Below are 114,138 nucleotides of genomic sequence, written 5' to 3'. Positions count from 1 at the left end.
GGCGAACACCGCGCGTTTCTCGACCTCCTGCTGAAGCTGGCGGTCAGTCATTGACTCAACCTGTTGGCCGGTGAGTATGTCGTGCGCATCAATGCCCACTTCAAGACAAATCCGCGCCGTTACAACCGGGTTATCACCGGTAAGTACCTTGACCGCGACACCGTTATCACGCAGTGCGGTAATGGCTTTGCCCGCGCTTTCCTTCGGCGGGTCGAGGAACGTCAACATGCCCTCGACGGTGAGCCCCTGTTCATCAGTTGCGGTGAGCGGCACGTTTAGCGCGGCATCATCCAGCTTGCGGGTAGCGACCAGCAATACCCGAAAACCCTGAGCGTTATAATCTTCGGTTTTCGTCAGCAATAGTTCCCGGCGCAGCGCGTCCAGTTCAACGATCTTGTCGCCCTCACGAATATGGGTCGCGGCTTCGAGCATCTCTTCAACCGCCCCTTTACAAATCAGGCATTTATCGCCATAGCGGCTGTCTTCCACCGAGACCGATACGCGGCGGCGTACAAAATCGAACGGCAATTCATCGAGCTTCACGAAACGCTCTTTTTCCGCCGGCGCCAGCCGCCCTTCCCCATAGCGCAACACGGCTCTGTCCATCAGATTACGCGCTCCGCTTTGGCTGCTGCTATTCAGCCACGCCAGCATTAATACTCGATTGCTTTCCGCGCCGCCAACGTCGAGATGATGCTCAAGGATGATATTGTCCTGGGTCAGGGTGCCTGTTTTATCCGTACACAGCACATCCATTGCGCCAAAGTTTTGAATGGCATTGAGACGCTTAACGATCACCTTACGCCGCGACATGGCAATCGCGCCCTTCGCGAGGTTCGAACTGACGATCATGGGTAACATCTCCGGCGTTAAACCGACCGCCACCGCCAGGGCGAAAAGCGAGGCTTCTACCCAATCGCCTTTACTGAAACCGTTAATCAACAACACGATCGGTACCATGATCAGCATGAAGCGGATTAACAACCAGCTCACGCTATTCACGCCGCGATCGAAGGCGGTTTGCGTGCGGGTGCCGACGATCGATTTTGCCAGCGAGCCAAACCAGGTCCGGTCGCCGGTCGCCACCACCACCGCCCGCGCCCTGCCGCTGGTGACGTTCGTCCCCATCAGACAGACATTGCCCATCTCTAACAGACTTTTATTTTTATCCGGCGTCGGTAGACGGTCGCTGCATTTACCCGACACGCTGGCCATCAGATCATATTTTTCTACCGGTAGTGATTCACCGCTAAGAATGGACTGACTGACAAAGAGGTCCCGTGATTCCAGCAGACGAACATCTGCCGGCACCAGATCGCCTGCGGCAAGGAAAATAATATCGCCCGGCACCAGCTCTTCAATGGGTATTTCCTCCTGGCTGGGGCCAATATTGCCCGGCCCGCGGCGCAGTACCGTTGCGGTGGTACGGACCATGGATTTCAGCGCCTGCGCGGCTTTATTGGTCCTGAATTCCTGCCAGAAGCGTAATAGACCACTCAGGCTCACCATCGTCAGGATAATAATAACGCCGGTGAGGTCTGTCTCTTCACCGTTTCGCAGCGGTAGCCAGTAATCGGTAATAAAGCTGACTGCCGCCAGCGCCATCAGTACGTAAATAAACGGGTTATTAAATGCCTGCAGTAATTGAATAAAAAACGGCGGCACACTTTCGCGTGCCACTTCGTTGCGACCATAGTCGTCCAGCCGTTCCAGTGCATCGGCGGTCGTTAGTCCCTGCCGACTGCTATTTAAACGTGCCAACGTATGGTCCGGACTATTAAAGGCCTCCGTTTCAATCGCAAAGCTCTTTTTATGCTGCTTATCATTTTCTGACGCAGACCGGTTGGTATTCCGGTTTTCTACTTTCATGTCAGTCATGATTCATCCCCAAATTTAGATGTGGTAATCCCTGCATAAATAAATCATGCATAGTTAGATGTTATTTTTTTACACTCACAAATTGCGCGTAGTAGATATTCCTGCGTAGATTGCTTAACCGCAGTGAGATAGCCTTAATGGCCTTTGTGAGCGTGTGTTACCGCGTAAAAGGCGGAGGGAACAGGGCGTAGAAAAATAATAGCATGATGAATTACCTCGCAAAAAAGCGAATTCCAGTTCTCAGGAGGCAATCAGGATTGGGAAAGGATTGCTGCCTGCCGGTTGGCAAACAGCGCAGAATAGATAGCGTCAGTTTGCCTTGATGTTTAAATAAGGGTGACTGTCCAACATATCTCTCCTGTATAAAGTTGTGCTTAGTATAGCCCGCCAATAATAGCTGTAAAGTTTAATACTCTCCCTAGTGAGGATTGGTTTAATAAAGAGATCAAATGTTATTAGAAAAGCAAAGCCCCGTTTATCACGGGGCCTCTATGTTAATCAAAGACGCTATTAATGATCGCGGTGACCACGGCGGTACTGAGCGCAATCAGAACCAGATCGTCACCCACCACCCGCCACTCATAGCCAGGATAATAAGGTAATTGGTTGAGCATCGAGGCAGGCACCGTTTTTTTGGCAATGCCCGGAGGTAATGGTTTTCCACGCGCGAGATTTTTCGCAATCCCCGGAGGCAGCGCTTTATAGCCGGTCAAGCCGTAGTTCACCGCTAGCGCGCGAGCGGTGGTATAGCTGATATCCCTATCGACGTGATCCGGTTTGCCGTAATTCTTACGCTGGCCTTTGCCAGCGGCGTTATCGCTATGGCCATGATTACCTTTATCGCCATGATAGATGTTTTTACCGCTATTGCCATGTTCACCATTGCCATTACCGTTCCCGGGATTAGCAAGCGCCGGTGCCGCGACCATCGTTACCGACATCACCATTGCCAACGCCGTTTTTATTGCCTGACGCTTTAACATATTCTTTTCCCTGGTAGACATAGATACACACTGCAAATGTAGGTGATTTTCACCGAAGTCACCATTTCTCTTAGTCTGATTGATCGCTGCTGGTCGTTTACTTCAATTCTGCCGTCTGTGCTGACAAAAAAGCAGCATATTTATCATCTATCAGCGTATTAAACATGATTTCCGACTGTTAAATCGCCACACCGCTCACAATTAAAAATTTAAAACCATTAACAACCAATTAACATTAGCAGGCAAACATTTCTCCTGAGGAAAATAATAATATGTCTACTACCCAGGTTCTCGGCGACGCCTCCTTTAGCCCGCCAGGACAACATCCCGATAGCTTAACCGCGCGTATCGACGCTCTGCCCTCCTCCCCCGGTCTTTGGTCCTTTATCACCCTACTGGCATTAGGCGGCTTTTTCGAACTCTACGACCTGTTCCAGACCGGTTATATCAGCACCGGCCTGCTCGCCGAGGGTATTTTCCATACCGGGAAAGATGGGGTATTTGGTATTGCCGATCAGGCAGCCTTCGCTTCCTCGACCTTTATGGGGCTGTTTATCGGCGCCAGTTTGCTCGCGCCGCTGGCGGACAGACTTGGACGCCGCCTGACCTTTATGTTCGCGCTGGCGTGGTATGGCATCTTTTCGCTGATTATGGCGCTGCAAAATAGCGCTGAAGGGGTTATTTTCTTTCGTTTCCTGGTGGGGATCGGCCTGGGAATTGAACTGGTGACTATCGATACTTATCTCAGTGAATGGATGCCGACGCATTTACGTAATAAAGCCTTCGCTTACGCCTTCTTTATTCAGTTTCTCTCGGTACCGACGGTGGCGCTGATGTCCTGGCTACTGGTGCCAATGACCATTCTCGGCCTGAGCGGCTGGCGTTGGGTGATTATTCTCGGCGCACTGTGTTCACTGGTCATTTGGGTTATCCGCAAAAAGCTGCCGGAATCCGCCCGCTGGCTGGAAAGCAAAGGTCGCCACGATGACGCGCACCGGGTTATGGGTGAAATGGAACAACGCTGCGGTTTATCGCCTTCCCGGCGCCATGCCAGTCCGGCGGTAGCGGTGCCGCAACGCAGCAATTTTAAAGAGATTTGGGCGCCGCAGTACCGTCAACGCACCCTCATGTTAATGGTGATGAACTTTTTCCAGGCCATCGGCTTCTTTGGTTTCGGTAACTGGCTGCCCGCGCTGCTTTCCGGCCAGGGCGCCAGTATTACCCATAGCCTGCTGTACGCCTTCTTTATCACTCTTGCTTATCCACTTGGCTGCCTGTTCTGTACTCGCTTTGTCCATCGTTTTGAAAACAAATGGCAAATTGTTCTGTCAGCGCTGATGACGGTGATCTTCGGCACACTGTTCGCTTTACAAAATAGTCCGGTACTGCTGGTTATCTGCGGCTTTATGATCACCTGGTCCAATGCCTGGCTCACCATCAGCTATCACGCCTATCAGGCGGAGGTGTTCCCTACCCACATCCGCGCCCGGGCGGTGGGCTTCTGTTACTCCTTTAGCCGTCTGTCCACCGCGGTTACCAGCATTATGATTGGCGTGATCCTGCAATATGCCGGAACGCCGGGCGTGATTAGCTTTATCGTCGCCAGTATGCTGATGGTCATGCTGTCGGTAGGCATATTTGGGCCAAGAACCCGGGGTATTCGTCTGGAGAATATTTAAAGCTCACCAACGCCGCCGGTTGCCCGTTCGGCGGCGTTGCGTACGAGTATTTTTTCCTGATAGCGCAGTAAACATGGCAGCAGCAAGGCGCTAGCGCCGCTAAATGCAATCAACCCAGTAGACGCCTGCTGACTCATCTCGCCGTCGGCCAGCCACAGTGAGCAGAGCATAAAAGCGAGTGCCGTACTGAATGACATGACACCGCCTTGCAGAGTGGTAAATCCCGCGCGCCAGTCATCGTCCGGGAAACGAATCGCCACCGCCGAGGAGGCAACCAGCCGGCTATAAGATGCCCCAAGGAAGGTAATCATAAACAACCAACTCGCGCCATCCAGCCACAGCACCATCAGCAAACTAATGATAAAAACTGCGGTTGCCGCCAGGCTCAGCCGATAGCCGCCAAAGCGTTGACACAGGCTGCCGCTCAACTTTGTCGCCGCGAATCCCGCCATACCGCCGAGAAAGAATAACCACGGTAGCGCCTCGCTGCTTGCCCGCATATTGCCCAGCAGCAAAGGCACCAGGATCGGCAGTAATAGCATCGGGCTAAACTGGGTTAACGCATTGCCGCTGGCAAATAACAGCATCGTTGGCGTGATGCGTATCTTTGTACCAGAGCCAGCGCCGCCGGAAGCCTTCGGCAGACCAACAAAGATCATGATGAGCGCCAGCAGGCAGAGAACGCCAATCAATGCCGGCGCCGTCTGCCAGCCGAAACGTTCGCAGAGAAACAACATGGCAGGCATGCCGATAATACTGACCAGCGAAAAGGCAGAGATGACCGTGGCCAACAATCGCGCGCGATGTTTCTGGTCCGCCGCGTTGATCAGTAAACTGCTGGCCACCCCCATCGTCATTCCGCCGAGGAGCCCGGCCAAAAAACGCAGTATCAGCAACAATATAAAGTGCTGGGTAGCCAGAACCATCAGCGTTAATGCTCCCAGTAAGGCCATATTAACCAGTAGAAACTTACGCGGATTTAGCTTTCCCACCAGGCGCCACGCGCCGATTCCAGAAATGACCGACGCGAGCGTGTAAATACCGCTGACATAACCTGCCCAGCTCACCGGCACCTGAAAAGTTGGCGCCATATAGACAAATAACGGATTAAAAATCATATATTCGAGCGCGTTGGTAAATTGGATAAAAGCGATGATCGCGCCCATTCGCCGTAGATTTATGGTCATTACACTTCCTCTCATCAGGGGGAGCGTCAGTTTATCGGCTAGTAAAAAAACGCATAAGTCGGTAAAAATGGGCGTGTTAATTATCAAAAATGGGATAATCAGCGGTGAGTAAACTGGATTTGAATGCACTACGCGTGTTTGTGAATGTCGTGGAAAACGGCAGCTTCAGCGGGGCGGCGCGGGCATTACGTATGCCTTCGTCAAATGTCAGTCGCCAGATTTCTCAACTGGAAGAAAAACTGCAATTGCGCCTTATCCAGCGCAGCACCAGACACATGCATCTCACCGATGCCGGGCAGGCTTTTTTTATTAGTATGCGCCCCCTGCTTGATCAGCTCGCGGCAACCGAAGCGGCCTTAACTCAACAGCAGGCCGATCCTGAGGGGCTGTTGCGCTTATGTCTTCCCAACGAGATTGGACCGACGCTTTTTGGCCCCATGCTGGCGCAGTTCGCCATGCGTTATCCCAAAATCGAAGTAAGCTGTGTGGTCAGCCTTGCCGGAGCCGACGCGCTTAAAGAAGATATCGACATTGCCGTCGCCATCGTCCGAGGCAAAATGGAGGATGCCAGCTATATCGCCAGGCCGTTGGCGACATTTCCCTGTTGTGTTGTCGCGGCGCCTTCGCTGCTGGAAAAATGCGGACAGCCAGTACGTTGCGAGCAGCTTACCTCGCTTCCCTGCATCACCACCGTCAGCGCGCTGAAGGGGCAAGCCTGGCAATTTATCACCGCACGAAACGCGTTTAAAAAAGTGAACGTCCAGGCTCATTTTCGGGTGAATAGCGGAGAGATCGCCCTTCATGCCGCCGTCGCCGGCGTAGGTTTCGCCATCCTCGCTGAACAGGCTTGCCGCCCGTTTATCGCCTCAGGTCAGTTAAAGGTGGTTGAACTGGAGCTACCGCCGGCACCGCTACATTTAGTGGCGCTGTATCGCGAACGCCACTTTTTACCTGCCCGATCTCGCGTCTGGCTCGATTTCATGCAGCAGCATTTGGCCGCCAATTAAATTTGCGGCGCTTCGCCAAAAATCATCTGCGCATCGGCGAAACATTTTTCCGCCAACGACGACACCGGCTCCTGGTTGCGCATGATAAGCGCAAGCGTGGAATCAACCTCGGTTTCCCCGATAGGCATAATCGCCAGATTGTCGCTCAGCGCCTCCAGGCCGTTATTGAGCGGCATGATGGCGCAACAGATCCCGGCCTGTACCGCCTGGATTATCTGAAATGTCGAATCGCTTTCAAAGACATATTTTGGCGTTAACCCTTTGGCTTTAAAGCTCATTTCAATCGATTCACGATAATACATTCCCTTGGTAAGGAAACCTAGCGGCAGCCCCGCTAATGTCTCCCACTCAGGTATGCCTGCGTCAAACTGGAAATGGCGACTGTCGTGCAGCAGGCCCATTCGCGTTTCCGGCAGCCAGGTGACGTTAAATAATGCGCTATCGACGTGGTGTAAATAGCAGATGCCCAGATCGAGCTGATTACGGCTGACGCCGTCAATAATTTGCTCAGAGGTCATCGACAGCAGACTGAACTGTAGTTCAGGGTATTTTTCCGCCAGCGGTTTGATCAGCTGCATCGGGTTCAGGCTGGCTAACGGCACCATGCCTACACGTAACTGGCCCACCATCTGGCCGCGACAAATAGCCGCTTCAGCCGCCAGGCCGTCGTGCGCCGCCAGCAGCGCCCGCGCCCAGGCCAGAATGCGTTCCCCTTCCGGGGTGAAGCCTTCGAAGCGTTGGCCGCGCTGAATCAGCGTGAGATTAAGTTCGTCTTCCAGGTTGCGAATGCGCATTGAAAGCGTCGGTTGGGTGATATGGCAGGCCGCCGCGGCCTGGCCGAAATGGCGCGTCTGATCGAGCGCGATCAGATATTTCAGCTGTTTAATGTCCATCTTAACTTCCAGAATAGTGACGTCCGCGGGTCAGTGGTGGACGCGATGCAGAACACAGCTGCGATAAGATATGTTATTTAAATGTTACTTGCGGTAGGGGCTGATTTCAAGATGCCATTTGCCAGTGGCCCGATCGCAGGCCACTGGCAATATTCAGCAAATTAACGCAAACCGGGGACGGCGCGCACCTCTTTCGAACGCAGCGTCAGGCGGATAGGAACTGATTTGTACGACGGCGTGCCGCTCTCTTCATCGATGTAATCCAGCGGCACCAGCACGTTGGCTTCCGGGTAATAGGCGCCAACGGTGCCCGGCGCAATGCTGTAAGCAACCACGGTGATATCCTCAAGGCGCAGGTCGCTATCCGGCAGCGCGGTGAAAATATCGACGCGGTCGCCATGCTCCAGCCCCTGCTCGGCCATATCCTGCTCATTCATAAACAGCACATCGCGGCGGCCAAACACTCCGCGATAGCGATCGTCCATCGCGTAAATCGTGGTGTTGTACTGATCGTGACTGCGCAGCGTAACCAGGCGCATCACGTCGTCGCCGTCAACGCGGAAGTTCTCATGGACGCCTTTGAACACCGAGAACATCGCTTTGCCGGTCGGCGTCGGCCAGATCCGCTCGGTTGGCGGCAGCGGCATACGGAAACCGCCCGGATGACGAATACGTTCGTTATAATCCTCGAACCCGGGGATAGTCTGCTCGATGAGATCGCGGATGCGGTCGTAATCAGCCACCAGCGATAACCAGTCGATCTTACTGTTCGGCAGCGTCGCCGCCGCCATCCCGGCGACGATAGCCGGTTCCGAGCGCAGCCGGTCAGAGGCCGGTTTCAGTTTGCCGGATGAGGCGTGGACCATCGACATCGAGTCTTCCACGGTAATCGACTGGCGTCCGCTCTCCTGCATATCGAGTTCGGTACGGCCCAGACAAGGCAGAATAAAAGTCTCTTTCGCCACCAGCAGATGCGAACGATTCAGTTTGGTGCCGATGTGCACACTAAGATCCAGCCCGCGCATCGCCGGGAACGCCCGTTCATGATCCGGCATCGCCACCGCGAAATTACCGCCAAGACAGATCAGCGCTTTCGCGTCGCCGGCAACCATTGCCTGCAGCGCTTTCACCGCATCGTGACCATGTCCGCGTGGAGCGACAAAACCGAACACGCTTTCGAGGTTATTCAGAAACTCCGCACTCGGTTTTTCGGTAATGCCGACAGTACGGTTGCCCTGCACGTTAGAGTGACCGCGCAGCGGGCAGATCCCAGCCCCCGGTTTGCCGATATTGCCGCGCATCAGCAGAAGGTCGGCAATCAACCGGACGTTAGAGGTGCCTTTGTTATGCTGGGTGATCCCCATGCCATAGGTCACGATAGTGGCGTTGGATTTGGCGTAGGCAACGGCAACGCGCTGCAGATCGTCGCGGGTTAATCCGGACTCACGCTCAATTTCCGGCCAGTTGGTCTGACGTAAATCTTCGGCAAAAGCCTCGAAGCCGAGGGTGTGCTCGTTAATAAACGCCTGGTCCAGCACCTGGCCCTGGTTCGCTTCGATCTCCAGTAATGCTTTAGCGATCCCTTTCAGCGCCGCGGCATCGCCGCCCGCTTTCACCTGGAAATAGGTTGAGGCGATATTCGTCGAGCTGTAGGTTGCCATTTCAATAACGTTCTGCGGGTCGGCAAAACGTTCCAGCGCCCTTTCACGCAGCGGGTTAAAGACGATAATCGGCACACCGCGGCGGGACAGTTCATGCAACGTACCCATCATGCGCGGATGGTTGGTTCCGGGGTTGTGACCGATGGAAATAACCAGTTCGGTTTTATCAAAGTCGTCCAAAGACACCGTGCCTTTGCCGATGCCGATCGATTGCGGCAGACCGACGCTGGTTGCCTCGTGGCACATATTAGAGCAGTCCGGGAAGTTATTGGTGCCGAACTCGCGGGCGTAAAGCTGGAACAGATATGCCGCTTCGTTAGAGGCGCGCCCGGAGGTATAGAACTCAACTTCATCGGGCTGCATGCCCTGTAATACTTCGCCAATGCGGGCAAACGCGCTTTCCCAGGAGACCGGGCGCAGCGTGTCGCTTTCGCGATCGTAAGACAAGGGATGGGTAATACGTCCGTAACCTTCCAGTTCAAAGTCGCTTTTCGCCAGTAGCGAGGTCACGGTATTGGCGGCGAGGAACTCCGGCGTCACGCGTTTGCTGGTAGCTTCCCAGGTGACCGCTTTCGCGCCGTTCTCACAAAACTGGAAGGTTGATTTATGTTCTTTATCCGGCCAGGCGCAGCCGGGGCAGTCAAAACCGTCAGGCTGGTTGGTACGCAGCAGCGTGACCGGGGCGTCAAGCGCGTCCATTTGCGTACGCACGGCGATGGCGGTCGCTTTTAACGCCCCCCATCCACCCGCTGGGCCATCATAGGGATGAACACCGGGGACAGCGCGTTTTTTCTTATTCATATGAACTCCTGAATACTCTCTTCAGCTAACGGATGTTATTAACAACATTGGTCACGGTTTTTTGCGGCGATGTTAAATAACCACATTAATTAAGCGGGAAATACCGCATTTCATTTTGCAATGAATAGCAAATGACAGGGTTAACTCGTTGTTTTTAATCTTTAACTAAATGTCTGGTTAAAATGAAATGAGCAACTTTACTCGTTAACTAAATAATAACATCTCATTTCGTGTTGTATAATAGATGTTATCTATCGGGTGTTAAATTTAACCTATTTGATAATTAAAGAATTATTTTTAAACTTTATTATCAAGGGCATTAACATATTTCAATGCCCGTCAACGCCGTAATTTAATTGTCATCAACAGGAGGCTTTACGCAGGTAAAGCCGTATCCGCTATGCAGAAAATATTCCATAAATACAATGAAGTAATGTCGTACAGGGGTGAGCCATGTTCGGATTAGATGCCTTTTATTTAGCCAGGATACAGTTTGCATTTACTGTATCTTTCCACATCATTTTCCCCGCTATTACCATTGGTCTCGCCAGCTACCTTGCGGTACTGGAAGGGCTGTGGTTAAAAACAAAAGAGGATACCTACCGCCAGCTCTACCATTTCTGGTCAAAAATATTTGCCGTTAATTTTGGTATGGGCGTCGTTTCCGGGCTGGTGATGGCCTATCAGTTTGGCACTAACTGGAGCGGGTTCTCGCAGTTCGCCGGTAGTATTACCGGGCCGCTGTTGACCTATGAAGTCCTGACCGCCTTCTTCCTCGAAGCTGGCTTTCTTGGCGTCATGCTGTTTGGCTGGCATCGCGTCGGCCGCGGCCTGCACTTCTTCGCGACCTGTATGGTGGCGCTGGGCACGCTGTTTTCCACCTTCTGGATCCTCGCGTCCAATAGCTGGATGCACACGCCCCAGGGCTACATTATCGAGAATGGCATCGTGGTGCCGGTAGACTGGCTGAAGGTCGTTTTTAACCCTTCATTCCCGTATCGCCTGCTGCACATGTCTACCGCCGCCTTCCTTGCCAGCGCCTTTTTCGTCGGCGCTTCGGCAGCCTGGCATCTGCTGAAAGGCAATGATACACCGGCAATCCGCAAGATGTTCTCGATGGCGCTGTGGATGGCGCTGATCGTCGCCCCCATTCAGGCGATGATTGGCGATGCGCACGGCCTGAATACGCTCGAACATCAACCGGCAAAAATTGCCGCGATTGAAGGGCACTGGGAGAATAAACCGGGTGAAGCCACGCCATTAGTGCTGTTTGGTCTGCCGGATATGGATGAGGAGCGCACCAAATATAAAATTGAGGTTCCCTATCTTGGTAGCATCATCCTGACCCATAGCCTCGATAAACAGGTTCCGGCCTTAAAAAGTTTCCCGAAAGAAGATCGCCCAAATTCCACCATTATTTTCTGGTCGTTCAGGGTGATGGCCGGGCTCGGTATGTTAATGGTACTGCTCGGCGTGGTCAGCGCCTGGCTGCGTTGGCGTGGCCGGCTCTACACCTCAAAACCGTTCCTGCGTTTTGCCCTGTTGATGGGCCCTTCCGGGCTGGTCGCGCTACTGGCAGGCTGGTTTACCACTGAAATTGGCCGTCAGCCGTGGGTAGTCTATGGCGTTCAGCGCACCCGGGATGCGGTCTCCGCCCATGGCGATCTACATATGTCCCTCAGCCTGCTGGCCTTTATCGTGGTTTACGCCTCGGTGTTTGGCGTCGGCTACGTGTATCTGATTCGCCTGATAAAAAAAGGGCCGGAAAGTGCGCACACGCCGGAGGACCCGACTCAGAACCAAACCCCTGCCCGCCCGCTGTCTGCGGTGCGCGAACCTATGAATACTTCGGGGAGAAAATAATATGGGTATCGACCTGTCAATTATCTGGTTCACGATCATCGTTTTTGCCACCCTGATGTATATCGTGATGGACGGTTTCGATCTCGGGATCGGCATTCTATTCCCGTTTAATAAAAATGAAACCGACCGCGATATGATGATGAATAGCGTGGCGCCGGTGTGGGACGGCAACGAAACCTGGATGGTGCTGGGCGGCGCGGCGCTGTATGGCGCGTTTCCGCTGGCCTACGCGGTGATTATCGATGCGCTCAGCATCCCGTTAACCGCCATGTTACTGGGGCTGATTTTTCGCGGCGTAGCGTTTGAGTTTCGCTTTAAGGCGACGCCGGAACATCGTCCGTTGTGGGATAAGGCGTTTATCGGCGGCTCGCTACTGGCGACGTTTAGTCAGGGGATCGCCGTAGGTACCCTGCTCAACGGCCTCAGCGTCACGGGTCGCGAATTTAGCGGCTCAACCCTCGACTGGCTGGCGCCCTTCCCGCTGTTTTGCGGCATCGGGCTGGTGATTGCCTACGCCTTACTGGGCTGCACCTGGCTGATAATGAAAACCGAAGGCGCTCTGCATCGCAAAATGTCTGAGCTGGCGATCCCACTGACGCTTGCTTTGCTGGCAGTGGTCGCCATTATCAGCATCTGGACGCCGCTGACTCACCCGGAAATTGCTCACCGCTGGTTTACCTTCCCCAATATCATCTGGTTTATGCCGGTGCCGTTGCTGGTGCTGGTTTGCTGCTGGGGGATTGTCCGTAGCGCCTATAATCGTCAGGCCAGCTATGGGCCGTTTTTACTCACCCTGGCGCTGGTGTTCCTCGGGTTCAGCGGCCTTGGGATCAGCATCTGGCCGAATATTATTCCACCGGCAATCTCTATCTGGCAGGCCGCTTCGCCACCGCAGAGCCAGGGCTTTATGCTGGTCGGCGGATTGCTGATCATTCCGGTTATTTTGATGTACACCTGCTGGAGCTACTACGTGTTCCGCGGCAAAATCAAACCCGATGAGGGGTATCATTGATGGCGACTCAATCTGATAAAACGTTAACGACGCATCATCGTCCGTTCTGGCGCAAACTGATGTGGCTGGTGATTATCTGGGGGGCCAGCGTGCTGGCGCTCGGCGTGGTCGCCACCTTCTTTAAGCTATTGATGACGGCGGCAGGAATGCACACTCACTAATACTCAACGCCGGACGGGCTGACCCACCCGGTGTTTTTTTATGTGAGGTTGTAATAACGGTCGGGCTGCATTTTTTCCGGTAACGGATGTTGCCCGGTCATATCCATCAAATTACGTTCAATGGTATTGCACATTGCATTCAGCGGCAGGTCGTTGGCCGAGGTGCCAAACGGATCTTCCAGCTCTTCCGCCAGGGAATCCCATGACAGGAAGGTGTAGGAGATAAACACCGAAACAAACGGCGTCATGTAATGCAAATCACCCACCAGCGCGAAGGGCAATAACGCGCAGAAAAGATAAACGGTACGCTGCAAAATCAAGGTGTAGGCAAACGGCACCGGCGTGCTCGCCAGACGCTCGCAGCCCCCCAGGACATGGGCTAACTCATCGAGTTTATTATCCATCAAGCCGTAGGTAATATCGCCGAGCTTACCCTGCTCGCGCAGCTTACCTAACTCATTACCAATCAATAATAATATTCGGTTAGTCGGCATTGAGCTGGCGAGAATTTCCGCCACTTTTTCTTTCGGCAACAAGCGATAGAGGTCAACCGCCGGGTCGGTTTTACGCAGCTGATGCTTAAGGCTCCAGCTGAACGCCACCAGATAACTGACTAACGTTTTATGCGTTTCCTCCTCAGCGGGAAGGATATTTTTCAATTGCCTGACCAGGGTTCGTTCGGCAATCAGCACGGTTCCCCATAAATTACGCGCCTCAACGAAACGGCTGTAGCTCGCGCTATTACGAAAGCCGAGAAAAATCGCAATCGCGATCCCCAACAGGCTAAATGGCGCAACGGTTAAGTGAATGCCAAGTTGTTCATACCATTGATAGCTGATGATGGCGATGACCGACATCAGAACGTTCAATAGCAGACGGAAAACAATTTTTGACAGCACGGAACCGTGCCAGTCAAACAGACGAAAAAACCAGTGTTGTTCTGGCCGGATGATCATTGTATTACTTCCTGAAGACCCAATGATGCTCAGTACATACCCTAATGAAAAATGATGGGTATATACCCGTCATACTTCAAGTTGCATGTGCGTTGGCAATAACTCGGCCCATCCCTGGGCCTCGCCCTTACGGGCGCAGTGAACTGCGTTCAAATTCGTTCCTGACGAATTTGTCCTCGCTCACCCCAGTCACTACTGGAGTAAGCTCCTGGGGATTCCCTGCGTCGCCGCCTTCCTGCAACTCGAATTATTTAGGGTATAGATATTATCTATTAAGCCATTGGTTAATTTTATTGTACACAAACACGACATCGCGTTGATAACCGCCATTAATTAGCGATAAATTAATGGTGGTTTAATTATGGGCTCTTTTTATTTTCCACGCAATATACGGCCTGCAAGCAGGCCGGAGAAATAAACCATCAGTAACGGCTTAATGGCCGATATTATGCAGGGTTATTCAGCCTGGCGGCTGGATAATTCTTCAAGTAGCGTCGCGGAAGGTACAAAGAACAAACTGCCGGTAACCGGGCGGCTATAATCTAGCAGTCGATCGTAATTACCGGCCGGGCGACCGACGAACATGTTTTCCAGCATCTGTTCGATGGGCGCCGGGCTGCGCGCATAACCGATAAAATAGGTACCAAACTCGCCCATACCGGGCTTGCCGAACGGCATGTTGTCGCGCAGGATTTTAATCTCCTCGCCGTTCTCTTCAAGGGTGGTCAGCGAACTGTGCGAACAGCTGGGTTTGACGTCGGCATCCAGTTCGATGTTAGTCATTTTTTTACGCCCGATAATACGCTCCTGCTGTTCGACGGTTAGCGCATTCCAGCCCGCCATATCGTGCAGATATTTCTGCACAATCACGTAGCTACCACCGGCGAAATCCGGGTCTTCGTCACCGATAATGGTGAAATCCGCCGCCGCGCGCCCCTGCGGGTTTTCGCTACCGTCAACGAAACCGATCATCGCCCGACGGTCGAAATAGCGAAAGCCGTGAACTTCATCGACGACCGTTACGGCATCCCCCAACTTATCCATCAACTGCGTCGCCAGCTCGAAGCTAAGCCCCATATCATCGGAACGGATATGCAGCAGCAGATCGCCCGGCGTAGAGACCGCCACGCGCTCTCCGCTGCCCACGCGGCGGAAAGGATGCAGCTGCTGCGGGGTGGGCTGGCCAAACAACTGCGGCCAGATTTCAGCGCCAAATCCGCAGATGCAGGAAATCCCCGCCTCCGGCATGCGGGTACCAACGGAACGCACCACCGCGGCAAAATCATCGCACCAGTCGCGCACGCGGCTCAGGCTCTCAGCGCTGCGCGCTACGGTCGCGACGATGAATATCGCCGTTCGCGGCAGCGGTAAAGTAATCGCCTGAGGTTCGTTAATTTTCATATCATCCTCTGTTATTGCCAATTAACGGCAAGGTAGCGTTGGCTCCTGCAGGCAGGAGTCGCAAGTTGTTTACGCGTGAGCCAGTTCGACGCCGGGCGCTTCGTAGGGATCAATGTGAATCATCACCTGTAGCACCTCGTGGCGCGCGAGCACATTTTCCCGCACCGCCAGCGCGATAGCATGGCCTGCACGAACCGACAGCTCACCCGGAACTTCAATATGGACATCGACGAGGATCAGGTCGCCCGCCTTACGAGTTTTTAGATCGTGCAACCCCACAACGCCGCCGGTTGCGGCAATGGTGTCGCGTATCGCATTCTGGGTTTGCGTGTCGACCGAGCGATCCATTAAATCATGCAAGGCATCGCCGGCAAAAGTGTAACCCATTCGTGTAATCAATACCCCTACTAACAATGCCGCCACGGGATCCAACCAGACAATACCGGCGAGGTTACCCACGATCCCCACCGCCACCACTACCGACGACGCCGCATCCGAGCGCGCATGCCACGCGTTGGCAATTAATAATGACGACTGAATGCGCTTTGCTACCGCCAGCATATAACGGAACAGCGTCTCTTTTGCGATCAGCGCTGCAAGGGCCACCCATAATGCCGTTACATGCACGGATTGAATGGTTTCCGGATGGAGTAGTTTATCCACCGCCGACCACAACATGCCGACACCGACAACCATTAAAATCGCGCCCAATATCAGCGACGCGCCATTTTCATAGCGCCAGTGGCCATAATGATGATCGCTGTCGGAAGGTTTACGGCTTTTCTTATTGGCAATCAGAACCACAAAATCAGCAATTAAATCGGAAAGAGAGTGGATGCCATCGGCAATAAGCCCTTGCGACCCTGAAAACAGGCCGGCGATAATTTGCCCGGTCGATAAAAACAGATTAACCACGACGCTGACCAGGGTGCTTTTACGCGCAGCCTGTGAACGCTGATGATATTTATTATCACTCTGTAGATTTTTATTTGCCATCATCCCTCCCGAATAAAGTATGGATGATAGCCTGATATGAATCAGCGATATTCAATATTAATAGCTCGTTGATAATAAATTTAAAATAAATAGCCTGAGTTATAATATATAAATGCGAATGATTACGCTTTAAAAATAATAGCCGACATCGAACGGCTATTTTTTACTTTTATGATGTTGCCATTCGGCGCATAGCGCAGTGATAAGCGCCATTGCGCACCGAAGCGCGAAGTACCCGCGCCACGCCATTGACCGCCACTCTGGCGGTTCGCCGCTGCAGCGGATTGATGGGGATCGCCAGCATCTGCTGCGCCCAATCGGGAAGCAGATCGATACCCGCAACCATCATCCAGCGCCCTACCGGCCGGCTTAGCCGGCCCGGCAGACGGGTGGTGAGCAGCACCTGCGCCACTTCCTGCGTTCGTTCATCACAACGTAACTGGGGGCGCATATCCTGCAAATACTCCGCCACCTGACGTGGCGTTTCGGGGATGTCTTCGGCGCCAAGTCGCCGGGCGACCTCCGCCGCTTCGCGGTAGTATTGCTCCTGACGCGCGGCAGTGACGATGGTGCGCTTATAACGCAGATGAGAGGCCATAAAGCTGCTGCACTCGGCCACATGAACCCAGGTTAAGAGCGCCGGATCGCTGGCGCGATAAGGCGTACCGTCCGGCGCAACGCCGCTGATGCGCTGATGGATCCCCTGCACTTTAGCGATTAATCTTTCGGCATCGTCGGTAGTGCCAAACGTGGTGGCTGAGATAAATTGACTGGTTCGACGCAGGCGGCCAAAGATATCCTCACGAAAACGCGAATGATCCCACACACCGGCCAGCGCCAGCGGATGCAGCATCTGTAACAGTAGCGCGCTAATGCCGCCGCAGAGCATTGAGGTAAAGTCGCCGTGTACCTGCCAGATAGCCGACCGCGGGCCAAATAAGCCCGGCTCGCCCTTCGGGTTTTCAAAATCAATCTCTTTTAACGCCATCCCGGTTAAACCCAGGACCTGTGATTCAATCATGCCGCGTATGCTGGTCATTGCGTTGCCCGTCGCTATCCGTAACGCCACCAACATAACACCATTCGCGGCGGCAGGCATTTGCCGACGGTGACTTTAAACGCCAACGCGCCCGCGTTCCCGCGGGCACGCCACGGATCAAGCGTTGAGCTGATAATCGAGGGAGATGTCGGCTTTCAGTACCTGCGAAACCGGGCAGCCAGCTTTGGCTTTCTGGATAATCGGATCAAAGGCCGCTTTATCGATACCCGGCAGGACAATATTGCTCTGCAGCGCGATCTTGGTGATGGCGAAGCCGCCGCCGCTCTTATCCAGCGTGACCACCGCAACGGTATCGATAGAGGTCGCCGTATAGCCCTCTTCGCTAAGCATTAATGATAGCGCCATTGAGAAACAGGCGGCATGGGCCGCGCCGATAAGCTCTTCCGGGTTAGTCCCTTTAACGCCTTCAAAGCGGGTATTAAAACCATAAGGTTGTTGGTTAAGCGCGCCGCTTTCCGTCGAGACGGTGCCTTTACCGCTTTTCAGATCCCCTTCCCAATGCGCCTGACCTTTCTTATGAATTGCCATCGTTTCACTCCTTTTTGACGTTAAAGGAGTAAGTATAGACAGCTCTAGCTGACCTGGGACAACTGTTGCTGAATGGCCTCCAGAAACAGCGGCAGCGCGCTGGGCTGATAATCTCGTGACAGATAGATGCCATAGACGGCCAGGGATTTTGGCGTATAGCCAGGCAGCACCTGTTTTAGCGCGCCGCTGTTTAGCGCGCGCCGGGCTTCCAGTTCCGGCAGCATGGCGATGCCGCACCCCGCCACCGCCGCTTCCATCAGCAGAGAGGAGATCCCAGCGCTCAGGTTGCCGGAGACGGCCACCGACACGGGTTCGCCCTGCGGATCGGTAAACTGCCATGTTGGGGAGGCGAAATGGCTATAGTGGAGACAGTTATGTTGACTAAGCTCCTCCGGCGAATTTATCTGGCCATGCTGCTGTAACCACCGCGGCGAGGCGCAGAGCACCGAGCGGCAAATGCCGAGCCGCCGCGCTATCGCCCCCGGCTCCGGATTATCGGTGATTCGGATGGCGACATCGATACGCTCGCCAATCAGGCTCACCGGATGGTTGTTGATATCCAGTTCGAGGCGCAGTTGGGGGTAACGGGCCAAAAACTCCGGTAGCAGCGGTGAGAGCAACTGCATGGCGGTAAAGTGCGCGCAGGCGACCCGCAACGTGCCGCTCGGCACCGCGCGTTCCGTCTGCCCCGCTATCTCATCCGCCAATTGCGTGAGGCTACGCGTTTTCTGCAATACCTTTTCGCCTGCGCTGGTTAAGGTCAGTTTGCGCGTCGAACGATGAATGAGCCGGGTACCGGCCCAGTGTTCCATCTGCTCCAGATAGCGACTCACCATCGGTCGCGACATACCAAGCGCCCTGGCCGCCGCGCTCAAACTGCCCAGCTCGCATATGCGCATATATACCTGGGCGGCGATAACTCGATCCATATCCGTATCCATCTGCACGTTTTATGAAACTCAGCATCTCTTTTTTCAGGAATTTTCGCAAATCAAGAATGACGTAAAATAAACCTATTCACCTGAAAGAGAGAAAACCAACATGAAAGTATCTGCCCTGGCTATCGCCACCGCCCTGTTCAGCACCACCGCTTTTGCCGCGCCGTTGACCCTGCAAACCTACAACCCGCAGGAGAACGCGATCTTCGCGGTGAACTCCACGCTGGCCTCCGGCCCGCACGAAGCGGTGCTGTTTGACGCCCAGTTCAGCGTTAAAGATGGCGAAAAGCTGGTTGAGATGATCAACAAAAGCGGTAAGAAGCTCACGCACATTGTGATCACCTCTGGCGATCCGGATTTCTATTTTGGCCTCGAGCCGCTGGTGAAAGCCTTCCCGCAGGCCAAAGTGGTGGCAACCGAGCAAGTGGTTAAGCATATTGAAGAGACCAAAGCGGCGAAGCTGGCATACTGGGGCCCACAGATGAAAGACGGCGCGCCGAAGCAGGTCTATGTTCCACAGGTATTAGCCGCAGATAGCTTCACCATTGACGGCGAGAAAGTGGAAATTCGTCAGCCGCAGAACTACGCCGCGTTCGTCTGGATCCCGGCGAATAAAGCGATTCTTGGCGGCACCGGCGTCGCCTGGGGCATGCACGTCTGGACCGCCGATACCCAAAGCGCGGCGAGCCGTCAGCAGTGGCGCCAGACCCTTAGCGATATGGCCGCGCTGCATCCGCAACAGGTGATCCCGGGCCACTATCTCGGCACGCCGCCGGCGGGCGACAAGGCTATCGTCTTTACCCGCGACTATCTGGAGAAATTCGAGCAGGCGCTGAAAGCGCATAAAGATTCCGCCAGCGTCATCAAAGCCATGAAGGCGCAATATCCGGGTCTCGCTGAAGAAAGCTCGCTGGAGCTGAGCGCGAAAGTGAACACCGGCGAAATGAAGTGGTAATCGGCCACGCCTGAATCGAGAACGCTCTTAATCTGCCGACGCAAGGTTGCTATTCGCAAAAAAATGGACCACGATAATCCCGTCGCGTTAAAAAGCGCGGCGTACTTAGGGTTACGTTTCGTCCGGCTTGCGTCGGGCTTGTCCTTGAAACCAGAACAGGATTAAGGAGTAAGAATGAAATCGAACCATCAGGCACGTCATCTTCTCGGTCTGAACTACAAGCTTTCCCGCCAGAAAAAAGTGGTGCTCGAAGGCGACGAAGAAACTACCGTTAACCATATCCATGCTACGGGCCGCAAACGCCGCGGTGGTTAATTTTTCAGCTGAGTGATGATAAAAACACCATCCGCCAAACGGGATGGTGTTTTTTTAAGACAATCCCACGCTTCGCATCCTTCTTTTGTTACCATCTGCTTTATACTCTGCCCGCTGCATTTCCTGCCAGACCGATCGCTTATCGCCGCGCCCGGGTCTGAAGTGAACATCAAGGAGTTAGTGCGATGCAATTCATCTATAAAAAAAACCGCTCTCTTTATATCCCCTACGCTGGCCCGGTTCTGCTTGAGTTTCCGTTACTCAACAAAGGAAGCGCCTTCAGCATGGAAGAGCGTAGCAGCTTCAACCTGCTGGGCCTGCTGCCGGAAGTGGTCGAAACCATCGAAGAACAAGCTGAACGCGCGTGGATCCAGTATCAGGGATTTAAAACCGAGATCGATAAGCACATTTATCTGCGCAACATCCAGGACACCAACGAAACCCTGTTTTATCGCCTGATTGGCAATCATCTCGATGAGATGATGCCGGTTATCTATACCCCCACCGTCGGCGCCGCCTGTGAGCGTTTCTCGGAAATCTACCGTCGCGCGCGCGGCGTGTTCATCTCCTACCAGAATCGGCACAACCTCGACGATATCCTGCAAAACGTACCGAACCATAACGTCAAAGTGATCGTGGTGACCGACGGCGAGCGTATTCTCGGTCTCGGCGACCAGGGTATCGGCGGTATGGGCATCCCTATCGGTAAGCTGTCGCTCTATACTACCTGCGGCGGTATCAGCCCGGCCTACACCCTGCCTATCGTGCTGGATGTCGGCACCAACAACCAGCAACTGCTCGACGACCCGCTGTATATGGGCTGGCGTCATCCGCGCGTGACCGACGACGAGTATTATCAATTCGTTGATGACGTTATCCAGGCCATCAAAAACCGTTGGCCGGACGTGCTGCTGCAGTTTGAAGATTTCGCGCAGAAAAACGCCATGCCGCTGCTTAACCGCTATCGTAACGAGATTTGCTCGTTTAACGATGATATTCAGGGCACCGCAGCGGTCACCGTCGGCACATTAATCGCCGCCAGCCGTGGCGCGGGCAGCCAGCTCAGCGAGCAAAAAATTGTCTTCCTCGGCGCGGGTTCCGCCGGTTGCGGTATTGCTGAACAGATCATCGCGCAAATCATGCGCGAAGGGTTAAGCGAAGAAGAAGCCCGCCAGCGCGTATTTATGGTGGACCGCTTCGGCCTGTTGACCGACGGTATGCCGAATCTGCTGTCGTTCCAGAGCAAGCTGGTGCAGAAACGCGAAAACCTGCAAGGTTGGGATACGACCAACGAAGCGCTCTCGCTGCTCGACGTGGTGCGTAACGTGAAGCCGAATATCCTGATTGGCGTCTCCGGCCAGCCGGGGCTGTTCACGGAAGAAATTATTCGTGAAATGCACAAGCACTGCCCGCGGCCGATCGTCATGCCGCTGTCGAACCCGACCTCCCGCGTTGAAGCCACGCCGCAGAACATCCTGACCTGGACCGACGGCGAAGCGCTGGTGGCCACCGGCAGCCCGTTCACCCCGGTGACGGTTAAGGGCAAGCAGTACGCCATCGCGCAGTGTAACAACTCCTATATCTTCCCGGGCATCGGCCTTGGCGTGATCGCTGCGGGGGCATCACGCGTCACCGACGAAATGCTGATGGCGGCAAGCGAAACCTTAGCTAACCACTCGCCGCTGGTGAATAACGGCGAAGGCCCGGTACTGCCGGAACTGAAAGATATTCAGGCCGTGTCGCGCGCTATCGCGTTTGCGGTCGGTAAAGTGGCTCAGGAACAGGGCGTGGCGGTGAAAACATCGGCCGAAGCGCTGCTGCAGGCCATTAGCGATAATTTCTGGCAGCCGGAATATCGCAACTATCGCCGAACCTCAATTTAACGCTTTATTTCAACGGGCCCGGAGATCGGGCCCGTTTTTTTATCCCCGCCCTTTGCCGTTATTTATTCCCCTTTGTTTACTAAACACCTGCCCATCCTTACGAGGCGCTTCACAGATGCTTTATTTCATTCGCTTGCCGGGAGGTAAATACCTTGCCCGCCTGTTCGCTCACCGATAAATTAGCAAACAGATACCGCGGCGCTGAAATAAGCGCGCAGCAGAAAACAGAAGGTTTAAGTATGGCGAATATTCGTGATGTCGCCCGGCGGGCTGGAGTTTCAATTAGTAGCGTGTCCAACGTACTTAATAATCGCACGCAACAGATGCGCGAAGAGACCCGACAGCGGATAGTCAAAACGATGGCTGAGCTAAATTACCGCCCTGCGCGTTGCGCTCCGCCGGTCGCCGATTCAGCAACCAAAATGCTCGGCCTGATGGTACCGTCTATCGTCAATCCCAGCTTTTCAGCGCTGGCGCATGAACTGGATACTGCGGCACGCGCGTTTCGCCACCGGCTATTATTAGGCATTTGCTGCCGCGATGCCGACGAGGAGTCAGCCTTTATCGCGGATATGTTCTCCCACGGCGTGCGCGGGTTGATAGTCGCCGCCAGCGACGTACGCAAAACCCACTTTGTGCGCGCAGCGGAACAAGGCATGACCATTATTAGCTATGACAACCGGCTGGCCGAAAGCGTCCCGCCTCGGGCGCGCTACTTCGATAGTGTCTCAATGGACAACGTTGAAGCGGGACGTCTGGCGGCGCAACATCTGCTGGACAACGGTTGCCGTAATATCGTCTTTGCCACCGAAAGCGGGTTAACGCTGGGACGCAGCCATAAAATCCTCGGCTTTCAGTCCGCGCTTTCCCAAAGCGGTACAGCGGCCAGAGGCGTGGTGATAGAAGGTAAAGGCAATCGGGAATTCGGCGACGCCGAGATGTTCGAACTGGGCGTAAGCCTGGCGCAAAAAATTAGCGCCTTAACGCCGCGAGTGGATGGCGTGGTAGCGATTAACGATGCTTTAGCCATCGGCCTGATGGTTGGGCTACGCGCGCAGGGCCTGAAAATAGCGGAAGATATTTCGGTGATTGGCATCGATAACATCTCCCTGTCGGCGTTATCGTCACCGGGCCTCACCTCGGTAATGGCCCCGCTTTCGGCAATGGCGTCGATGATGGTTGAGCGGCTTGTCCAGAGAATTACTGAGCCGGGATTACAAACCGACGAATTTATCTTTGCACCGGAAGTGATACAGCGTCAGTCGGTAAAAATAAAGCAACCCTAGTTGTTTTTATAAATAAATAGCATGGTGCAGATAATAGTTATTATCTGCAGGGAGACCTATACCCTATTACATTCAAAACGCATATTAATGTCGGGATTTCCATCCCATTCTTTTGTACTTTAACGAGTATAACCGGAAATAATGATGAACCTACAATCTGCGCAATATATAGAAAAGAGCGCCATTAAGAAATTGACATGGCATATTGTTCCATTAATGATATTGCTTTATTTTCTGGCTTTTCTTGACCGTAATAATATGGCCTACGCCGCAATGGCCTTAGAGGATAGTCTCGGCCTGACGGCCACCGCCTTTGGCTTTGCTTCGGGAATATTTTTCATCGGTTATTTTATGTTTGAAATTCCCAGCAACGCCGGCACGATTAAGTTCGGTCCGCGGCTGTGGTTCGCGCGTATTCTGATCACCTGGGGAATATTTGCCACTTTGATGGGGTTCGTCAGAACGCCGACCGAACTCTATATCTGTCGTTTTATGCTTGGCGTGTGCGAAGCCGGTTTCTTCCCTTCAGTGGTGTACTACTTCACGATCTTTTTTCCGCCCGCCTGGCGGACCAAAATTCTCGGCATGTTCATTATTGTCCAGCCGCTATCCAACGCCGTGGGTTCACCGATTTCAGGCTTAATTCTGCATATCGATAACGGCTGGTTTGGCCTTGAATCCTGGCAGTGGTTATTTATCCTCGAAGGTATTCCGCCGATCGTTATCGGCCTGTTCATCCCTTTTATTATTAAGAATTCACCGCAAGAAGTCGGCTATCTCAACGCTGAAGAAAAGGCGTGGTTAATGAGTAGTACGAACCGTTCAAAATCAGGGAGTAAAGTTTCGCTGGCTGAGTTCGCCAGCGGTATTAAAAATCCCAAATACCTGCTTTATGCGCTGCTGAATTTCGGGATGGTTTGTGGGATTTACGGCTTCGGGATGTGGCTACCGTCGATTATTACCGCTATTTCCGGCGATGATATTCTTCGCGTAAGCCTGATTGCCCTTATCCCCTACGGCCTGGCGGCGCTACTGGTTTATCCATGGAGTATGCTGGCCAGTAAAACACGCAAAATCGCCGTTTTTGCCGGTATCAGTATGGTCGTCGCCGCATTAGGGCTCGCCGGCGCGGTGGTGTTCTTTAAGTTCAACGTCGCGATTTCACTCTCATTCCTGACCATTGCCGCCATTGGTATCTATACCGCGGTACCGTGTTTCTTATCGATGCCTGCCAACGTCTCGGCAGGCGCAGCGACGGCCGCGGGTCTCGCCGTGGTGAGCTGCATCGGCAACCTGGGCGGCTTCGTCGCCCCTTACGTGGTCGGCCTCCTTAACGACTTCAGCCACAGCAGCACGCCGGGCCTGATTTTCCTCGCCATGTGCCTGCTGATCACCGGCCTGATTTGCATTTTCTACTGCGCCAGACAGCGCGAAGGCGTCATTCAATCCTGAAAATTTAAGGAAACATCATGGGAACTCTTATTGGAAAAAAAGCATTTATCACCGGCTCTGAACAAGGTATCGGCTGGGCTACGGCGGAAAAACTGATTCTGGCGGGATGCGATGTCTTTTTGCACTACCACAGCGGTGAAGAAGGCCCGCAAAAGTTGGCGGCTATCGCCAGCGCGCGAGGGCAAAAAGCGGCCTGGCGCTATGCGGACTTGATTGACACTGAGGATGCGACCGCCTGCGTGCAGGCCGCCGCGGAATTCCTCGGCGGTATCGATATCCTGGTGAATAACGTCGGCGGTATCGTCGGGCGTAAGTGGCTTGGCGAAATTGACCGTCAGTTCTGGCAAACGGTGTTAGACGTCAATATGACCACCATGCTTAACGTCACCCAGGCGGCGCTTCCCTGGCTTAAATCGGCAACGGATGGCGCCAGCATCATTAACCTCGCCTCGCTGGCGGGGCGCTCCGGGGGGCATGCCGGTTCTCTCGCCTATTCAACCACAAAAGGGGCAATTCTGACCTGGACACGCTCGCTGGCGGCTGAGTTGGGCGAGCACGGCGTGCGCGTCAATGCGGTTGCGCCGGGGCTTATTCTCGGCACCCGTTTTCATAACCGCCACACCACACAGGCTTCGGCTGACGAAACCATCCGGCAAATTCCGCTTCAGCGCGCGGGAACGCCCGATGACGTCGCCCGCGCTATCACTTTCCTTGCCGGCGAGTATGACGGATTTATCTCCGGCGCCACTATCGATATTAACGGCGGAATTTATCGCATGTAATGCAAACCGGGCGGCCAGAAATCGCCGCCCGCCAGGGAGTACCTGATGATCAAATTCGAAATTATCCATCCACAACTGCTGGCTGCTCTGGCGTGGTGCGGCCATAAATCACAAATTCTCATCGCGGATAGCAATTTTGCCTGTCGCGTTAATGCCAATGCCGATGCCACGTTGATTCAGCTCAACCTCGCGCCAGGCATGGTACCGGCAACTTATATCGTCGAAAAACTGCTTACCTGCGTTAATGTCGAACACGCGACGCTGATGGCATCACCAGCGGAATTCACTAACACCATTGCCAGTGAATACCGGGAGCTTCTACCGACAAACTGCCCGCTTGAATATGTCGAACGCGAAGCTTTCTACGCAAAGTCCCGGCTGCCATTGACCCAACTGGTCATCGCTTCCGGCGAACAGCGTCGTTTTGCCAACCTACTACTCACCGTGGCTCCGGCCTAATCGTCATACCCGCCGCCGATAAAACCGGCGGCGCGATCCTCAATGCTGGTATCTGGTCAAAAGACAATTTAGCCACTACACTCCCTGCATCCATCAACCTACTGAAAAAATAAGGAGGATCCCCATGCTGTACTGTGAACTGTTTAATGTTTCACATACATTTGGCGATCGCACCAGCTCAAGCGTTATCGGTATCGTGCTGCGATAACTTTAGCTTGAGCGAAGAAGCCAACGACTAAATCCCTTCCTCGGGCTTACCGGGTTATCGTCAGCGATGTTTGACGAGGCATTCTCATGCCTGTAACTCTTGAGTAAGTTCACAATGAGCACACTTTTAAGCGCACAATCTCTCCACGTTGATACGGCCTTTGGCCCACTTTTCAACGACCTCTCCTTTACCCTGAAAAAAGGCGATCGCATTGGCCTGATTGGCTATAACGGTTGCGGGAAAAGCACGCTATTGCAGGTGCTGGACGGCACTCTCACGCCTAATTCTGGCTGCGTATCGCGGGCTAATCACTGCCTGCTGGCGCGCGTGGAACAACATCTGCCTGACGCCCTACTCAGCCAACCGCTATTGCAGGTGGTACTGGAAAAACTGGCGCCTGGCGAACGGGATTCGCTGCGCTGGCAAGCGGAGCGGCTGCTCGCTGAAATGGGTTTTACCGTTCAACAGACCCAACAGCAAGCCGCCACCCTGAGCGGCGGACAACATACCCGTCTGTTGCTTGCCCGCGCCTTGATCCAACAACCCGATTTGCTGTTGCTGGATGAGCCAGGAAACCATCTCGATCTGCCGACCCTGCTGTGGCTGGAAAGCTTTTTACAAACCTGGCAGGGGAGCTTCGTGGTGGTGTCGCACGATAACCTCTTACTGGATGCTGTAACTAATACCAGTTGGATTTTACGCGATAAAACGCTGCACGCTTTCTCACTCCCCTGCAGCGCCGCCCGTCGGGCGCTGGAAGAGCAAGATGCAAGCGATGCTCTGCGCCACAAAGCGGAACAAAAGGAGATCGACCGCGTCGCTGCCAGCGCCAAACGGCTGGCCATCTGGGGCCGGGTTTACGATAACGAAGATCTGGCGCGTAAAGCCAAGCAGATGGAAAGGCAGGTTTCACGCCTGAAGGATAGCCAGACGGAACTCACCGCCGGCACGCCGTGGCATCTTGAGGTGCATGGCGACGCCGTTCGCGCCGATCGCCTGCTGGAGATGGAAAATCTCCCCGTGCCGCCGGCGCCGGGTCTTCCCGCCCTGTTCACCACCGGTGTGGCGCGGCTGCAAAGCGGCGACCGGGTAGCGATAATGGGTCGCAACGGCGGCGGGAAATCGTCGCTGCTGCGCCTGTTATGGCGGCAAATGCAGCAACCGGCTAGCGAAGCCGGCCTGCGTTTACATCCGCGGCTCCATGCGGGTTATTACGATCAAACCCTGCATCAACTGGCGGATGAGTCCAGCCTGCTGGAGGCGCTGGAGCCCTTTGAGCCTTCGCCGGAAACGCGCAAGCGGGCGCTGATTTCCGCCGGCTTCGGCTGGGCGCGACACGGGCAGAAGGTCAGCACCCTCAGCGGCGGCGAACGTTCACGGCTGCTGTTTGTCGGCCTGTCGCTAGCGAGCTATAGCCTGCTGCTGCTCGATGAACCCACCAACCATCTGGATATGGAGGGAAAAGAGGCGCTGGCAGCGACGTTGCGGGAGTATCCCGGGGGCCTGCTGCTGGTTAGCCACGATCGACAGCTCATCAGCCAGAGCTGTAACCGCTTCTGGTTAATTGATGAAAACGGGTTAAGCGAGTGGCACGACGTCGACGAGGTGTACGCCCGTCTGCGCGGCAACGAGCGCCTTCAGAGCCCGGCGACGCAAACGCCGCCGCAGTCGCCGCCCGTCGACGACCTGCAAGAGGATTTGCTGGAACGTCTGGTGATGCTGGAACAGCTATTGGCGGACGATCTGCAGCGTAAGCCGAAGCATCAGAAGCCGCAGCTACAGGCGCTGTGGCGTCAGGAGATTGAGGAGATAAATACCCATCTGAGTTAAATGCCTATGCCACCGGAGCGTCAGCGCCCCGGTGGCATAACAGCTTTAGCGGCGGGTAAACTGCTGCTCAAGCATGGTCTTCCCCCATTGATCGCCCTGCCACTCTTTACTCAGCGTAAACCCAAAGGATTCATATAATTTACGCGCCGCCTGCAAGCCGCTAAACGTCCATAGCTGAACCGCATCGAAGCGCTGATTATCACAAAAGTTGATAGCTTCAGTCAGCAAGCGGCGCCCCACGCCGCTGCCCCGACAGCCATCGCCGAGAATAAACCAACGTAGATGCGCTTCATTATTCCCGAGGTCTTCGCCATCAATGGCGACAGAGCCGACGATGACGCCATTTTTGACCGCCAGCCAAATCTGGTTACGTTGATTGTTCAGCCTGCCAGAAAATTCAGCCAGACCGCTGGCGACTTTACCTTCAAAAAAATGCCCGAAGCCGTAATGACGGGCGTAATACTCACCGTGCATTTGCGCAATGCGGCCAATCATTCCCGGCTGATAGCCGGTAACTATCGTGATGTCGTTTGGCCTGCTCGTGACCGGCTGCTGACGACAGCGCTCAAGCGCCCACGAATAGGCCGTCAACCCCTCGGCAACGATCTGCTGCTGTGCGCTATCCAAATGCGCCAGCGCCTCAATCACCCGCATGGCGCCGTAGTCATGAATGCGGGCGACCGTCGCCTGCCCTTTGGTTGTCAATGAGAGTTGTTTAAAACGCCCGTCATCAACACAACCATTTTCCTCTATCTCGTTAGCGGTCTGCAGGCGCGATAACATTCGGCTGACGCTCGATTTGTCCAGCCCCAATACCTGCACCAGTTGCGCGGCGGTCATCGCGCCATGAGTAGAAATCTCCAGCAGCGCATGCACCGCTGAAGGTGAATAGTCGGTCGCCGCCAGCGTGCTGTTCATAAAGCCGAGCTCGCGCACCATCAATCGTGACGCGGAACGAATTTGATTGATAAGTAAAGTGTCAGGCATGGTAATATCCGCGAAAGGTAGTTGCACAATACAACCATTATCAACACGCTCTGTCAATGGCCCTGGCATACTCCGCTCCTTTCGGGTTGCGCCCCCTAAAATTGGTATAAACGGATGAATATTGCGCCAAATATGCGGCAAATCCCCCCATTCCCAACCATACCGCTTGTAATTAGCGACATAAGATCTAATCCTTAATGAGTATTATTTTCGCTGTTAGCACCTTCGTATCATTAACAAGGAGAAACGCATGAAAGCTGCTGTAGTCACCCACGACCACCAGATTGATGTAACCGATAAAAAGTTACGCCCGCTGGAGCATGGCGAAGCGCTGCTGAAAATGGAATGCTGCGGGGTCTGCCACACTGACCTGCACGTGAAAAACGGCGATTTCGGCGATAAAACCGGCGTCATTCTCGGCCATGAGGGCATCGGCATCGTGGAAAAAGTCGGCCCTGGCGTGACGTCGCTGAAGCCGGGCGATCGCGCCAGCGTGGCGTGGTTCTTTGAAGGTTGCGGCCACTGCGAATACTGTAACAGCGGCAACGAAACCCTGTGCCGCTCGGTGAAAAATGCCGGTTATACCGTCGATGGCGGGATGGCCGAAGAGTGTATCGTCACCGCCGATTACGCGGTCAAAGTGCCGGATGGACTGGATTCCGCCGCCGCCAGCAGCATCACCTGCGCCGGCGTCACCACCTATAAAGCGGTGAAGGTCTCACACATCAAGCCCGGCCAGTGGATTGCCATTTATGGCCTCGGCGGCCTGGGTAACCTGGCGCTGCAATATGCCAAAAACGTCTTTAATGCCAAAGTGATCGCCGTTGACGTCAACGACGGGCAGCTGGAGCTTGCCGCCTCGATGGGCGCCGACCTGACGGTAAATTCCCGCAACGAAGACGCCGCCAAAATTATTCAGGAGAAAACCGGCGGCGCCCACGCGGCCGTGGTTACCGCCGTTGCTAAAGCGGCATTTAACTCTGCCGTGGATGCGGTTCGCGCCGGCGGCCGCGTCGTCGCCGTTGGCCTACCGCCGGAAGCGATGAGCCTCGATATTCCGCGTCTGGTGCTGGACGGGATTGAAGTAGTAGGTTCGCTGGTAGGTACCCGTCAGGATCTGATTGAAGCCTTCCAGTTTGCCGCCGAAGGCAAAGTGGTGCCGAAAGTCACTCTGCGCCCGCTCGGCGATATCAACGCCATCTTTAAGGAGATGGAACAGGGTCAAATCCGCGGCCGTATGGTTATCGATTTCCGCCGTTAATTCTGCCTGACTATGTCAGACGAAAGAGCCTAATCTGCTGACTATTCCCGCATGATGGGAATAGTCAGATTTCGCAAATGCTTAGCGCAAATCGTTGGTTCCTTTGTATTCCGTCGCGCCTGATGATGGCAAGACAATAGATAACAAAGGAATTCACCATGCAAAATCGCTTTCGCCTGCCTACGCTTGCCGCCCTTTTTATCGCAGGCGCATTTTCAGTTTCGGCCGCTCAAACGCCGATCAAAGGCGGCACCTTAATTTATCTGGAACAACAGCCGCACACCAATCTCTATCCGCCAGCCGGCGGTTTTTACCCTAACGGCGGGATCCTCAATCAGATAACCGACAAGCTGACCTGGCAGAACCCGGAAACGCTAGCTATCGAGCCGTGGATCGCCGAAAGCTGGACCAGCAACGACGATAAGACCGAATATACTTTTAAGCTGCGACCTGGCGTCACCTTCTCTGACGGCACCCCGCTCGATGCCAACGCGGTCGCAAAGAATTTTGATACCTACGGTTTGGGCAATAAAGCACTGCGTCTGCCGGTTTCCGAAGTGATCAACAATTACGATCGTAGCGAAGTCCTCGATCCGTTGACCGTCAAATTCTACTTCAAAAAGCCCTCCCCGGGATTCCTGCAAGGTACCGCAACGATTGGCTCCGGGCTGGTTTCCCTCAGCACTCTGGCGCGGAGCTTTGAGGCGCTGGGCGATGCCCGCAATATCATCGGTTCCGGCCCCTTTACGGTAAAAGATGAAAAACCCGGACGCGAATTAACGCTGGTAGCGCGGAAAGATTATCAATGGGGGCCGAAAAATCTTGCTCAGCAAGGCCCGGCGAACCTCGACGGCATTACCTATATCGTAACGCCGGAAGATAGCGTACGTATTGGCGCGCTACTGGCGGGACAGGCCGGGTTTATTCGCCAGGTGCAGGCCTATGATGAAAAACAGGCAACCGACCAGGGCTTTAATATTTACGCCGCGCCGACACGCGGCGTAAACGATAGCCTGAGCTTCCGTCCGGATAACCCGCTGGTTGCCGACCTGCGGGTACGCCAGGCGCTACTGCATGCTACTAACGCCAAACAGGTTGTTGAGACCCTTTTCTCGCCAAACTATCCGCAGGCAAGTTCCGTTATCGCCCGCACCGCGGCGGGATACGTCGATTTAAGCGACAAACTGGCCTTCGATCAGCAGAAAGCTAAACAGTTGCTGGATGAGGCGGGCTGGACAGCGGGCGCGGATGGTATCCGACAAAAAGCGGGACAGCGGCTGGCGCTCACGGTCTATGAATCCCTGCCGCAGCCGCAAAACAAAGAGGTGCTACAGCTGGTTGCGCAGCAGTGGCGTCAGGTTGGCGTGGCCTTAAGCGTGAAAGCCGGCGACGCCGGCAGCCGGGTACTGGATAATCTCGACCCGCTGAAAACGCCATTAACCGTCTCTGAAGTCGGCCGCGCCGACCCGGATGTGGTGAAGAGTATGTTCTTCCCCGCCAACCGCGATGCCCTACTGCAACAGGGCGGTTCGAGCGACAAAGTTAAAACCTTCCGTGACGATAAGCTCAACGCCCTGTTAACCGCAATCTCTGCCGAAGTGGATGCGCAAAAGCGTCTGCAGTTAACTGGCGATGCGCAGCGTTATCTGCTGGACAACGCCTACGTCATTCCCATCTTTGAAGAACCGCAGGTCTTTGCCGGCGCGCCATGGGTAAAAGGCGTACGTTTTGAAGCCGTGGGACGTCCGTCGTTTTACGGCGCATGGCTGGATAAACACTAAGGGGGCGCCATGAGCCACTATCTTTGGCGACGGTTGGCACAAGGCGTGCTGGTACTGTGGGCGGCCTTCACCCTGACCTTTTTTCTGCTGCAGGTACTGCCCGGCGACGCGATTTTGATTAAGTTTCAGAACCCCGACCTGGGGCTGAGCCCGCAACAGATCGCCGAAATGCGTGTGGTCTACGGTGCTGACAGCCCGCTGTGGCAGCAATATTTCCACACCTTGTTAGCCATGCTGCAGGGGGATTTCGGCTATTCACTGCAAGCTGGACTGCCTGTTAGTTCCCTGATTGCCAGCAATTTACCCGACACGCTGGCGCTGGCGTTGCCGGCCTTCGCGCTGGCGGTTCTGCTGGCCTTTGCGATCGCTATCGCTTCGCGTTTGCCGGGGCTACGCGGTATCAGTAATCTGCTACAGTCGCTGCCGGTGCTGTTTATCTCACTGCCGACCTTCTGGCTCGGCATCGCCTTAATCCAGATCTTTTCATTTCAGTTGCATTGGGTCCCGGTTATCAATCCCGGACCACTACAAGGGCTGGTGCTGCCGGTTATCGCGGTGGCGATACCGATTTCCGCGCCGCTGGCGCAAATTCTGTTACGCACCATGGATCACATCGCCGCACAACCCTTCGTCGCCGTTGCTCGCGCCAAGGGAATGAGCGAAACACGGGTGTTATGGCGGCATGTCACCGGCAATGCTCTGTTACCGACATTAAACATTGCCGGCCTGCTGTTGGGAGAACTGATCGCCGGGGCCTTAATTACCGAAACCGTTTTTGGCCGCAGCGGGCTCGGCCAACTTACGCAGCAGGCGGTGAATAATCAGGATATTGCCATTCTTCAGGCCGTGGTGATGATTTCAGCGCTGGGCTTCGTCGTCATCAATCTGCTGGTCGATCTGCTGATGCCGATGCTCGACCCGCGCTTAAAACCCCTGCGCGGAGGTGCGCTATGAGTCTGGTCGATTACGCCTCGGCGGTGCGACGCCGTCCGGTCAACTGGCGCCGTTTTTCCTTGCAGCCGGGGCTGTGGCTGGCATGGTTGGTAATGACGGTTGCGGTGCTAATGGCTTTCGCGCCGCATTGGTTCACCGAATTTAATCCACTCGACGGCATCGCTGGCGCCCAACGTCTGGCGCCGCAGGCGGGACACTGGTTAGGTACCGACCAGCTCGGTCGCGATGTGTGGAGCCGCATCGTCTACGGCGCAGGACATTCGCTTTCCGCGGCCCTGGCCGCCGTCGCCATGGGCCTGGTTTTCGGCACGGCGTTGGGCACCGTTGCCGGCGCGCTGGGCGGGCGGGTCGAAGCGGTCGTCATGCGGATTGTCGATATTCTGCTGGCGATTCCTTCGCTCCTGCTTTCGCTAACGGTAATCATACTGCTTGGTTTTGGCACTCTGAACGCCGCCATGGCGGTCGGCGTTGCCGCGATCGCCAGTTTCGCCCGACTGTCGCGCGCCGAAGTCGTGCGCATTCGTCACAGCGACTATGTCGAAGCAGCCTACGGTAGCGGGGGAACCTTTTTGGCCGTGTTCTGGCGGCATATTCTGCCTAACGCGCTTTCGCCGGTGCTGGCTTTCGCCACCCTCCAATTTGGCCAAGCTATTCTCGCCCTCTCAACCCTGAGTTTTCTCGGCTACGGCACCCCGCCGCCGGTGCCGGAATGGGGATTACTTATCGCCGAGGGGCGTAACTATCTTTCCACCGCCTGGTGGCTCACCACCTTCCCCGGAATCGCGGTTATTGCCGTGGTACTGGCAGCCAATCGTATCAGCCAACAACTCAACAGGGAGCGCCGATGAACGTGCTTAGCGTAGAAAACCTCACCATCAGCTACCGCTCTGGCGGGTTGTGGCGCGAAGTGGTTCACCGGGTCAGTTTTACGATTAAACGCGGCGAGATGCTGGCGTTCGTCGGCGAATCCGGTTCGGGAAAAACCACCACCGCCCAGGCGATTATCGGTCTGCTGGCGGAAAACGCCCGCCTCGATGCCGGGACGGTTCGTCTCAACGGTGAAGAGATTAGCCGCTGGTCAGGCAAACGGCTGGATAACCTGCGCGGGGCCAGAATCAGCCTAGTGCCGCAGGATCCCGGCAACTCGCTGAACCCGGTGCAAACCATCGGCGCGCAGGTCAGCGAAATACTCCGCCTGCATCAAAAAAGCAGTAAAACCGAGCGTCGACAGCAGGTTATCGCCCTGCTGGAAAAAGTCGGCTTAAGCCATCCAGAGCAGCGTTTCGACCAGTATCCGCACCAGCTCTCTGGTGGTATGAAGCAGCGGGTGCTGATCGCCATTGCCATCGCCCTGAAGCCGGATTTGATTATTGCCGATGAGCCGACCAGCGCGCTCGACGTGACGGTACAAAAAAGAATCCTCAATCTGCTCGATCATTTGCGCCGTGAATCCGGCACCGCGGTGCTATTTGTCACCCATGACCTCGCGCTGGCGGCGCAGCGTGCCGACCGGCTGGTGGTTTTTCGTCACGGTGAAATTCAGGAACAGGGCAATACGGGTGATGTTATTCGCACCCCGCAGCACGGCTATACCCGCCAGTTGCTGTGCGATCTGCAGGGACAGAACCTGCACTTAACCACCACGATTCGCCCGTTTGTTACGCCGGCAATTCGGGTTGAAGGCGTGAGCAAACGCTTTGCGTTAGGGGGCAGCCATCTCCAGGCGCTGGATAACGTAAGCTTTATTTTACCGCGTGGCAGTACCCATGCGCTGGTCGGCGAATCGGGTTCAGGAAAAACCACCCTCGCCCGTATCTTGCTGGGTTTTGAGCAGGCCGATAGCGGACAGGTGACCATCGACGGTATTGCCTGCGGACAATTGAGCCGCGAGGCCCAGCGGCAGCTGCGGCGCAAAATTCAGTTTGTTTATCAAAACCCTTTCGCCTCACTCGACCCTCGCCAAACCCTGTTCGACATTATCGAAGAGCCGCTGAAGAATTTTCAGCGCCTGTCCAAAGAAGCTCGGCGTCAACGGGTAGAGTCCGTCGCCGCCCGTGTCGCGCTGGCGCCGGAGCTACTCTACCGAACCGCTCGTGAGCTCTCCGGCGGCCAGCGACAGCGGATCGCTATCGCCAGGGCATTGATCCTCGACCCCACGATTCTGGTGCTCGATGAGGCCACCTCAGCGCTGGATGTCACGGTGCAGGCGCAAATTCTCGCCCTGTTGCTGCAATTACAGCAACAGCTCGGGTTGAGCTATCTGTTTATCACCCACGATCTGGCGACAGTACGCCGCATCGCCCATAGCGTGACGGTGCTACGCACCGGGCAAGTCATCGAACAGGGCGAGGTTAAGCAGTTGTTCGCCGCGCCGCAGCACGACTATACCCGCGAGCTGCTCGCCGCCATTCCTCATTATCACGCACCGAGCACGGAGGTTGCATGACGCCTAAACGCCTGGGGTTTTTTACCCGCTTACTCGACCACGCCACGCCGCAAGAGCGCTATCAACTGGCGACGGAGCAGATCCGCCACGCGGAACGGCTGGGCTTTGATAGCGCCTGGGTGGCGCAACACCATTTTCATGAAAATGAAGGCGGTTTACCGTCGCCGCTGGTGTTTCTTGCCTACGCGGCGGCGCATACGCAACGGATCCGACTCGGCACCGCCATCATTACGCTGCCGATGGAGAACCCGCTGCGTGTCGCAGAAGATGCGGCAGTACTGGATTTACTCGCAGAGGGTCGCCTGGAAGTGGGTTTTGGTTCAGGCGGGACGCCAACCTCTTTTCTCCCCTTTGGCCTGGCCTGCGAACAACGCGGCGCGGTCTTCGCCGATCATCTGCATTTGATTGAAAGCGCCTGGCGCGGCGATACGTTGGCTCATCCGGACAACCATCTTTATCCGCCCGCGCCGCAGCTGGCAAAACGGATTTGGATCGCCACCTTTTCGATTGAAGGCGCTATTCGGGCCGCGAAATCCGGCCACGGGTTGATGCTATCGCGCACACAGCCGCGTCCGCCAGGTCAAAGCGAACTGCCGCTGGATGCGATTCAGAACCCGATTATCGACGCCTACCTCGCCGCGCTGCCAGCCGGCGTGGCGCCGCGAATTCTGGCTTCCCGCACCGCGTTTATTGCCGACAGTCAGGGGTACGCGCTACAGGCCGCAGAGCCGGGATTAAGTAAACAGGCGGCAGCCCATCGCGCCGCCGGCCACGAGATTATTGGTGACACTGTCACGGATTACGCTCGCCAGCTTGATGCCCACATTGGCGATGCGCCGCATGTGCTTGCATCGCTGGCTAAAGACAGCGTGCTAGCCCGGGTGACTGACATTTCGTTTCAGGTTCATTCGGTGGAGCCATCACATCAGGACACGCTGCGTTCTATCGAACTCATCGCTAAACACATTGCCCCGCAATTCAGATAAGGAGTCGCTATGAGCTTAAGTCAGGATATTTTGGCTGAACTGGCGGAGATCGCCGCCGATTCACCGCTGGGCAAGGCCCGCGCGTTACGCGACGCTGCGACCCGCCACGCCCAGGGAAGTTACGAGGTGCTATTTAGCCAACAGGATGAGGATTTTCCGCTCGAGGAACGGTTCGCCATCGCCGCAAAAGTGGCCAGACTTCATCAGGCAGACGCGCTGGCGGCGCATTACGCCGGTTTCGGCATTGCCGACCCGACAACCCCACGGCTTGCCGCCGCGCTGGGGTTTGCCCGCCTGCTGACCTTTACTCCGGTGGAAGCGACGCCCGCGGCGTTACAAACGCTTAGCGACGCGGGCTGGAGCCTGCGCGGTATCGTAACGCTGGCGCAGCTTATTGCGTTTGTCAGTTTTCAAAGCCGATTGCTGAGCGGCTTGCGTTTGTTAAATGACAAACCAACCTCCGCGGCCGAGACCCCGGTGGTCGCCGGCTACTGGCACACACATCCCAGGACTGCCAGCGGTAAACCTGCGCCGGTGGCCTTTACGCGCGATGAATTACACTGGGAACCGTGGATTGCCGATAAGCCGCTGGCTGAATTTAATCCCGCCGAGCAGGCGCTGCTGGCGCAGTTCGGCCACAGTGACTCCCCCTACTTCCGCCTGCTGGCGCGCAACCAACCGGTGCTTGAACAGCGCACGCTAACCGATAAAGGTATTTTCTATACGCCGGGCGGCCTGCCGCGCGCCGAACGTGAACTGGCGGCAACGGTGGCCAGTAAAATCAACGGCTGCATCTACTGCGCGTCGGTACACGCGCGCAAGGCGGCGCAGTTGGCAAAAGATGAGCGAGCGGTGGAGACCCTGCTGGCGGTGACGCCTGGGGAGAATCTCAGCGATGGTCAAGGGCCGCGCTGGCAGGCGGAGATTGACGCCGCCGCCGCGCTTTCCGTTACCCCGTCTGCGATAACCTCAGCGCATCTCAGCGCGCTGGAACAGCAGGGTCTGGATATCGTCGAACAGTTGGATCTGCTGCAATCGGCGGCATTCTTCGCCTGGGCTAACCGCCTGATGCTAACCCTTGGCGAACCGTGGCGGGATTAATCAGGCCTGCTCTGCCTGGGTAACGCGATGACGCGTTACCCGCCGCTGATATCGCGCATACAGCAGCAACGAGCTCATCGCCAGGAACGACAGCGCTGCCGCCGGCAGCGCCACCGAACGCCAATCTGCGCCAAAGGTAATCATCATTCCGCCGCAGTAGGCGCCTATCGCGCTGCCGAGGTTAAACGCTATTTGCCCGCCCGCCGCCCCGAGCATTTCTCCGCCTCTGGCATTTTGTAACAGTAGTATTTGCAGCGGCGCGGCGAGTGCGAAGAGCCCGGCGCAGCAGATAAACGCCAGCGCCAGCGAAGCCAGAGGCTGTATGCCGAAGGCAAAGATGAGCAGTAACGCCGCGACAATGACGCCGTTGGTCATCGCCGCAATACGCAGCGGACTGTAGCGTCCTGAGATCCTGCCGCTAAAGAGATTACCTAAAACCATCCCCAATCCGACCAGCATCATAATTAACATCATCGCCGACTCGCTAAAGCCGGAGACATTCATCATGAAGGGCTTGATATAGCTAAACCAGGCAAAAACGCCGGCATTGCCGAACATCGTGGCGGCGAAAATAAACCACGGCGCCGGGGTTTTAAGGAAATGGAATTGTTCGCTGAGCCGGGAGGCAGATTTGTCATATAGCGTCGGCACCCAGCGCAGTATCGCCAATAGCACCAGCACATCAAATAGCGCGATGGCAGTGAAGGTATAACGCCAGCTGAACTGATGGCCAAGCCAGGTGCCAGCCGGTACGCCAAGCAGGTTCGCCACCGTCATTCCCGCTATCATCCCGGCGACCGCCGCGGTAACCCTGCCCGGCGAGGCGATTTTCGACAAGATAATCGCTCCGACGCCAAAATAAGCGCCGTGAGGAAAACCGGAAATAAAGCGCCCGAGCGCCAGCATGGGATAACTTGAGGAGAAGGTAAACAACGCGTTGCCTGCCACACACAGCGCCACCAGAAACAGCATCACTGATTTCAGCGAAAAACGGCTGGAAAACAACGCCATGACAGGCGCGCCAAACACCACGCCAAAGGCGTACCACGAGATCATGTTGCCGGCCGCGGGGATGGTAATGCCGACATCATGGGCGATTTCAGGCAATACCCCCATGATGCCGAACTCCGCCATTCCGAGGCCAAAGGTCCCCAGCGCTAAGGAAAAAATCGTTTTCTTCATCTATTCGGTCACTTTAATGTGCGTTCACGACGCTAGTGTAACCGATTTCACACCCTGTTTTCTCCCCTTACGACCGACGACAACTTAACCCATCCCCAGATAAGCATTTCTGACTTCCGGGTTATCCAGCAACTCTGCGCCGCTACCGCTCAGACGTATTTCGCCGTTGACCAGCACATACGCGCGGTTAGCCAGTTTCAGCGCGTGGTGCGCATTTTGCTCCACCAGCAGCAGCGTCATGCCCTGGGCGGTCAACTCGCGCAAAACGCTGAAGATCTGCTTCACCACCAGCGGCGCCAGACCCAGGCTCGGTTCGTCTAATAGCAATAGCTTTGGCCGGCTCATCAGCGCGCGGGCGATTGCCAGCATTTGCTGCTCGCCGCCGGAGAGCGTCATCGCCCGCTGCGCGCGACGCTCTTCCAGCCGTGGAAACAGCTGATACATCCGCGCCTTATCTTCATTCTGATAACGATTACCTATGGGAATAGTGCCCATCAGCAGGTTTTCTTCCACCGTCATATCGGCAAAAATACGCCGTCCTTCCGGCGCCTGAGCAATACCGTTGGTGGCGATATAGTGCGTCGACTGGCGGCTGATATCATGTCCGCGATAGATAATACTGCCATCGGTAATCCGCGGCTGGCCGAAAATCGACATCAGCAGCGTGGATTTTCCGGCGCCGTTAGCGCCGATTAACGCCACCGTTTCGCCTTCATTGACCATTAGCGATACCGACTTCAGCGCCTGGATTTGCCCGTAATAGACGTTCACCTCGCGAAATTCCAGCAACGGTTGGCTCATCAGGCGATCTCCTGTTCATCGGTACCCAGGTATGCGGCGATCACGCTCAGGTTGGCCTGGATCTCGGCCGGGGTGCCATGAGCAATAACATCGCCGTGGTCGAGCACGATCACGCGATCGGAGATTTCCATCACCATGCTCATATCGTGTTCTATCAACAGTACGCTGACGCCATGATGTTCACGCAGAAAACGAATAATCCGGCTCAGGGCACGCGTTTCCGCCGGGTTGAGCCCGGCCGCGGGTTCGTCAAGACACAATATTTCCGGCCCGGTACACATCGCGCGGGCGATCTCCAGCCGCCGCTGCTGGCCATAAGAGAGCGTTCCCGCCAGTCGATTGGCGCAGTCAACCATCTCCACCACTTCCAGCCAGTAAAAGGCCCGCTCTACTGCGCGGTTCTCCGCCTGGCGATAGCCGCGGGTATTCAGGATCCCGGCGATCAGGTGGCGGTTGACCTGCATATGCTGGGCCACCATCAGATTTTCAATCACCGTCATTTCGCGAAACAGGCGGATATTCTGGAAGGTACGCGCCAGCCCGGCGCGGTTGACCAGATGCGCGCCGCCGAACATTTTGTAGTACATCCGCCGTCCCAGGCGCGCGGGATGGAAAAAATCATCGGCATGCAGTTTCTGCCCGAGAACCTGAATCACATCGGTCATTCGTTGCCGGGCATTAAGCCGAATGGCGCCGCCGCTGGCGCGGTAAAACCCGGTCAGGCAATTGAACACCGTGGTCTTCCCCGCGCCGTTCGGGCCAATCAGGGCGGTAATCGATCCGCGTTCAACCTCAAGGTTGACATCATTCAGCGCTTTAATCCCGCCAAAATGCATCATCAGATGCTCGACCTGCAATATTGCATCGCTCATGGCGCGACTCCTTTGCGGATTTCCACTCCGGTGCGCCCGGTGCGCACCAGCCCGCGCGGTCGCCAGATCATCATCAGGACCATCAGCACGCCAAAGAGCAAAACCCGGTATTCGTCAAAGCCGCGCAGTAACTCCGGCGTGACCGTCAGCACGAAAGCCGCCAGCACCACACCCAATGTCGAGCCCATGCCGCCTAATACCACGATGGCGAGAATCAGCGCCGACTCGAAAAAGGTGAACGAGGTCGGGTTCACGAATCCCTGATAAGTGGCGAAAAAGACCCCGGCGATGCCGGCTGTCGACGCGCCAAGCATAAACGCGGACAGCTTAACTAGCACGTGATTCAGCCCCATCGCCCGGCAGGCGATTTCATCTTCCCGCAGCGCCTCCCAGGCCCGGCCAATCGGCATTCTGGTCAGGCGGTGTTTTATCAGCAGCACCATCAGTACCACGATAAATAACACGGCATAGATAAAAATAAATTTAAGGTTGGGGTTGTAGGCGATATGCAGAAATTCATGAATCGGGGTGCCGCCCTCTTTGGCTCGCCGGGCAAACTCGAGGCCGAAAAGCGTTGGCGACGGCACCGAAACGCCGTTGGGGCCGCCGGTAAAGCTCACCCAGTTGTTGAGCACCAAACGGATGATCTCGCCGAATCCGAGGGTAACAATAGCCAGGTAGTCGCCATGCATTCGTAATACCGGAAAACCCAATAACGCCCCCGCCAAAGCTGCCATCACCGCCCCCAGCGGCAGCATTGCCCAGAAACCTAAGCCAAGGTATTGATAGCCAAGCGCCAGGCCATAGGCGCCAATGGCGTAGAAGGCGACGTACCCCAAATCAAGTAACCCCGCGAGACCCACCACGATGTTTAATCCCAGCCCCAGCAGGACGTAGATAAGCCCGAGGATCGCCACGGTAAGCAGATACTTACTGGCCATTAACGGGAAAACGATAGCCGCAATCACCAGCAGCGGCAGGACAAAACGCAGCCGACTACGATAGCCGGGGGGACGGACAAATACCCCCTGATCGTTGCCTTCAAAACGTCCGATAAACCGCTTCCCCCCGCGGGTTTGCAAAAGCAGGCTGAGCAACAGACGCCCCGCCATCACCACCGCCACCAGCACGAAGACGCGCTGCGGGGAAAGCGTAAAACTGTACCCCTTCAGCACGATCCCCACGATCGGGCCAAAGACTATCAGCGCGCATAAACCGGCCAATACGCTATCGATAACGCTGCGCTTGACGTCGATGCCGTCTAAACGGGAAATATCGGTCATATATCCCCCTTAGACCTTGGCGACAACAGGACGGCCTAACAGCCCCTGTGGACGAAAAATCAGGATAGCCACCAGCAATGCGAACGAGAAGACATCCTTATAATCCGAGTTCACTAACCCGGCGAACTGCGCCTCGGCAACGCCCAACAGCAGGCCGCCAAGCATCGCCCCCGGCAGCGATCCGATCCCACCCAGTACCGCTGCGGTGAAGGCCTTAATGCCGATAATAAAGCCAATATAAAAATCAAACGTGCCGTAATTCATGGTCACCAGCACCCCGGCGAGGCCCGCCATGGCGGCGCCAATCATAAATACCAGCGAAATCACCCGATCGGTATTAATGCCGAGAATGGCCGCCATCCGCCGATCCTGCTGGGTCGCGCGGCATACGCGCCCGAGCTGCGTGTGGTTGATTATCCAGCTCAGTACCACCATGCCGACGAAGGCGGCGAGCAGGATGAAGATTTTGGTCCAGGTGATTTGCACCACGCCATCTCCTACCGTAAGCCGCAGTACGCCGTGCATCAACGTCGGGATCCCCTGTTGATTTGGGCCCTGACTCAGTTGGACGTAGTTTTGTAAAATCAGCGACATGCCAATAGCCGAAATCAGCGGCGCCAGACGCGTTGAGTTACGTAGCGGCCGATAAGCAATGCGTTCGATGGCCCAGCCGTACACCCCGGTGACGATAATCGTAAACACCAGCGTGCCGAAAATAAGCAGCGGGAAAGAGTGAATACCGAAGTAGGCCAGCAGCGCCAGCCCGATAGCGCACAGGTAGGCTGAGACCATATATACCTCGCCGTGGGCGAAGTTAATCATACCAATGATGCCATAAACCATGGTGTAGCCAATGGCGATAAGCCCATATACCGCGCCAAGCGTTAAGCCATTGATCAGTTGTTGCAGAAAGAATGCCGCCATAGGAACCATCCTGCCAGTCAAGGTGCAGCAGACGCAGAGGCCTTAACGTCTGCTGCTTACGGTGGTACGACGCCCCTCTGATGAGGGCGTTATGCGCACTACAATCCCGGGTTACAGCTGATGATATTTGCCTTTATCATCCCATTGATAAACCACGTAATCCGATACTTTCAGGTCGCCTTTGCCATCCCAGGCCTTTTTCCCCATCACGGTATCGACGCTGTGGTTTTTCAGCCATTCGCTGGCTTTGGCATTATCGGTACCGGCGGCGTTATAGGCGGCGGCGATAGCCTGAATGGAAGCATAGGCGTAAAGGGTATAGCCCTCCGGTTCAAAACCGCTGGCGCGGAATTTGTCGATCACCGCTTTACCTTCTGGAATGGTGCGCGGATCCTTACCGAAGGTCATTAACACGCCATTGGTAAACTGCGGCCCGCCCGCGGCGGTAACCAACTCTTCGGTCACCACGCAGTCGCCGGAGAAGAACTTAGCCTGGACGCCCTGCTCGCGCATCTGGCGCACCAGCGGACCGGCTTCCGGATGGCAGCCGCCAAAATAAACCACATCCGGTTTCAGGGCGCCGATTTTGGTTACCAGAGCATTGAAATCTTTTTCCCCGCGGGATAAGCCTTCATACAACACCTCTTTCGTCCCGCGTTTAGCGAGCGCCGCGCGCGTCGCATCGGCTAAGCCCTGACCGTAGGTATCTTTATCGTGAATGACGGCGATCTTCTTCGCCTTCAGCACATCCAGCATGTAGTTGGCGGCAATCACTCCTTGCTGGTCATCGCGCCCGCACATGCGGAACATATCTTTCATTCCGCGTTCGGTGATCTGCGGATTGGTGGAACCCGGCGTGATGGTCAGGATCCCGGCTTCGTCATAGACCTCGGAGGCGGGCATCGTCGAGGAAGAGCAGAAATGGCCCACCACCGCCGAGACGCCGGAATCATCAACCAGGCGGTTAGCCACCGCCACTGCCTGCTTGGGTTCACAGGCATCATCGCCCTGCACCAGCACAATTTTTTCGCCTTTAATTCCCCCGGCGGCATTAATATCCGCCGCCGCCTGCGATGCCCCTTTCCAGTATTGGGCGCCATAGGTCGCATTCGGCCCGGTAAATGGGCCGGCCACGCCAATCTTCACATCCGCCTGTGCATAAAATGCCGCGCTCAAACAACCTGCTATTGCAAAATGCAGAGTCAACTTTTTAAGTTTTAAAGACATTCGGATAGTCCTCAGCGATATCGAACAGACGCCATAAACTGGCGCAGTAAAAACCACTTACAGCGTAACGTGCCAATGCTGGAATAAGCCGTAGCGGCTTCGGTAGATAAAGCAAAAAACCCGCCAGGAAGAGAGGTATCGCCAGATCGATTACTAATAGTCGCGTAGCGTGACCGCAATCGGTACCACCCCGGCGATGCGCCAGTCTTTACAGGTCAGGAGGTCTGTTGCCGTCACGTGGCCTGCCGGGAACGCTGGTGTCCATACCGACAGTGAGCTAAACATAGAACGTCTTTAGCAACCTTGCGCACCGGGCTGGTGCAAAAGTGCGGAGATGATCAAAACTAGTGAAAATTTTGCTGCATTAATGTGAAATCAATGACAAGTGATGGGGAATGCTCGGTATTACAGGCAGCTACCATAAAGAATTATCGAGGAGTAGCAATTTTATGCGACCAGACGGCGTTTACGCTTTGAAACATTAACTTCTTTTACGTATTATCTTAAGCCTTGCTCTTTTTACCTGCCGCCGTGGCGGGTTTTTCCTCATGGATGAAAATCATGACTTTAAAAAAATTAATTATTATTGCCTTCAGCGCGCTTTCTATTAACGCCTGCGCCTTCGCGGCGGGGAGTCTCGCCGACCAGTTACACTATACGCCGCCGGAACCGGCAGACCTTGCCGCTAATCCACCTACGGAATCGCCTGAATCGAAAACGGAACAACCAAAATTAACGATGACCCCCGACGTTAACGCCTACACCTATTACAACGAAAAGGTGAACCCCGTTACCAATGATATTGACCGTATTGAACAAGGCGGCGTCGTCGAATTCTGATTTATACCGGCGCATTGTTCGCGCCGATAAACGTTGACCATGGAGTATTCGCCATGATGAAGGATTATCTGATCATCGCCTGGATTACTATTGTCGCCTGCTGGCCCATTACGTTACCGGTGTTAGCCGTGGTCGCGGGAATACTTTTCTATTCCCGCCATCGCGTGGCGGGTGTTGTGGTATTCGGGCTGTTTATCCTCGAAGCCGTGGCGGCATGGCAGTTTGAGCGCTATATGTAACCACGGTCTCATATTAATTGAGCGGCCCGTGGTTAATCTGGCTGAGTGGTAAATTGACGTCGAAAATCTTGTAGAACATCTCCTGCACGCCAAATTGCCGCAGGCGTGCGGCGTGTTTTTTCGCATAAGCCTGCGCGCTCTGTTCATCTTCGAACAGATATATGCCGCCGGCTTCCTGCGTGGCGCGATTCTCCGTCCAGATCTTCCAGATAAAACCGGGCTCCTGGTTAATAGATTGCGCGAGTTCGGCTAATTGCGTCGACATTTCATCGCCAAACGGTCCGCTAAAAGCAAAGTGCACTTGCAGAAGTTTATTCGACATACTCTCTCCCTGAATGATTTTAGTAAATTGACGAGACTATCCTACCCGATTCCTCATTAAGCAACAGTGAGTTGATGCGCTTAATGGCTATCTTGCGCCCTCCACTGGATGAGAAGTTTTCCGCCGCTTTGCCTGGCTCTGATTACACTTTAAACAGCGACCTGCCTTTCAGGCCACCACGCATGAGGACAGCCATGGGAAACAAAAAGAAAGCCGTTGCGCCCGTCATACCCGCCAAAACGGAGCCGTTAAGCGAGAAAGAATATCAGCAGGCGTTGCGTAAACTGCACGTCGAGTTGGTCAAGCTACAGCGGTGGGTCGTGCATAAAGGGCTTAAGGTATGCATCGTCTTCGAGGGTCGCGATGGCGCCGGCAAAGGCGGCACCATCAAAGCGATAACCGAACGCGTCAGCCCGCGGGTTTTCCGCGTCGTCGCCCTGCCCGCGCCAACCGAGCGCGAACGCAGCCAGCTCTATTTTCAGCGCTATATCAAGCATCTTCCCGCCGCCGGCGAGATAGTGATTTTCGATCGCAGCTGGTACAACCGGGCCGGCGTTGAGCGGGTGATGGGATTTTGTACCGAGGAGGAGGTGCAAAAATTCCTCGACGGCGCGCCAATGGTGGAGAGAGGGATGGTTGATTCCGGCATTATTTTACTGAAATACTGGCTGGAGGTGACGCCGCAGGAGCAAGAACGGCGCCTGCGCGACCGTATCGATGATGGGCGCAAAATCTGGAAGCTATCGCCGATGGATATAAAATCCTTCAACCGCTGGGATGACTACACCGTAGCGCGCGATGCGATGTTTGCCGCCACCGATACCGCCTGGGCGCCGTGGTTTGTCGCCCGTTCGGAAGATACAAAACGCGTACGCCTGAATATTATTACCCATTTGCTTTCGCAGATCCCCTACGAGTCTCTGCCAACGGAACACATTACCTTACCGAAACGCAAAATTGGCAAAGTGAAACCGACCCATTTTCCTTTCCGGTTTATTCCTGAGAAATTTTGAATGAATAGCTTTATCACCTTTGCGCAGTATTACCCCTGCGCAAAGGATTATTACAACTAACGTTAATATTTCATCTGTTGCGTTGCGCTGGAATCCGCCTCGCAAAATAAATATTAAAATTACTGCTGAGGTTTATTTTTAAGTGAGTAAAGAGAATAATCACTGAACCACCAGCAAGGAGCCTACGATGAAAAGTAATACGCTACGTAAAAGATGTACTGACGTGCCAACCCGGAAGGAGTCAGCGCAGGCAGGAAAGGATTTACGAGAAGCCGATAAGCAGCGACAGCATAAGGAATTCATTGCCGCAATGAATGAATTTATTGCAAAAAAAGGTACTCTCACAGATGATGAATTTTTCAGGGTACTATGATGCTTGAACAATTCAATGTCTATCGAAATTGTTCTGCGCAAACAAATAACACCCTGCCGTATTATATGATAGTGTAGAATGATTACTATGCTGACCTGGCCACTAGAGTCATTATTCCTTTAATACGGGCGCGACAGTTACCTCGTTGGCATCAGCATGTCGCCCCAAGGATAAATATAGAGTTTGACAGCTTTTTACTTTGTACGCCGATGATCAGTAATTTAAATAATAAACGAATCCAGCTACAGGATTTCGTATGTAATCTGAGTTGTGCGCGTCAGGGGGTCATTGATTCAATCGATACACTTATCACTAACTGCTGAATGCGGGGAGCCCGCCCCAATATCTTCGGAGCGGGTTTCCCCCGTAAAGGCTTACTTCATTCCCTCACGGCTCTCTTTTTGCGCTTCCAGGCGTTCGACATCGCGATACCAGCGCGGGTGATGTTTCTTCGCCCAACGGCGGCTCACCTTGCCTTCGATCATGCCTTTAATCGACCCTTTGACCCAGAATGCCATATACATATGGATGAGGATCGCGTGGATCAGGATAATCGCCGAAGTGGCGTGTATCAGCAGGCTGTAACGAATAACCGGTATCGGGAAATATTCCGCAAAATATGGGCGCCAGATAATCACCCCGGTCACCAGCAGCACAAAAATCATGCTCATAATGGTCCAGAACATCATCTTCTGCCCGGCGTTATATTTACCGACGCGCGCGACCTTATGTTCATTGCCTTTCAGAACCTCCACGATGCCTTTCAGCCAGGGGATATCCTGTTTATCAGGGATATTGTGGTGGACAAAACGCACAAACATAAACATCAGCGCGACAAAAATCAGCACCCCGAAAAACGGGTGCAGGATACGCCCCATCTGCGGTGTGCCGAAGGTTTCCGTCAACCATTGTAGCGTCGGGAAGAAAAACGAAATCCCCGACAGCGCCACCAGGAAGAAACAGATAACCACCGTCCAGTGACAGGCGCGGTCGATAAATTTGGTGCGCACTATCATTTTCGATTTATTCATCATGTTCTTCCTCATCGTCATCAACTTCCTTGTTCGGCCCGATACCGATGTAGTGGTAAATCAGCCCGGCAAAGGTGGCAATAAAGCCCGCCGCCGACAGCGGTTTCAGCGCCCCCTTCCACAGATTGATACTGGTATCGATCTGCGGCGCTTTCGGCAGCTTGTGATACAGCTCCGGCTGGTCGGCATGATGCAGTACGTACATCACGTGGGTGCCGCCTACGCCCTGCGGGTTGTAGATCCCGGCGTTGGCATAACCGCGCTTTTTAAGCTTATCCACCCGCTCCTGCGCCACTTCCAGCATCTCTTTTTTCGTGCCGAAGTGGATTGCGCCGGTAGGACAGGTTTTCACGCAGGCCGGTTCCTGACCGACGCTGACCCTATCCACACACAGCGTGCATTTATAGACCCGGTTATCCTCTTTATTGAGGCGCGGAATATTAAACGGACACCCGGCAATGCAGTAGCCGCAACCAATGCAGTTTTCCTGCTGGAAATCGACGATGCCGTTGGCGTACTGAATAATCGCCCCGGCGGACGGGCAGGCTTTCAGGCAACCCGGCTCCTCGCAGTGCATACAGCCATCCTTGCGGATAAGCCACTCCAGCTTGCCGTTCTGTTCGGTCTCGCTAAAGCGCATTACCGTCCAGGATTTAGCGCTGAGATCCGCCGGGTTGTCGTACACGCCGACGCAGTGCCCCACTTCATCGCGAATGTCATTCCACTCGGAACAGGCCACCTGGCAGGCTTTACAACCCACGCAGGAGGAGACATCGATAAGCTTGGCGACTTCGGCCTTATAGTCCCGCGCGCGTGGCGCGGGAGTTATCGGGTTAGTCGCGGAGCGTTTAATAATGTCTTGTGTTTCCATCGCCATTTAATCGCTCCTTACGCTTTCTCAATGTTGACCAGAAACGCCTTATACTCCGGCGTTTGCGAGTTGGAATCGCCGACGTTAGGCGTCAGGGTGTTGGCGATGTAGCCTTTACGCGCCACACCTTCAAAGCCCCAGTGCAGCGGGATACCGACGGTTTCTACCTGCTGGCCGTTGACGTTCAGCGTGCGCAGTCGACGGGTCACTACGGCAACCGCGCGAATAAAGCCACGCTTGCTGCTGACTTTCACCCAGTCACCATTAGCGATACCTTTGCTTTTCGCCAGCCCTTCGCTGATTTCGACAAACTGTTCCGGCTGCGCAATCGCATTGAGCAGCGCGTGCTTGGTCCAGGTATGGAAGTGTTCGGTCAGACGATAGGTAGTACCGACATACGGGAACTTATCCTTCTTACCTAAGCGAATGGCGTCATCTTCGTATAAACGCACCACCGGGCTGGAGACCACATTGGGGTGCAGCGGGTTGGTGCCAAGCGGCGTTTCCATCGGCTCGTAGTGTTCCGGGAACGGCCCTTCCGCCAGTTTATCGAGCGCAAACAGGCGCCCAAGCCCCTCTTGCTGCATGATAAACGGCCCGGTGCTGCTCCCCGGCGGCGCGGTATTGAAGTCCGGAATATCATTACCGACCCACTTACTGCCGTTCCACTGGATCAGCATCCGCTTCGCATCCCACGGCTTGCCATTAATGTCGGCTGAAGCGCGGTTATACAGCACGCGGCGATTGAGCGGCCAGGCCCAGGCCCATCCCAGTGTATTACCAAGCCCCGAAGGATCGGCGTTATCGCGATTCGCCATCTGGTTACCCTGCTCGGTCCAGCAGCCGGTGTAGATCCAGCAGGACGACGCGGTGCTGCCGTCATCGCGCAGCAGCGCGAAGCTATTCAGCAACTCTCCTTTTTTCGCCAGCAGCACCCCATTACCATCGTAGAGATCCGCCAGCGCATAGCCGTTGTTCTCTTTTGCTACTTCTTCCGATTCCGGATGATCTGGCTGCTTATAGCTCCAGCTCATGTTCAGCAGCGGTTCCGCGCCCTTACCGCCTTCGCGACGGTACAGCTCACGCAGACGGTGGTAGATCCCGGCAAGAATTTCACCATCGTTGCGCGCTTCGCCCGGCGCGTCCTGGCCTTTCCAGTGCCACTGCAGCCAGCGCCCGGAGTTGGCGATCGAACCATCCTCTTCGGCAAAGCAGGTCGACGGCAGACGGAAGACTTCGGTCTGAATCGCGGTCGGGTCGACATCATTAGACTCGCCGTGGTTCTGCCAGAAGGTCGAGGTTTCGGTTACCAGCGGGTCGATAACCACCATATATTTCAGCTTACTCAGGCTACGCACCACTTTGTTTTTGTCCGGGAAGGACGCTACCGGATTGAAACCCTGGCAGATATAGCCGGTAACGTTGCCGTTATCCATCATATTGAAGTACTTGATAACGTCGTAGGCCTGATCCCATTTCGGCAACCAGTTGAAGCCCCAGTCATTCTCTTTCTGCGCCGCATCGCCGTAGAACGATTTCATCAGGCTGACGAAGAATTTAGGGTAGTTGCTCCAGTAGTTCACCTGGTCGGCCAGCGTCGCTTTTGGCGTGTTGGCGCTAAGATAACTTTGCAGATCGCTCTGTTTATCGGACGGCAGCGTCAAATAACCCGGCAGACTGGTCGACAACAGGCCCAAATCGGTCAGACCCTGAATATTGGAGTGTCCGCGCAGAGCGTTGACGCCGCCGCCTGCCATGCCCATGTTGCCGAGCAGCAGCTGGATCATCGCCATGGTGCGGATGTTCTGCGCGCCGACGGTGTGCTGCGTCCAGCCCAGCGCATACAGGAAGGTGGTGGTGCGATCCGCGACGCTGGTTGAAGCCAGCACCTCGCACACTTTGAGGAAGTCTTCTTTCGGCGTACCGCAGATGTTTTCGACCACTTCCGGCGTGTAGCGGGAAACGTGCTGCTTGAGCAGATTCCACACGCAGCGCGGATGGCTGAGCGTTACATCGCGTTTCGCGTAGCCATTTTCATCGAACTGGTAGTTCCAGGACGATTTATCATACTGGCGCTTTTCCGCATCGTAGCCGCTGAACAGGCCATCTTCGAAGGTAAAATCATCCCGTACCAGCAGGCTGGCGTTGGTGTAATGCTTAACGTACTCGGCATTGATCTTATTATTTTCGATCAGATACAGCAGCACGCCCGACAGGAACGTAATGTCGGTACCGGAACGAATCGGCGCATAGATATCGGCCACCGACGCGGTACGCGTAAAGCGTGGGTCGACGACGATAAGCGTGGCATCGTTATTGTTTTTCGCTTCCATCGCCCAGCGGAATCCCACCGGATGCGCTTCCGCGGCGTTGCCGCCCATCACCATCACGACGTTAGCGTTTTTGATATCAACCCAGTGGTTGGTCATCGCACCGCGACCAAATGTTGGAGCAAGACTTGCTACCGTTGGTCCGTGTCAGACGCGCGCCTGGTTGTCTACCGCCAGCATGCCGAGTGAGCGCACAAATTTTTGCGTCAGCATGCCGGTCTCATTACTCGCCGCCGAGGCGCACAGCATCCCGGTGGAAAGCCAGCGGTTAACCGTCACGCCCTGCTCGTTCTTTTCAATAAAGTTGGCGTCGCGGTCGGCCTTCATCAATTTGGCGATGCGGTTAAAAGCTTCATCCCAGGAGATGCGCTGCCATTTATCCGAGCCCGGAGCACGGTATTGCGGATACCGCAGGCGGTTTTCGCTGTGGACGTAGTCCAGCAGACCGGCGCCTTTCGGGCACAGGGCGCCGCGGCTTACCGGATGATCCGGATCCCCTTCGATATGATAAATCGCTTCTTTGGCGTTTTTCGCGCCGTCGCCCAGGCTATACATTAATAGCCCGCAGCCCACGGAGCAGTAAGTGCAGGTGTTGCGGATCTCTTTTGCGCGCAGCAATTTGAAATTGCGTGCCTGAGCCAGCGCCATTTTCGGGGCAAAGCCCAGTGCAGCAGCTGTTGTTCCGGCCATACCGCCTGCGCAGATTTTAAAAAACTTTCTGCGGCTGACGTCCATTGATTCCTCCATGCAGGATGTTTGTTCATCGCGCGGAGGAAACTAACAGCAATATCCCTTTTTTTATTGCGTCAAATCAAGGTCGCCAACGCTCGCCCCCTTAAGAGTCAGCGGCGACGAGTTTGACTAACCCCAAAGAGTTATGCGAAGCGGAAAAGATCGACCGCCGGGAGGCAAAAGATGTTATAAATTCCGGCTGCGTTTGAGTCATTTTCGGGTTAAACATGGAAAAAAAGAGAGCGACGTCAATCGGCTTCGCCGCCATTATCTTATGGAGCACGATGGTCGGTTTGATCCGCGGCGTCAGCGAAGGGCTTGGCCCTGTCGGCGGCGCGGCGATGATTTATAGCCTGAGCGGCCTGCTGCTCATTTTCACCGTCGGCTTTCCCAACCTGCGCCAAATCCCGCGCCGCTATCTGTTGGCCGGCAGCGTGCTGTTTGTCAGCTACGAGATCTGCCTCGCCCTGTCGCTGGGTTTCGCCGCCACCCGCCAGCAGGCTATCGAAGTGGGGATGGTCAATTATCTGTGGCCCAGCCTGACCATTTTGTTCGCCATTCTTTTTAACGGCCAGAAAAGTAGCTGGCTGGTGATCCCCGGCTTATTGCTGGCGCTGTTCGGCGTGAGCTGGGTGCTCGGCGGCGAGCATGGACTCAACCTTGATGAAATTATCAATAACGTCATCTCCAGCCCGCTAAGCTACTTTCTGGCATTTATCGGCGCGTTTATCTGGGCGGCCTACTGCACGGTTACCGCGAAATATGCCAAAGGCAAAAATGGCATTACCCTCTTCGTCTTATTAACGGCGCTCACCCTGTGGCTGAAATTTTTGGCCAGCGCGCAGCCGCCGATGCTGTTCAGCTGGCCGGTAGTCATTAAGCTGATTACGGTCTCCGTGGCGCTGGGGCTAGCCTACGCGGCATGGAACGTTGGCATCCTGCACGGCAACGTCAGCCTGCTGGCGGCGGCGTCGTACTTCACGCCTGTACTCTCTTCCGCGCTGGCGGCGGTGCTGCTCAGCGCCGCGCTCTCATGGTCATTCTGGCAGGGGGCCGGGATGGTGTGTCTCGGCTCCCTGCTCTGCTGGTATGCCACTCGCCGCTAGCCGAGATCGCCGCCCGCCACCGGTATCGTTACGCCGGTGATATAGCTGGCCTCATCGCTGGCGAGAAACAGGATCGCATTCGCCTGTTCCGCCAGCGTGCCGTAACGGTGCATCAGGCTGCTCGCCACCGTCTGATCGACAACCTGCTGATACCACGCCTTTTCCTGCTCGCTCGGCAGCTCTTCGTTGCGCGGCGTCAGGCGCGGCGGCGCCTCCGTACCGCCCGGCGCGACGGCGTTAATCCGAATGCCGCTACCGCTGTACTCCATGGCAATCGAGCGGGTCAGCGCATTCACGCCTCCCTTCGCCGCCGAATAAGGCACCCGGTTCACCCCTGCCGTCGCCACCGACGAGATATTGACGATGCTGCCTTTCCCCTGCTTCAGCATCCAGGGGAGCGCCGCGCGGCAGCCCCACAAGGTGGGGAACAGCGAGCGGCGGATCTCTTTCTCAATTTGTTCTGGCTGATACTCAGCGAAAGGTCGCGCCCAGATGGTACCGCCGACATTGTTGATTAGCACGTCGAGGCGGCCAAAATGCGCGACCCCGGCGGCAAACGCCTGTTCGGTACTCTGCCACTGCTCAAGGTCAGCCTCCAGCGCCAGTACCTGGCTTCCGGCCTGGGCTAAAACGGCAGCCAGTTCGTGTACGTAAGGCGAGCGGTCAATCAGCAACAGGGCGGCGCCTTCAGTTGCCGCCTGCTCCGCGGTCTGCCTGCCAATCCCCTGCGCCGCGCCGGTAATAGCGACGACTTTATCGGTAAAACGCATCATGCCTCCTTATGCCGCCGCGCTCTGGCTGGCGATAAATTTCTCATACCAGAACCCTGCCGGGGAAACTCCCCTTTCGCGCAGCGCCGTGGCGACCGCATTTACCATCGGCGGCGGTCCGCAAAGATAGATGTCAACGTCGCCGTTATTCAGCATCGCGTCATCCAGATGTTCGGTGACAAAGCCGCGCTGTGGGCAGGAACTGCTTTCATCCGCCACCACCGGCAGCCAGCGATACCCCGTAAGCTGTTGAGCAAAGGTGTCCAGCGCATCGGTTTTCACCAGATCGCCGTCACGGGTCACCCCGTACAGTAGCGTTACCGGACGCTGACTACCCTGTGTCTGCAGGGTGTGTAACATGGACAGCAGCGGCGCCAGCCCGGTACCGCCCGCCAGCATGAGCAGCGGGCGTTCGCCGCTGCGCAAATAGAAGCTGCCCATGGGGCCGCTGAGGGTCAGGCGGTCGCCGGGCCGCGCCTGCTGGGTTAACCACTGGCTCATCATGCCGCCAGGCACGTTACGAATCAGAAAACGCCCTTCGAGAGAACCCGGCAGCGAGCTGAATGAGTAGGCGCGCACATGAGTCGTGCCCGGCACCTGAATATTGATATATTGCCCCGGCAGAAAAGCCAGCGGCTCATCCAACGCGACCACCAGTTCGATGGCGGTATCGGACAGTAAATTCACCTGCCGCACCTGCGCCCCGGTGTCGGTCAGCGCGGTTTTACACTGCGCGGCGGCCACCGGCACATCGATCACACAATCGCTGGTCGGGACCATCTGGCAGGTCAGCACCTGGCGAGCCTGCGCCTCGTCGTCGCTTAACGCCTCGTCGAGATAATCTTCACCCAGATCGTATTCACCGCTGGCGCAATGGCATTTGCAGGTGCCGCAAACGCCGTCCGAACAGTCCATCGGCAGGTTAACCTTCTGACGATAGGCCGCATCCAGCACCTTCTCCCCGGCATGGCATTGAATAAAGCGGGTAATGCCGTCCTCAAAATTAAGAGCAATATTAAAAGTCATAAGCGCCTCTTAAATGTGGTAAACGTCGATAACCTGACGGATATAGTCGTTATTCAGGCGTACCGTTTTACGAACGATCTGCGGCCTGCCGTCCTGCTCAATTAGCGTGCAGCAGGTAGAGCCAAAATAGGCATCCGTGTGTTGATAGCGATGGCTCCACGTAACCCAGTTGTAGCGCACCGCAAGCCCCTCCTCGCTTTCGCCCATCAGCTCGACATTGCTGATAATGTGCGTGGTGCGCGGTTCCGGCGTGCTGGCGCCGGAACGCTCGGTTTTAATGCGATAAACACGATCCTCCAGTCCTTCCCGGTTGGGGTAGTAGATAAGGGAAATCTCTTTTTGCGGGTCGCGCGTCAGCTGATCATCGTCGCCCCATGCCGGCATCCAGTAGACCACCTGCGGGCTGTAACAGCTCAGCCACTCATCCCACTGACGGTCATCTAACAGACGGGCTTCGTAATAGAGAAACTGGCGAACTTGTTCGAGATTCAACATCAGGCCACCTCCACGCGCTGGGTAATGGACTGGTCGTAACGCTGTTGTTCCTGTTCCAGCGCCGCCAGCATGACCGTTTGCCAATGGTGATGATGGGCGATATACAGCGCTTCATCTTCCGATTTCACCCCGCTTAGCCGCGGCGTAAAGCCCGCATGCCTGGCGTGTTCATCCGGGCCGTCGACCCAACGTAGCGCGCCGCGGCTGAGGTCGCTCCATGCCAGATTTTCGCCAAGATAGCCGCGCTGACAGGCGCTGAACTCTTCCAGATCGTCCGGCGTCCCCATTCCGCTGACGTTAAAGAAATCCTCGTACTGGCGGATGCGTAGCGCCCGCGCCTGGTCGGATTCGCCTTTTGGCGCAAAGCACCAGATGGTGACTTCGGTTTTATCGACCGCAATCGGGCGGATTACGCGGATCTGGGTAGAAAACTGATCCATCAGGTAGACGTTGGGATACAGGCACAGGTTGCGGGTTTCATTGACCATCTGGTCGGCGCGCAGTTCGCCGAATTCCGCCTGCAGACGCTCGCGGTGGGCATAGACCGGGCGCACTTCCGGGTTCAGCGCCCGGGTCCACAGCAACATGTGGCCATTGTCAAAACCGTAGCCGCCGCCGACGCTCTTTGACCAACCGTTGGCGTCAACCGCATGCGTCCCTTCCGCTTCATAGTTGCGGCGTGACATGGTTGAGGCATAGTTCCAGTGCACCACGCTGACGTGATAACCATCGGCGCCGTTCTCTGCGCCCAGCTTCCAGTTGCCTTCGTAAACGTAGCTCGACGAGCCCATCAGCACTTCCAGCCCTTCCGGCGCCTGATCGACGATCAGATCGATGATTTTGCTGGTTTCGCCGAGATACGCCTCTAGCGGCTGCACGTCGGCATTGAGGCTACCGAATAAGAAACCGCGGTAAGACTGAAAACGCGGCAGTTTGTGCAGATCGTGAGACCCTTCATGTTTGAAGGTGTCAGGATAGGCGCCGGTGCTCTCATCTTTGGCTTTTAATAATTTGCCGTTATTGCTGAAGGTCCAGCCGTGGAACGGACAGGTAAACGAATTTTTATTCCCGGTTTTGCGTCGGCATAACATGGCGCCGCGGTGGGCGCAGCTATTAATTAATGCATGCAATTCGTTCTTTTTATCACGGGTAATAATAACCGGCTGCCGTCCCAGCGTCAGGGTATAATAATCTCCCGGCTCGGCAATCTGGCTTTCATGGGCGAGAAACGCCCAATTACCTTCGAAGATATGTTTCATTTCAAAATCAAATAACTGCTGGTCGGTAAATATAGAGCGGTGGCAACGGTAAATATGATTTTCACGGTCGACAATTAACGCGTTGTTAATTTTGTCTTTAAGCGCTGATAGCGTTTTTTGCATGAGTTAACTCCTCCTGCAGGATTCAGGATTAAAGATATTTGGCGAATGTGGTGACTATCGGGTGTAGAGCGCGGCCCGGGCCCGCAGCGTGACCGGGGCCGCTAAAGCAGATTACTCTTTGGCGCGCAGACGGGCGCCGCGATGCTCTTCGTCGGGGCTCAGCGCTTTACAGAGGGTGAAATCAAAGCGCACTTCGGTATGCTCGCCGTCCAGTTCACGCTGTGCAATCGTCTCGCGGTCGCTCACTTTCACCGGGTCGGCAATCAGACCATCGCGGGTGGCAAAGGCAAAATCATCCCACAGGTATTTGTCGCCGCTGAGGTTGATCTGGCTGGTCAGATGTTTATGGCCCGGCGCGGAGACGAAGAAGTGAATGTGCGCCGGACGGTTGCCGTGGCGGCCTAGTTGATCCAGCAACTTCTGGGTTGGACCATCCGGCGGGCAGCCGTAGCCGGATGGCATGATGCTGCGCACGCTATAGCGGCCATCGGCGCCGGTGCGAATACGACGACGCAGGTTGTAGTCGCTCTGGCTTTGATCGAAGAACGAGTAATTACCCAGGGTATTGGCGTGCCAGATATCAACGATGGCGTTAGCAATCGGCTGGCCCTGATTATCTTTAACCTGACCGTGCAGCCACATCACTTCGCCGGCATCGGTGCCATCATCCATGCGGGCATGGCTGTCGGCCAGCGGGGCATTGGCTACATACAGCGGCCCTTCGATGGTGCGCGGGGTACCGGTTTCACGATGCGCCGCCGCGTCGATAGCGTCCTGACGCAGGTCGAGGAAGTGCTCAAGACCAAGACCCGCCGCCAGCAGCGCCGCTTCCTGGCGCCCACCCAGCTCATGCAAATAGTTTACCGCGCGCCAGAACTCTTCTTCTGTGACGTTATAGTCATCGATCAGCGTGCAGATATTTTCCAGTAAACGGTGGACAATGGCTTTAAAGCGTTCATTACCGCCAGGGACATTTAAACCCGCGCCTTCACGTAATAATTTCTGCACGGCTTCTTGTTGTACGAAAGCATTACTCATAATTATTCTCTCTTATCATTGTAGGATATTTGCCGGGTGCCCCCGGCATGAGGTCGACGTTATTATTATTAGCTATCGTCTTCACGAATCGACGAGGGATGACGGCACAGCGCCTCTACGCGAATATCCATAAATGGATACAGCGGCAATCCCATTAAAATTTGATGCAGCTCTTCGGCATCTTTTACATCGAAAATGCTGACATTGGCGTAAAGACCGGCGACACGCCAGATATGTCGCCACTTGCCTTCACGTTGTAATTGTTGCGAATAGGCTTTTTCGCGTTGTTTAATTTCATCCGCTTCGGCGGCAGGAAAACCGATCGGAATATTAACGGTCATATCAACTTTAAATAGCATTATTTTCTCCTGTTATGCTTTACGGGAATAGAAGCGCAGCTTGTCTTCATCCAGCTCCACCCCGAGCCCTGGCGTTTGCGGCAACACCACCTGACCGTCGGCAAAGGTCAGCGGAACGCTGACAATATCGTCTTTGAGTAGCAGCGGACCGAACATCTCGGTTCCCCACTGCAGCGGCAATGTCGACCAGGCATGCAGAGAAGCAACGGTACCCACGGTTCCTTCCAGCATCGTGCCGCCATACAGGCCAACCCCCGCCGCCTGCGCGACGCGGGCCAGCGCCAGCACGCTATTCGGCCCGCCCGCTTTGGCGATCTTCAGCGCGTAAGCGCCGGTAAAACCCTGCTGCGCCAGTTGATAACCATCGTATGCGGTCGCGACTGCTTCATCCGCCAGAATCGCGGTCTCGATTTGCTGGCTCAGGCGCACCAGCGCTGCATTGTCCTGCGCACTCACCGGCTGTTCGATGAGATCGACCCCCATCGCCGCCAGCTCGCGGCAGCCTTTCGCGCCGGTGGCGGCATCCCAGGCCTGGTTAACGTCAACGCGAATGCTGGCGCGATCGCCTAAAGCTTCGACAATGGCGCGAGTATGGCGGAGATCGGTGGCTAATTCCCGCGCGCCAATTTTCAACTTGAATGCCTGATGGCGGCGCTCGGCTAACAGCTTTTCCCCTTCGGCAATATCTTTTGCGGTGTCGCCGCTGGCTAACGTCCACAGCACCGGCAACGACGTTTGCAGCGCGCCGCCGAGTAGCGCCGATACCGGTAAGCCTAAGGCTTTCCCCTGGGCGTCCAGCAGCGCGGTTTCAATGGCAGACTTTGCGAAAGTATTGCCTTTAATGGCGCTGTTCATACGCGCCGTCAGCGCATTCAGATTATCGGCCGGCTGCCCTTTCAGCAGCGGCATCAAATAGTGAGTCAAGGCCGATGCGATAGCCTCCGGGCTCTCGACGCCGTAGCTCAGCCCGCCGATGGTCGTCGCTTCACCGATACCGCATACGCCATCGGAACGGGTAATGCGCACGATGACCAGCGTCTGGCAGCCCATGGTGGTCATCGATAATTTATGTGGCCGGATAGTCGGTACATCCACTAACCAGCTCTCAATGCGTTCTACGGTCGCAGTCATTTTTTGTTCCTGAAAGATGCATAACTTTTTGTACCCACATCCATAACGGGGATGTCTGTGCTTTGACAATAGGGTCCAGCCTGGCGGATGGTCAACGGCGATAATCGAAATGTTGTGCGATTATCGGCACGCTTGTTAAATTGCGGTTAATAATGTGATCGAGGTGGTAAAACAGGCACAATTCGCCGCGCCCTGGTTTGCGCGCGGTATAGTGATTCCTCGTGAGCTTTACGTTGCAACGGAGAAAGATGCAATGAGCGACAATACCCACACTACGCTGAGCGCCAGGCAGGCCGAGCACGACCCCAATTTTATGCTGTCTCTCGCCCGCGGGCTGGAAGTGCTCAACGCTTTTACTCCGCAGCGCCAGCGGCTGACCATTTCGCAGTTAAGTCAAAAAACGCAAATTTCCCGCGCGGCGGTGCGCCGCTGCCTGTATACCCTGGCGGCGCTGGGGATGGTGCACAGCCCGGATGGCCGCAGCTATGAACTGCTACCGCGCGTGCTGGCCGTGGGTCACGCCTATCTGGCGGGAACCCCGCTGGCGAAAGTGGCGCAAACGGCGCTGGATAATCTTGGTAAGACGTTAGGAGAAAGCTGCTCCGCCGCCACGCTTGATGGCGACAACGTACTGTATATCGCCCGCGCGGCGGTCAATAACTTGCTCAGCGTCGATCTGGGGCGCGGCAGTCGCCTCCCGGCATGGTCGACTTCAATGGGACGGGTATTGCTGAGCGCGTTGCCAGAAGAACAACTTGAAGTGACGTTGTCACGCGCACATCTTATGCGCTACACCCCGCATACCCTGTGCGACCCCGCGGCATTACACGAGGAAATAGCTAAAGTTCGCATGCAGGGCTATGCGCTGGCGGACAGGCAAATTGAAGTTGGATTATGCTCGCTTGCGGTACCGCTGTTGTCGCGCAGCGGCCAGGTGGTGGCAGCACTCAACGTTGGCGTCCCCGCCTCTTCGATGAGCGCCGCGGCGCTGAAGGAGAAAGCCCTCGCGCCGCTGCGTCGCGCGGCGATGGAGCTTTCTCTTCAGCTATGACATTACCGTGGCGCCGGCGTATTGGCCAGCCCGCGCCAGATCCCCAGCGCCAGTAATAACAGCAGAACGCCAGCCGTCGCCAGCGAAATGCTATGGGCGCTAATGAACGCGGTTTTCGCCGCCGCAATCAGTGAATCTGCCGGTATCGCGGGGAGCGATTGCGCCACCTTCATCGCCTCGCCGATGGACGATGAGGCCTGTACCGCTGCTTCACCGCCAATCCCGGCAGGCAGTTCAATCGCCGAACTGTAGCTACGGGTCAGAATCAGGCCGAACAGCGCAATTCCGAGCCCGGCGCCCAGTTCATAGGCCATGGTTTCAATCGCTCCTGCCGCGGAGGCCTTTTCTTTCGGTGCCGCCGCCATGATCGCCGACGTTGACGCCAGCAGCGCGCTGGCGGCGCTAAAGCCCAGCAGCGTCATTAACCCCCACGCCTGCCACTGTTGGGTGCTGAAGTCGGTCATCGATAGCCCCAGGAAACTCAACGCGCTCAGCAACATACCGCCGGTCGCCACCTGCCGCAGCCCCAGTTTAGATACCAGCATTCCGGCAATCGGCCCGCTAAAGCCGCTGGCGACCATCACCGGTAGCATAAACAGCCCGGCCTCGAACGGTGTTTTCTGATGCACGAACTGCAGCTCCTGCGCCATCAGCAATTCAAAACCGACCAGCGTAATGAGCGCGGTCATCGCCATCATCACCCCGCTCAAAATAATGCGGTGGGTGAAGAGACGCATATCCACCATCGGCGTCGGCATCGACAGCTGCTTGCGGACAAACCAGGTCAACATGGCCGCGCCGCCGATAGCCACCAGCACAATCAGCCACAGCGCCAGCTGCCCCTTTAACGCTGACTTAGCGCTAAATACCAGCATCAGAATGGCCGCAATCAGGATCAGCGCCTGCGGCAGATTCAGCGGCTGCTCGCGGCGTGCGGGCTGGCGTGGAACGACCTTAGCGTTGATGGCGATGACCAGCAGCACGATTGGCACGTTGATCAGGAACACCGATCCCCAGTAAAAGTGTTCCAGCAGCATGCCGCCCACCAGCGGGCCAAATGCCGCACCGCCGGAGCCCACGGCGGCCCATAATCCCAGCGCCATGTTACGCTGGCTGGCTTCGGCGAAAGTGCCGCGGATCCCGGCAAGCGTCGCCGGCACGATCATCGCCGCGCCAACCGCCAGCAGCGCCCGGGAGATAATCAGCGTTATCGCCGTCGGCGACAGCGCGGCGCACAGCGAAGCGATACCAAAAATAGCGCTACCGAGCAGCAACAGGCGCTTAAAGCCGATTTTGTCGCCCAACGCGCCCATCGGCAGCACCATACCGGCCATCACCAACGAATAGATATCAATGATCCACAGTAGCTCATTGCCGCTGGTGCCAAGCGCGACGCTGAGCGTCGGGGCGGCCACATGCAGCACCGTTGCGTCAATCGCCACCGGGATATAAACCAGTAAAATCGCCATCAGCGTTAACCATTGCCGAGACATACTTCTTTATCCTCAATTCATCAAATTGGACACGCGTCCAGGATTGCGATCCTGCCGGATTGTTGAACGCCTGTCCAACTTTTTGTTACCATTCCCCATCACCTCTTGGTTACGAGTCGCTATGCACTATTTAAATCGGGAAGCGCGTCGGGAAGTTATCATGCAGGCCGCCATGCGGGTGGCGCTAAATGGCGGGTTCAGCGCCATGACCGTGCGCCAGATAGCCAGCGACGCCGGCGTCGCCGCAGGCCAGCTACATCATCATTTTGCCTCGACCGGCGAGCTGAAAGCGCAGGCCTTTATCCGCTTGATCCGCGAAATGCTCGATATTCAGCTGCTGACCGATGACGCCTCCTGGAGTGAACGCCTGTTTTCATTACTTGGTAGCGAAGATGGCCGTCTCGAGCCCTATATCCGTCTGTGGCGGGAAGCGCAGATTTTGTCCGATAGCGATGAGGAAATTAAGGCCGCGTATCTGCTTACCATGAGCATGTGGCATGATGAAACGGTCACGGCGATTAACCGCGGCGCCGAAGCCGGTGAATTTCAGCCGCAGGATACGGCTGACAATATCGCCTGGCGTCTGATTGCTCTGGTTTGCGGGCTGGATGGCATTTACGCGCTGAGGATGCAAGCGATTGACGATGCGGCATTTATCCGTTACTTAAAACATTATATCGCGCTGGAACTCCCTCAGGTTTAAGTTACATTTAGTAACAATTGACCACCCTTCATTGTCGGCGTGAATTCTTTCACGCCTCGATTCTTATCTATCCTCAAACAATACAATTATTAAAAACAGCTGAAGCTTAATTCCAGCCTGCATAGTTTCAGCTGTTTTTTATTTATCCTTTTGATCTCGTACGCTTTAGTGAGGGTGTTATGTCGATAGAAGGTGATAAAAAGAATCATTATCTTTTAAAAGATTGGCGACCAGAAAATGAAGCCTTCTGGGAAAATAAAGGAAAAGCGATTGCGCGCAGGAACTTATGGATTTCCGTATTTTGTCTGTTACTCGCCTTCTGCGTCTGGATGTTATTTAGCGCAGTCGCGGTCAATCTCAATAAAGTGGGTTTTAATTTCACTACCGACCAGCTTTTTTTATTAACGGCGCTACCTTCGCTTTCCGGCGCAATATTACGCGTACCCTACTCCTTTATGGTACCTATTATGGGTGGGCGCTACTGGACGGTTATTAGCACGGTTATTCTGGTGATTCCCTGTTTATGGCTGGGTTTGGCAGTACAAAATCCAACTACCCCGTACTGGGTATTTATCGCAATTTCGTTACTCTGCGGTTTTGCCGGCGCCAACTTCGCCTCCAGTATGGGCAACATCAGCTTCTTCTTCCCCAAGGCCAAACAAGGCAGCGCATTAGGGATTAACGGCGGGCTCGGCAATCTCGGGGTCAGCGTGATGCAACTGGTCTCCCCCATTTTTGTCTTCCTGCCGATTTTTACCTTTCTGGGCGTTCGCGGCGTAGAGCAACCTGGCGGCGCCATGCTGTGGCTCGGCAACTCACCGCTGCTGTGGGTGCCGTTACTGGTTATCGCCACCGTTTTCGCGTGGTTCGGCATGAACGATATTGCCAGTTCCAAAGCTTCGATTCGCGATCAGCTACCGGTGTTGAAACGCCCGCATATGTGGCTGCTAAGTCTGCTGTATCTGGCCACCTTCGGCTCGTTTATTGGCTTCTCCGCCGGCTTCGCGATGCTGGCGAAAACCCAGTTTCCGGATGTCGATATCCTGAAACTGGCCTTCTTCGGCCCGTTTATCGGCGCGCTGGCGCGCTCCTTCGGCGGTATCATTTCCGACCGTCTGGGCGGCGTACGGGTGACGCTGGTCAACTTCATTCTGATGGCGGTCTTTACCGGGCTGCTTTTCCTCACCCTGCCGGGCTCCGGTTCCGGCAGCTTCTTCGCCTTCTACGTGGTGTTTATGGGCCTGTTCTTAACCGCCGGGCTTGGCAGCGGTTCCACCTTCCAGATGATCGCCGTGATCTTCCGTCAGCTCACCATTGATAGCGTGAAAAAGCGCGGCGGCAGCGACGAACAGGCCCAGCATGAAGCGGTGACCGATACCGCCGCCGCGCTCGGGTTCATCGCTGCAATTGGCGCCATCGGCGGCTTCTTTATTCCAAAAGCCTTCGGTACCTCGCTGGCCATGACCGGCTCGCCGGTGGGCGCGATGAAAGTCTTTTTTGTCTTCTATGTGGTTTGCGTGCTGGTGACCTGGCTGGTCTATGGCCGCCGTAAACCAGCACAACCATAACGACCTATTTACCGGATGGCACGATGCCGGACATTAGCGGAGCAGGAGGAATGTCATGAGTAAATTACTGGATCGCTTTCGCTACTTTAAGCAGAAACGCGAGACCTTTGCCAACGGCCACGGTCAGGTCTACGACAATAACCGTGACTGGGAAGATAGCTACCGGCAACGCTGGCAATTCGACAAAATTGTCCGCTCCACGCACGGTGTGAACTGTACCGGCTCCTGTAGCTGGAAAATTTATGTCAAAAACGGTCTGGTCACCTGGGAAACCCAGCAGACCGATTATCCGCGCACCCGACCGGACCTGCCAAATCACGAACCGCGTGGCTGTCCGCGCGGCGCCAGCTACTCATGGTATCTCTACAGCGCCAACCGCCTGAAGTACCCGCTGGCGCGCAAACGGCTGATTGAGCTGTGGCGCGAAGCCCTTACACAGCATCCCGACCCGGTACAGGCCTGGGATAGCATCATGCAGGACCCGCTGAAAACCCGCAGCTACAAACAAATCCGCGGTAAAGGCGGCTTTGTTCGCTCCAGTTGGAAAGAGTTAAATCAACTGATCGCCGCAGCCAACGTCTGGACCATCAAAAACTACGGTCCGGACCGCGTCGCGGGCTTTTCGCCGATCCCGGCGATGTCGATGGTTTCCTACGCCGCGGGTACCCGCTATTTATCGTTGATCGGCGGCACCTGCCTGAGCTTTTATGACTGGTACTGCGATTTACCCCCCGCCTCGCCGATGACCTGGGGCGAACAGACCGACGTGCCGGAATCCGCCGACTGGTATAACTCCAGCTACATTATTGCCTGGGGTTCAAACGTCCCGCAGACCCGAACCCCGGACGCCCACTTCTTCACCGAAGTGCGCTACAAGGGCACCAAAACCATCGCCATTACTCCGGATTATTCGGAAGTCGCCAAGCTCTGCGACCAGTGGCTGGCGCCGAAGCAAGGTACCGACAGCGCGCTGGCGATGGCGATGGGCCACGTGATCCTCAAAACCTTCCACCTCGATAACCCAAGCGATTACTTTCTCAACTACTGCCGTACCTATACCGATATGCCAATGTTGGTGATGCTCGACCGTCGTGACGACGGCAGCTATGCGCCTGGCCGTATGCTGCGCGCCGCCGACCTGCTTGACGGGCTGGGAGAAAGTAATAACCCGGAATGGAAAACCGTCGCCTATAACGCCGATGGCGAACTGGTCGCGCCGAACGGCTCCATCGGCTTTCGTTGGGGCGAAAAAGGCAAATGGAATCTCGAACAACAGGCTAACGGCCGGGACGTCGAATTAAAATTGTCGCTGCTGGATATGCACGATAGCGTGGTGTCGGTCGGTTTCCCCTACTTCGGCGGCAACGAAAACCCGCATTTCCGCAGCGTGAAGCAGGAGCCGGTAACGCTTCATCAGCTGCCAGCTAAACAGCTACCGTTGGCCAATGGTGAGAGCGCTTTGGTGGTGAGCGTGTATGACCTGGTGCTGGCTAACTACGGTCTGGATCGCGGTCTTGACGATGCCAATGCCGCGCGCGACTTCGCGGATGTCAAAGCCTATACCCCGGCATGGGCCGAGCAGATCACCGGCGTGCCGCGTCAACATATCGAACAAATCGCCCGCGAGTTCGCCGATACGGCGCATAAAACCCATGGCCGTTCGATGATTATCCTCGGCGCCGGTGTGAACCACTGGTACCACATGGATATGAACTACCGCGGGATGATCAACATGCTGGTGTTCTGCGGCTGCGTCGGTCAGAGCGGCGGTGGCTGGTCGCACTATGTCGGCCAGGAGAAACTGCGCCCGCAGACCGGCTGGCTGCCGCTGGCGTTCGCGCTGGACTGGACTCGTCCGCCGCGGCAGATGAACAGTACCTCTTATTTCTACAACCACGCCAGCCAATGGCGCTACGAAAAACTGACCGCTCAGGAGCTGCTGTCGCCGCTGGCCGACGCCAGCAAATTCAGCGGCCATATGATTGACTTCAACGTTCGCGCCGAGCGCATGGGATGGCTGCCGTCCGCGCCGCAGCTTAACGTTAATCCGCTGAGCATCAGGCAGCAGGCCGAGGCCGCCGGGCTGTCACCGGCCGATTTCACCGTCCAGTCGTTAAAAGCAGGCGATATTCGCTTTGCCGCCGAGCAGCCGGATAGCGGCAACAACCACCCGCGCAACCTGTTTATCTGGCGTTCGAACCTGCTGGGTTCGTCCGGTAAGGGCCATGAGTACATGCTCAAGTACCTGCTCGGTACCGATAACGGTATTCAGGGCGAGGAATTTGGCTCCACCGCTGACGTGAAGCCGGAGGAAGTCGAGTGGCAGACCGCGGCGATCGAGGGCAAACTTGATCTACTGGTGACCCTCGATTTCCGCATGTCCAGTACCTGCCTGTTCTCCGATATCGTCCTGCCGACCGCCACCTGGTATGAAAAAGACGATATGAACACCTCAGACATGCACCCGTTTATCCACCCCCTTTCCGCCGCCGTCGACCCGGCCTGGGAGGCGAAAAGCGACTGGGAAATCTACAAGGACATCGCCAAAAGTTTCTCTGAAGTGTGCGTCGGCCACCTTGATAAAGAGACCGATGTGGTACTGGTACCGCTGCAGCATGACTCTCCGGCGGAGCTGTCACAGCCGTTCGATGTCCTCGACTGGCGCAAGGGCGAATGCGATCTCATTCCAGGCAAAACCGCGCCGTCAATTGCGCTGGTTGAACGTGACTACCCGGCCACCTGGGAACGCTTCACCTCTCTGGGGCCATTACTCGATAAGCTCGGCAACGGCGGTAAAGGCATTTCGTGGAATACGCAAAGCGAGGTCGACTTCCTCGGCAAACTTAACTACGTCAAGCCAGACGGTCCGGCCAAAGGCCGTCCGCGTATCGACAGCGCTATCGACGCCAGTGAAGTCATCTTAAGCCTGGCGCCGGAAACCAACGGCCAGGTGGCGGTGAAAGCCTGGCAAGCGCTGGGAGAATTTACCGGCCGCGACCACACTCATCTGGCGCTGAATAAAGAGGATGAGAAAATCCGCTTCCGCGATATTCAGGCGCAGCCGCGCAAGATCATCTCCAGCCCAACGTGGTCTGGTCTGGAAAGCGAACATGTCTCCTATAATGCCGGTTATACCAACGTTCACGAACTGATCCCGTGGCGTACCCTCTCCGGGCGGCAACAGCTGTATCAGGATCATCCCTGGATGCGCGCCTTCGGCGAGAGTCTGGTGGCCTATCGCCCACCGATCGATACGTGCAGCGTCAGCCAGATGAAGGACGTGCCGCCAAACGGCTTCCCGGAAAAAGCGCTGAACTTCCTGACCCCGCATCAGAAATGGGGTATCCACTCGACCTATAGCGAAAACCTGCTGATGCTGACGTTGTCGCGCGGCGGGCCCATAGTCTGGCTAAGCGAAACCGACGCAAAAGAACTGGGGATTGAAGATAACGACTGGATCGAAGCCTTCAACGCCAACGGCGCCCTCACCGCGCGTGCGGTGGTGAGCCAGCGCGTGCCGCCAGGCATGACCATGATGTATCACGCTCAGGAACGCATTATGAACATTCCTGGTTCGGAGGTGACCGGTCGCCGGGGCGGCATCCACAACTCCGTCACCCGCGTCTGTCCTAAACCCACGCATATGATTGGCGGCTATGCCCAACTGGCTTACGGCTTTAACTACTACGGCACCGTCGGCTCCAACCGCGACGAGTTCATTATGATCCGCAAAATGAAAAATATTGACTGGCTGGATGGCGAAGGTCGTGACCAGGTACAGGAGGCGAAGAAATGAAAATACGTTCACAAGTCGGAATGGTGCTGAATCTGGATAAATGCATCGGATGCCATACCTGCTCCGTCACCTGTAAAAACGTCTGGAGCAGCCGCGAAGGGATGGAATATGCGTGGTTCAACAACGTGGAAACCAAGCCTGGTATTGGTTACCCCAAAAACTGGGAAGATCAGGACGAGTGGCAAGGCGGCTGGATCCGCGGTATCAGCGGCAAGCTTACTCCGCGTCTGGGCAACCGCGTCAGCGTGTTGTCGAAGATTTTCGCCAACCCGGTGCTGCCGCAGATTGACGATTATTACGAACCCTTTACCTACGATTATCAGCACCTGCACAACGCGCCGGAGGGCAAATACTTGCCTACCGCCCGCCCGCGTTCGCTGATTAGCGGCGAACGGATGGATAAGATCACCTGGGGGCCAAACTGGGAGGAACTGCTCGGCGGCGAGTTTGAAAAACGCGCCAAAGACCGCAACTTCGAAGCGATGCAAAAAGAGATGTACGGCCAGTTTGAAAACACCTTCATGATGTATCTGCCGCGTCTTTGCGAACATTGCCTCAATCCGAGCTGCGTAGCGACCTGCCCAAGCGGCGCCATCTATAAGCGTGAAGAAGACGGTATCGTGCTGATCGACCAGGATAAATGCCGCGGCTGGCGGATGTGCATCAGCGGTTGTCCGTACAAAAAAATCTACTTTAACTGGAAGAGCGGCAAATCGGAAAAATGCATCTTCTGCTATCCGCGTATTGAGTCCGGGCAACCGACAGTCTGTTCAGAAACCTGCGTTGGCCGCATCCGCTACCTTGGCGTGCTGCTGTACGACGCGGACCGTATCGAAGAAGCGGCCAGCACTGAACATGAAACCGACCTCTACGAGCGCCAGTGTGATGTGTTCCTTAACCCCAACGATCCGGCGGTCATCGAAGAGGCGTTGAAACAGGGTATTCCACATAACGTGATCGACGCCGCGCAGAAATCACCGGTGTATAAACTGGCGATGGACTGGAAGCTGGCGCTGCCGCTGCACCCGGAATACCGCACCTTACCGATGGTCTGGTACGTGCCGCCGCTGTCGCCGATTCAGTCGGTCGCCGACGCTGGCGGCCTGCCGAGTAACGGTAACATCCTGCCGGCGGTAGAAAGCCTGCGTATACCGGTACAGTATCTGGCGAACCTGCTGAGCGCCGGTGATACCGGCCCGGTCTTGCGCGCGTTAAAACGCATGATGGCGATGCGCCATTACAAACGTTCGCAAACCGTCGAAGGCGTGACCGATACCCGTGCGATTGAAGAAGTGGGCCTCAGCGTCGAACAGGTGGAAGAGATGTATCGCTACCTGGCGATCGCCAATTATGAAGACCGCTTCGTGATCCCCACCAGCCACCGCGAACTGGCGGAGGACGCCTTCCCTGAACGCAACGGCTGCGGTTTTACCTTCGGCGATGGTTGCCATGGTTCTGATACTAAATTCAACCTGTTCAACAGTCGTCGCATCGACGCTATTGACGTCGGGGACGTTCGTCGACATGGGGAGGGAGAGTAATGCGGATCCTCAAAGTCATTGCTCTGTTGCTGGAGTATCCCGACGACGCGCTGTGGGATAACCGCGAGGAGGCGCTGGCGCTGGTCAGCGCCGATGCGCCTGCCCTGACGCCGTTTGTTAGGCGATTACTGGCGGCGCCGCTGCTCGACCGCCAGGCCGAATGGTGTGAGGTATTTGAACGCGGTCGCGCCACCTCGCTGTTGCTGTTTGAACACGTTCACGCCGAATCACGCGATCGCGGCCAGGCGATGGTCGATCTGATGAACCAGTATGAACAGGCGGGCCTGCAGATCGATTGTCGCGAACTGCCGGACCACCTGCCTTTATATCTTGAATACCTCAGCATTCTCCCATTAGCCGATGCCCGTGAAGGACTGCAGAACGTCGCGCCTATTCTGGCGTTGCTCGGTGGACGCTTAAAGCAGCGCGAATGCGATTACTATCAACTCTTTGACACCCTTCTTGCGCTGGCGGATAGCCCACTTAATAGTGACAGTGTCACCAGGCAGGTAGCGAGTGAGAAGCGTGACGACACCCGCCAGGCGCTGGATGCGGTGTGGGAAGAGGAACAGGTGAAGTTTATTGAAGATAATGCAACCGCTTGCGATAGCTCGCCAATGCAAGCTTATCAACGACGCTTTAGCCAGGATGTGGCGCCGCAGTACGTCGACATCCGCGCCGGAGGCCCGAAATGATACAGTACTTAAACGTCTTCTTTTACGATATCTACCCTTATCTCTGCGGCACCGTGTTCCTGGTGGGCAGTTGGCTGCGCTATGACTACGGGCAGTATACCTGGCGCGCGTCATCCAGCCAGATGCTCGATAAACGGGGCATGGTGCTGTGGTCGAACTTATTCCATATCGGCATCCTCGGCATTTTCTTCGGCCACTTCTTCGGGATGCTGACGCCGCACTGGGTCTATTCATGGTTCCTGCCGATGTCGCAGAAACAGGTAATGGCGATGGTGCTGGGCGGTGTCTGCGGCGTACTGACTCTGGTCGGCGGTATTGGCCTGCTGGCGCGCCGCCTGACCAACCCGCGCATTCGCGCCACCTCCACCACTGCGGATATCCTGATCCTGTGCATTCTGCTGATTCAGTGCGCGCTGGGGCTGACGACCATCCCGTTCTCCGCCCAGCATCCGGACGGCAGCGAAATGCTGAAACTGGTGGATTGGGCGCAGGCGGTAGTCACCTTCCACGGCGGCGCATCGGCGCATCTGGACGGCGTCGCGTGGGTGTATCGCGTCCATCTGGTGCTGGGAATGACTATCTTCCTTATCTTCCCGTTCACCCGGCTGGTTCACGTCTGGAGCGCGCCGATAGAGTATTTCACCCGCCGCTACCAGGTGGTGCGCTCCCGGCGCTGAGCGCTGGCGGCCCCAGCCATGCCCGTTTACCAATAGCCCGGACGAGGCGCCTGCGCCGACTCCGGGTCATATTCATCAGCCCCGGCTCCAGCCTTTATGCCGGATGGCGGCTACGCCTTATCCGGCCTACAACGGCGAAACTGCGCTTTCTTCGCCGTCGTCATCAGCGTTACTTCCCGGCTTCCGGATGGGTATCGAACGCCGCCATCACTGCTGCCAGCGCGGCTTCGCTGAAGCCGTGCTTCGGGTCATCTACACCAAGTCCGAAGCGGGTTTGCAGCGTTTCATAAAGCGCCGACACGTCCGCAAGATCCACCTTCTCCACTACATGGTTATTTTCCCAGTGGGTAAAATGGAAATTGGTGAGCGTCATTTTTCCGCCGTCCGGCAGATGACGACACATCAGCAGATGATGGCGGAAATGGGACTGCGGCCAGTGCGCCGACCAGAAGTTACCCATCACATAATCAGAGGCATATTGTCGCCCCAGATCGAAATGGTACATCGACTGCCAGTGTTCATGATGATTAAACTGCAGCGTCCACTCATCGCCTTCATGCACCAGGCGGTAAACACCATGCGGCGTATGCTGCGGAATATCGGCCAGCAGCTTAATCGGCGCGGTCAGGGTTTGCCCCCCAAAGCCGACATCAGCAATCCAGCGTTCGCCTTCGACCTCCACCAGCAGCAAGCGATGGGTGCGCGGCGGCATCTGCGGCGGATTCGCCAGCACCACGCGGCCCAACAGGCTGCGAACCGAGAAACCGATCTCGCTTAGCGCCCGCTGCAACAGCCCGTTCTGTTCAAAACAGTAGCCGCCGCGGCGGGCGGTGATTAACTTTTCCTCCAGCGCCCGATCGTCAAGGTGGATTTCACGCGGTAGCAGAACGTCCAGGTTTTCAAACGGGATCGCGCTATTATGATGGCTATGCAACTCTCGCAGGGTGTCAATGGAAACATCGGGGGTTCCCGTCCAGGCCAGACGAGTAAAATACGCGCTTAAAAATGGGGTCATCAACGCCTCCAGCTTTTGGTGTCCGACATTTATAGCCTATTTTTTCCCCGCGACGGTGTATTTTGTGCGATCGCGCCAGCTGATATCTGATTTACATAGCCGTTGATGTATTGATTACCTTTGTATTGTGAATAAACTACTTACAGGCATTCGCCCACTCACCAAGGAACGCTTATGAGCCGTTTTCGCCACGTGGAACTTCAGTACGCCAGCCGCCTGCTCAACCACGGCCCGACCATTATGATCACCAGTTATGATGCGCAGTCAGGACGGCGTAACGTGATGTCCGCCGCCTGGTCGATGCCGGTTGAATTTGCCCCGCCGCGAGTGGCTATTGTGGTGGATAAAAGCACCTGGACGCGGGAGATCATTGAGCGTAACGGCGCCTTTGGCATTGTGGTGCCGGGCGTGGCCGCCGCCAGTTGGGTCTATGCGGTCGGCAGCGTGAGCGGGCGTGATGAAGATAAGTTCAATGCTTACGGTATCCCGGTGGTGAATGGGCCCGAACTGGGGCTACCGTTAATTGAAGAGAAATGCCTGGCGTGGATGGAATGCCGTCTGCTACCCGCCACCGCGGCACAAGAGCAATACGATACGCTGTTTGGCGAAGTGGTTGCCGCCGCGGCCGATGAACGAGCCTTCGTCAGCGGGCGCTGGCAGTTTGATGATGACAAACTCAATACTATTCACCATCTCGGTACCGGCAATTTTGTCGCCAGCGGCCGTCACGTGCAGGCGAATACGCCACATAATTAACAGAACGACGGCAACTCTGCCGTCATTCCCTTTCACCATCTTTTAGAGTAAGTGATAAGACGGCGGGCTTATCATGAAGCGATGAAAGTGACTTCCACCTTTAAGGTTGAAGTTAGCTTTAATTTTATCTAAATGCGCATAAATGGTTTTTACCCGCAGTCCCAACGCTCTGGCAATGGCGTTCACCGGAGTGCCTTTGGCGACATGATCAATAATCATCATTTCTCTTTCGCTGAGCGGAGCCCCATCTTTTGCCTTCATTACACTAAAATCCGGTTGACCATCATGATGATATAATTGCCGATGCTTGATCGTTAACAATAATTTTTGAACATTGTCTATGGTTTCACGACTGCTTATCCATAATATATTTTGGCGAAATAAAAGCCGCCGTGAGTGAACGTTTCTGGAGGTGCTCACACCCAGAATCATGCCCTGATAAAATTGAGATAGCGCATAAATATGCTTGTAATCTTGATAGCCATGTAACGGCAATATAATGAGATCCGCTTGCTGTATAGAATGATTACAAAAATCCAAATCAGCGTAATCGATCTCATTATCGTCAGAAGCTATCTGTTGCAGACAGTGTTCCACGCCCAGTCGGAACCAAATATCCTTACTATTAATTATCACCTTCAATTTTATAACCTTAACATGAAAACGACAGGCATACCTTGAATACGGCAGACCCTATGGCTATTAATTTAGCTCGGACAGCTCACAAAGCTGAACGGTCGCATCATTATTCTGGCAGAATGGTTTATGAGTTCTTACCGAATAAACACTCGTAACGTAATGACTATTGATATAATAACCCTGAGTCTTAACGCGTAATATAATCTCTTGTTCGATGCCGATATCCTTCAGGATCCGACGTAAATTTTGCATCACTTGCCATAAACGTTGTGATGAGGGCCTTAAATCATTTTTCTCCCAGACATGTACCATCAACTCTTCATCACTAACCATTCTTTCAAGACCATGTTCAAATAAATACTCAATTAAACAGGCCATCGTTTTTCGTAGACGGATGTTTTTTCTATTACCACTTACAGTAGCTATTTCCCGGTACTTCAAGAAGTAAAAAAAATCATCCTCTAATTGGTAACCAAGTAACGCACTACCTATTATCATTCATCTCTCCATGATAAAAATCATCATTTCAAAGGCAGGTTACATGGCAAATCAGCAATCGCCTAAACAATTTTGATATGCATAATAATCAAAACATAAAACTACATTTAAATACATATAAAGCGCAATGCACTATATAGTGCAGTATTATCAGTTATTTATGTTGATTAGGATTATTCTTAAATGGCCAATTACTTTACAAAAGGTAAATTAATGAAAGGTATGGAAATCAAAAAAAAGCCACTTTTATTGATCTGGATCAATAAAGTGGCATATCTTTCGCTCAAGTAAAATTGACCTCGGCCGATGGTAGTCTATTTAGCGTGACGAAAATGCGCTAACGGCGGCCGGTCTTTTACATTCGGTATCCCGGTTTCTTAATCAAAGAATCCATCTGCGGCGCGATTTCATTATCCCATACCTGCTGCCAGTCGCTCTGCTGCACCTGATTGAGCGCAACGCTAACTGAACTGTCTTTTGTACTAAGATGGCGGATCAGAACTTCAGTGATTTCCGCAGCCAGCGCATTTTTTTGCTCTTCGCTCAGTTCACGGGGAAAACATTTAATATCGACATGTGGCATAGCAGGCTCCTTATTCTTGGGAATTTAAAACTATCACAGGTTTCCTGATGCAAGTCACAATTAGTGCTTTAAAGAAGATTGTTGTCATGCAGTACCTGCTGCAGCTCCGTACGGCGATAAACCGCCTGCGCCACGGCGGCAAACTTTGGCGTATGCGCCGCGAACCACTCTCGGCGCGGCCCCCAACTGTACATCGCGGCAATATAGCAATCCAACAGCGTGATATCCCCGCCCAAGGCGTAAGGCGCGGCAGCCAGCTGTTGTTCCAGCCATAGATACAGTGATTTGCGGTATTGCTGACAGCTCTCACGCAGTTCGTCAGGCGCTGAGGCTGTCCAACGTTCGGGATAGTCGGCATAGGTGAAGGTAGGATAAACGTTAGCCACCAGCCAGATCAGCAAACGTTGAAACTGCCGGCGCTGTGGCGTACCGGCTGGCGGCGCCAGATCCGGGCGCTCGTCGAGGATCATCAGCGCTATCGCCGCCGACTCCGTCATTACGCTGCCATCAGCCAGCAGCAAAGTGGGCACCTGACACAGCGGGTTGATCGCCAACAGTTTCTCTCGCTGCGCGCCTGGCTGGTCAAAGCCATCGACATTGATAAAGTGATAAGGGATATTGGCCAACGTTAGCATCATCTCGCTTATCGCCGAGCCCCACCCCGGCACGCCATACAATTTCATCATCGTCAGCTCCCGCGTAGAAAACTTTTAGCGTAGCACTAATTCCGCGCGGCGCTGAATTCGCGCCAGGCGACGATGGCCACCAGTACCACCGGAATAAGTACCGAGTAAAAGCCCGCCAGGATGTAGCCCAGCGCTCCGAGCCCTGCGCCCAGCAGAAAACCGAGCACCGAAGCCCCCGATTTTTTGATTTTCTCTCTATTCTCGCGGTTAGGCGCCTGGCACCAGTTCACCACATCGATGGTTAACTGCGTGACGTTGCCGGTCATCATCGTACTCGGGCTGGTGGTGGGTAATAATAAACGGGTGGTTGCATTCCTCACCCCCATCGCCATTACGCCTGCCATGCCGGTGATTAACGCGGTCGCGCTATCCGCGCCGACAAAGGGCTGCCACAGCAGCCCCAACAGGCCGAAAAGCAGTAACAGCAGGATCTCGACGACGAACAAGCCGCCAAGGAAGCGTGGCGTGATAATTTTTCGACGTTTGATAACCAGCGTAACGATCGCCACCGCCAGCATAAAAACAGGAATGGCGAGCAGTTTGGATAAAATACCTTCGCTGTTGGTGGCCAGTGCTGCGCCGGCCACCACCAGGTTTCCCGTGACGTGGGCGGTAAACAGGCCAAACAAGGTGATGAAGCTGATGGTGTCGATAGCGCCGCCGGAAGCGGCGAGCAACGCGGGTTCACGATGGTGCAGCCAGCGTTGCTCCAGTAAGAGTTGGTTTTCAGCCACAGTGATTAATCCATTAAAAAGACACACGATGTAGCCATGAGTATAGCAATCCCTGCTATGAATAATCATTGCATCAATAGGTTATCCCCGGCGGATTGACCTCCGATTGCCTGACTTCCTCCCCCTGTTCCCCCCAGCGCGCGAGCACCTGCTGATACTCGCCGCGAGCGATCGCGCCGTTTAGCGCCGCCTGCAGCGCATATACCAGCCCATTGCCTTTTTTAGTAGTCGTCGCCACCCAGGCTTTTTTGGGTCCCAGCCCGACGACTTTAGTTTTCCCGTTTAATGCAGCCTTATAAGAGGCCACCGACTGCGGGCCAAAAAAGATATCCGCCCTTCCCGACTGAATATACAAATTGCCGGAGGCATCGTCAGTAAGATAAACCGGTAACGCCGGCTGACGGCCGGCGGCTTCGTTTTCCGCATTCCACCCCAGCAGGATCCGCTCCTGGTTGGTGCCAGAACCGACAATGACTTTACGCCCCGAGAGATCCTGCGCATTTGAAATCCGCGTGATCTCACTGGTTGATTTCACCGAAAAGGCCAGCGAGTCAACGCGGTAGGTGGCGAAATCGAACTTCTCTTTGCGCTTCTCGGTCACCGCAATGTTAATCAACGCCACATCATAACGCCCTGACGCGATCCCCAAAGGCCAGTCCTCCCAGGCCGTAGGCACCAGCTTCAGTTTCAGCCCAAGGCTACCCGCCAGTAAACGGGCAATGTCCGGGTCGCTGCCGATGCGCGTACGGTTGTCGCTGGCCAGCAGCGCCAGCGGCGGCGAATTTAACGCCGAAATCGCCACCGTCAGCACGCCGGGCTCCACAAAACGATAGTTAGGCGGGATTTTGCTAATCGCGTTATCATCTCGCGTCACCGGCAATGGCCGTTCATTGGCGCGCAAATCAAGTTCGGCGCGCGCCTCGCCGATGCTCAGGAGCAGCATGAGAGCGGCAGCTAATTTCCTCATGCCAGCACCCGCGATAAAAATTGCCGGGTGCGCTGGTGTTGCGGATTATTTAACACTTCATCGCTGCTGCCCTGTTCAACGATTTTGCCATCGACCATAAACACCACCTGGTCGGCAACCTCACGGGCAAAGCCGATTTCATGCGTTACCACCACAAGCGTCGTCCCGGAGCGGGCAAGTTTTTTGATCACATCAAGCACTTCGCCAACCAGTTCCGGATCCAGCGCCGAGGTAGGTTCATCAAACAAGATCACGCGCGGATTGAGCGCCAGCGCGCGGGCGATGGCGATGCGCTGCTGCTGACCGCCGGAAAGATGCCGTGACCAGGCATCGGCTTTGTTGCGCAAACCGACAATGTCCAACAATTCATACGCACGAGCAATCGCCTCTTTGCGACTGGCCTGTTTATGGGCAATCGGCGCTTCAATCAGATTCTCCAGCACCGTCAGATGCGGGAACAAATTGAAGTTCTGAAATACATAGCCCACGTTAACCCGCTGGCGGAGGATCTCTTTTTCTTTCAGCTCATACAGCTTGTCGCCTTGACGGCGATAACCGATATAGTCGCCATCAATCTGGATAAACCCTTCATCGACCCGTTCAAGATGGTTAATGGTGCGCAGCAGCGTCGATTTTCCCGAACCGGACGGCCCCAGGATCACCGTCACCGTTCCCGGCGCAATCTCCAGGGAGACATCATCCAGCGCTTTATGACGACCAAAGTATTTACTGACCCCGGTTATCGAAATATGACCATTACGAGAGTTGAGCATGGACGGCCTCCTGCGGCTGACGAGCCGGTTGGTTAACGCGATTATTACGCACGCTGTTCACCGCTGAGCGCCGTTCGCTGCGCGCCAGCGCGCGTTCGACCAGGTACTGAATTGCAGAAAGCACGCTGGTAATCACCAGGTACCACGCGGCGCCCACCATCAGTAACGGGATCACTTCCTGGGTGCGGTTATAGATCATCTGAATGGTGTAGAACAATTCCGGCATCGCCAGCACGTAAACCATCGCCGTCCCTTTTGCCAGGCTAATGATTTCATTGAACCCCGCAGGCAGAATGGTGCGCAGCGCTTGCGGCAAAATGATCCGCAGCGTACGTCGCCAGGCGGGGAGTCCCAGCGCGGCGGCGGCCTCATATTGCCCGTGATCCACGCCCAAAAAGCCTCCGCGGATAATTTCGGCAGTATAGGCGCTCTGCACCAGCGTCAGGCCAACTACTGCCGTGGAGAACTGCCCCAGTACATTGATAGTCTGGTAGCTCGCCCAGGTTATGCCGGTGAAGGGGATCCCCACTGATAAGCTGTCGTAGAGATATGAAAAGTTGTACAGAATGATCAACACCACGATTAGCGGCAGCGAACGAAACAGCCAGATATACCCCCATGCCAGGCTGCTGAGCAGCCACGACGACGACAAGCGGGCCAGCGCTAACAGGCCGCCGAAGATGACGCTTAAAAAGGTACCAAGTAGCGTGAGCAGCAGCGTTTGCCCCAACCCCTCAAGGATCACCGGGTCGAAGAACCAGTGTGCGAACACCCCCCACTCCCAGCGCGGATTGAACGCGACCGACTGCACAACGACCGCCAGCACCAGCAGGGCCAATACCGCCCCGGCGACGCGCAGCGGATAGCGAGCCGGAACCACTTTAATCGTTTCAGATGATTGCATGACGCCTCCTTAAGCGCTGTGGCTGAGGGCGCTAACCGCCAGCGCTTTAGTGAACCGCAACCGCCCATCATAGGGCGGGCGGCTGTACTCTTCCGGGTCGCGAGTGAGGTCAAACTGTGCTTCGTACCCCTGGCTTAAATAGAGCTTTACCGCTTCCGGCTGGCGAAAACCGGTGGTGAGATAAATATGGCTATAACCTGCCAGCACCGCCCGACGCTCCAGTTCTTGTACAACCCTGGCGGCCAGCCCCTGTTGACGCAGCCGACGATGCGTCCAGATCCGCTTAATTTCCGCGGTGTGCGGATCTTTCGGCTTGTAAGCACCGGTGGCGATGATTTCGCCGTCACGCTCCAGCACAATAAACAGCCCCTGCGGCGGCAGATACCATTCGGTTAACTCCACTTCCGCATCACGAGAAAAATAGTCGCCGTAACGGGCGGCGTACTCGGCAAACAGGCCGCTAATAATCGGCTGTAGCTCCGGCGCGTCCGGAGAAATATCACGGAATGCTTCGCTCATAGCGCCTCCTGTTAATCGCCCAGCCCGGCAGGGTTAATTTCCGATTGTGGAATGCTCTCCACGCCTTCGCCCCAGCGATTGAGCACTTTGGCATAATCGCCGCTGGCGATAGCGCCATTCAGCGCCGCCTGGACGGCATTGACCAGCCCGCTGCCTTTTTTCAACGTCACCGCGATATGCGCCGCCTTCGGCCAGCCGCCGTCCACGCTCCCCACCAGCTTAGTTTTGCCGGTTAGCGCCGCTTTCCAGGCGCCAATGACGTTAGGGCCAAAGTAAGCATCGGCGCGGCCCGTTTGCAGAGCCAGCGTCTGCGCGGCGTCATCCTTGGTGTAGACCGGTATAAACGGTTTAAGCCCGCGCTTAACGTTTTCCGCATTCCATGCCAGTAAGATTGCCTCCTGATTGGTGCCGGAGCCGACGATAATCTTCAGCCCGGCAATATCTTCCGCTTTGTCGATCTTGTTCAGTGGGCTGGTGCTTTTAACGTAAAAACCCAGCGAATCTTTACGATAAGTGGCGAAATCGAACTTCTCTTTGCGCTCTTTGGTAACGGTAATATTGCTGATCGCGGCATCATATTTGCCGGAGGCGACGCCAAGCGGCCAGTCTTCCCACGAGGTCGGAACAACGTTGACTTCGAGGCCGAGGCTGTCAGCCACCAGACGCGCAATATCCGCCTCGCTACCGAGCAACGTTTTGTTATCATCAGAAAACACCGTCAGCGGCGGCGAGTTTAGCGCCGCAACCGCGACGGTGAATTTCCCCGGCACCGCCAGGTGCAGATCTTTCGGCAACAGCGCAATTGCCTGCGGATTTTTTGCCGTATGAATCGGGGTTTTATTGGCTTCCAGGCTAACTCCGGTGCCATTGATATTGACGTCCTGCGCCCACGACGGGGCGCTAATTGCCAACGCGAAGGCCAGCAATAGTGTTGATTTCTGCATAGCGCGGTTCTCTTTTATTATTTTTCGAATTGGTTAATGGGCAGATCCAGCCCCAGGCTTTCCCGCAGCGTGGTGCCTGGATAGTCGCGGCGGAACAATCCGCGCGCCTGCAGCAATGGCACCACTTCATCAACGAAACGCGGGAAGGTTTCCGGCGTGCCGCCCTGAATAATGAAGCCATCGGCGGCGCGTTGTTCGAACCACAGCTGTAAGCCGTCGGCGACGTCGCTGGCCGTGCCGGAGAAGCGCGGGCGTGGGCTGGCGGCCTCCAGCGCCACCTGGCGCAGGGTTAATCCCCGTTCACGGGCATTGCGTTTAATCTCATCGGTGGTGCTGCGGAAGCTGTTTTGCCCAAGGTCGCCAATATCCGGGAAGGGTTCATCCAGCGGATATTGCGCAAAATCATGATGCTCGAAGTAACGACCCAGGTAATTCAACGCGTCGTCGATCGAGACCAGCGCCGCCGTGGTCTGGTATTGACGCTCCGCATCCTCCGCGTCGTCACCGACGATTACGCTGACGCCCTGGAAAATATGCAGTTGATCCGCACTGCGCTGATAGGCAGCCAGTTGGCTTTTGACATCCTGATAAAACGCCTGCGCCTCGGCTAACGATTCCTGGTGGGTAAAAATGGCATCGGCGTGGCGAGCAGCTAATTTTTTGCCGTCATCGGAGGCGCCGGCCTGGAAAATAATGGGCCGTCCCTGCGGCGTGCGGGCAATATTCAAAGGACCAGCGACTTTAAAGAAATCGCCATGATGATTAAGCGTATGCAGTTTATTTTTATCAAAAAACTGACCGCTCTCTTTATTACGCACAAAAGCGCCGTCCTCCCAGGAATCCCATAATCCTTTAACCACCTGAAGATATTCGTCGGCGATGCGATAGCGCAGCGCATGATCGGGATGCTGGGCGCGGGAGAAGTTTTTCGCCGAGCCTTCCAGCGGCGACGTCACCACGTTCCAGCCGGCGCGCCCGTGGCTTAAATGGTCAAGGCTGGCGAACTGTCGCGCGGTCGTGAACGGTTCGCTATAGGAGGTGGATAGCGTGCCGACCAGCCCCAGACGATCGGTCACCGCCGCCAGCGTTGATAATACCGTTAACGGCTCAAAACGATTTAAAAAGTGCGGGATGGATTTTTCGTTAATATATAACCCGTCGGCGACAAAAATAAAATCGAGTTTCCCCTGCTCGGCTTTTTGCGCCGTTTCTTTCACAAATTCAAAATTAATACTGGCATCCGCCAGCGCCGCCGGATGACGCCAGGCGGACATATTTCCTGAGGCGCCATGTAAAATCGTCCCCAGACGTAATTGCCGTTTTTCAGACATAGTGACCCCTTACCCTGTCAAAAATTAAATATGGTGTAATGCCTGTTCCGCCAGATCCGCGAAATAGCGCGCGGCTGGGGCAATGACGTTTTCATCCGGATTAAAGGCCGGATGATGCAGGCCGAATTCACTGGCGCTCCCTATGCTGACGAAAGCACCCGGAATATGCTGCAGATAGACGGCAAAGTCTTCACCGCCCAGATGCAAATCGGCGTGATGCGTGCGGTAGCCGAAGCGGTCGGCCGCCGCGCTGGCGAACGCCGCCCATTGTTCATCGTTGACCAGCGCCGTTGGTCCGGCGTACCAGAAGACATCGATTTGCGCGCCGAAGGCGCTGGCGAAGCCGGCGGCGATTTCGCTGACTCTCGCCTTAACCCGCTGCTGCACCTCGCTACTGTGGGTGCGCAGCGTTCCCTCGAGCTCTACGCTTTCCGGCAAGACGTTCCAGGTATTTCCCCCCTGGATCCGCGTCACGCTGAGCACCACCGAATCCAGGGTATTCACTTCGCGGCTGGCGACGCTTTGTAGCAGCGTCACCAGTTGGCTCGCTAGCAGGATGGCATCTTTGCCTTCATGCGGCCGGGCGGCATGCGCCCCCTTGCCGGTTACTTTGAATACGAAGCGATCGACGTTGGCATAAAACGGGCCGCCGCGGGTGGCAAACTCGCCAACGGGTAAATTGGGCTCATTGTGCATGCCGAAGATTGCCGATACGCCGTCAAGCGCCCCGGCGCGGATCAACGTTTTTGCGCCGCCGAAACTCTCTTCCGCTGGCTGGAACAGGATCCGCACCCGCCCCGGCAGTTGCGCTTCTCGTTCCTTTAACAGCAACGCCGCGCCAAGCATCACGCTGGTATGTATATCGTGACCGCAGGCATGCATGACGCCGGGATTTTGCGAGCGGAACGGCAGTCCGGTGGCCTCTTCTATCGGTAGCGCGTCAATATCGGCGCGCAGGGCGATGATTTTATCGCCGCTGCCCACTTCCGTCACCGCGCCGGTGGTTAACTCGTAAGGCAGTAACGGCAGGCCGCCGCTTTGCAACCAGTCGCGGATACGCGCGGTAGTTGCCACTTCCTGTAATGAGAGTTCCGGGTTCTGATGCAGTTCGCGCCGCCAGCTAATCAGCTGTTGTTCGAAATTCATGGCGTTACCTCCGCGCCAAGATGCGCCTGCGCCAGCAATCCCAACGACGCCAGCCGCGCACGCCCTTCGGCAATAGGGGTATCAATAATAAACTCATCAATGCCCCACTGTGCCTGAAGGGCATCGAGTTGTGCTTTAACCTCTTCTGCGGTACCAAACAACAGCGAGGACTCGCGGCGCTCAATGCGCGTCGGCGGGCTACCGGCCTGACGGGCAAAAGCCGCCGCTTGAGATTCACTGCCCACCGTCACCCGCTGACCGTTTGCCAGCTCGACGCCCCAGACCTCTACCTGCTTCGCCAGATCGGCCGCGCTGGCGGCGTCTTGCGCAACAATAACCTGTACGGCCACGATCACCTCGCGGCGGCTCAATTCGCGCCAGTTCGTCAGCACTTCCTGCAACAAGTTTTTATCGCCATTGAGATGCGCGGCAAAAACAAAGTTCCAGTCCAGACTGGCCGCCAGACGGGCGCTGTCGACGCTGGCGCCGAGCAGGAAACCGTCCGCACGGCGCGGTGGAATGGGGGTCGCGCGCAGGCTCTCCTCGCCCTGGCTTTCGGTCAACGTTAGCCAGTTATCAAGCTGGGTAAGCTGCTCGGCAAAACTGCCCTTTTCGTGCTGATGAATGCCCTGCTGTAATGCGCGAGTGGCAAGCGGCAAACCGCCTGGCGCTTTGCCAACGCCGAGATCGACACGCCCTGGGGCAAGGCTTGCCAGCAGATTAAAATTCTCGGCGACTTTGTAGGGGCTATAGTGCTGCAGCATCACGCCGCCGGAACCGACGCGGATCTGCCGGGTTTGCCCGAGGATCCAGGCAATCAATAGCTCCGGCGACGGGCTCGCCAGCTGTTCCGCGTTGTGATGCTCGGCAATCCAGAAACGATGATATCCCCAGCGTTCTGCCTGTTGCGCAAGCGTTAACGTACGCGCCAGCGCCTGAGCGGCCGTTTCACCGGGAGCAAGGGGGCTTTTATCCAGGATACTGATTCGATAAGACATTTCGCAGGCTCGTTTTAATTAACATGCCTGCATTATTAGAATCTGCAGCGCGTACTGAGAAACAATTTATTCACATGTACTCTGCCGGAAATTAGATATGCACCCTGCCAGCCATTGCCTGCTGATGGACAATTTCAGCAATAAAGCGCTCTGTTTGTCGCTGATTACGTAAACGGACGAAACGGATATGACCATACTGCGCAGAATGCATATCCGCTAAATAGCGCTGACGATTAGAGCGCCACGTTTTCATGGTCCACAAAATTATCGAATCACGATTGCAGAAGGTGCGACGAAAGGTTTCGCTATTACCGGTACCCGGCCATAGCTCCTGCTGGTGCCAGGCGCGACTCAGCGCACGGCGAATGGCCTGATATAGTGTGCGAACAAAGCTATAATCTACCCATACCACCAGATCAATATCACGCCATTTGACTGCGCGACTGCGATTATAGTTGCCATCAAGAACCCAGCCAGCAGAGGCCGTTGCCTGCGCGATGCTGGCGAAAAACTCTTCATCCGGCGCCCCCTCCCACTCTGGCCGCCAATAGAGCCTATCCAGTTCGATGTAGGGCAAAGAAAGCGCTGCCGCCAGGCGTTGCGCAAGTGTCGACTTCCCTACGCCGCTAGTGCCTACCACATTGATTTTCATGATTATTTCAAGCCCCTTTTTCTCCCGATAGTCAGCATATACTCTCTTCAGCTGCGTAGATCCTTGTGGCGAAAGCCGTCTACCGCGTTTAGACTCAATTTCCTGCCATGAATTCGCTAAATTAAATACGGTAACAGCATGTTAAAGGATAACTTCAACGATCTCCTGTCGTTTATGGTAGTCGCCCGCGAACGCAGTTTCACCCGCGCCGCTGCCCAACTTGGGGTATCGCAATCTGCGCTGAGCCATGCGATGCGCAACCTCGAAGCCCGGCTTGATGTTCGTCTGCTGACCCGTACCACCCGCAGCGTCGCCCCCACCGAAGCGGGTGAAAAATTGTTCCAGAATTTACGTCCGCATCTCACGGAAATTGAACGCGAGCTCGGCGCCTTGAGGGATAGCCGCGCCCTTCCGGCGGGTAATATTCGCCTTAACGCCGGTGAACACGCCGTCAGCGCTGTGTTGTGGCCGGCATTAAAGCCATTTATGTTGCGTTATCCGGATATCAATATCGAAATTACCGTCGATAACGGCCTGGCCGATATCGTCGATGGCCGTTTTGACGCCGGCGTTCGTCTCGGCGATCAGGTGGCAAAGGATATGATTGCGGTACGCATCGCCCCAGACATGCGCATGGTCGTCGTGGGCTCGCCCGACTATCTACAACGCTACGGCACCCCGCAGACGCCTTATCAACTGGATCAGCACCGCTGTATTAATATGCGGCTACCAACCCGCGGCGGGATTTACGCCTGGGAATTCACCGATGATGGTAAGGGCTTTCAGGTTTATGTAGAGGGTCAACTGACGCTGAATAGCTTACCGCAACGCATTGATGCCGCTGAATCTGGTCTCGGCCTGGCCTATGTGCCGGATGATTGCGTCGAGGAGGCGCTGGTTGCCGGTCGTTTAGTACGGGTACTCGATGCCTGGACACCCACCTTCCCTGGTTATCATCTGTATTATCCCAGCCGTCGTCAGCATACCGCTGCGTTTGCGCTACTCGTCGACGCGTTGCGTCATTGAACTCATTGATATTTAAGTAAGTGCTGTTGTGAAATGTTTTACGTGCGTCACTATCACGTTACGTGTAGGATGCAGCGCCGTGCATGATTTATCTCTACGACAGAATAGTGAGAAAGCCAGCACGATGTATCGCCGCTGCGCGATACGACAACCACTCATGGACATTGACAGGAAAATGGGTACATCAATGAATAACAAACACACTGACGCGGCGGAACATCATGCCGCGAAACGCCACTGGCTCAACTCGCACGAATCGGGTTACCACAAAGCAATGGGCAACCGTCAGGTACAGATGATCGCCATTGGCGGCGCCATCGGGACCGGTCTGTTTCTCGGCGCCGGGGCGCGTTTACAAATGGCAGGCCCGGCGCTGGCGCTGGTTTATCTGGTTTGCGGTATCTTCTCCTTCTTCATCCTTCGCGCCCTCGGCGAACTGGTTCTCCATCGCCCCTCCAGCGGTAGTTTCGTCTCTTACGCTCGCGAATTTCTCGGTGAAAAAGCCGCCTACGTTGCCGGCTGGATGTATTTCGTCAACTGGGCAATGACCGGTATCGTTGATATCACCGCCGTCGCCTTGTATATGCACTATTGGGGCGCTTTCGGCGATGTTCCGCAGTGGGTCTTCGCCCTTGGCGCGCTGGCGATCGTCGGCACCATGAATATGATCGGCGTGAAATGGTTCGCTGAGATGGAGTTCTGGTTCGCGTTGGTGAAAGTACTGGCTATCGTCGCGTTCCTGGTTGTCGGCACGATTTTCCTCGGTACCGGCAAACCGCTGGATGGCAATGCCACCGGCTTCCATCTGATTACCGACAACGGCGGTTTCTTCCCGCACGGTCTGTTACCGGCTCTGGTACTGGTTCAGGGCGTCGTCTTCGCCTTCGCTTCCATCGAGTTGGTGGGTACCGCGGCAGGCGAATGTAAAGACCCGGAAACCATGGTACCGAAAGCGATTAACAGCGTGATCTGGCGTATCGGCTTGTTCTACGTCGGTTCCGTGGTGCTGTTGGTGCTGCTGCTGCCGTGGAACGCCTATCAGGCAGGGCAAAGCCCGTTTGTCACCTTCTTCTCGAAGCTCGGCGTACCGTACATCGGCAGCGTGATGAACATCGTCGTGTTAACTGCCGCCCTCTCCAGCCTGAACTCAGGCCTGTACTGCACCGGGCGAATTCTGCGTTCGATGTCGATGGGTGGCTCAGCGCCGAAGTTTATGTCAAAGATGAGCCGTCATCACGTCCCTTACGCCGGGATCCTCGCGACGCTGGCGGTCTACGTGGTGGGGGTCTTCCTCAACTATCTGGTACCGTCGCAGGTATTTGAGATCGTACTTAACGTCGCATCATTGGGGATTATCGCCTCATGGGGCTTTATCGTGATCTGCCAGATGCGTCTGCGTAAGGCTATCAAGGAAGGAAAAGCGGCGGATGTAAGCTTTAAAATGCCGGGCGCGCCATTTACTTCATGGCTAACGCTGTTGTTCTTGCTGAGCGTTCTGGTGTTGATGGCTTTTGACTACCCGAACGGCACCTATACCATCGGTTCCATTCCGCTGCTGGCGGTGCTGCTGATCGCTGGCTGGTTCGGCGTACGTAAACGCGTGGCTGATGTTCACAGCACGGCGCCGGGCGTTGAAAAACGCTAAGCGCCTCTCCATAACGGTTTGCCCCTCAGCGGGCAAACCGTCACCGCAAAATTAATTATCTTCCACCAGTTGAGCAACGTCGCTGCTGTTGATTTCGCGTTTGTTGCCAGACTCATCGATATAGCTGGTCATGCCGGTTTCTTTATCTAACTGCGGTTTACCGTGGGTCACGATAGTTTGCCCGCTTTTTGTCGTCATGACGTAATTAGAGCTGCAGCCAGCCAGAAGCGCCAGCATTGCCGCCGCACAGATCACCATATATGGCTTTTTCATAATTTCTCCAGAATGATTACCACTCTCCCGCCGCGCGCGGGAAAAAGTAAGTGTATAACCTTTATAGTAATCAGGCTAATAGCGGTTTGTAACAGAGGATGAGACCCGGAGTAAGGAGGGGACTCCCCCTCCTTGAGAGATTACAGAGCAATGCGGATAACGTCGTCCGGCGCGGTGGCCTCTTTCTGACGAGTTGACTCCTGTTTCACGCTAACAAACAGCGTTTTTCCATCGGCGGACAGCGCCAGGCTATTCGGGAAGGTCGGCGTTTTAAAGGTTTTAACGACCTTATAAGTCTTAGCATCAATCACGCTGACTTCACCCGCTTTGCGATGGGTGACGTAGACTTCGTTGCGTGCTGGGTTAAACAGTACCGCCAGGGATTCCGGCGCGGCGATTTTTTGCAGCACTTTACCGTCACGAATATCCACCACCAGCACTTCCGGCTGCTTGCTGTCGGTAATGAAAGCACGGTGACCGGCTGTATCCAGGCTCAGGTTCAGGTAGAAATGCTCCTTACCATCATCCTGCAGCTTCTTGCGCGAGAGGATCTTATTGCTATCGGTATCGATAGTCAGTAGTTCGCCATCGGCATTGGTGGTGTAAAGACGTTTAGCGTCAGCATCGATTGCCAGTCCGGTGGCCATCGCGCCGGTATTGGTAATGGTATCTTTCAGCGTCAGCTTGTCGCCATCCACCACCCAAATGACGCTCTCTTTACCCAGACCGGAGATATATACGGTATTGGTTTTCTCATTCACTACCAGCTCACGCGGCTGCAGCGGGCGCACGGTATCACTACGTTTACGGTCATCGAGCACCAGTCGCCCTTTCACCGCGCTGGTTTTGGCATCTATTGCGGTCACGCTGCTATCAACGGTGTTGCCAAACCACAACGTCTGGGTGGTGTTATTGATGGTGGCGCCGAACGGTTTCAGGTCGTTATGAATAACCTGGGTGATGTCGAGCGTAGTCGGATCCAGACGATAGACGATACCGCCTTTATCCAGCGAGCGGCTTTGCGAGGTAGCAACCCACAGCGCATTTTCCTGCTGGCTATACGCCATTTCGTACGCGCCTTTACCGACCGCTTTACGCAAGAGCTCCTCGGCGGCGTGGGCGCTGAAGCTGCCTGCCAACAGTAACGACGTTAATAACAGAGAACGACGCAGACGCGGCGCGGATAACTGACGTAATGACATAACGATTCCCTTTATAGAACAATTAATTACTGGTTAGAGATGGCTTCCACAGCGTGAAGGTTAACTTCACTCCTTTTGTAAATGAGAATAGTAATCATTATTTATCGTAATGTGGAGCGTTAATTGGCTTTTTTGATGAAAAGAATCACCTTTACTTGCTATTAGTTAACGACCGGTTAGTTAATTCTTTTCAAAGAATTTACAAACGGTGTAACATATATACATATGTTCCATTTGGTACGTTTCTCTTTGTGAGTCGCTTTGATGAAGATTATTGCCATGCGCACGGTCGCGCTCCCCGCTTTATTACTCCCTCTCGTCGCCAACGTGCACGCCAGCAAGAACGACGAACAAACCATGGTCGTTACGGCGACGCCTACCGCGATTTCCGAACTGGATACCCCTGCCGCCGTCAGCGTAGTGAACGGCGATGATATGCGTCAGGCCGCCCCGCGAATTAACCTCTCGGAATCGCTCGGCGCGGTACCCGGTTTGCAGGTACAAAACCGGCAAAACTATGCTCAGGATTTGCAGTTGTCGATTCGCGGTTTTGGTTCCCGCTCCACCTACGGCGTCCGCGGCCTGCGGCTATACGTTGACGGTATCCCGGCCACCATGCCCGATGGCCAGGGCCAGACGTCGAATATCGATATCGGCAGTATCGATAGCCTCGAGGTGTTACGCGGACCTTTTTCCGCGCTCTATGGCAACTCTTCCGGCGGCGTCATTAACGTCAATACCCAAACTGGCAGCCAGCCGCCGACCATCGAGGCCAGCAGCTACTACGGCAGCTTCGGCACCTGGCATTACGGACTGAAGGCCACCGGCGCCGTCGGCGACGGCACCCAGGCAGGTGATGTCGACTACACGGTGTCGACCAACCGTTTTACTACCCACGGTTCACGCGACCATAGCGGGGCGCGTAAAAATCTCGCCAACGCCAAATTAGGCGTGCGTATAAACGACGTCAGTAAATTAACGCTGCTGTTCAATAGCGTGGATATCAAAGCAAACGACCCGGGCGGATTGACATATGATGAATGGCGTAATAATCCTCAGCAGTCGCCGCGCGGCGATCAATACAACACGCGTAAAACGGTGAAACAGACCCAGGCCGGTTTACGCTATGAGCGCCAGCTTAGCCAGCAGGACGATCTCAGCGTGATGATGTATGCCGGCGAGCGCGAAACTACCCAGTATCAGTCAATCCCGATGGCGCCGCAGCTGAAGCCCTCACACTCCGGAGGCGTCATCGATTTAACTCGCCATTACCAGGGGATCGACACCCGCTGGACCCACCGCGGCGAATTACTGGTGCCGGTGACCTTTACCACCGGTCTTGATTACGAAAACATGAGCGAACGGCGTAAAGGTTATGAAAACTACGTTCTGGTGAACGGCGCGCCGCAATACGGCGAACAGGGCAACCTGCGCCGTAATGAACGTAATCTGATGTGGAACCTGGATCCCTACCTGCAGACTCAGTGGCAGCTGACGGACAAGCTCACATTCGATGCTGGCGTCCGCTACAGCTCCGTTTGGTTTGACTCTAACGACTATTACGTCACTCCGGGTAACAGCGATGATAGCGGCGATGCCAGCTACCACAAATGGCTACCAGCTGGTTCATTGAAGTATGCCGTCACGGATGCCTGGAATATCTATCTTTCCGCCGGACGCGGTTTTGAAACGCCGACGATCAATGAACTCTCGTATCGTTCCGGCAATCAGAGCGGATTAAACTTCGATCTTAAACCCTCCACAAATGAAACCGTGGAAATCGGCAGCAAAACGCGGATAGGCAACGGACTGTTCACCGCCGCGCTGTTCCAGACCGATACTGACAATGAGATTGTGGTCGACTCCAGCAGCGGCGGCCGCACCAGCTATAAAAACGCCGGTAAAACCCGTCGCCAGGGAGTGGAACTCGGTCTCGACCAGCAGTTTGGCGACAGCTGGAAATTAAAAGCAGCATGGACCTGGCTCGATGCGACCTATCGCACAAACGTCTGCGATTCATCAGACTGCAACGGCAATCGTATTCCGGGTATTGCCCGCAATATGGGCTATGCCTCTTTCGGCTACCAACCGGAACAGGGCTGGTACGCGGGTAGCGATATCCGTTATATGGGCGACATTATGGCCAACGACACCAACACAGCCAAAGCGCCATCGTGGACCGTGGTTGGCCTGACCACCGGCTATAAGTGGAGCTACGGGAAAATGGATATGGATCTGTTCGGCCGCGTCGATAACCTGTTCGATCGCACCTACGTTGGCTCGGTGATTGTTAATGAATCCAATGGTCGTTATTACGAACCGGCGCCGGGCCGTAACTTCGGCATCGGTATGAATCTCGCCTGGCGTTTCGAATGATGACGCCACCCAATGAGTAATGATAAAAAAAGGGATCCCAATTGGGATCCCTTTTTATTCCGCCACATTCTGTTAGAACGCGCTTCTTAAGGACAATTCGAAAATAATTTTTTCCGCCTGGCAGGAGAAATTCACCGCCGCGTCCAGTTTCGCCTCATTACCCACCGGCTCAATCGTGTAATCCACGCTCGGCGTTTCGCTGGCGGCAGCAACGGCGCGTTCGCGAATGGCCGCTACCGCAGACTCCGCTTCTTCACGGGTAGGGAAAAGTTTCTCGACCCGGTAAACGCAGTCTTCGTTATCGATAATGGTGCCAACATCAATGGCGCAGCCTTTGGTACTGCATTTATCAACTACATCTTTCATCGCATTAACCTCTTAAGTTTCCTTAAGGATAAAAAGCCGCTCACGGAAAAGCAAACCATTAATAAAAGTATGGATTAGTCATTTTTTTGCTTAGAGGCGACGAAACCGCCCCCGCACGCATCTTCGGGGGCGTTAGATAAGGCGGTAACGTTACTCCTCCGCTGCGACGTTAATCACCACTTTGCCGAAGTTTTCTCCCTTCAGCAGGCCAATCAGCGCCTGCGGCGCCTGCGCCAGGCCATCAACCTGCTGCTCGCGATATTTGATTTTACCTTCTTGCACCCAGCGCCCCATTTGCTGCTGGAACTCCGCGATGCGATGTCCGTAATCCTGGCCAATGATAAAGCCCTGCATACGAATACGTTTTTTAAGGATCGTCGCCATCAGCAGCGGCAGCCGATCCGGGCCATCCGGCAGCGCGGTGGCGTTATAGCCGCTAACCAGTCCGCACACGGGAACCCGCGCAGCGGTATTCAACAACGGCAGGACCGCATCAAAGACTTTACCGCCGACGTTTTCATAGTAGACATCGATGCCCTGTGGGCAGGCCTGCGCCAGCTGCTGGCTGAAATCCGCAGCGCGGTGATCAAGACAAACATCGAAGCCTAACGTCTCTACCGCATAACGACACTTCTCGACGCCGCCGGCAATGCCGACGGTACGGCAACCCTTAAGTTTGCCGATCTGCCCGACGGTGGCCCCCACCGGCCCGGTTGCTGCCGCCACCACCAGCGTTTCTCCCGCTTTCGGCTGGCCGATATCCAGCAGCCCCATATAAGCGGTAAATCCCGGCATGCCTAACACCCCCAGCGCCCACGAAGGGTGCTCAGGATTGTCGCCGAGCTTAACCAGATCGCTACCATCGGAAAGCGCATAATCCTGCCAGCCGCTATAGCCAAGCACCCACTCATCGGGTTTAAAATCAGGGTGATTAGTGCTCACCACGCGGCTTACCGTCCCCCCGACCATCACCGCGCCAATGTCCACCGGCGGCGAATAAGAAGGCGCATCGCTCATCCGTCCACGCATATAAGGGTCGAGCGACAAATAAATAGTCCGCAGCAGGATCTGATTCGCCCCCGGCGTCGGGAGGTCACCCTCTTCCAGTCTGAAATTTTCGGCGGTAGGTTCACCGTGCGGGCGTGAAGCCAATACCCAGCGGTGATGGCGTTGTGGATTAGCGGTCATAGCAAACTCCTCTTGTTAACGGCCTGTACTGAGGCTAGCCGTTTTATGCTTAACACGCTTTAACATTATGAGCCGGATTGGTTCAGGCGCACCACCAGATAGACGCAAGTCTCGCTGGACTCATTAATAAACCGGCAATCGTTGGGCGGCCCCAGTTCCAGACAATCCCCCGCCTGCATCTGATGGCGAGTGTTCCCTTCTACAAAAACTAACTCACCCTGCTGTAGCCAGATGAGCTGTCGCGCCAGCGCATACGAAGAAGCAGGCATCGGAACATCGCTGCCGGCCGGCAGCTCTATTTGCACCAGATCGATCGGCAGATCGCTACGCGGCGAGACGTGACGGCGCAAATAGTGGCTTTGTGGATCGCGCCACACTGGCTGGTTGGCAAAGCGCAAAAGCTTGCCCTCCTGCATCTCTGCACGCGCAATTAACGTCGACATACTGATGCCAAACGCGCCGGAGAGACGGCCCAGCATCGCCGCGGTGGGGCTACTTTCGCCACGTTCAATTTTATGCACCATTGCCCGCGAGGCCCCTGCGCGTTCAGCCAGATCGCTCAGCGACCAGCCGCGGGACTCGCGTTCGATACGAATGCGTGCGCTAATGCGCTGGTTGAGATTGTCTTCTATAGTATTCATGATGTAACAATATAGTGCGCACTACCGTATTACACAACTGTCCGCTATCCCCGATACTGCGCCGTTCCACGTAAAATTTATCGTAAAACTGATGACAGCCTGCCGTTCATTATTGTAATAATACCGTACCACTATAGTGTACAGACTTTGAGGCTTGCTATGTCCATCCGCCATGCCAGTAAAGACGATTGCGCGGCGATCGCCGAAATCTATAATCACGCCGTACTGCATACCGCTGCCATCTGGAATGACAAAACCGTCGATATCGATAACCGTATTGCCTGGTTTGAGGCCCGGCAGATTGCCGGCTATCCAGTGCTGGTGAGTGAAGAAAACGGCATCATTACCGGGTACTCCTCGTTCGGCGACTGGCGTGCTTTTGACGGTTTCCGCCATACCGTTGAACATTCGGTATATGTTCATCCCGACCATCAGGGCAAGGGGATTGGCCGTAAGTTGTTAGTCGCGCTTATCGCTGAGGCGCGGCGTCTGCGCAAACATGTGATGGTGGCCGGAATTGAATCCCGCAACCATGCTTCGTTACATCTGCATGAAACCCTGGGTTTTATCACCACTGGGCAGATGCCGCAGGTGGGAACTAAATTCGGTCGCTGGCTGGATCTGACCTTTATGCAGCTACAGCTCGACGATCGTCAGGATCCGGACGGCGAGGCATGAATCAGTCGCTCACCCTTGCCTGCCTGATAGCGGCGGGCGTCGGTCTGGTATTGCAAAACACCCTGATGGTCCGCATTACCCAATCCGCCTCGACGATTCTTATCGCCATGTTGCTGAATTCGCTGGTGGGGATCGTGCTTTTTGTCACTATCTTACTCCTGCGCCACGGCGCGGCCGGCTTTCAGGAACTGGCACTCAACGTCAAATGGTGGACCCTGATTCCCGGCCTGCTGGGTTCGTTTTTCGTCTTCGCCAGCATCAGCGGCTATCAAAACGTGGGCGCGGCGACAACCATTGCGGTATTGGTGGCCAGCCAATTGGTTGGCGGATTGGTTATTGATTTGATTCGCGCCCAGGGCGTGCCGATTCGGGCGTTAATCGGGCCAGTATGCGGGGCGGTGATGTTGGTGGTGGGCGCCTGGCTGGTGGCCAGGCGCCAGTTCTGACGTCATCCTTAAAGGATCTCGCCGCCTTTGGTTAACTGCTCGCGGCGTGCTTCCTGATCTTCATGATGTTGCCGCCCGTGATGGGCTATCGCTGTCCGCAGGCGCTGCTGCTGGGTATAACGCTCTTCACGGCCCAGCTCAGCATCATCGCTTAACGCGATCAGTAGCTCGTTCATAGAGGCAATCACGCCCCCGGCAATGGTCTCATCGACCCTGGCAATGACATCGTCCAGATGTGCCATCCTGTTCTCCTTTTCGATCAATTAAGCTTAGCTTTGGAAAAATCGCTTCCCATCAGACTCACGCTATAGCCGCTGACGTTGCTGCGGGTGGCGTAGAAAGTTTTACCCGTAGCCAGCGTGATCCACGGCGCCTGCTGATAGAAAATTTCCTGAGCCTGTTGGTAGAGTTTGTCGCGGGCCTGCGGATCGCTCACCAGAAGCGCTTTTTTCACCAGCGCGTCATAGGACTTATCGCACCAGCGCGCTACGTTGGAGCCGGTTTTGATATTATCACAGCTGAGCAGCGTACCAGCGAAGTTGTCCGGATCGCCGTTATCGGACATCCAGCCAAACAGCGCGCTATCATGCTCGCCCTTGCGCATACCGGAAAGGTATTCGCCCCACTCATAGCTGACGATTTTCGCTTTAATGCCGACTTTGCTCCAGTCGTTCTGAATCATTTCAGCGACACGCTTCGAGTTCGGGTTATACGGGCGCTGTACCGGCATCGACCACAGGGTCACTTCTGCGCCCTTCTCCAACCCGGCCTGCTTAAGTAACGCTTTCGCTTTCTGCGGATTGTAGTCGTAATCCGGCAGATCCTTTTTGTAACCGAGCATATTGGCCGGGATCGGCGATTTCGCCACGTTGCCGGAATCCAGGAAGACCGCTTTCACAATCGCCTGCTTGTCGGTGGCGTAGTTCAGCGCCTGACGTACCAGCACGTTATCAAACGGTTTCTTTTGCGTATTAAACGCCAGATACCCCACGTTCAACGCCTCCACCGCGTGTAACGCCAGATCTTTATTCCCTTTAATCACCGGGAACTGTACCGGCGATGGCGCGGGAATGATCTGGCATTCGTTGGTCTGCAGCTTAGCCAGACGAGTCTCAACGTTCGGCGTGATGGAGAAGATCAGATGTTTAGTCGGCACCTCACCTTCCCAATAATGCGGATTGGCGATATAGCGGATTTGTGAATCCACTTTGTACTGCTGCAGCGCATAGGGGCCGGTACCAATAGGCCAGCTATCGACGTATTCCGGCGTCCCTTTTTTCAACATCGCATCGGCATATTCAGCAGAAAGAATCGAAGCGAAGTCCATCCCCCAATCGGCGAGAAACGCCGCATTGGGCTCGCTCAGCACAAACTGAACGTGGTAATCATCGATCTTCTTCACTTCTTTAATCAGCTTATCAAGACCAACGTCGTGGAAATATTCATAATTGCCCTGCGACACGTTGTGATAAGGATGCTGCGGATCCTGCTGGCGCAGCACCGAGAACAGCACATCATCTGCATTGAAATCGCGGGTCGGCTTAAAGTACTTATTGCTGTTGAACTGCACGCCCTTACGCAGCGTAAAGGTCCAGGTTTTACCATCCGGGGACACTTTCCATTCGGTCGCCAGCGACGGAATCGGTGTGTTTTTAAGCGGATCAAAGGTTATCAGGCGGTTATAGAGCACCTGTGAGCTGGCAACGAATGAAGGACCGGAGCTGGCGATTTGCGGGTTAAAGGATTCCGGCGAGGCTTCCGAACAGTAGACCAGCGTGTCGTTGGCCGCAGCCAACGCGGCGCCGGCTGGCAGCAGTGCGCTTAGTGCCAGTGCAAGTAGTGATTTCCCTGTAGACATGGTTATAAACCTTATAAATTTGTTATATGCCCACTAATAACAGCACAGCCTAATACAACCAGCAAATAATGAATCGCTATTAGATTCACACTTTAACTCATAAGGTTAGCGCTGTTTGCGGCACTTCTCATAACGAAAGCCAGTGACTCGCGCACCGGTACGACAAAATGCCTTTTTCCGACTAAAATCCATTCGCGTGCCGCATTGTCCCTTTTCAGTCAAAGGAGCGTTACATGACGAATTCGATTTATCAGCCTATCACCCTCAACGATCCGCGGTTGTTGCAATTTGCCGAACAGTTGAATCCTGGCGCCAGTCCGATCTATCTCCCGGTCATTGATAAACCGGGGCCCGAGGGAAACGCCTACTGGAACGTCAGCGCGGCGATTGAACAGGTCGGTGGAAAAATGCTGCTGGGCTGGGAAATAAACTACTGGCCTGGCTGTTTTCTGGTCGCAACACATCATGCCGCCTTACAGGCCGACGATGGTGGTGTCTATGATGTGACTCAACGTTCGCAAGCCGCGGCGGTGCCTACCGTTAATCTGTTTATTCCCGACGACTCAATTGCTATTGACCTCGATAAAACGCCGGCCGTGAAATCACGATTTTATATATTACATTCCGCCGCCCAAATTACGGACTATCTCAGGGCCTATGACAATCTCAACGCTTTCGAGAAAAAGCTAAGCGATAAGCTTTATGAGATCGGCTATCGCTGTGAAACAAATAAAGCGTTGGCGAGCGGCATCGTCGGCACAACGCCTGCCTTCGTGGAAGGCAGTTCGGTCGATATTGACGAAATAAAAATGAATATTTCTGAGTTAAGCTGGATATTAAAAGATAAAATTAAAAAGCTAAAACAATATTCTGACGCACTACAGGTACAACCATTACATTAACTTTCCTCTTAGGGCCGTGGCGAATGGATTGTGTCTGCTGCGGCCCATGTTCGCCGTTCTCATTATTGTACTAAGTTGTGACCCGCTGAGGAATCTGCAAAAAAGTTGTGCGATAACCGCCCTTTCGCCGCTGCGCAATGAGGTATGGCGGTAGACTCGACACTCCGCAGACCAATGAGGTTACGCTAATGACTATAACCTGCAGCTTATATAGCGGCGGCCGCTGGCACGATGCCGAAGGCCGCGCCACTTTTATCCGTCGCCATCCGCAAAATAACGAGACAGCCTCTATCGCCGCAGCGGCAAGCCTCAATGACGCCCGTCGCTGTGCAGATAGGGCAGCCGCCGCATTCCCTTCATGGCGGGACAGCGCCCCATCCGAGCGTCGCCGGCTGTTGCTGGAAGCCGCCGCGCAAATGCAGCTTAGAGAAGCGAAATTTATTGCTACCATGGCGGCGGAGACCGGCGCGACGGCGCACTGGGCCGGATTTAACGTGCATCTGGCGGCAGATATCTTACGCGAAGCTGCAGCGCTAACCACCCAAATAGAAGGACAAGTGATTCCCTCTGATGTGCCGGGTAATCTGGCGATGGGCTTGCGTCAGGGCGCAGGCATCGTATTGGCTATGGCGCCGTGGAACGCACCGCTGATTCTGGCCACCAGAGCCATCGCCACGCCGCTTGCGTGCGGCAATACGGTGATTCTCAAGGGCTCGGAACTCTCGCCCGCGACGCATAGCTTAATCATCGATGCCCTCGCCGCGGCGGGCTTTCCCGACGGCGTGGTGAATTATCTCACCTGCTCGCCAGCCGACGCGCCTGCGCTAGTGGAAACGCTGATTGCTCACCCCGCCGTACGACGCGTGAATTTTACCGGGTCGACCCCCGTTGGGCGCATTATTGCCCGCACCTGTGGAGAATATCTTAAACCGGCAATACTTGAGCTGGGTGGCAAAGCGCCTCTACTGATACTGGATGATGCCGATCTTCAGCAGGCGGCGGCGGGCGCGATTTTTGGCGCTTTCGCTAACGCCGGACAGATTTGTATGTCCACCGAACGCATAATTGTCGATGAGAGCATCGCGGATGAGTTCGTCGAATTAATCAGCCAACGCGCCGCCGCGCTGCCTTCTACGCTTCTCGGCCCGGTGGTCGAGATGAAAACGGTACAACGCTGCAACGCGTTGATTGATGATGCACTGAACAAGGGAGCTCGTTTGCTCTGCGGTGGAAAGGCGGAATCAACGCAAATGCGCGCCACCCTGCTGGATGGCGTGACGCGTGAGATGCGAATATGGCACGAAGAATCTTTTGGCCCGGTCAAATCGGTGATTAGGGTCAACGGCGAGGAACAGGCTCTGGCCGTCGCTAACGAGAGCGAATACGGCCTGGCGGCAGCGGTTTATAGTCGCGATACCGCTCGCGCCTGGAATGTGGCGCAGAACCTGCAAACCGGTATTTGCCATATTAACGGCCCTACCGTACATGATGAAGCACAGATGCCTTTCGGCGGCTGTAAATCGTCCGGCTATGGCCGCTTCGGCGGACGCGCCGGGATCGCTGAATTCACCGAACTTCGCTGGATAACCATGCAAACTCGCCCGCGCGAATTACCGTTCTGATTTACCGCGATGCATTCAGAGCAACCCGGCAATCACGCGCGCCAGCGCGGCCGGGTTTTCCCATGCCATCGAATGCCCCGCCTGTGGTATGACAGCCAATGCGATACCCGCAGTTTCGACGTCTTCCGCTTCCTGTGAGGGTAGCGATAAACTACCGTAGATAAGCGTCTTGCGGCATTGCAGGTGAATAAAACGCTCAAACCACGAGGGAGAAGCACCTACTACCAGGCTGGTAGCTCCCCGCCATAACGCCCACGGTGCGCTATTTTGTAGGCAACCTTTCCATGGGGACGTTTCTTCCGCCAGCATCGACTGATAGCCGTTGGCGATAAAATCATCTTCCGTCTGCCCGGCGATTTTACAGCTATAGAATCCCCCACCGGCATAGAGATTGGGCTCGGCGACAATTAAGGCCTCAACGCGTTTGCCCAGCCGCTGCGCTGCCTCAATAGCCACACTGCCCCCCATACTATGGCCGAAGAGAATGCAGCGGTTGACCTGCAATTTGTTCAGCCACTCCACAACGACCGCAGCCTGGTCAGCAATTCGGTAGCCAAACTGAAGCGGTTTATCGCTGTAACCATAGCCTGGAAGATCAATTAGTAAGGCCCGGCGCCCATTCAATATAGGGTTAGAAACCACTGGCGGGTAATCGTATGAAGAGGCGCAACCTAACCCATGAATGAACACAATAGGGTCCCCCTGGCCTTGGAAATCAAACCAACGGACCGTTGCACCGGCTAAATGCGAATAGAAGCTGTTCATCAGATGGCATCCTTATTATTTTTAACTGTATTTATATACAGCCATCAAGACAATTAGGCCAGCCATTTCTGTTGTTCAGAATAGAGAAACCAGCAGCGCCATAGGGAAGCTGAATGGCCAGGTGGCACCAATCAGCAACGCAGCCAGCAGGCGAATACAACGGCTTTCCTTAGTTAAAAACCAGCTTATCAACGCGCAGATACAGCCCATTACGGCATAAAAAACCAGCATTTTCTGGTATAAAGTCATTTTTTTCCTTCCCTGTCAGACGTCGCGCAATGCGCGCCATCTCCCGCACCACTTAGGACGTCAGAGATCAATACCTCACAAAACAAACCGCTGCAAAGACCATGGAATAACGATCGATTCAGTGTTGTCCGATAGCGCAACTCTATGCGACCGACTATAAATGTAGGGGCTTACTCATAAAGGTGGCGTTATGGATGTTTCCAGCAAAACCGTAATTCTGATTAATGTCGGCGCAGCGCTTGCGCTTATTAGCCTGTTATCCGTTCGTTTTGGTTGGCTTTAGTAATTTTTTCAGCAACTAAACCTAAAAAAGCAGCTTCACTGGCTGCTTTTTTTTATGATTTTATTGTCGCGCGTTCCCCAGCATCTTGTTGCTGAAGCACCGCGATAATCTTATGATTTTCAGGGTTATATTGCGGCAAGAAATTTAGCTTTTCGCTATCCCATTCGACCATTGCGCAAACGCCCACAGTTGCCCCCTGGCTTTCACAGCGACTAATACGCTGGGCAGGGAGATTACCGTAAAGCATTGCGCTTACGCCGATGAGTAACAAGAGATATGCTAGCTTTTTCAAACCAATTCAACTTCAGAATAACAAATTATGTAAAATTTTCTCATGAGCGCCCCAACAAAGTCAAATCACATACACACCTGTCACCGCTACTGCTACTGCTACGATCCATGCCGTGAATTTAACATTATCGCTACAATTATTGTCTTCCGGTATAGAAAGTATCGAGTGCTATCCGCCCTATGACCTCTTGCCAGCGGAAGGATATTTATATTATTGGCAATAACAAAATGATCTGACACACCTCGTACGGTGTTATAGATATTTGGCTACACTGGACTTAAGGGGTGAGAATTTTCTTAAATTGGCTTGTGCAGATAATCAACAAACAACTTCCTCAACCATATAGGTAATGCGGATTCGACATTTTCATTTGTTAATTTGTGCTATTTATTCGATTAAGTGATAGAAATTATTATTTGCAAATTCACGGTTTTCCGCATAGGTTCATGACTATTCGTTATAACGTATTTGCTTTTTCTCTTACTTATTTTGAGGTTGCTTATGTCAGGAATAGCAGCGCTATTAATAGCATTAGTTTTATTGGTGGTAGCTATCTACAGCCTTCTCTCTTATATTCGTGAGCGCCGCCATTCGGGTTTGCCTTCTAAAAAAGACAAACGCTAATTGTGGCATCGATATAAAAGGCGATTCGCAAAAAAATCCCCGCATTAATCTGCAGGGATCTCATAATGATTAAGAACAGACTCTTAATGGTTTACACCCCATCCGGCGCTTATCTCCGGCACTCACAATGGCTTAGCTCTTGAAGGGGTATAAGAATACTCTCATATTACCCCTTATCTGTTTTAACATTTGTTGCTATTGCAACTATTAGCCTGATAATTCTGCCGGTACGTTAATGTTTAATGTTTAATGTTTCACCATCACATGCCTAACCACCGTGTAATCCTCCAGGCCGTACATCGACATATCTTTGCCGTATCCAGACAACTTCTGCCCACCGTGCGGCATTTCGCTAACCAGCATGAAATGGGTGTTTACCCAGGTGCAACCGTACTGTAATCGCGCGCTCAGACGATGAGCGCGACCAACATCCTGCGTCCATACCGAGGAGGCCAGACCATACTGCGAATCATTAGCCCAGGTTAACACTTGTTCCTCGTCGCTAAACGACGTCACGCTGACTACCGGGCCAAAAACTTCACGTTGTACGATAGCATCTTGCTGCCGGGCGCCAGCCAACAGCGTGGGCTGGAAATAGTAACCATTACCTGCAGCGCGACTGCCGCCGGTGACCACTTTAATATGCGGTAAAGCGCGTGCGGCGTTGACCGCTGCTGTCACCCGCTCCAGATGCGCAAGAGAACTCACCGGCCCCAGCTCCGTAGACGGATCGTCCGGTTGCCCCATTTTCAGGCTGGCCACGGCAGCGCCTAATTTTTCAACCAGCCGATCGTAGACGCCTTGCTGCGCATAGATACGACAGGCGGCAGTACAGTCCTGGCCGGCGTTATAAAAACCGAAGGTGCGAATGCCTTCAACGACGGCATCAATATCAGCATCATCAAAAACGATAACCGGCGCTTTACCACCCAGCTCCATATGGGTACGTTTAATCGAAGAAGCCGTATGACCAATGATATGGGCGCCGGTGGCGATCGAGCCGGTCAGGGAAACCATGCGTACTTTACTGTGGCCGGTGAGCGGATCGCCAACGGTTGGACCACGGCCAAAAAGCACGTTAATGACCCCGGCCGGGAAAATATCTTTTGCGAGCTCCGCCAGCTTCAATGCCGTAAGCGGAGTGATTTCCGAAGGTTTAATGACCACGCAGTTACCAGCCGCCAGCGCGGGCGCCAGCTTCCAGGCCGCCATCATCAACGGATAGTTCCACGGTGCAATCGAGGCCACTACGCCGACTGGATCGCGGCGGATCATCGAAGTATGCCCCTCCAGATACTCTCCTGCCGCCATTCCCGGCAGACAACGCGCGGCGCCGGCGAAGAAGCGAAACACATCGGCAATCGCCGGCATTTCGTCATTGATAACACAATGCAGCGGTTTACCGCAGTTTAAAGACTCCAGTTTCGCCAGCGTTTCTGCATGTTCGGTAATAACGTCAGCCATTTTCAGTAAACATTCGGCGCGAGTTTTCGGCGTTGTCTGGCTCCAGCTGACAAACGCACGATCTGCAGCATTGACGGCGGCATCGACCTGCGCCTCGGTCGCCTCCGCAATCTCAATAATCGCTTCACCGTTGGCAGGATTGAATACCGGCAGTACTTCGCCCTCACCCGCCACTAATTTACCGTTTATCAAAAGGTTATGTTGCATAGCATGATCCTGTAATGTGTATTATTTTCCGCTTTCGGCGTTATACTCGCCGTCACGGGTTAGCCACCAGGCCCCCAGGATGGGTACAGTCGTCACTAGCATCACCAACAGCGCGACCACGTTGGTGACCGGCACATCGCGCGGACGCCCCAGCTGATTTAACAACCACAGCGGAAGCGTCCGTTCGTGTCCGGCAGTAAAGGTAGTGACGATAATTTCATCAAAGGAAAGAGCGAAGGCCAGCATGCCGCCCGCCAGCAGCGCCGAACCCAGATTGGGCAGCACCACGTAACGGAAGGTTTGCCAGCCTGTTGCGCCAAGATCCATTGATGCTTCCACCAGACTCCATGATGTCCGGCGAAATCGGGCAATGACGTTGTTAAACACCACCACCACGCAGAAGGTCGCATGACCCACTACGATAGTGAGCAACCCTGGCTCAAGATTGACGGCTTTGAATGCCGTCAATAGCGCCAGACCGGTAATAATGCCGGGAAGCGCAATCGGCAACAGCAACAGCAGCGACACGGCATTCTTACCAAAAAACGTGCTCCGCCACAGCGCCCCGGCGGCGAGCGTACCTAACACCAGCGCAATTGCCGTGGATAAGGCGGCGACTTTAAGTGACAACGTCACCGATTCAATGATATCGGCACGAGCTGCCGCCTCGCTGAACCAGCGTAAAGTCAGCCCCTTCGGCGGGAAGCTAAAAGCGGCATCCTCTGTGTTAAAGGCATACAGGGCGATAATCAGCAGTGGAAAATGGAGAAATATCACTCCCCCCCAGGTGGCGATTTTAAGAATCAACGGCGCGCGTTCAGAGTGCATCAAACGCTCCCAGGCGCTTCACAAACGCCAGATAGAGTGCAATCAGAACAATCGGCACCAACGTGAACGCCGCTGCCATCGGCATATTGCCAATCGCACCCTGCTGCGAATAGACCATGTTGCCGATAAAGAAACCGGGCGGTCCCACTAGTTGCGGGACAATAAAATCGCCAAGGGTGAGGGAAAAGGTAAAAATAGACCCCGCCGCGATGCCCGGTATGGCTAAAGGCAATACCACGTAGCGGAAGGTTTGTTGCGGGCGGGCGCCTAAATCGGCGGAGGCCTGCAACAGCGATGGCGGCAGACGTTCCAGCGCCGCCTGCACCGGCAGGATCATGAACGGTAGCCAGATATAGACAAATACCATGAATCGCCCGAGCCCGGAGGTCGACAAGGTATTGCCGCCGACCGCCGGGATGGTCAATACCATATTTAACACGCTCTCCAGACCAAGGTGGCCGAGGAACCATTGCGCCACGCCATCTTTCGCCAGCAATAGCGTCCAGGCGTAGGCCTTGACGATATAACTTGCCCACATCGGCAACATTACCGCGATATAAAAGAAAGCTTTCATCTTGCCGCGGGTATAACGCGCCATATACCAGGCCATCGGCAATGCCAGGATTGCACTGGCCATAGTCACGCAGATGGCCATCACCAGGGTACGGATAATGATGTCGTAGTTGGCGGGATTGAACAGCGCCTTCAGGTTAGCGAGCGTCAAATCCGTGGTGACCGACATCGTAAAGTCATCAAAGGTATAGAAGCTTTGCCATAACAGCGTCAGGAGCGATCCCAGATAGACGATGCCAAACCACATCAACGGCCCCAGCAGCAGTAAAAACAGGCCCAATGAGGGTTTTCGCCAGAACAGTCCTGACACTCGCCCGGTCGTCGGTTGCACAAGCGCCATCGTCATCTCAGCCTCCGTTTTCCAGGGAAACCATCGCCGAACGCGACCAGCCGGCTGATACCTGCTGCCCCAACTGCGGTGTGCCAACCGCCGCCCCGCCATCGACGTTGGTCTGGCTGACTAACAGCTTATCGCCCGCAGCGAGTTTCAGTTCAATACGCGTAGACGCGCCCTGAAACTGTACCGCCTGGACGGTCCCCTGTACCTGGATATCACCGCCGCTATTCAGGCGGATATGTTCCGGGCGCAACGACCAGGCGCCGGACAAGCCACATAGCCTCTGAGAAATTTCAGAGGTAAAAACGTTCGCGGTGCCGACGAATCCGGCGACAAAGGCGGTTTTAGGACGTAAATAGAGATCGTGCGGCGAGTCGACCTGTTCAATGCGACCATTATTAAACACCGCCACGCGATCGGACATCGATAGCGCTTCACCCTGATCGTGGGTAACAAAAATGAAAGTGATACCCAGCGATTGCTGAAGTTTTTTTAACTCCACCTGCATCTGTTCACGTAGTTTTAAATCCAACGCTCCCAACGGTTCATCTAAGAGCAGCACCCGCGGTTGATTAACCAACGCGCGGGCAATGGCGACCCGCTGCCGCTGGCCACCGGAAAGCTGTGAAGGTTTACGCGCGTGAACAAATCCAAGCGCCACTTTTTCTAATGCTTGCTGGGCGCGAAGGTAGCGTTCTTTTTTGCCCACCCCTTTCACCATCAGCCCGTAGGCGACGTTGTCGATAATCGACATATGAGGGAATAGCGCGTAATCCTGAAAAACCGTGTTCACGTCGCGCTGCCATGGCGGTAATTCGCTGGCAGGCTGGCCAAAAATACGAATCGAACCGCCGGATAGCTGTTCGAAGCCTGCGATTAAGCGCAGGCAGGTAGTTTTGCCGGAGCCGGACGGCCCCAGCATAGAGAAAAATTCACCATCGCGAATGGCGATGCTCACGCCATCCACCGCGCGCACGTCACCGTACAGACGCGAAACGTCATTAAACTCTACCGCGTACGTCATGTTCAGTCTCCAGGCGCTTAGCGGCCACCCATAATCGCGATATAGTCCTGAGTCCAACGGCTATAAGGGACATATTTGCCGCCTTGGGCAATTGGCGTTTTCCAGAACGCAATCTTGTCGAATTGGTTGTAGCCGTTAGTTTCGCAGCCTTTGTCTCCCAGTAGCGTGCTCGCCTTACAGCCCTGCGGCACGACTGGCAGCGATCCAAACCAGGCGGCGACATCGCCCTGTACTTTCGGCGTCAGCGACCAGTTCATCCACTTATAAGCGCATACCGGATGCTTCGCCTCACTATGTAACATCGTGGTATCAGACCAGCCGGTCACGCCTTCTTTCGGGAAGACGGTAGCAACGGGCTGCCCTTCACCTTTAAGGCCATTGGCCTGATATGGCCAGGAGCCGGAAGCAACCACCCCTTCGTTTTTGAAGTCGCTCATCTGAACGGTCGCATCGTGCCAGTAGCGGTGAACCAGCGGATGCTGATCCTGCAGAACCTTTAACACCGCCTGATACTGTGTTTCAGTGAGTTCATAGGGATCGTTAATTCCTAACTGCGGCTGCGTTGCTTTGACAAAGAGCGCCGCGTCGGCGATATAAATCGGTCCATCATAGGCCTGAACGCGCCCCTGGTTACTTTTTCCGTCCGGTAAATCCTGTTTGACGAAAACCACTTTCCAGCTATCCGGCGGCGTCGGGAAGGTTTTGGTGTTGTACATCAGCAGGTTCGGCCCCCACTGATAGGGCGTGCCGTACACTTTATCGCCGACGTTAAACCACGCGCCTTTAGCAACTCGCGGGTCAAGCGTTTTCCAGTTGGGGATCAGCGCGGTATTAATCGCCTGTACACGCTTGCCCATAATCAGGCGCAACGAGGCGTCGCCGGATGCGGTGACCAGATCGTAGCCGCCCTTCGCCATCAAACTGACCATTTCATCGGAGGTGGCGGCAGTTTTCACATTAACCTGGCAGCCACTCTCTTTTTCGAATTGACTTACCCAGTCATAATTCTTATCCGTCTGGCCGCGTTCGATATAACCCGGCCAGGCAATAATATCGAGCCGACCTTCACCTTTATCCAGCGATGTCGGCGGTTCTGCGGCTTGCGCAGTAACAAAAACCATACTCAGCACGCACAGGCTGCCACGGGCAAATTTTTTGCTCATTTGAACTTACTCCTGTCAGAATAAAGGTAGCGGCAGCCGTGCCGTAAAAATATCTCCCTTAATAAGGGTAGACGGCGGCCTGCGGGGCTCTGGGGAAATTTACTCAGGTTGTGACCCGGGGCGCATTCCGCAAAAATCGCCGCCACGATTCGATAATATGGATTATAGACAAGGAGTTATGGCAAAGGGTTGATTATGCATATTCCCTATGACAGCCCGGTGTTAACGGGTATTTAACCCTGATTAATGTATACGAGAATGCCGGAAATTAATTGCCGGGAAAAATAAACCGGCAATTAAAAAAACAGCGATGAATAAACTAAGGCAAAAGTTGACGTATAAGTTCGCCGAGCCGTTTGACTCCCTGCTCCTCTTTTTCTCCCCAGCCCCATGCGGTATTAAAACGGAAGAATGAGGTCCAGTTAGCGGTGGTAGAAAACATTTTACCCGGCGCAATACTGATGTTATCCCGTAACGCCAGAGCACTGAGTTCGCCAGCATCGACGCCGGCGGGCAACTCAAGCCACAGGAAATAACCGCTGTCGCTATGGTGAATTTTGACCTCGGCGGGTAAAAAACGCAGTAGCGCTTGCCAGGCCAGCTGTTTTCGCTCGGCAAGCTGACGCCGCAACCGGCGTAAATGTGCGTCGTAGCGTTTGGTAGACAGATAATCCACCAGCGCCAGTTGCATCGGCGAACTGGTCGATAGCGTACTCATCAGCTGCAGTTGCTGAATACGGCGGGCATGTCGGCCAGCGGCGACCCAGCCGATACGAAAACCTGGAACCAGGCATTTGGAAAATGAGCTGCAGTGCAGCGTCATCTCATCACGATCCCAGTACTTTGCGGGTAGCGGTTTTTCCCGTCCAAAGTACAACTCACTGTAAACGTCATCTTCAATCAGCATCACGTTATAGCGCGTCAATAGCGCCACCAGTTGCGCTTTTTTTTCTGCCGTCAGCGTAAATCCGAGCGGGTTCTGGCTATTGGTCATTAGCCAACAGGCTTTAACCGGATAATTTTGTAATGCCTGTTCCAACGCGGCCAGATCGATCCCCTCTTTCACATCGCTGGCCACCGATAGCGCCTTAAGCCGCAATCGTTCGAGTGCCTGCAGCGCGCCGTAAAAGCACGGATTTTCTACGACGACCCAGTCGCCGGGCTCAGTCACCGCCTGCAGGCTGAGGTTCAACGCCTCCAACGCCCCGGCGGTGATGACGATCTCATCCGGCGACACGTTCATTCCCTGCAACGCATAACGCCGGGCAATCGCATGACGAAGCTCATCGTTGCCAGGCGGCAGGTTCTCGATCACGCTCATGGCGGTGGCGGTTTTACTCACCTGCGCCAAAGAACGGTTTAGCTGCTGTAGAGGAAACAGCCGCGGGTCGGGAAAGGCGGAAGCAAAAGGCAGCATCGACGCCTGACGGCTGGCCTGCAGGACGTCGAAAATATAGGTGTTGATATCAACGGATTCATTACGCGTCACCTGCGCCGGGGGATCCGGTTGGCGCTGCTTCACCGGCTGCGGCGCAACGTAATAACCCGATTGCGGACGAGCGATAATTCGTCCCTGGCTTTCCAGTAACTGGTAGGCATGGCTGACGGTCATAAAACTCATTCCGCTGCTGACAACCTGTTCGCGTAAGGAGGGCAACCGATCGCCGGGTTGCCAAACGCCGAGGGCGATCTGGTCGGTTAATTGTTGCGCAAGCTGCTGGTACTTTTTCATCGCAAGGTCCAAAAAGTGACGTTGCGCCCTATGATATATCAGCTGTTAAAAAGTGGCATGTTTTTATAACTGATATAAATCATTGCTGTAAGTTTCATCTCCTTAGCAAGTCCATTAACGGACTTTTATCGCAGGTGGGCATAATTCTGAAAGTGCAATAGTTGTCAGCAATTTATCTTTTCAAATAATTTGAACAGGTTATTATTCTATTTAGAATATCTTCAACTTCCATAAGAATACATTCATACAGTGAACAAATTATTTCTCGCATCGACACTTTTATTATGTTGCGCCGCGCAAGCCAGTACAGCTGGCGCGCCGATACTGGGCAATACTCCTGCGAATGCCCATCAGCTTTGTGGTAAAACGATTGAAGTCCAGATTAAATACCTGCCCGATGGAAGGCAAATTATTGGGCTAATGAATAGTAAAAGCGGAGATCTCGATCTTTTTCAATCCACTACCCCGCAATCGCCACAAGGGCAGTATTTGAAATTTGTGCCAATAAAATACGATCAACTGTCTAAAAATTTTATTGTGCAAAATGATGACGCTATCGATATACTTTGGGGCCGTACGGAAAATGAAAAAAAAGAGATCTCTTATACACTGTCTCTGGGTAGCCACGTCTATCCATGTGGGGTAATTCAACAATGGCCAAATGAAAAAGCTAATATGCTTTATGGTGAAAATAGTTAACCCCTACGCAGGGTTGTTCTCAATTGGGTATATCGACTATGATTCTCCACCCTAAATTTTCCTGGGTTGAGATCATATAAACATTCCCACACTCATAGGCCTGATGCGCCAGGCCTGCAGCATTCAAAGAGCGTGCAACTGCCTGTCGCCGCTATATTTATCAGCAACGTCAATGTCTGCTTGCGAGGGATATCCATGGTTTAATTATATTTCCTGAAACCTGACCTTACTACTGGTTCCATATGCCTTTGTTAAACATGTAAATTCATTTAGCTCACCATTAAATACACGCCATAAGACAGAGCAGCCCAAAAAACCATCATCAACATAATTACAATTAATAAACTCCGTAGAGCATTTCTTGTCAAAATGCGCCCCCTTCTCATTACCATTCATATAAAAATTTAATTAAATAAAAATAACAATAAACAGTTTCAATGCATCGCGACACAAAAGCGATGAAAAACACAGCAAGATATAAACTAGCAGAAGCAATGACAAAAAACATCAGCGCATTAAGGAAAATCGCACAAAAAAACTTAAAAATAATAAGAAAGAACTAAGAGACATAAAATAACGCCCGCAAATTTATCATTTTTAATAATGCAAAATAATAAAGTATAAATTCAACACATAAATAAAAAAGAATAACAGTGAGTAACTGTTATCATAAAAAACCCCATTTCTGCCTCTGCTATCACTCCCCGCCACCCCTTAAAATTGCGTTGAATCAATTTTGTTGTGGAGTCCAGCATGTTCGGTCTTGATGCATTTCATCTGGCGCGGATCCAATTCGCCTTTACTGTCTCATTTCATATTATCTTCCCCGCCATAACCATCGGTCTTGCCAGCTACCTGGCGGTGCTTGAGGGATTATGGTTAAAAACAAAGAATCCTGTCTGGCGCTCGCTGTATCATTTCTGGTCGAAAATCTTTGCCGTCAACTTTGGTATGGGGGTGGTCTCGGGGCTGGTTATGGCCTACCAGTTCGGCACCAACTGGAGTGGTTTCTCTCAGTTCGCAGGCAGCATTACTGGCCCGCTCCTAACTTATGAAGTTCTTACCGCTTTCTTCCTTGAGGCCGGTTTCCTTGGCGTGATGTTATTTGGCTGGAACCGCGTCGGCCCCGGCCTGCATTTTTTCGCCACCTGCATGGTGGCGCTGGGCACTATCATTTCCACATTCTGGATCCTTGCCTCAAACAGCTGGATGCAAACGCCACAAGGCTTCGAAATCGTTAACGGTCAGGTCGTACCCGTTGATTGGTTCGCCGTTATCTTTAACCCCTCCTTCCCATACCGCTTATTCCACATGTCCGTCGCGGCGTTTCTTAGCAGTGCGTTGTTCGTGGGCGCATCCGCCGCATGGCATTTGCTCCGTGGCAACCACACCCCCGCCATCCGTGCGATGTTCTCTATGGCGCTATGGATGACGCTGCTTGTCGCCCCCATTCAGGCATTAATCGGCGATATGCATGGGCTAAACACCCTGAAACATCAACCGGCGAAAATTGCCGCCATCGAAGGCCACTGGGAAAATCCGCCGGGCGAACCGACGCCGCTGCTGCTCTTTGGCTGGCCGGATATGCAACAAGAACGTACCCGCTATGGGCTGGAGATCCCTGCCCTCGGCAGCCTAATCCTGACTCACAGCCTCGATAAACAGGTACCGGCGCTGAAGGAGTTCGCTCCGGAAGATCGCCCCAACTCAACCGTTGTGTTCTGGTCATTTCGTCTGATGGCCGGTCTGGGAATGTTAATGATTCTGCTCGGCGTCATTGCCCTATGGCTGCGCTATCGGCAGCGTCTGTATACCTCAAAACCTTTCCTGCGCTTCGCGTTATGGATGGGACCTTCCGGCCTGATTGCGATACTTGCTGGATGGGTGACCACCGAAGTCGGGCGCCAGCCATGGGTCGTTTACGGTATACAGCGCACCTCCGAGGCCGTATCAGCTCACGGTGATCTGCATATGACCATTAGCCTGCTGGCATTTATTGCCGTCTACAGCTCGGTATTCGGCGTTGGCTATAGCTATATGCTGCGCCTGATCCGCAAAGGTCCGCAAGAGCAGACGCCTGTGCCATCAGGTACGCCGGCGCGTCCGCTTTCTGCCGCGACGGATGGTTTTCAGCACAAGGAGTCCCGCTAATGGGTATTGATTTATCGGTTATTTGGTTTGTTATCATCGTGTTTGCCACCCTGATGTATATCGTCATGGACGGTTTCGACTTAGGGATCGGCATTCTGTTTGCCGCCGTACGCGGCGGCGATGAGCGCGACGTGATGGTCAACAGCGTCGCCCCGGTATGGGATGGCAATGAAACCTGGCTGGTGCTTGGCGGCGCTGGTCTCTTCGGCGCCTTTCCGCTGGCCTATGCGGTGATTATCGACGCGCTGTCGGTACCGTTAACCCTGATGCTGATTGGCCTTATTTTTCGCGGTGTGGCCTTCGAGTTTCGCTTCAAAGCGACCCCTTCGCACCGTCCTTTCTGGGATAAAGCTTTTCTGGGCGGATCGCTACTGGCGACATTCACCCAGGGCATGGTCGTCGGCGCGGTCATTCATGGTTTTCCGGTCAGCGGTCGCAGCTTTAGCGGTGGAATGTGGGATTGGCTGACGCCATTTACCCTATTCTGCGGTTTCAGCCTCACCGTTGCCTACGCGTTACTGGGCGCCAGTTGGCTGGTAATGAAGAGCGAGAATCCGCTGCAGAATATCATGCGCAGAACTTCACGCCTTCTGCTGCTGGCCTTACTGGTGATAATAGCCGTGATTAGCCTGTGGACGCCGCTCTCCCAGCCGGCGATCGCCGAGCGCTGGTTTAGTCTGCCGAATCTGTTTTACCTGCTGCCGGTGCCGCTATTGGTTATCGCCCTCAGCGCCTGGTTATGGCGTACGCTTGGGCAACGAGATGCTCACGCCCTGCCGTTCGTGTTGACGCTGGGGCTCGTCTTCCTTGGGTTTAGCGGACTTGGGATCAGCATTTGGCCGAATATTATTCCGCCAGGGATTTCGTTATGGCAGGCCGCGGCGCCGCCGCAAAGTCAGGGCTTTATGCTGGTTGGCGCGTTACTGATTATTCCCGTCATTCTTGGGTATACCTTCTGGAGCTACTACGTTTTCCGCGGCAAAGTTCAAACTGGCGAGGGATATCACTGATGGAGCATTCATGGATAAAACGTCTGCTATGGCTGGCAGCCATATGGGGCGCTAGCGTGCTGGCGCTGGGCGCCGTCAGTATGATTTTCCGCCTGCTGATGAACGCTGCCGGGCTTCGTGCCTGATATAACACATCTCCAGCCTGGCGCTCATCGCGCCAGGCTTTTTTCATCCTTCTTCAGCCACGCCTGACAAAGCCTTGCGCTTCTTTGATAACGCCATAAAAAAACCAATATTAAATCAATCATATTAATCCCGCGTTATCTATTGATATGGAAAATGATATGTGGCGGAGAGGAATAGCGGCAGTGGTATTGATGTGTGGGTTATTTTCCGGGCATCTGCTCGCCCAGCGTCAGGGGCATGATTATTTCCCGATGCAAAGCCTCGAACAGCGATTACTGCACGAGGCTGATTGCGATGAACTACGCAGCCGGGCTGAGGACACCGCCAGCTCGCTGCGCGAACATTATCACCGGCAGTACGCGCGCAAAGCAAAGGCGCATAACTGCCCGCCGTGAGAATGGTTCTTACGCGCCCTTACGCTTGGGCAGCGTTTTCATCAGTTCGTCAGGACTGACGGAGGCGACGATGCTGCCCGGATGGGGCATTTTGAGAATATGATTTTTGATTTTACCCACTACGTGCATTTCACATGGACGGCAATCAAATTTCAGGGTTAACACTTCGTCACCGTGAATCAGCTGCATCGGCGTCGCCTTCCAGCTCTTTATCGAACCTTTGGCCTGCTTCGGACACAGGTTGAAGGCGAATCGTAGGCAATGCTTGGTGATCATCACCGGCACGTCGCCTTTCTCTTCATGAGCTTCATACGCCGCATCAATCAGCTGAACGCCATAGCGCTGGTAGAAAGCGCGCGCTTTGTGGTTATAAACGTTCGCCAGGAACGACAGATGCGTTTCCGGATACACCGGCGGTGGTACGGAGACCGGTTTACGCGTTCCGCGCTGCCAGGCATCGAGGCGCGCCTGATCGAGCATCTCTGCGGTTTCACGGCGCAGTTGGTTAAGCATACTGTTCGGCACAAACAGCGCCGGCAGATTAATCTGCACATCACGCGGGTAGTAAATGGTCTGGCCGAGCTTCGCCACGCCATCACGTAAATTGGCTAGCGCTTTTTCCGCCTGGGTCGCTTCGGCGAATTCGCCATCCAGTGTATGCGTGACGCTGACGCCGTCTTCGCAGGTCATGGTCAGCACCAGCTGTTCCTGCCAGCCGCTCAGCGCGATATCAACCGCAATGCGGCGCTCGCTGGAAGTTTTCAGTAGCGCCTGCTGCCAGTTATGGTCGAGGTTACGATTAAGCGCCTCGTGCGGACGCACTTTATGCAGGTCTGCCGGCATTTCGTTTGGCCAGACGCGATAACGATTTTCCCCCGTTTTCTCCACCGTATTGGCGCGGAAGCCGACAACTTCACGTTTGATCATCACATTGAGGCCGTCACCATTCGTCAATGCGTCGGTCACTTCAACATCGAGATAATCTTTTCCGACTTTTAATACTTCGCCTACCGGCAGGCCGATAAATTTCGGCGAATCAAACGCGCCGATATCGCCCTTACGCGCGTTAACAAAATAGTCGGTGCTGCCGCGATGGAACGTTTTATCGGTCGACGGCACGAAGAAGTGTTCGGTGCGCCCGGCGGAAGAACGCGCGAGATCGCCGCGGTCTTCAATAATACGATCCAGCATCTGACGATAGTGAGCGGTGATATTTTTCACATAACTCATATCTTTATAGCGCCCTTCAATCTTAAAGGAGCGCACGCCGGCGTCGATCAATGCCGCCAGGTTGGCGGTCTGATCGTTATCTTTCATCGACAACAGATGTTTTTCATAGGCCACAACGCGCCCCTGATCGTCTTTCAGGGTGTAAGGCAGGCGGCAAGCCTGAGAGCAGTCGCCGCGGTTGGCGCTACGTCCGGTTTGCGCGTGAGAAATATAGCACTGACCGGAATAGGCTACGCATAAGGCGCCGTGAATAAAGAACTCGATAGTCGCGTCGGTATTATCGTAGATCGCTTTAATTTGATCGAGGTTGAGTTCGCGGGCCAGAACAATCTGGCTGAAGCCCGCATCAGAGAGAAACTTCGCTTTCTCAACGCTGCGGATATCGCACTGGGTGCTCGCATGCAGCTCAATCGGCGGCAGATCCAGCTCCATTATCCCCATATCCTGCACGATCAATGCATCAACGCCGGTCTCGTACAGATCGGTAATCAGACGTTGCGCCGGTTCCAGTTCATCATCATGAAGAATGGTATTCAGCGTCACAAACACCTTAGCGCCAAAGCGATGCGCAAACGGCACCAGGTTGGCGATATCGCTCAGGCTATTGCTGGCATTATGGCGCGCGCCGAAGCCCGGCCCGCCGATATAGACCGCGTCGGCGCCGTGTAAAATCGCTTCACGGGCGATCCCGGCATCGCGGGCAGGACTAAGAAGTTCAAGATGATGGTTTTGCAGGCGCATACGCTCGTCGTTATCCGTTATAGGGGGTCGAAATGGCGGCTATTGTAGTCAGAACTGGGCGTAGACGAAAACATTTTCCGCCGCGCCCGCACAGCGAATTTGCAGAAATCGGCAAAGCATTGAAGAAAAAGCTATTTCTCATGAAAACCCGGCAAGGTTACAGTGGCTGCGTATTCCGGATTTTCCTCGTCACGTTGTGAATTTTAGTCTCAGTCATCTTGATTGGCCGCGGATTAGTCCGCGGCTTTTTCTTTTGGATAATGAATCAGTGAATGAAAGTGCGCCGTCTGCGCGCCGCTATTGCGGTAAGCGTGCG

Annotated in this window: 108 protein-coding genes and 3 pseudogenes (2 of these 111 running past the window's edge); 48 read left to right on the top strand and 63 right to left on the bottom strand. The window is 54.8% G+C overall.

Annotated features, from left to right (window positions below; translation table 11 throughout):
* Both mgtA and ABLV07_RS12500 read right to left on the bottom strand, forming a co-directional pair.
* On the bottom strand, window positions 1-1,878 hold the 5' portion of the coding sequence (mgtA, locus tag ABLV07_RS12505; RefSeq protein WP_348853280.1) for a magnesium-translocating P-type ATPase. It extends 855 nt beyond the left edge of the window; 1,878 of the gene's 2,733 nt are visible here — the first part of the coding sequence; the start codon lies at window positions 1,876-1,878; the stop codon falls past the left edge of the window.
* 494 nt (window positions 1,879-2,372) lie between these two features.
* Window positions 2,373-2,861, bottom strand: a complete 489-nt coding sequence (locus ABLV07_RS12500; RefSeq protein ID WP_348853281.1) for an anti-virulence regulator CigR family protein — start codon at window positions 2,859-2,861, stop codon at window positions 2,373-2,375.
* A 272-nt stretch (window positions 2,862-3,133) separates the two neighbouring features.
* Between ABLV07_RS12500 and ABLV07_RS12495 the strand changes: the two genes are divergently transcribed.
* Complete coding sequence (locus tag ABLV07_RS12495) at window positions 3,134-4,540, top strand: MFS transporter (protein WP_032714561.1); 1,407 nt, start codon at window positions 3,134-3,136, stop codon at window positions 4,538-4,540.
* Here ABLV07_RS12495 and ABLV07_RS12490 read toward each other — a convergent pair.
* Entirely contained in the window at window positions 4,537-5,727 is a 1,191-nt protein-coding gene (locus ABLV07_RS12490) for an MFS transporter (protein WP_348853282.1), read from the bottom strand. The two genes, ABLV07_RS12495 and ABLV07_RS12490, sit on opposite strands and share 4 nt — an antisense overlap.
* Before the next feature lie 104 nt (window positions 5,728-5,831).
* Here ABLV07_RS12490 and ABLV07_RS12485 point away from each other — a divergent pair, with 104 nt between their 5' ends.
* Window positions 5,832-6,734 carry a LysR family transcriptional regulator gene (locus ABLV07_RS12485; RefSeq protein ID WP_308953328.1) on the top strand — a complete coding sequence of 301 codons (903 nt, stop codon included), beginning with the start codon at window positions 5,832-5,834 and terminating at the stop codon, window positions 6,732-6,734.
* Here ABLV07_RS12485 and ABLV07_RS12480 read toward each other — a convergent pair.
* Window positions 6,731-7,627, bottom strand: coding sequence for a LysR family transcriptional regulator (locus tag ABLV07_RS12480; RefSeq protein WP_045414061.1), 897 nt, complete (start codon window positions 7,625-7,627; stop codon window positions 6,731-6,733). The genes ABLV07_RS12485 and ABLV07_RS12480 overlap by 4 nt on opposite strands.
* A 161-nt stretch (window positions 7,628-7,788) precedes the next feature.
* Window positions 7,789-10,089: an FdhF/YdeP family oxidoreductase gene (locus ABLV07_RS12475; protein ID WP_047049135.1), complete on the bottom strand. Its 2,301-nt coding sequence runs from the start codon at window positions 10,087-10,089 to the stop codon at window positions 7,789-7,791.
* Window positions 10,090-10,542: 453 nt separating this feature from the next.
* Here ABLV07_RS12475 and ABLV07_RS12470 point away from each other — a divergent pair, with 453 nt between their 5' ends.
* The 3 genes from ABLV07_RS12470 to ABLV07_RS12460 are packed head-to-tail and all read left to right on the top strand — an operon-like array spanning window position 10,543 to window position 13,125.
* Window positions 10,543-11,952: a cytochrome ubiquinol oxidase subunit I gene (locus tag ABLV07_RS12470; RefSeq protein WP_015366505.1), complete on the top strand. Its 1,410-nt coding sequence runs from the start codon at window positions 10,543-10,545 to the stop codon at window positions 11,950-11,952.
* A 1-nt stretch (window position 11,953) separates the two neighbouring features.
* Window positions 11,954-12,964 carry a cytochrome d ubiquinol oxidase subunit II gene (gene cydB / locus ABLV07_RS12465; protein WP_020078720.1) on the top strand — a complete coding sequence of 337 codons (1,011 nt, stop codon included), beginning with the start codon at window positions 11,954-11,956 and terminating at the stop codon, window positions 12,962-12,964.
* Window positions 12,964-13,125, top strand: a complete 162-nt coding sequence (locus tag ABLV07_RS12460; protein ID WP_064579343.1) for a DUF2474 domain-containing protein — start codon at window positions 12,964-12,966, stop codon at window positions 13,123-13,125. The genes cydB (ABLV07_RS12465) and ABLV07_RS12460 overlap by 1 nt, the downstream gene beginning before the upstream one ends.
* A gap of 38 nt (window positions 13,126-13,163) precedes the next feature.
* On the opposite strand, the gene ABLV07_RS12455 is transcribed toward ABLV07_RS12460, so the two are convergent.
* From ABLV07_RS12455 to ABLV07_RS12430, 6 genes are all read right to left on the bottom strand, one after another.
* Complete coding sequence (locus tag ABLV07_RS12455; protein WP_047042574.1) at window positions 13,164-14,081, bottom strand: bestrophin family ion channel; 918 nt, start codon at window positions 14,079-14,081, stop codon at window positions 13,164-13,166.
* A 456-nt stretch (window positions 14,082-14,537) separates the two neighbouring features.
* Entirely contained in the window at window positions 14,538-15,482 is a 945-nt protein-coding gene (locus ABLV07_RS12450) for a Dyp-type peroxidase (RefSeq protein ID WP_015366501.1), read from the bottom strand.
* Between the two features lie 69 nt (window positions 15,483-15,551).
* Entirely contained in the window at window positions 15,552-16,478 is a 927-nt protein-coding gene (locus tag ABLV07_RS12445; RefSeq protein ID WP_087867694.1) for a cation diffusion facilitator family transporter, read from the bottom strand.
* A gap of 169 nt (window positions 16,479-16,647) precedes the next feature.
* Window positions 16,648-17,517 carry an oxygenase MpaB family protein gene (locus tag ABLV07_RS12440; protein WP_087867693.1) on the bottom strand — a complete coding sequence of 290 codons (870 nt, stop codon included), beginning with the start codon at window positions 17,515-17,517 and terminating at the stop codon, window positions 16,648-16,650.
* 117 nt (window positions 17,518-17,634) lie between these two features.
* Window positions 17,635-18,066, bottom strand: a complete 432-nt coding sequence (locus tag ABLV07_RS12435; protein WP_015366497.1) for an OsmC family protein — start codon at window positions 18,064-18,066, stop codon at window positions 17,635-17,637.
* 44 nt (window positions 18,067-18,110) lie between these two features.
* The gene (locus ABLV07_RS12430) at window positions 18,111-18,995 is read right to left on the bottom strand and encodes a LysR family transcriptional regulator (protein ID WP_032708125.1); all 885 of its coding nucleotides are present in this window, start codon (window positions 18,993-18,995) and stop codon (window positions 18,111-18,113) included.
* Window positions 18,996-19,107: 112 nt separating this feature from the next.
* Here ABLV07_RS12430 and ABLV07_RS12425 point away from each other — a divergent pair, with 112 nt between their 5' ends.
* The 8 genes from ABLV07_RS12425 to ABLV07_RS12390 all read left to right on the top strand — a co-directional run bounded on the left by ABLV07_RS12425 (window position 19,108) and on the right by ABLV07_RS12390 (window position 28,174).
* The gene (locus ABLV07_RS12425; protein WP_015366495.1) at window positions 19,108-19,959 is read left to right on the top strand and encodes a Vmh family MBL fold metallo-hydrolase; all 852 of its coding nucleotides are present in this window, start codon (window positions 19,108-19,110) and stop codon (window positions 19,957-19,959) included.
* A 174-nt stretch (window positions 19,960-20,133) separates the two neighbouring features.
* Window positions 20,134-20,274: a stationary-phase-induced ribosome-associated protein gene (sra, locus tag ABLV07_RS12420; RefSeq protein WP_015366494.1), complete on the top strand. Its 141-nt coding sequence runs from the start codon at window positions 20,134-20,136 to the stop codon at window positions 20,272-20,274.
* Between the two features lie 185 nt (window positions 20,275-20,459).
* Window positions 20,460-22,157 (top strand): NAD-dependent malic enzyme, encoded by a 1,698-nt coding sequence (locus tag ABLV07_RS12415; RefSeq protein ID WP_015366493.1) that lies wholly within the window; start codon window positions 20,460-20,462, stop codon window positions 22,155-22,157.
* 239 nt (window positions 22,158-22,396) lie between these two features.
* The gene (locus ABLV07_RS12410) at window positions 22,397-23,443 is read left to right on the top strand and encodes a LacI family DNA-binding transcriptional regulator (protein WP_032709956.1); all 1,047 of its coding nucleotides are present in this window, start codon (window positions 22,397-22,399) and stop codon (window positions 23,441-23,443) included.
* 144 nt (window positions 23,444-23,587) lie between these two features.
* Window positions 23,588-24,895 (top strand): MFS transporter, encoded by a 1,308-nt coding sequence (locus tag ABLV07_RS12405; protein ID WP_045366126.1) that lies wholly within the window; start codon window positions 23,588-23,590, stop codon window positions 24,893-24,895.
* A 17-nt stretch (window positions 24,896-24,912) separates the two neighbouring features.
* Window positions 24,913-25,677: an SDR family NAD(P)-dependent oxidoreductase gene (locus ABLV07_RS12400; protein ID WP_015705502.1), complete on the top strand. Its 765-nt coding sequence runs from the start codon at window positions 24,913-24,915 to the stop codon at window positions 25,675-25,677.
* A 45-nt stretch (window positions 25,678-25,722) separates the two neighbouring features.
* Window positions 25,723-26,136, top strand: a complete 414-nt coding sequence (locus ABLV07_RS12395; protein WP_042897324.1) for an RbsD/FucU domain-containing protein — start codon at window positions 25,723-25,725, stop codon at window positions 26,134-26,136.
* Between the two features lie 322 nt (window positions 26,137-26,458).
* Entirely contained in the window at window positions 26,459-28,174 is a 1,716-nt protein-coding gene (locus tag ABLV07_RS12390) for an ABC-F family ATP-binding cassette domain-containing protein (protein ID WP_348853283.1), read from the top strand.
* Window positions 28,175-28,219: 45 nt separating this feature from the next.
* On the opposite strand, the gene ABLV07_RS12385 is transcribed toward ABLV07_RS12390, so the two are convergent.
* A complete protein-coding gene (locus tag ABLV07_RS12385) occupies window positions 28,220-29,161 on the bottom strand; it encodes a bifunctional helix-turn-helix transcriptional regulator/GNAT family N-acetyltransferase (protein WP_042897604.1) in 942 nt (313 codons plus the stop codon).
* 250 nt (window positions 29,162-29,411) lie between these two features.
* Between ABLV07_RS12385 and adhP the strand changes: the two genes are divergently transcribed.
* From adhP to ABLV07_RS12350, 7 genes are all read left to right on the top strand, one after another.
* Entirely contained in the window at window positions 29,412-30,422 is a 1,011-nt protein-coding gene (gene adhP / locus ABLV07_RS12380; RefSeq protein WP_015366486.1) for an alcohol dehydrogenase AdhP, read from the top strand.
* Between the two features lie 158 nt (window positions 30,423-30,580).
* Window positions 30,581-32,203 (top strand): TIGR04028 family ABC transporter substrate-binding protein, encoded by a 1,623-nt coding sequence (locus ABLV07_RS12375; protein ID WP_348853284.1) that lies wholly within the window; start codon window positions 30,581-30,583, stop codon window positions 32,201-32,203.
* Between the two features lie 9 nt (window positions 32,204-32,212).
* Window positions 32,213-33,157: an ABC transporter permease gene (locus ABLV07_RS12370; protein WP_032708130.1), complete on the top strand. Its 945-nt coding sequence runs from the start codon at window positions 32,213-32,215 to the stop codon at window positions 33,155-33,157.
* Window positions 33,154-34,005, top strand: coding sequence for an ABC transporter permease (locus tag ABLV07_RS12365; protein ID WP_020078710.1), 852 nt, complete (start codon window positions 33,154-33,156; stop codon window positions 34,003-34,005). The genes ABLV07_RS12370 and ABLV07_RS12365 overlap by 4 nt, the downstream gene beginning before the upstream one ends.
* Window positions 34,002-35,603, top strand: coding sequence for an ABC transporter ATP-binding protein (locus tag ABLV07_RS12360; protein ID WP_348853285.1), 1,602 nt, complete (start codon window positions 34,002-34,004; stop codon window positions 35,601-35,603). The genes ABLV07_RS12365 and ABLV07_RS12360 overlap by 4 nt, the downstream gene beginning before the upstream one ends.
* Window positions 35,600-36,589, top strand: a complete 990-nt coding sequence (locus ABLV07_RS12355) for a putative FMN-dependent luciferase-like monooxygenase (protein ID WP_213706558.1) — start codon at window positions 35,600-35,602, stop codon at window positions 36,587-36,589. Before ABLV07_RS12360 ends, ABLV07_RS12355 begins: the two co-directional genes overlap by 4 nt.
* A 9-nt stretch (window positions 36,590-36,598) precedes the next feature.
* Window positions 36,599-37,690, top strand: a complete 1,092-nt coding sequence (locus ABLV07_RS12350; protein WP_042897312.1) for an alkylhydroperoxidase domain protein — start codon at window positions 36,599-36,601, stop codon at window positions 37,688-37,690.
* Here ABLV07_RS12350 and araJ read toward each other — a convergent pair whose 3' ends face one another.
* From araJ to ABLV07_RS12315, 7 genes are all read right to left on the bottom strand, one after another.
* Window positions 37,691-38,872, bottom strand: coding sequence for an MFS transporter AraJ (gene araJ, locus ABLV07_RS12345; protein ID WP_042897310.1), 1,182 nt, complete (start codon window positions 38,870-38,872; stop codon window positions 37,691-37,693).
* Between the two features lie 84 nt (window positions 38,873-38,956).
* Window positions 38,957-39,673: an ABC transporter ATP-binding protein gene (locus tag ABLV07_RS12340; protein WP_042897308.1), complete on the bottom strand. Its 717-nt coding sequence runs from the start codon at window positions 39,671-39,673 to the stop codon at window positions 38,957-38,959.
* Window positions 39,673-40,545, bottom strand: coding sequence for an ATP-binding cassette domain-containing protein (locus ABLV07_RS12335; RefSeq protein ID WP_015366477.1), 873 nt, complete (start codon window positions 40,543-40,545; stop codon window positions 39,673-39,675). The genes ABLV07_RS12340 and ABLV07_RS12335 overlap by 1 nt, the downstream gene beginning before the upstream one ends.
* Window positions 40,542-41,828, bottom strand: a complete 1,287-nt coding sequence (gene livM / locus ABLV07_RS12330; protein WP_015705513.1) for a high-affinity branched-chain amino acid ABC transporter permease LivM — start codon at window positions 41,826-41,828, stop codon at window positions 40,542-40,544. The genes ABLV07_RS12335 and livM overlap by 4 nt, the downstream gene beginning before the upstream one ends.
* A gap of 9 nt (window positions 41,829-41,837) precedes the next feature.
* A complete protein-coding gene (locus ABLV07_RS12325; protein ID WP_015705514.1) occupies window positions 41,838-42,752 on the bottom strand; it encodes a branched-chain amino acid ABC transporter permease in 915 nt (304 codons plus the stop codon).
* Window positions 42,753-42,863: 111 nt separating this feature from the next.
* Complete coding sequence (locus tag ABLV07_RS12320; protein WP_015366474.1) at window positions 42,864-43,979, bottom strand: branched-chain amino acid ABC transporter substrate-binding protein; 1,116 nt, start codon at window positions 43,977-43,979, stop codon at window positions 42,864-42,866.
* Window positions 43,980-44,132: 153 nt separating this feature from the next.
* On the bottom strand, window positions 44,133-44,264 hold the full coding sequence (locus tag ABLV07_RS12315) for a hypothetical protein (protein ID WP_015366472.1): 132 nt from the start codon (window positions 44,262-44,264) through the stop codon (window positions 44,133-44,135).
* Between the two features lie 276 nt (window positions 44,265-44,540).
* On the opposite strand from ABLV07_RS12315, the gene ABLV07_RS12310 reads away from it, so the two are divergent.
* Together ABLV07_RS12310 and ABLV07_RS12305 are read left to right on the top strand one after the other, a co-directional pair.
* A complete protein-coding gene (locus ABLV07_RS12310) occupies window positions 44,541-44,819 on the top strand; it encodes a hypothetical protein (protein WP_015705515.1) in 279 nt (92 codons plus the stop codon).
* Window positions 44,820-44,872: 53 nt separating this feature from the next.
* The gene (locus ABLV07_RS12305) at window positions 44,873-45,058 is read left to right on the top strand and encodes a hypothetical protein (protein WP_042897305.1); all 186 of its coding nucleotides are present in this window, start codon (window positions 44,873-44,875) and stop codon (window positions 45,056-45,058) included.
* A gap of 13 nt (window positions 45,059-45,071) precedes the next feature.
* Here ABLV07_RS12305 and ABLV07_RS12300 read toward each other — a convergent pair whose 3' ends face one another.
* Entirely contained in the window at window positions 45,072-45,380 is a 309-nt protein-coding gene (locus tag ABLV07_RS12300) for a monooxygenase (RefSeq protein WP_020078702.1), read from the bottom strand.
* Window positions 45,381-45,574: 194 nt separating this feature from the next.
* On the opposite strand from ABLV07_RS12300, the gene ppk2 reads away from it, so the two are divergent.
* From ppk2 to ABLV07_RS12285, 3 genes and pseudogenes are all read left to right on the top strand, one after another.
* Window positions 45,575-46,393 carry a polyphosphate kinase 2 gene (gene ppk2, locus ABLV07_RS12295; RefSeq protein WP_348853286.1) on the top strand — a complete coding sequence of 273 codons (819 nt, stop codon included), beginning with the start codon at window positions 45,575-45,577 and terminating at the stop codon, window positions 46,391-46,393.
* A 187-nt stretch (window positions 46,394-46,580) separates the two neighbouring features.
* Entirely contained in the window at window positions 46,581-46,766 is a 186-nt protein-coding gene (locus ABLV07_RS12290) for a hypothetical protein (protein WP_015705518.1), read from the top strand.
* Window positions 46,763-47,089 (top strand): annotated as a pseudogene (locus tag ABLV07_RS12285) (CcdB family protein). The gene ABLV07_RS12290 and the pseudogene ABLV07_RS12285 overlap by 4 nt, the downstream one beginning before the upstream one ends.
* Window positions 47,090-47,140: 51 nt before the next feature.
* On the opposite strand, the gene fdnI reads toward ABLV07_RS12285, so the two are convergent.
* The 3 genes from fdnI to fdnG are packed head-to-tail and all read right to left on the bottom strand — an operon-like array spanning window position 47,141 to window position 51,733.
* Window positions 47,141-47,797 (bottom strand): formate dehydrogenase-N subunit gamma, encoded by a 657-nt coding sequence (gene fdnI, locus ABLV07_RS12280; RefSeq protein ID WP_032708142.1) that lies wholly within the window; start codon window positions 47,795-47,797, stop codon window positions 47,141-47,143.
* The gene (gene fdxH, locus ABLV07_RS12275; RefSeq protein ID WP_015366463.1) at window positions 47,790-48,674 is read right to left on the bottom strand and encodes a formate dehydrogenase subunit beta; all 885 of its coding nucleotides are present in this window, start codon (window positions 48,672-48,674) and stop codon (window positions 47,790-47,792) included. The genes fdnI and fdxH overlap by 8 nt, the downstream gene beginning before the upstream one ends.
* 11 nt (window positions 48,675-48,685) lie before the next feature.
* A complete protein-coding gene (fdnG, locus tag ABLV07_RS12270) occupies window positions 48,686-51,733 on the bottom strand; it encodes a formate dehydrogenase-N subunit alpha (RefSeq protein WP_110915886.1) in 3,048 nt (1,015 codons plus the stop codon).
* Between the two features lie 224 nt (window positions 51,734-51,957).
* Here fdnG and yddG point away from each other — a divergent pair, with 224 nt between their 5' ends.
* A complete protein-coding gene (gene yddG, locus ABLV07_RS12265) occupies window positions 51,958-52,836 on the top strand; it encodes an aromatic amino acid DMT transporter YddG (RefSeq protein WP_047064740.1) in 879 nt (292 codons plus the stop codon).
* Here yddG and ABLV07_RS12260 read toward each other — a convergent pair.
* From ABLV07_RS12260 to ABLV07_RS12230, 7 genes and pseudogenes are all read right to left on the bottom strand, one after another.
* Window positions 52,833-53,606, bottom strand: a complete 774-nt coding sequence (locus ABLV07_RS12260) for a 1,6-dihydroxycyclohexa-2,4-diene-1-carboxylate dehydrogenase (protein ID WP_032711712.1) — start codon at window positions 53,604-53,606, stop codon at window positions 52,833-52,835. The two genes, yddG and ABLV07_RS12260, sit on opposite strands and share 4 nt — an antisense overlap.
* Before the next feature lie 9 nt (window positions 53,607-53,615).
* Window positions 53,616-54,632, bottom strand: coding sequence for a benzoate 1,2-dioxygenase electron transfer component BenC (benC, locus tag ABLV07_RS12255; protein WP_110915888.1), 1,017 nt, complete (start codon window positions 54,630-54,632; stop codon window positions 53,616-53,618).
* A 9-nt stretch (window positions 54,633-54,641) separates the two neighbouring features.
* Window positions 54,642-55,127 carry a benzoate 1,2-dioxygenase small subunit gene (gene benB / locus ABLV07_RS12250; protein WP_020078694.1) on the bottom strand — a complete coding sequence of 162 codons (486 nt, stop codon included), beginning with the start codon at window positions 55,125-55,127 and terminating at the stop codon, window positions 54,642-54,644.
* A complete protein-coding gene (locus ABLV07_RS12245; RefSeq protein WP_110915889.1) occupies window positions 55,127-56,509 on the bottom strand; it encodes a Rieske 2Fe-2S domain-containing protein in 1,383 nt (460 codons plus the stop codon). The genes benB and ABLV07_RS12245 overlap by 1 nt, the downstream gene beginning before the upstream one ends.
* 111 nt (window positions 56,510-56,620) lie before the next feature.
* Window positions 56,621-57,547 carry a catechol 1,2-dioxygenase gene (gene catA / locus ABLV07_RS12240; RefSeq protein WP_110915890.1) on the bottom strand — a complete coding sequence of 309 codons (927 nt, stop codon included), beginning with the start codon at window positions 57,545-57,547 and terminating at the stop codon, window positions 56,621-56,623.
* A 68-nt stretch (window positions 57,548-57,615) separates the two neighbouring features.
* The gene (catC, locus tag ABLV07_RS12235) at window positions 57,616-57,906 is read right to left on the bottom strand and encodes a muconolactone Delta-isomerase (RefSeq protein WP_015366454.1); all 291 of its coding nucleotides are present in this window, start codon (window positions 57,904-57,906) and stop codon (window positions 57,616-57,618) included.
* A 12-nt stretch (window positions 57,907-57,918) separates the two neighbouring features.
* Window positions 57,919-59,081 (bottom strand): annotated as a pseudogene (locus ABLV07_RS12230) (muconate cycloisomerase family protein).
* Window positions 59,082-59,290: 209 nt separating this feature from the next.
* Here ABLV07_RS12230 and ABLV07_RS12225 point away from each other — a divergent pair.
* Window positions 59,291-60,088: an IclR family transcriptional regulator C-terminal domain-containing protein gene (locus ABLV07_RS12225; protein WP_087876975.1), complete on the top strand. Its 798-nt coding sequence runs from the start codon at window positions 59,291-59,293 to the stop codon at window positions 60,086-60,088.
* Between the two features lie 2 nt (window positions 60,089-60,090).
* Here the strand turns inward: ABLV07_RS12225 and ABLV07_RS12220 are convergent, their stop codons facing one another.
* Window positions 60,091-61,581, bottom strand: a complete 1,491-nt coding sequence (locus ABLV07_RS12220; RefSeq protein WP_046883813.1) for an MFS transporter — start codon at window positions 61,579-61,581, stop codon at window positions 60,091-60,093.
* Window positions 61,582-61,702: 121 nt separating this feature from the next.
* Between ABLV07_RS12220 and ABLV07_RS12215 the strand changes: the two genes are divergently transcribed.
* From ABLV07_RS12215 to narI, 6 genes are all read left to right on the top strand, one after another.
* Entirely contained in the window at window positions 61,703-62,284 is a 582-nt protein-coding gene (locus ABLV07_RS12215; RefSeq protein WP_348853287.1) for a TetR family transcriptional regulator, read from the top strand.
* Between the two features lie 179 nt (window positions 62,285-62,463).
* Window positions 62,464-63,852, top strand: a complete 1,389-nt coding sequence (locus tag ABLV07_RS12210; protein ID WP_015366449.1) for a NarK family nitrate/nitrite MFS transporter — start codon at window positions 62,464-62,466, stop codon at window positions 63,850-63,852.
* 55 nt (window positions 63,853-63,907) lie between these two features.
* Window positions 63,908-67,648, top strand: coding sequence for a nitrate reductase subunit alpha (locus ABLV07_RS12205; protein ID WP_348853288.1), 3,741 nt, complete (start codon window positions 63,908-63,910; stop codon window positions 67,646-67,648).
* Window positions 67,645-69,189: a nitrate reductase subunit beta gene (narH, locus tag ABLV07_RS12200; RefSeq protein ID WP_015366447.1), complete on the top strand. Its 1,545-nt coding sequence runs from the start codon at window positions 67,645-67,647 to the stop codon at window positions 69,187-69,189. Before ABLV07_RS12205 ends, narH begins: the two co-directional genes overlap by 4 nt.
* The gene (narW, locus tag ABLV07_RS12195) at window positions 69,189-69,884 is read left to right on the top strand and encodes a nitrate reductase molybdenum cofactor assembly chaperone (RefSeq protein ID WP_015705535.1); all 696 of its coding nucleotides are present in this window, start codon (window positions 69,189-69,191) and stop codon (window positions 69,882-69,884) included. Before narH ends, narW begins: the two co-directional genes overlap by 1 nt.
* Entirely contained in the window at window positions 69,881-70,561 is a 681-nt protein-coding gene (narI, locus tag ABLV07_RS12190) for a respiratory nitrate reductase subunit gamma (protein ID WP_015366445.1), read from the top strand. The genes narW and narI overlap by 4 nt, the downstream gene beginning before the upstream one ends.
* A 169-nt stretch (window positions 70,562-70,730) precedes the next feature.
* On the opposite strand, the gene nhoA is transcribed toward narI, so the two are convergent.
* Complete coding sequence (gene nhoA, locus ABLV07_RS12185; protein ID WP_015366444.1) at window positions 70,731-71,576, bottom strand: N-hydroxyarylamine O-acetyltransferase; 846 nt, start codon at window positions 71,574-71,576, stop codon at window positions 70,731-70,733.
* A 174-nt stretch (window positions 71,577-71,750) separates the two neighbouring features.
* Here nhoA and ABLV07_RS12180 point away from each other — a divergent pair, with 174 nt between their 5' ends.
* Window positions 71,751-72,332 (top strand): flavin reductase family protein, encoded by a 582-nt coding sequence (locus tag ABLV07_RS12180; protein WP_015366443.1) that lies wholly within the window; start codon window positions 71,751-71,753, stop codon window positions 72,330-72,332.
* 42 nt (window positions 72,333-72,374) lie between these two features.
* Here ABLV07_RS12180 and ABLV07_RS12175 read toward each other — a convergent pair whose 3' ends face one another.
* The 13 genes and pseudogenes from ABLV07_RS12175 to ABLV07_RS12115 all read right to left on the bottom strand — a co-directional run bounded on the left by ABLV07_RS12175 (window position 72,375) and on the right by ABLV07_RS12115 (window position 83,706).
* Entirely contained in the window at window positions 72,375-72,968 is a 594-nt protein-coding gene (locus tag ABLV07_RS12175) for a LuxR C-terminal-related transcriptional regulator (protein ID WP_223848511.1), read from the bottom strand.
* A gap of 66 nt (window positions 72,969-73,034) precedes the next feature.
* The gene (locus tag ABLV07_RS12170) at window positions 73,035-73,469 is read right to left on the bottom strand and encodes a winged helix-turn-helix domain-containing protein (protein ID WP_020078688.1); all 435 of its coding nucleotides are present in this window, start codon (window positions 73,467-73,469) and stop codon (window positions 73,035-73,037) included.
* A gap of 355 nt (window positions 73,470-73,824) precedes the next feature.
* Complete coding sequence (gene pptA, locus ABLV07_RS12165; protein ID WP_015366439.1) at window positions 73,825-74,052, bottom strand: tautomerase PptA; 228 nt, start codon at window positions 74,050-74,052, stop codon at window positions 73,825-73,827.
* A 68-nt stretch (window positions 74,053-74,120) separates the two neighbouring features.
* On the bottom strand, window positions 74,121-74,738 hold the full coding sequence (locus ABLV07_RS12160; protein WP_015366438.1) for a glutathione S-transferase: 618 nt from the start codon (window positions 74,736-74,738) through the stop codon (window positions 74,121-74,123).
* Window positions 74,739-74,773: 35 nt separating this feature from the next.
* Window positions 74,774-75,472, bottom strand: coding sequence for a YoaK family protein (locus ABLV07_RS12155; protein WP_046883810.1), 699 nt, complete (start codon window positions 75,470-75,472; stop codon window positions 74,774-74,776).
* 73 nt (window positions 75,473-75,545) lie between these two features.
* A complete protein-coding gene (locus ABLV07_RS12150; protein WP_015366436.1) occupies window positions 75,546-76,415 on the bottom strand; it encodes a transporter substrate-binding domain-containing protein in 870 nt (289 codons plus the stop codon).
* A gap of 20 nt (window positions 76,416-76,435) precedes the next feature.
* Window positions 76,436-77,212, bottom strand: coding sequence for an amino acid ABC transporter ATP-binding protein (locus tag ABLV07_RS12145; RefSeq protein ID WP_015366435.1), 777 nt, complete (start codon window positions 77,210-77,212; stop codon window positions 76,436-76,438).
* Window positions 77,196-78,116, bottom strand: a complete 921-nt coding sequence (locus ABLV07_RS12140; RefSeq protein WP_045366173.1) for an amino acid ABC transporter permease — start codon at window positions 78,114-78,116, stop codon at window positions 77,196-77,198. The genes ABLV07_RS12145 and ABLV07_RS12140 overlap by 17 nt, the downstream gene beginning before the upstream one ends.
* Window positions 78,117-78,125: 9 nt before the next feature.
* A complete protein-coding gene (locus ABLV07_RS12135) occupies window positions 78,126-78,635 on the bottom strand; it encodes a GNAT family N-acetyltransferase (protein WP_020078687.1) in 510 nt (169 codons plus the stop codon).
* Window positions 78,636-78,646: 11 nt separating this feature from the next.
* Window positions 78,647-80,910, bottom strand: a pseudogene (locus ABLV07_RS12130) (NtaA/DmoA family FMN-dependent monooxygenase).
* 24 nt (window positions 80,911-80,934) lie between these two features.
* Window positions 80,935-82,056, bottom strand: a complete 1,122-nt coding sequence (locus tag ABLV07_RS12125; protein ID WP_045361011.1) for an amidohydrolase — start codon at window positions 82,054-82,056, stop codon at window positions 80,935-80,937.
* Window positions 82,053-83,054, bottom strand: a complete 1,002-nt coding sequence (locus ABLV07_RS12120) for an MsnO8 family LLM class oxidoreductase (protein WP_032708156.1) — start codon at window positions 83,052-83,054, stop codon at window positions 82,053-82,055. Before ABLV07_RS12120 ends, ABLV07_RS12125 begins: the two co-directional genes overlap by 4 nt.
* 91 nt (window positions 83,055-83,145) lie before the next feature.
* Window positions 83,146-83,706: an adenylate kinase gene (locus ABLV07_RS12115; protein WP_046883809.1), complete on the bottom strand. Its 561-nt coding sequence runs from the start codon at window positions 83,704-83,706 to the stop codon at window positions 83,146-83,148.
* A 138-nt stretch (window positions 83,707-83,844) separates the two neighbouring features.
* On the opposite strand from ABLV07_RS12115, the gene ABLV07_RS12110 reads away from it, so the two are divergent.
* Window positions 83,845-84,732, top strand: a complete 888-nt coding sequence (locus ABLV07_RS12110; RefSeq protein ID WP_015366427.1) for a LysR family transcriptional regulator — start codon at window positions 83,845-83,847, stop codon at window positions 84,730-84,732.
* A gap of 187 nt (window positions 84,733-84,919) precedes the next feature.
* The gene (gene ansP / locus ABLV07_RS12105) at window positions 84,920-86,377 is read left to right on the top strand and encodes an L-asparagine permease (protein ID WP_015366426.1); all 1,458 of its coding nucleotides are present in this window, start codon (window positions 84,920-84,922) and stop codon (window positions 86,375-86,377) included.
* A gap of 51 nt (window positions 86,378-86,428) precedes the next feature.
* On the opposite strand, the gene ABLV07_RS12100 is transcribed toward ansP, so the two are convergent.
* Together ABLV07_RS12100 and ABLV07_RS12095 are read right to left on the bottom strand one after the other, a co-directional pair.
* Complete coding sequence (locus ABLV07_RS12100; protein WP_015366425.1) at window positions 86,429-86,650, bottom strand: YgdI/YgdR family lipoprotein; 222 nt, start codon at window positions 86,648-86,650, stop codon at window positions 86,429-86,431.
* A gap of 140 nt (window positions 86,651-86,790) precedes the next feature.
* On the bottom strand, window positions 86,791-87,852 hold the full coding sequence (locus ABLV07_RS12095) for a YncE family protein (RefSeq protein WP_032708160.1): 1,062 nt from the start codon (window positions 87,850-87,852) through the stop codon (window positions 86,791-86,793).
* A 264-nt stretch (window positions 87,853-88,116) separates the two neighbouring features.
* On the opposite strand from ABLV07_RS12095, the gene pqqU reads away from it, so the two are divergent.
* On the top strand, window positions 88,117-90,228 hold the full coding sequence (gene pqqU / locus ABLV07_RS12090) for a TonB-dependent receptor PqqU (protein WP_047053632.1): 2,112 nt from the start codon (window positions 88,117-88,119) through the stop codon (window positions 90,226-90,228).
* Between the two features lie 72 nt (window positions 90,229-90,300).
* Here the strand turns inward: pqqU and ABLV07_RS12085 are convergent, their stop codons facing one another.
* The 3 genes from ABLV07_RS12085 to ABLV07_RS12075 form a co-directional block, all read right to left on the bottom strand.
* Window positions 90,301-90,594: a DUF406 domain-containing protein gene (locus ABLV07_RS12085; RefSeq protein WP_015705548.1), complete on the bottom strand. Its 294-nt coding sequence runs from the start codon at window positions 90,592-90,594 to the stop codon at window positions 90,301-90,303.
* A 150-nt stretch (window positions 90,595-90,744) separates the two neighbouring features.
* The gene (locus ABLV07_RS12080; protein WP_045361015.1) at window positions 90,745-91,782 is read right to left on the bottom strand and encodes an NADP-dependent oxidoreductase; all 1,038 of its coding nucleotides are present in this window, start codon (window positions 91,780-91,782) and stop codon (window positions 90,745-90,747) included.
* Window positions 91,783-91,847: 65 nt separating this feature from the next.
* Window positions 91,848-92,423 carry an XRE family transcriptional regulator gene (locus ABLV07_RS12075; RefSeq protein WP_015366420.1) on the bottom strand — a complete coding sequence of 192 codons (576 nt, stop codon included), beginning with the start codon at window positions 92,421-92,423 and terminating at the stop codon, window positions 91,848-91,850.
* A 159-nt stretch (window positions 92,424-92,582) separates the two neighbouring features.
* Between ABLV07_RS12075 and ABLV07_RS12070 the strand changes: the two genes are divergently transcribed.
* Window positions 92,583-93,101, top strand: a complete 519-nt coding sequence (locus ABLV07_RS12070; protein WP_045361017.1) for a GNAT family N-acetyltransferase — start codon at window positions 92,583-92,585, stop codon at window positions 93,099-93,101.
* Window positions 93,098-93,547: a DMT family transporter gene (locus tag ABLV07_RS12065; RefSeq protein WP_032714594.1), complete on the top strand. Its 450-nt coding sequence runs from the start codon at window positions 93,098-93,100 to the stop codon at window positions 93,545-93,547. The genes ABLV07_RS12070 and ABLV07_RS12065 overlap by 4 nt, the downstream gene beginning before the upstream one ends.
* Window positions 93,548-93,555: 8 nt before the next feature.
* On the opposite strand, the gene ABLV07_RS12060 is transcribed toward ABLV07_RS12065, so the two are convergent.
* Window positions 93,556-93,789, bottom strand: coding sequence for a YdcY family protein (locus tag ABLV07_RS12060; RefSeq protein ID WP_045361019.1), 234 nt, complete (start codon window positions 93,787-93,789; stop codon window positions 93,556-93,558).
* 17 nt (window positions 93,790-93,806) lie between these two features.
* Window positions 93,807-95,405, bottom strand: a complete 1,599-nt coding sequence (locus ABLV07_RS12055) for an ABC transporter substrate-binding protein (RefSeq protein WP_015705554.1) — start codon at window positions 95,403-95,405, stop codon at window positions 93,807-93,809.
* 233 nt (window positions 95,406-95,638) lie between these two features.
* Between ABLV07_RS12055 and ABLV07_RS12050 the strand changes: the two genes are divergently transcribed.
* Together ABLV07_RS12050 and ABLV07_RS12045 are read left to right on the top strand one after the other, a co-directional pair.
* Window positions 95,639-96,307 carry a hypothetical protein gene (locus tag ABLV07_RS12050; RefSeq protein ID WP_020078678.1) on the top strand — a complete coding sequence of 223 codons (669 nt, stop codon included), beginning with the start codon at window positions 95,639-95,641 and terminating at the stop codon, window positions 96,305-96,307.
* Between the two features lie 188 nt (window positions 96,308-96,495).
* The gene (locus ABLV07_RS12045) at window positions 96,496-97,929 is read left to right on the top strand and encodes an aldehyde dehydrogenase (protein ID WP_151084924.1); all 1,434 of its coding nucleotides are present in this window, start codon (window positions 96,496-96,498) and stop codon (window positions 97,927-97,929) included.
* A 15-nt stretch (window positions 97,930-97,944) separates the two neighbouring features.
* On the opposite strand, the gene ABLV07_RS12040 is transcribed toward ABLV07_RS12045, so the two are convergent.
* A complete protein-coding gene (locus ABLV07_RS12040) occupies window positions 97,945-98,694 on the bottom strand; it encodes an alpha/beta hydrolase (RefSeq protein WP_047042530.1) in 750 nt (249 codons plus the stop codon).
* A 75-nt stretch (window positions 98,695-98,769) separates the two neighbouring features.
* Window positions 98,770-98,943: a GhoT/OrtT family toxin gene (locus ABLV07_RS12035; RefSeq protein ID WP_015366412.1), complete on the bottom strand. Its 174-nt coding sequence runs from the start codon at window positions 98,941-98,943 to the stop codon at window positions 98,770-98,772.
* Window positions 98,944-99,133: 190 nt separating this feature from the next.
* Here ABLV07_RS12035 and yncL point away from each other — a divergent pair, with 190 nt between their 5' ends.
* Window positions 99,134-99,226, top strand: coding sequence for a stress response membrane protein YncL (gene yncL, locus ABLV07_RS12030; RefSeq protein ID WP_015705556.1), 93 nt, complete (start codon window positions 99,134-99,136; stop codon window positions 99,224-99,226).
* A 52-nt stretch (window positions 99,227-99,278) separates the two neighbouring features.
* Here yncL and ABLV07_RS12025 read toward each other — a convergent pair whose 3' ends face one another.
* Entirely contained in the window at window positions 99,279-99,518 is a 240-nt protein-coding gene (locus ABLV07_RS12025; protein ID WP_020078675.1) for a hypothetical protein, read from the bottom strand.
* A gap of 501 nt (window positions 99,519-100,019) precedes the next feature.
* Between ABLV07_RS12025 and ABLV07_RS12020 the strand changes: the two genes are divergently transcribed.
* A complete protein-coding gene (locus tag ABLV07_RS12020) occupies window positions 100,020-100,142 on the top strand; it encodes a small membrane protein (protein WP_015366410.1) in 123 nt (40 codons plus the stop codon).
* Between the two features lie 246 nt (window positions 100,143-100,388).
* Here ABLV07_RS12020 and patD read toward each other — a convergent pair whose 3' ends face one another.
* From patD to ABLV07_RS11990, 6 genes are all read right to left on the bottom strand, one after another.
* Complete coding sequence (gene patD / locus ABLV07_RS12015; RefSeq protein WP_015366409.1) at window positions 100,389-101,813, bottom strand: aminobutyraldehyde dehydrogenase; 1,425 nt, start codon at window positions 101,811-101,813, stop codon at window positions 100,389-100,391.
* Window positions 101,814-101,834: 21 nt separating this feature from the next.
* The gene (locus tag ABLV07_RS12010; RefSeq protein WP_015366408.1) at window positions 101,835-102,641 is read right to left on the bottom strand and encodes an ABC transporter permease; all 807 of its coding nucleotides are present in this window, start codon (window positions 102,639-102,641) and stop codon (window positions 101,835-101,837) included.
* Window positions 102,631-103,560, bottom strand: coding sequence for an ABC transporter permease (locus tag ABLV07_RS12005; protein WP_015366407.1), 930 nt, complete (start codon window positions 103,558-103,560; stop codon window positions 102,631-102,633). The genes ABLV07_RS12010 and ABLV07_RS12005 overlap by 11 nt, the downstream gene beginning before the upstream one ends.
* A gap of 1 nt (window position 103,561) precedes the next feature.
* The gene (locus tag ABLV07_RS12000) at window positions 103,562-104,575 is read right to left on the bottom strand and encodes an ABC transporter ATP-binding protein (RefSeq protein WP_108684248.1); all 1,014 of its coding nucleotides are present in this window, start codon (window positions 104,573-104,575) and stop codon (window positions 103,562-103,564) included.
* Window positions 104,576-104,592: 17 nt separating this feature from the next.
* A complete protein-coding gene (ydcS, locus tag ABLV07_RS11995) occupies window positions 104,593-105,738 on the bottom strand; it encodes a putative ABC transporter substrate-binding protein YdcS (RefSeq protein WP_015366405.1) in 1,146 nt (381 codons plus the stop codon).
* 319 nt (window positions 105,739-106,057) lie between these two features.
* A complete protein-coding gene (locus ABLV07_RS11990) occupies window positions 106,058-107,470 on the bottom strand; it encodes a PLP-dependent aminotransferase family protein (RefSeq protein WP_032705828.1) in 1,413 nt (470 codons plus the stop codon).
* A 249-nt stretch (window positions 107,471-107,719) separates the two neighbouring features.
* Between ABLV07_RS11990 and ABLV07_RS11985 the strand changes: the two genes are divergently transcribed.
* The 5 genes from ABLV07_RS11985 to ABLV07_RS11965 all read left to right on the top strand — a co-directional run bounded on the left by ABLV07_RS11985 (window position 107,720) and on the right by ABLV07_RS11965 (window position 111,851).
* Window positions 107,720-108,169: a hypothetical protein gene (locus ABLV07_RS11985; RefSeq protein ID WP_157195314.1), complete on the top strand. Its 450-nt coding sequence runs from the start codon at window positions 107,720-107,722 to the stop codon at window positions 108,167-108,169.
* 753 nt (window positions 108,170-108,922) lie between these two features.
* A complete protein-coding gene (locus ABLV07_RS11980) occupies window positions 108,923-110,320 on the top strand; it encodes a cytochrome ubiquinol oxidase subunit I (protein ID WP_042897252.1) in 1,398 nt (465 codons plus the stop codon).
* Window positions 110,320-111,330, top strand: coding sequence for a cytochrome d ubiquinol oxidase subunit II (gene cydB, locus ABLV07_RS11975; protein WP_042897250.1), 1,011 nt, complete (start codon window positions 110,320-110,322; stop codon window positions 111,328-111,330). Before ABLV07_RS11980 ends, cydB (ABLV07_RS11975) begins: the two co-directional genes overlap by 1 nt.
* Complete coding sequence (locus ABLV07_RS11970) at window positions 111,330-111,455, top strand: DUF2474 domain-containing protein (protein WP_015705564.1); 126 nt, start codon at window positions 111,330-111,332, stop codon at window positions 111,453-111,455. The genes cydB (ABLV07_RS11975) and ABLV07_RS11970 overlap by 1 nt, the downstream gene beginning before the upstream one ends.
* Before the next feature lie 159 nt (window positions 111,456-111,614).
* Window positions 111,615-111,851 (top strand): DUF2554 family protein, encoded by a 237-nt coding sequence (locus tag ABLV07_RS11965; protein ID WP_047056927.1) that lies wholly within the window; start codon window positions 111,615-111,617, stop codon window positions 111,849-111,851.
* 9 nt (window positions 111,852-111,860) lie between these two features.
* On the opposite strand, the gene ABLV07_RS11960 is transcribed toward ABLV07_RS11965, so the two are convergent.
* On the bottom strand, window positions 111,861-113,822 hold the full coding sequence (locus ABLV07_RS11960) for a U32 family peptidase (protein ID WP_015366399.1): 1,962 nt from the start codon (window positions 113,820-113,822) through the stop codon (window positions 111,861-111,863).
* A 233-nt stretch (window positions 113,823-114,055) separates the two neighbouring features.
* A protein-coding gene (locus ABLV07_RS11955) for an XRE family transcriptional regulator (protein ID WP_015705566.1) crosses the window boundary here: on the bottom strand, window positions 114,056-114,138 show its end. Its footprint extends 463 nt past the window's final position; only the last 83 of its 546 coding nucleotides appear in the window; the start codon falls outside the window, past its right edge — the gene reads right to left on this strand; it ends in the stop codon at window positions 114,056-114,058.

This window comes from Klebsiella sp. CN_Kp097 (assembly GCF_040064495.1).
Taxonomy (GTDB): domain Bacteria; phylum Pseudomonadota; class Gammaproteobacteria; order Enterobacterales; family Enterobacteriaceae; genus Klebsiella; species Klebsiella aerogenes.
Note: the sequence above shows the minus strand (reverse complement) of the source record. Positions and strands in the feature narration are given on the sequence as shown.

Bases quoted from the DNA above. Each gene is read 5' to 3' on its own strand.
- ABLV07_RS12410 (WP_032709956.1), top strand. From the start codon at position 22,397: ATGGCGAATATTCGTGATGTCGCCCGGCGGGCTGGAGTTTCAATTAGT.
- ABLV07_RS12060 (WP_045361019.1), bottom strand. From the start codon at position 93,789: ATGGCACATCTGGACGATGTCATTGCCAGGGTCGATGAGACCATTGCC.
- ABLV07_RS12115 (WP_046883809.1), bottom strand. From the start codon at position 83,706: ATGAAAATCAATGTGGTAGGCACTAGCGGCGTAGGGAAGTCGACACTT.
- ABLV07_RS12355 (WP_213706558.1), top strand. From the start codon at position 35,600: ATGACGCCTAAACGCCTGGGGTTTTTTACCCGCTTACTCGACCACGCC.
- ABLV07_RS12400 (WP_015705502.1), top strand. From the start codon at position 24,913: ATGGGAACTCTTATTGGAAAAAAAGCATTTATCACCGGCTCTGAACAA.
- ABLV07_RS12135 (WP_020078687.1), bottom strand. From the start codon at position 78,635: ATGAGCGAAGCATTCCGTGATATTTCTCCGGACGCGCCGGAGCTACAG.
- ABLV07_RS12220 (WP_046883813.1), bottom strand. From the start codon at position 61,581: ATGTCTCGGCAATGGTTAACGCTGATGGCGATTTTACTGGTTTATATC.
- ABLV07_RS12205 (WP_348853288.1), top strand. From the start codon at position 63,908: ATGAGTAAATTACTGGATCGCTTTCGCTACTTTAAGCAGAAACGCGAG.
- yncL (WP_015705556.1), top strand. From the start codon at position 99,134: ATGGATGTTTCCAGCAAAACCGTAATTCTGATTAATGTCGGCGCAGCG.
- ABLV07_RS12170 (WP_020078688.1), bottom strand. From the start codon at position 73,469: ATGATAATAGGTAGTGCGTTACTTGGTTACCAATTAGAGGATGATTTT.
- ABLV07_RS12070 (WP_045361017.1), top strand. From the start codon at position 92,583: ATGTCCATCCGCCATGCCAGTAAAGACGATTGCGCGGCGATCGCCGAA.
- ABLV07_RS12000 (WP_108684248.1), bottom strand. From the start codon at position 104,575: ATGACGTACGCGGTAGAGTTTAATGACGTTTCGCGTCTGTACGGTGAC.
- ABLV07_RS12145 (WP_015366435.1), bottom strand. From the start codon at position 77,212: ATGCTCAACTCTCGTAATGGTCATATTTCGATAACCGGGGTCAGTAAA.
- araJ (WP_042897310.1), bottom strand. From the start codon at position 38,872: ATGAAGAAAACGATTTTTTCCTTAGCGCTGGGGACCTTTGGCCTCGGA.
- ABLV07_RS12390 (WP_348853283.1), top strand. From the start codon at position 26,459: ATGAGCACACTTTTAAGCGCACAATCTCTCCACGTTGATACGGCCTTT.
- ABLV07_RS12495 (WP_032714561.1), top strand. From the start codon at position 3,134: ATGTCTACTACCCAGGTTCTCGGCGACGCCTCCTTTAGCCCGCCAGGA.
- ABLV07_RS12005 (WP_015366407.1), bottom strand. From the start codon at position 103,560: ATGACGATGGCGCTTGTGCAACCGACGACCGGGCGAGTGTCAGGACTG.
- ABLV07_RS11970 (WP_015705564.1), top strand. From the start codon at position 111,330: ATGGAGCATTCATGGATAAAACGTCTGCTATGGCTGGCAGCCATATGG.
- ABLV07_RS12460 (WP_064579343.1), top strand. From the start codon at position 12,964: ATGGCGACTCAATCTGATAAAACGTTAACGACGCATCATCGTCCGTTC.
- ABLV07_RS12065 (WP_032714594.1), top strand. From the start codon at position 93,098: ATGAATCAGTCGCTCACCCTTGCCTGCCTGATAGCGGCGGGCGTCGGT.
- ABLV07_RS12445 (WP_087867694.1), bottom strand. From the start codon at position 16,478: ATGGCAAATAAAAATCTACAGAGTGATAATAAATATCATCAGCGTTCA.
- ABLV07_RS12395 (WP_042897324.1), top strand. From the start codon at position 25,723: ATGATCAAATTCGAAATTATCCATCCACAACTGCTGGCTGCTCTGGCG.
- ABLV07_RS12440 (WP_087867693.1), bottom strand. From the start codon at position 17,517: ATGACCAGCATACGCGGCATGATTGAATCACAGGTCCTGGGTTTAACC.
- ABLV07_RS12050 (WP_020078678.1), top strand. From the start codon at position 95,639: ATGACGAATTCGATTTATCAGCCTATCACCCTCAACGATCCGCGGTTG.
- ABLV07_RS12055 (WP_015705554.1), bottom strand. From the start codon at position 95,405: ATGTCTACAGGGAAATCACTACTTGCACTGGCACTAAGCGCACTGCTG.
- narI (WP_015366445.1), top strand. From the start codon at position 69,881: ATGATACAGTACTTAAACGTCTTCTTTTACGATATCTACCCTTATCTC.
- ABLV07_RS12045 (WP_151084924.1), top strand. From the start codon at position 96,496: ATGACTATAACCTGCAGCTTATATAGCGGCGGCCGCTGGCACGATGCC.
- nhoA (WP_015366444.1), bottom strand. From the start codon at position 71,576: ATGACCCCATTTTTAAGCGCGTATTTTACTCGTCTGGCCTGGACGGGA.
- ydcS (WP_015366405.1), bottom strand. From the start codon at position 105,738: ATGAGCAAAAAATTTGCCCGTGGCAGCCTGTGCGTGCTGAGTATGGTT.
- ABLV07_RS12415 (WP_015366493.1), top strand. From the start codon at position 20,460: ATGCAATTCATCTATAAAAAAAACCGCTCTCTTTATATCCCCTACGCT.
- cydB (WP_042897250.1), top strand. From the start codon at position 110,320: ATGGGTATTGATTTATCGGTTATTTGGTTTGTTATCATCGTGTTTGCC.
- ABLV07_RS12020 (WP_015366410.1), top strand. From the start codon at position 100,020: ATGTCAGGAATAGCAGCGCTATTAATAGCATTAGTTTTATTGGTGGTA.
- ABLV07_RS12160 (WP_015366438.1), bottom strand. From the start codon at position 74,738: ATGATGAAATTGTATGGCGTGCCGGGGTGGGGCTCGGCGATAAGCGAG.
- ABLV07_RS12150 (WP_015366436.1), bottom strand. From the start codon at position 76,415: ATGCTGCTCCTGAGCATCGGCGAGGCGCGCGCCGAACTTGATTTGCGC.
- ABLV07_RS12305 (WP_042897305.1), top strand. From the start codon at position 44,873: ATGATGAAGGATTATCTGATCATCGCCTGGATTACTATTGTCGCCTGC.
- ABLV07_RS12475 (WP_047049135.1), bottom strand. From the start codon at position 10,089: ATGAATAAGAAAAAACGCGCTGTCCCCGGTGTTCATCCCTATGATGGC.
- ABLV07_RS12430 (WP_032708125.1), bottom strand. From the start codon at position 18,995: ATGGATCGAGTTATCGCCGCCCAGGTATATATGCGCATATGCGAGCTG.
- ABLV07_RS11980 (WP_042897252.1), top strand. From the start codon at position 108,923: ATGTTCGGTCTTGATGCATTTCATCTGGCGCGGATCCAATTCGCCTTT.
- ABLV07_RS12360 (WP_348853285.1), top strand. From the start codon at position 34,002: ATGAACGTGCTTAGCGTAGAAAACCTCACCATCAGCTACCGCTCTGGC.
- ABLV07_RS12455 (WP_047042574.1), bottom strand. From the start codon at position 14,081: ATGATCATCCGGCCAGAACAACACTGGTTTTTTCGTCTGTTTGACTGG.
- benB (WP_020078694.1), bottom strand. From the start codon at position 55,127: ATGTTGAATCTCGAACAAGTTCGCCAGTTTCTCTATTACGAAGCCCGT.
- adhP (WP_015366486.1), top strand. From the start codon at position 29,412: ATGAAAGCTGCTGTAGTCACCCACGACCACCAGATTGATGTAACCGAT.
- ABLV07_RS12100 (WP_015366425.1), bottom strand. From the start codon at position 86,650: ATGAAAAAGCCATATATGGTGATCTGTGCGGCGGCAATGCTGGCGCTT.
- ABLV07_RS11960 (WP_015366399.1), bottom strand. From the start codon at position 113,822: ATGCGCCTGCAAAACCATCATCTTGAACTTCTTAGTCCTGCCCGCGAT.
- ABLV07_RS12260 (WP_032711712.1), bottom strand. From the start codon at position 53,606: ATGCGTTTTACCGATAAAGTCGTCGCTATTACCGGCGCGGCGCAGGGG.
- ABLV07_RS12010 (WP_015366408.1), bottom strand. From the start codon at position 102,641: ATGCACTCTGAACGCGCGCCGTTGATTCTTAAAATCGCCACCTGGGGG.
- ABLV07_RS12425 (WP_015366495.1), top strand. From the start codon at position 19,108: ATGAAAGTATCTGCCCTGGCTATCGCCACCGCCCTGTTCAGCACCACC.
- narW (WP_015705535.1), top strand. From the start codon at position 69,189: ATGCGGATCCTCAAAGTCATTGCTCTGTTGCTGGAGTATCCCGACGAC.
- ABLV07_RS12500 (WP_348853281.1), bottom strand. From the start codon at position 2,861: ATGTTAAAGCGTCAGGCAATAAAAACGGCGTTGGCAATGGTGATGTCG.
- yddG (WP_047064740.1), top strand. From the start codon at position 51,958: ATGGAAAAAAAGAGAGCGACGTCAATCGGCTTCGCCGCCATTATCTTA.
- ABLV07_RS12225 (WP_087876975.1), top strand. From the start codon at position 59,291: ATGAGCGACAATACCCACACTACGCTGAGCGCCAGGCAGGCCGAGCAC.
- ABLV07_RS12470 (WP_015366505.1), top strand. From the start codon at position 10,543: ATGTTCGGATTAGATGCCTTTTATTTAGCCAGGATACAGTTTGCATTT.
- ABLV07_RS12375 (WP_348853284.1), top strand. From the start codon at position 30,581: ATGCAAAATCGCTTTCGCCTGCCTACGCTTGCCGCCCTTTTTATCGCA.
- livM (WP_015705513.1), bottom strand. From the start codon at position 41,828: ATGACCGATATTTCCCGTTTAGACGGCATCGACGTCAAGCGCAGCGTT.
- sra (WP_015366494.1), top strand. From the start codon at position 20,134: ATGAAATCGAACCATCAGGCACGTCATCTTCTCGGTCTGAACTACAAG.
- ABLV07_RS12245 (WP_110915889.1), bottom strand. From the start codon at position 56,509: ATGCAAAAAACGCTATCAGCGCTTAAAGACAAAATTAACAACGCGTTA.
- ABLV07_RS12370 (WP_032708130.1), top strand. From the start codon at position 32,213: ATGAGCCACTATCTTTGGCGACGGTTGGCACAAGGCGTGCTGGTACTG.
- ppk2 (WP_348853286.1), top strand. From the start codon at position 45,575: ATGGGAAACAAAAAGAAAGCCGTTGCGCCCGTCATACCCGCCAAAACG.
- ABLV07_RS11990 (WP_032705828.1), bottom strand. From the start codon at position 107,470: ATGAAAAAGTACCAGCAGCTTGCGCAACAATTAACCGACCAGATCGCC.
- ABLV07_RS12325 (WP_015705514.1), bottom strand. From the start codon at position 42,752: ATGGCGGCATTCTTTCTGCAACAACTGATCAATGGCTTAACGCTTGGC.
- ABLV07_RS12450 (WP_015366501.1), bottom strand. From the start codon at position 15,482: ATGAAAATTAACGAACCTCAGGCGATTACTTTACCGCTGCCGCGAACG.
- ABLV07_RS12320 (WP_015366474.1), bottom strand. From the start codon at position 43,979: ATGTCTTTAAAACTTAAAAAGTTGACTCTGCATTTTGCAATAGCAGGT.
- ABLV07_RS12085 (WP_015705548.1), bottom strand. From the start codon at position 90,594: ATGAAAGATGTAGTTGATAAATGCAGTACCAAAGGCTGCGCCATTGAT.
- ABLV07_RS12405 (WP_045366126.1), top strand. From the start codon at position 23,588: ATGAACCTACAATCTGCGCAATATATAGAAAAGAGCGCCATTAAGAAA.
- ABLV07_RS12490 (WP_348853282.1), bottom strand. From the start codon at position 5,727: ATGACCATAAATCTACGGCGAATGGGCGCGATCATCGCTTTTATCCAA.
- pptA (WP_015366439.1), bottom strand. From the start codon at position 74,052: ATGCCACATGTCGATATTAAATGTTTTCCCCGTGAACTGAGCGAAGAG.
- ABLV07_RS12035 (WP_015366412.1), bottom strand. From the start codon at position 98,943: ATGACTTTATACCAGAAAATGCTGGTTTTTTATGCCGTAATGGGCTGT.
- ABLV07_RS12300 (WP_020078702.1), bottom strand. From the start codon at position 45,380: ATGTCGAATAAACTTCTGCAAGTGCACTTTGCTTTTAGCGGACCGTTT.
- ABLV07_RS12215 (WP_348853287.1), top strand. From the start codon at position 61,703: ATGCACTATTTAAATCGGGAAGCGCGTCGGGAAGTTATCATGCAGGCC.
- ABLV07_RS12075 (WP_015366420.1), bottom strand. From the start codon at position 92,423: ATGAATACTATAGAAGACAATCTCAACCAGCGCATTAGCGCACGCATT.
- ABLV07_RS12385 (WP_042897604.1), bottom strand. From the start codon at position 29,161: ATGCCTGACACTTTACTTATCAATCAAATTCGTTCCGCGTCACGATTG.
- ABLV07_RS12120 (WP_032708156.1), bottom strand. From the start codon at position 83,054: ATGTCTTATCGAATCAGTATCCTGGATAAAAGCCCCCTTGCTCCCGGT.
- ABLV07_RS12040 (WP_047042530.1), bottom strand. From the start codon at position 98,694: ATGAACAGCTTCTATTCGCATTTAGCCGGTGCAACGGTCCGTTGGTTT.
- ABLV07_RS12480 (WP_045414061.1), bottom strand. From the start codon at position 7,627: ATGGACATTAAACAGCTGAAATATCTGATCGCGCTCGATCAGACGCGC.
- ABLV07_RS12110 (WP_015366427.1), top strand. From the start codon at position 83,845: ATGTTAAAGGATAACTTCAACGATCTCCTGTCGTTTATGGTAGTCGCC.
- benC (WP_110915888.1), bottom strand. From the start codon at position 54,632: ATGACTTTTAATATTGCTCTTAATTTTGAGGACGGCATTACCCGCTTT.
- fdxH (WP_015366463.1), bottom strand. From the start codon at position 48,674: ATGGCGATGGAAACACAAGACATTATTAAACGCTCCGCGACTAACCCG.
- ABLV07_RS12095 (WP_032708160.1), bottom strand. From the start codon at position 87,852: ATGTCATTACGTCAGTTATCCGCGCCGCGTCTGCGTCGTTCTCTGTTA.
- ABLV07_RS12335 (WP_015366477.1), bottom strand. From the start codon at position 40,545: ATGAGCGATGCAATATTGCAGGTCGAGCATCTGATGATGCATTTTGGC.
- ABLV07_RS12080 (WP_045361015.1), bottom strand. From the start codon at position 91,782: ATGACCGCTAATCCACAACGCCATCACCGCTGGGTATTGGCTTCACGC.
- ABLV07_RS12365 (WP_020078710.1), top strand. From the start codon at position 33,154: ATGAGTCTGGTCGATTACGCCTCGGCGGTGCGACGCCGTCCGGTCAAC.
- ABLV07_RS12315 (WP_015366472.1), bottom strand. From the start codon at position 44,264: ATGTTTAGCTCACTGTCGGTATGGACACCAGCGTTCCCGGCAGGCCAC.
- ABLV07_RS12435 (WP_015366497.1), bottom strand. From the start codon at position 18,066: ATGGCAATTCATAAGAAAGGTCAGGCGCATTGGGAAGGGGATCTGAAA.
- ansP (WP_015366426.1), top strand. From the start codon at position 84,920: ATGAATAACAAACACACTGACGCGGCGGAACATCATGCCGCGAAACGC.
- cydB (WP_020078720.1), top strand. From the start codon at position 11,954: ATGGGTATCGACCTGTCAATTATCTGGTTCACGATCATCGTTTTTGCC.
- ABLV07_RS12180 (WP_015366443.1), top strand. From the start codon at position 71,751: ATGAGCCGTTTTCGCCACGTGGAACTTCAGTACGCCAGCCGCCTGCTC.
- ABLV07_RS12350 (WP_042897312.1), top strand. From the start codon at position 36,599: ATGAGCTTAAGTCAGGATATTTTGGCTGAACTGGCGGAGATCGCCGCC.
- fdnI (WP_032708142.1), bottom strand. From the start codon at position 47,797: ATGAATAAATCGAAAATGATAGTGCGCACCAAATTTATCGACCGCGCC.
- pqqU (WP_047053632.1), top strand. From the start codon at position 88,117: ATGAAGATTATTGCCATGCGCACGGTCGCGCTCCCCGCTTTATTACTC.
- ABLV07_RS12140 (WP_045366173.1), bottom strand. From the start codon at position 78,116: ATGCAATCATCTGAAACGATTAAAGTGGTTCCGGCTCGCTATCCGCTG.
- catC (WP_015366454.1), bottom strand. From the start codon at position 57,906: ATGCTATTTAAAGTTGATATGACCGTTAATATTCCGATCGGTTTTCCT.
- ABLV07_RS12210 (WP_015366449.1), top strand. From the start codon at position 62,464: ATGTCGATAGAAGGTGATAAAAAGAATCATTATCTTTTAAAAGATTGG.
- catA (WP_110915890.1), bottom strand. From the start codon at position 57,547: ATGAGTAATGCTTTCGTACAACAAGAAGCCGTGCAGAAATTATTACGT.
- ABLV07_RS12290 (WP_015705518.1), top strand. From the start codon at position 46,581: ATGAAAAGTAATACGCTACGTAAAAGATGTACTGACGTGCCAACCCGG.
- narH (WP_015366447.1), top strand. From the start codon at position 67,645: ATGAAAATACGTTCACAAGTCGGAATGGTGCTGAATCTGGATAAATGC.
- ABLV07_RS12310 (WP_015705515.1), top strand. From the start codon at position 44,541: ATGACTTTAAAAAAATTAATTATTATTGCCTTCAGCGCGCTTTCTATT.
- ABLV07_RS11965 (WP_047056927.1), top strand. From the start codon at position 111,615: ATGTGGCGGAGAGGAATAGCGGCAGTGGTATTGATGTGTGGGTTATTT.
- ABLV07_RS12340 (WP_042897308.1), bottom strand. From the start codon at position 39,673: ATGAGCCAACCGTTGCTGGAATTTCGCGAGGTGAACGTCTATTACGGG.
- ABLV07_RS12125 (WP_045361011.1), bottom strand. From the start codon at position 82,056: ATGAATTTCGAACAACAGCTGATTAGCTGGCGGCGCGAACTGCATCAG.
- patD (WP_015366409.1), bottom strand. From the start codon at position 101,813: ATGCAACATAACCTTTTGATAAACGGTAAATTAGTGGCGGGTGAGGGC.